Annotated in this window: 103 protein-coding genes and 1 riboswitch (1 of these 104 cut by a window edge); of the genes, 55 read left to right on the top strand and 48 right to left on the bottom strand. The window is 61.7% G+C overall.

Annotation, left to right across the window (positions count from 1 at the left end):
* Positions 1–17: 17 nt before the first annotated feature.
* A complete protein-coding gene (gene gshB, locus ACSSVH_RS24605) occupies positions 18–971 on the bottom strand; it encodes a glutathione synthase (RefSeq protein ID WP_029300457.1) in 954 nt (317 codons plus the stop codon).
* Positions 972–1,209: 238 nt separating this feature from the next.
* Here gshB and pilG point away from each other — a divergent pair, with 238 nt between their 5' ends.
* The 6 genes from pilG (at position 1,210) to ACSSVH_RS24575 (ending at position 11,086) form a co-directional block, all read left to right on the top strand.
* Positions 1,210–1,617, top strand: coding sequence for a twitching motility response regulator PilG (pilG, locus tag ACSSVH_RS24600; RefSeq protein WP_032858786.1), 408 nt, complete (start codon positions 1,210–1,212; stop codon positions 1,615–1,617).
* 44 nt (positions 1,618–1,661) lie between these two features.
* Entirely contained in the window at positions 1,662–2,027 is a 366-nt protein-coding gene (pilH, locus tag ACSSVH_RS24595; RefSeq protein WP_169953561.1) for a twitching motility response regulator PilH, read from the top strand.
* 12 nt (positions 2,028–2,039) lie between these two features.
* A complete protein-coding gene (locus ACSSVH_RS24590; protein WP_169953562.1) occupies positions 2,040–2,576 on the top strand; it encodes a chemotaxis protein CheW in 537 nt (178 codons plus the stop codon).
* Positions 2,573–4,624 (top strand): methyl-accepting chemotaxis protein, encoded by a 2,052-nt coding sequence (locus tag ACSSVH_RS24585; RefSeq protein ID WP_169953563.1) that lies wholly within the window; start codon positions 2,573–2,575, stop codon positions 4,622–4,624. The genes ACSSVH_RS24590 and ACSSVH_RS24585 overlap by 4 nt, the downstream gene beginning before the upstream one ends.
* A 158-nt stretch (positions 4,625–4,782) precedes the next feature.
* Entirely contained in the window at positions 4,783–10,638 is a 5,856-nt protein-coding gene (locus ACSSVH_RS24580) for a hybrid sensor histidine kinase/response regulator (protein WP_492633840.1), read from the top strand.
* A complete protein-coding gene (locus tag ACSSVH_RS24575) occupies positions 10,631–11,086 on the top strand; it encodes a chemotaxis protein CheW (protein ID WP_169953565.1) in 456 nt (151 codons plus the stop codon). The genes ACSSVH_RS24580 and ACSSVH_RS24575 overlap by 8 nt, the downstream gene beginning before the upstream one ends.
* 158 nt (positions 11,087–11,244) lie before the next feature.
* Here ACSSVH_RS24575 and ACSSVH_RS24570 read toward each other — a convergent pair whose 3' ends face one another.
* Both ACSSVH_RS24570 and ACSSVH_RS24565 read right to left on the bottom strand, forming a co-directional pair.
* Positions 11,245–11,532, bottom strand: coding sequence for a HigA family addiction module antitoxin (locus tag ACSSVH_RS24570; protein WP_099168625.1), 288 nt, complete (start codon positions 11,530–11,532; stop codon positions 11,245–11,247).
* 14 nt (positions 11,533–11,546) lie between these two features.
* Positions 11,547–11,807, bottom strand: a complete 261-nt coding sequence (locus ACSSVH_RS24565) for a type II toxin-antitoxin system RelE/ParE family toxin (RefSeq protein WP_169953841.1) — start codon at positions 11,805–11,807, stop codon at positions 11,547–11,549.
* Positions 11,808–12,202: 395 nt separating this feature from the next.
* Here ACSSVH_RS24565 and ACSSVH_RS24560 point away from each other — a divergent pair, with 395 nt between their 5' ends.
* From ACSSVH_RS24560 to madM, 11 genes are all read left to right on the top strand, one after another.
* Positions 12,203–12,430: a DUF6124 family protein gene (locus ACSSVH_RS24560; RefSeq protein WP_172313642.1), complete on the top strand. Its 228-nt coding sequence runs from the start codon at positions 12,203–12,205 to the stop codon at positions 12,428–12,430.
* A 121-nt stretch (positions 12,431–12,551) separates the two neighbouring features.
* Positions 12,552–13,274, top strand: a complete 723-nt coding sequence (locus tag ACSSVH_RS24555; protein WP_492633839.1) for a hypothetical protein — start codon at positions 12,552–12,554, stop codon at positions 13,272–13,274.
* A gap of 99 nt (positions 13,275–13,373) precedes the next feature.
* Positions 13,374–15,044 (top strand): malonate decarboxylase subunit alpha, encoded by a 1,671-nt coding sequence (gene mdcA / locus ACSSVH_RS24550; RefSeq protein ID WP_115129199.1) that lies wholly within the window; start codon positions 13,374–13,376, stop codon positions 15,042–15,044.
* On the top strand, positions 15,045–15,902 hold the full coding sequence (locus ACSSVH_RS24545) for a triphosphoribosyl-dephospho-CoA synthase (protein WP_172313636.1): 858 nt from the start codon (positions 15,045–15,047) through the stop codon (positions 15,900–15,902). It abuts the gene before it with no gap.
* Positions 15,902–16,201, top strand: a complete 300-nt coding sequence (locus tag ACSSVH_RS24540) for a malonate decarboxylase subunit delta (protein WP_057960874.1) — start codon at positions 15,902–15,904, stop codon at positions 16,199–16,201. The genes ACSSVH_RS24545 and ACSSVH_RS24540 overlap by 1 nt, the downstream gene beginning before the upstream one ends.
* Complete coding sequence (locus ACSSVH_RS24535; RefSeq protein WP_172313634.1) at positions 16,194–17,036, top strand: biotin-independent malonate decarboxylase subunit beta; 843 nt, start codon at positions 16,194–16,196, stop codon at positions 17,034–17,036. Before ACSSVH_RS24540 ends, ACSSVH_RS24535 begins: the two co-directional genes overlap by 8 nt.
* A complete protein-coding gene (mdcE, locus tag ACSSVH_RS24530) occupies positions 17,033–17,812 on the top strand; it encodes a biotin-independent malonate decarboxylase subunit gamma (protein ID WP_492633838.1) in 780 nt (259 codons plus the stop codon). The genes ACSSVH_RS24535 and mdcE overlap by 4 nt, the downstream gene beginning before the upstream one ends.
* Positions 17,806–18,402 (top strand): malonate decarboxylase holo-ACP synthase, encoded by a 597-nt coding sequence (locus tag ACSSVH_RS24525; RefSeq protein WP_172313630.1) that lies wholly within the window; start codon positions 17,806–17,808, stop codon positions 18,400–18,402. Before mdcE ends, ACSSVH_RS24525 begins: the two co-directional genes overlap by 7 nt.
* A complete protein-coding gene (mdcH, locus tag ACSSVH_RS24520) occupies positions 18,399–19,304 on the top strand; it encodes a malonate decarboxylase subunit epsilon (protein ID WP_170042162.1) in 906 nt (301 codons plus the stop codon). Before ACSSVH_RS24525 ends, mdcH begins: the two co-directional genes overlap by 4 nt.
* 66 nt (positions 19,305–19,370) lie before the next feature.
* On the top strand, positions 19,371–19,763 hold the full coding sequence (madL, locus tag ACSSVH_RS24515; RefSeq protein WP_169953580.1) for a malonate transporter subunit MadL: 393 nt from the start codon (positions 19,371–19,373) through the stop codon (positions 19,761–19,763).
* A 5-nt stretch (positions 19,764–19,768) separates the two neighbouring features.
* Positions 19,769–20,533: a malonate transporter subunit MadM gene (madM, locus tag ACSSVH_RS24510; RefSeq protein WP_169953582.1), complete on the top strand. Its 765-nt coding sequence runs from the start codon at positions 19,769–19,771 to the stop codon at positions 20,531–20,533.
* Positions 20,534–20,635: 102 nt separating this feature from the next.
* On the opposite strand, the gene ACSSVH_RS24505 is transcribed toward madM, so the two are convergent.
* On the bottom strand, positions 20,636–21,550 hold the full coding sequence (locus ACSSVH_RS24505) for a LysR family transcriptional regulator (RefSeq protein ID WP_170042163.1): 915 nt from the start codon (positions 21,548–21,550) through the stop codon (positions 20,636–20,638).
* 132 nt (positions 21,551–21,682) lie between these two features.
* Here ACSSVH_RS24505 and trhA point away from each other — a divergent pair, with 132 nt between their 5' ends.
* Positions 21,683–22,300: a PAQR family membrane homeostasis protein TrhA gene (trhA, locus tag ACSSVH_RS24500; protein ID WP_170042164.1), complete on the top strand. Its 618-nt coding sequence runs from the start codon at positions 21,683–21,685 to the stop codon at positions 22,298–22,300.
* A 95-nt stretch (positions 22,301–22,395) separates the two neighbouring features.
* On the opposite strand, the gene ACSSVH_RS24495 is transcribed toward trhA, so the two are convergent.
* The gene (locus ACSSVH_RS24495; protein WP_169953586.1) at positions 22,396–23,298 is read right to left on the bottom strand and encodes a LysR family transcriptional regulator; all 903 of its coding nucleotides are present in this window, start codon (positions 23,296–23,298) and stop codon (positions 22,396–22,398) included.
* Between the two features lie 106 nt (positions 23,299–23,404).
* Between ACSSVH_RS24495 and ACSSVH_RS24490 the strand changes: the two genes are divergently transcribed.
* From ACSSVH_RS24490 to ACSSVH_RS24480, 3 genes are read left to right on the top strand one after another with little or no spacing between them, the layout of a single operon-like run.
* Positions 23,405–24,646: a D-amino acid dehydrogenase gene (locus ACSSVH_RS24490; RefSeq protein ID WP_169953588.1), complete on the top strand. Its 1,242-nt coding sequence runs from the start codon at positions 23,405–23,407 to the stop codon at positions 24,644–24,646.
* Positions 24,647–24,655: 9 nt separating this feature from the next.
* Positions 24,656–25,009, top strand: coding sequence for a RidA family protein (locus ACSSVH_RS24485; RefSeq protein ID WP_169953590.1), 354 nt, complete (start codon positions 24,656–24,658; stop codon positions 25,007–25,009).
* A gap of 24 nt (positions 25,010–25,033) precedes the next feature.
* Positions 25,034–25,936, top strand: coding sequence for a transporter substrate-binding domain-containing protein (locus ACSSVH_RS24480; RefSeq protein WP_169953592.1), 903 nt, complete (start codon positions 25,034–25,036; stop codon positions 25,934–25,936).
* A 120-nt stretch (positions 25,937–26,056) separates the two neighbouring features.
* Here ACSSVH_RS24480 and ACSSVH_RS24475 read toward each other — a convergent pair whose 3' ends face one another.
* Positions 26,057–26,776 carry a 16S rRNA (uracil(1498)-N(3))-methyltransferase gene (locus ACSSVH_RS24475; protein ID WP_492633837.1) on the bottom strand — a complete coding sequence of 240 codons (720 nt, stop codon included), beginning with the start codon at positions 26,774–26,776 and terminating at the stop codon, positions 26,057–26,059.
* A 166-nt stretch (positions 26,777–26,942) separates the two neighbouring features.
* The gene (locus tag ACSSVH_RS24470; protein WP_432754727.1) at positions 26,943–28,349 is read right to left on the bottom strand and encodes an adenosylmethionine--8-amino-7-oxononanoate transaminase; all 1,407 of its coding nucleotides are present in this window, start codon (positions 28,347–28,349) and stop codon (positions 26,943–26,945) included.
* Positions 28,350–28,623: 274 nt separating this feature from the next.
* On the opposite strand from ACSSVH_RS24470, the gene ACSSVH_RS24465 reads away from it, so the two are divergent.
* Both ACSSVH_RS24465 and ACSSVH_RS24460 read left to right on the top strand, forming a co-directional pair.
* On the top strand, positions 28,624–29,175 hold the full coding sequence (locus ACSSVH_RS24465; protein ID WP_169953598.1) for a cytochrome b: 552 nt from the start codon (positions 28,624–28,626) through the stop codon (positions 29,173–29,175).
* 32 nt (positions 29,176–29,207) lie between these two features.
* Positions 29,208–29,786: a YceI family protein gene (locus tag ACSSVH_RS24460; RefSeq protein ID WP_169953600.1), complete on the top strand. Its 579-nt coding sequence runs from the start codon at positions 29,208–29,210 to the stop codon at positions 29,784–29,786.
* Positions 29,787–30,013: 227 nt separating this feature from the next.
* Here ACSSVH_RS24460 and rhlE2 read toward each other — a convergent pair whose 3' ends face one another.
* The 4 genes from rhlE2 to ahcY form a co-directional block, all read right to left on the bottom strand.
* Positions 30,014–31,894 (bottom strand): RNA helicase RhlE2, encoded by a 1,881-nt coding sequence (gene rhlE2, locus ACSSVH_RS24455; RefSeq protein ID WP_492633836.1) that lies wholly within the window; start codon positions 31,892–31,894, stop codon positions 30,014–30,016.
* 223 nt (positions 31,895–32,117) lie between these two features.
* A complete protein-coding gene (locus tag ACSSVH_RS24450; RefSeq protein WP_169953604.1) occupies positions 32,118–32,921 on the bottom strand; it encodes a substrate-binding periplasmic protein in 804 nt (267 codons plus the stop codon).
* 130 nt (positions 32,922–33,051) lie between these two features.
* Positions 33,052–33,897: a methylenetetrahydrofolate reductase [NAD(P)H] gene (metF, locus tag ACSSVH_RS24445; RefSeq protein WP_492633835.1), complete on the bottom strand. Its 846-nt coding sequence runs from the start codon at positions 33,895–33,897 to the stop codon at positions 33,052–33,054.
* A gap of 169 nt (positions 33,898–34,066) precedes the next feature.
* Positions 34,067–35,476, bottom strand: a complete 1,410-nt coding sequence (gene ahcY, locus ACSSVH_RS24440) for an adenosylhomocysteinase (RefSeq protein ID WP_169953606.1) — start codon at positions 35,474–35,476, stop codon at positions 34,067–34,069.
* 21 nt (positions 35,477–35,497) lie between these two features.
* Positions 35,498–35,605, bottom strand: a riboswitch (S-adenosyl-L-homocysteine riboswitch).
* A gap of 198 nt (positions 35,606–35,803) precedes the next feature.
* On the opposite strand from ahcY, the gene ACSSVH_RS24435 reads away from it, so the two are divergent.
* The 4 genes from ACSSVH_RS24435 (at position 35,804) to ACSSVH_RS24420 (ending at position 38,503) form a co-directional block, all read left to right on the top strand.
* Positions 35,804–36,202 (top strand): acyl-CoA thioesterase, encoded by a 399-nt coding sequence (locus ACSSVH_RS24435; RefSeq protein WP_029297383.1) that lies wholly within the window; start codon positions 35,804–35,806, stop codon positions 36,200–36,202.
* A gap of 87 nt (positions 36,203–36,289) precedes the next feature.
* A complete protein-coding gene (locus ACSSVH_RS24430; protein WP_492634734.1) occupies positions 36,290–37,177 on the top strand; it encodes a formate/nitrite transporter family protein in 888 nt (295 codons plus the stop codon).
* A 74-nt stretch (positions 37,178–37,251) separates the two neighbouring features.
* Positions 37,252–38,085 carry an EamA family transporter gene (locus ACSSVH_RS24425; RefSeq protein ID WP_492633834.1) on the top strand — a complete coding sequence of 278 codons (834 nt, stop codon included), beginning with the start codon at positions 37,252–37,254 and terminating at the stop codon, positions 38,083–38,085.
* Between the two features lie 31 nt (positions 38,086–38,116).
* Positions 38,117–38,503: an MAPEG family protein gene (locus tag ACSSVH_RS24420; RefSeq protein WP_057960859.1), complete on the top strand. Its 387-nt coding sequence runs from the start codon at positions 38,117–38,119 to the stop codon at positions 38,501–38,503.
* Positions 38,504–38,605: 102 nt separating this feature from the next.
* Here the strand turns inward: ACSSVH_RS24420 and mltA are convergent, their stop codons facing one another.
* Positions 38,606–39,787, bottom strand: coding sequence for a murein transglycosylase A (gene mltA, locus ACSSVH_RS24415; protein WP_169953610.1), 1,182 nt, complete (start codon positions 39,785–39,787; stop codon positions 38,606–38,608).
* Between the two features lie 127 nt (positions 39,788–39,914).
* Between mltA and ACSSVH_RS24410 the strand changes: the two genes are divergently transcribed.
* A complete protein-coding gene (locus ACSSVH_RS24410; protein ID WP_432754725.1) occupies positions 39,915–40,364 on the top strand; it encodes a c-type cytochrome in 450 nt (149 codons plus the stop codon).
* A gap of 18 nt (positions 40,365–40,382) precedes the next feature.
* Here ACSSVH_RS24410 and ACSSVH_RS24405 read toward each other — a convergent pair whose 3' ends face one another.
* The 5 genes from ACSSVH_RS24405 to ACSSVH_RS24385 form a co-directional block, all read right to left on the bottom strand.
* On the bottom strand, positions 40,383–40,778 hold the full coding sequence (locus ACSSVH_RS24405) for a DUF1090 domain-containing protein (RefSeq protein ID WP_170042168.1): 396 nt from the start codon (positions 40,776–40,778) through the stop codon (positions 40,383–40,385).
* A 79-nt stretch (positions 40,779–40,857) separates the two neighbouring features.
* A complete protein-coding gene (ligB, locus tag ACSSVH_RS24400) occupies positions 40,858–42,540 on the bottom strand; it encodes an NAD-dependent DNA ligase LigB (protein WP_492633833.1) in 1,683 nt (560 codons plus the stop codon).
* 95 nt (positions 42,541–42,635) lie between these two features.
* On the bottom strand, positions 42,636–42,983 hold the full coding sequence (locus ACSSVH_RS24395) for a DUF1090 family protein (RefSeq protein WP_492633832.1): 348 nt from the start codon (positions 42,981–42,983) through the stop codon (positions 42,636–42,638).
* A 251-nt stretch (positions 42,984–43,234) separates the two neighbouring features.
* On the bottom strand, positions 43,235–44,425 hold the full coding sequence (gene metK / locus ACSSVH_RS24390) for a methionine adenosyltransferase (RefSeq protein ID WP_170042170.1): 1,191 nt from the start codon (positions 44,423–44,425) through the stop codon (positions 43,235–43,237).
* 19 nt (positions 44,426–44,444) lie between these two features.
* On the bottom strand, positions 44,445–45,440 hold the full coding sequence (locus ACSSVH_RS24385; protein ID WP_169953620.1) for an ArsR/SmtB family transcription factor: 996 nt from the start codon (positions 45,438–45,440) through the stop codon (positions 44,445–44,447).
* Between the two features lie 273 nt (positions 45,441–45,713).
* Here ACSSVH_RS24385 and tkt point away from each other — a divergent pair, with 273 nt between their 5' ends.
* The 6 genes from tkt (at position 45,714) to fba (ending at position 52,070) form a co-directional block, all read left to right on the top strand.
* On the top strand, positions 45,714–47,711 hold the full coding sequence (gene tkt / locus ACSSVH_RS24380) for a transketolase (RefSeq protein ID WP_169953622.1): 1,998 nt from the start codon (positions 45,714–45,716) through the stop codon (positions 47,709–47,711).
* Positions 47,712–47,833: 122 nt separating this feature from the next.
* Positions 47,834–48,919 carry an erythrose-4-phosphate dehydrogenase gene (epd, locus tag ACSSVH_RS24375; protein ID WP_169953624.1) on the top strand — a complete coding sequence of 362 codons (1,086 nt, stop codon included), beginning with the start codon at positions 47,834–47,836 and terminating at the stop codon, positions 48,917–48,919.
* Entirely contained in the window at positions 48,916–50,079 is a 1,164-nt protein-coding gene (locus ACSSVH_RS24370; RefSeq protein WP_057440234.1) for a phosphoglycerate kinase, read from the top strand. Before epd ends, ACSSVH_RS24370 begins: the two co-directional genes overlap by 4 nt.
* 29 nt (positions 50,080–50,108) lie before the next feature.
* Positions 50,109–50,330 carry a hypothetical protein gene (locus ACSSVH_RS24365; protein WP_169953628.1) on the top strand — a complete coding sequence of 74 codons (222 nt, stop codon included), beginning with the start codon at positions 50,109–50,111 and terminating at the stop codon, positions 50,328–50,330.
* 60 nt (positions 50,331–50,390) lie between these two features.
* Positions 50,391–50,726, top strand: a complete 336-nt coding sequence (locus ACSSVH_RS24360) for an MliC family protein (protein WP_169953630.1) — start codon at positions 50,391–50,393, stop codon at positions 50,724–50,726.
* A 279-nt stretch (positions 50,727–51,005) separates the two neighbouring features.
* Positions 51,006–52,070: a class II fructose-bisphosphate aldolase gene (gene fba / locus ACSSVH_RS24355; RefSeq protein ID WP_029297347.1), complete on the top strand. Its 1,065-nt coding sequence runs from the start codon at positions 51,006–51,008 to the stop codon at positions 52,068–52,070.
* Between the two features lie 119 nt (positions 52,071–52,189).
* On the opposite strand, the gene ACSSVH_RS24350 is transcribed toward fba, so the two are convergent.
* The 5 genes from ACSSVH_RS24350 to ACSSVH_RS24330 form a co-directional block, all read right to left on the bottom strand.
* Complete coding sequence (locus ACSSVH_RS24350; protein WP_170057599.1) at positions 52,190–52,651, bottom strand: hypothetical protein; 462 nt, start codon at positions 52,649–52,651, stop codon at positions 52,190–52,192.
* Positions 52,652–52,923: 272 nt separating this feature from the next.
* On the bottom strand, positions 52,924–53,193 hold the full coding sequence (locus tag ACSSVH_RS24345; RefSeq protein ID WP_169953634.1) for a hypothetical protein: 270 nt from the start codon (positions 53,191–53,193) through the stop codon (positions 52,924–52,926).
* 374 nt (positions 53,194–53,567) lie between these two features.
* Positions 53,568–53,825, bottom strand: a complete 258-nt coding sequence (locus tag ACSSVH_RS24340) for a hypothetical protein (protein WP_169953636.1) — start codon at positions 53,823–53,825, stop codon at positions 53,568–53,570.
* Between the two features lie 318 nt (positions 53,826–54,143).
* Positions 54,144–55,373: an alanine racemase gene (gene alr / locus ACSSVH_RS24335; RefSeq protein WP_492633831.1), complete on the bottom strand. Its 1,230-nt coding sequence runs from the start codon at positions 55,371–55,373 to the stop codon at positions 54,144–54,146.
* A 131-nt stretch (positions 55,374–55,504) separates the two neighbouring features.
* Positions 55,505–56,170, bottom strand: a complete 666-nt coding sequence (locus tag ACSSVH_RS24330; protein ID WP_170042173.1) for a polysaccharide lyase family 7 protein — start codon at positions 56,168–56,170, stop codon at positions 55,505–55,507.
* 319 nt (positions 56,171–56,489) lie between these two features.
* On the opposite strand from ACSSVH_RS24330, the gene ACSSVH_RS24325 reads away from it, so the two are divergent.
* The 3 genes from ACSSVH_RS24325 to ACSSVH_RS24315 are packed head-to-tail and all read left to right on the top strand — an operon-like array spanning position 56,490 to position 59,473.
* A complete protein-coding gene (locus ACSSVH_RS24325; protein WP_169953642.1) occupies positions 56,490–58,610 on the top strand; it encodes a putative bifunctional diguanylate cyclase/phosphodiesterase in 2,121 nt (706 codons plus the stop codon).
* A gap of 42 nt (positions 58,611–58,652) precedes the next feature.
* The gene (locus tag ACSSVH_RS24320) at positions 58,653–59,159 is read left to right on the top strand and encodes a M48 metallopeptidase family protein (RefSeq protein WP_169953644.1); all 507 of its coding nucleotides are present in this window, start codon (positions 58,653–58,655) and stop codon (positions 59,157–59,159) included.
* Between the two features lie 17 nt (positions 59,160–59,176).
* Positions 59,177–59,473: a winged helix-turn-helix domain-containing protein gene (locus ACSSVH_RS24315; protein ID WP_170042176.1), complete on the top strand. Its 297-nt coding sequence runs from the start codon at positions 59,177–59,179 to the stop codon at positions 59,471–59,473.
* A 96-nt stretch (positions 59,474–59,569) separates the two neighbouring features.
* Here the strand turns inward: ACSSVH_RS24315 and ACSSVH_RS24310 are convergent, their stop codons facing one another.
* Positions 59,570–60,022: a GNAT family N-acetyltransferase gene (locus tag ACSSVH_RS24310; RefSeq protein ID WP_169953647.1), complete on the bottom strand. Its 453-nt coding sequence runs from the start codon at positions 60,020–60,022 to the stop codon at positions 59,570–59,572.
* 255 nt (positions 60,023–60,277) lie between these two features.
* Between ACSSVH_RS24310 and ACSSVH_RS24305 the strand changes: the two genes are divergently transcribed.
* Positions 60,278–61,015 (top strand): substrate-binding periplasmic protein, encoded by a 738-nt coding sequence (locus ACSSVH_RS24305; protein WP_492633830.1) that lies wholly within the window; start codon positions 60,278–60,280, stop codon positions 61,013–61,015.
* Positions 61,016–61,102: 87 nt separating this feature from the next.
* Here the strand turns inward: ACSSVH_RS24305 and yccS are convergent, their stop codons facing one another.
* From yccS to betI, 11 genes are all read right to left on the bottom strand, one after another.
* Positions 61,103–63,286: a YccS family putative transporter gene (yccS, locus tag ACSSVH_RS24300; RefSeq protein WP_169953651.1), complete on the bottom strand. Its 2,184-nt coding sequence runs from the start codon at positions 63,284–63,286 to the stop codon at positions 61,103–61,105.
* Between the two features lie 223 nt (positions 63,287–63,509).
* On the bottom strand, positions 63,510–64,688 hold the full coding sequence (locus ACSSVH_RS24295) for an aminoacetone oxidase family FAD-binding enzyme (RefSeq protein WP_169953653.1): 1,179 nt from the start codon (positions 64,686–64,688) through the stop codon (positions 63,510–63,512).
* A gap of 163 nt (positions 64,689–64,851) precedes the next feature.
* Entirely contained in the window at positions 64,852–66,189 is a 1,338-nt protein-coding gene (gene dbpA / locus ACSSVH_RS24290) for an ATP-dependent RNA helicase DbpA (protein WP_232545553.1), read from the bottom strand.
* A gap of 130 nt (positions 66,190–66,319) precedes the next feature.
* On the bottom strand, positions 66,320–67,747 hold the full coding sequence (mdtD, locus tag ACSSVH_RS24285) for a multidrug transporter subunit MdtD (protein ID WP_169953655.1): 1,428 nt from the start codon (positions 67,745–67,747) through the stop codon (positions 66,320–66,322).
* 36 nt (positions 67,748–67,783) lie between these two features.
* A complete protein-coding gene (locus ACSSVH_RS24280; RefSeq protein WP_169953657.1) occupies positions 67,784–68,674 on the bottom strand; it encodes an alpha/beta fold hydrolase in 891 nt (296 codons plus the stop codon).
* 256 nt (positions 68,675–68,930) lie between these two features.
* Positions 68,931–70,247, bottom strand: a complete 1,317-nt coding sequence (locus ACSSVH_RS24275) for a TldD/PmbA family protein (protein ID WP_492633829.1) — start codon at positions 70,245–70,247, stop codon at positions 68,931–68,933.
* Positions 70,247–71,689: a TldD/PmbA family protein gene (locus ACSSVH_RS24270; RefSeq protein WP_492633828.1), complete on the bottom strand. Its 1,443-nt coding sequence runs from the start codon at positions 71,687–71,689 to the stop codon at positions 70,247–70,249. Before ACSSVH_RS24270 ends, ACSSVH_RS24275 begins: the two co-directional genes overlap by 1 nt.
* Before the next feature lie 127 nt (positions 71,690–71,816).
* Positions 71,817–72,512, bottom strand: coding sequence for an RraA family protein (locus tag ACSSVH_RS24265; RefSeq protein WP_029297314.1), 696 nt, complete (start codon positions 72,510–72,512; stop codon positions 71,817–71,819).
* A gap of 246 nt (positions 72,513–72,758) precedes the next feature.
* On the bottom strand, positions 72,759–74,459 hold the full coding sequence (gene betA, locus ACSSVH_RS24260) for a choline dehydrogenase (protein ID WP_170042181.1): 1,701 nt from the start codon (positions 74,457–74,459) through the stop codon (positions 72,759–72,761).
* A gap of 128 nt (positions 74,460–74,587) precedes the next feature.
* Positions 74,588–76,060, bottom strand: a complete 1,473-nt coding sequence (gene betB / locus ACSSVH_RS24255) for a betaine-aldehyde dehydrogenase (protein ID WP_169953665.1) — start codon at positions 76,058–76,060, stop codon at positions 74,588–74,590.
* Between the two features lie 94 nt (positions 76,061–76,154).
* The gene (gene betI / locus ACSSVH_RS24250; protein WP_032858683.1) at positions 76,155–76,748 is read right to left on the bottom strand and encodes a transcriptional regulator BetI; all 594 of its coding nucleotides are present in this window, start codon (positions 76,746–76,748) and stop codon (positions 76,155–76,157) included.
* Between the two features lie 378 nt (positions 76,749–77,126).
* On the opposite strand from betI, the gene ACSSVH_RS24245 reads away from it, so the two are divergent.
* Entirely contained in the window at positions 77,127–79,064 is a 1,938-nt protein-coding gene (locus ACSSVH_RS24245; RefSeq protein WP_346266490.1) for a BCCT family transporter, read from the top strand.
* Positions 79,065–79,220: 156 nt separating this feature from the next.
* On the opposite strand, the gene choV is transcribed toward ACSSVH_RS24245, so the two are convergent.
* The 3 genes from choV to ACSSVH_RS24230 form a co-directional block, all read right to left on the bottom strand.
* Positions 79,221–80,399: a choline ABC transporter ATP-binding protein gene (choV, locus tag ACSSVH_RS24240; RefSeq protein ID WP_029300678.1), complete on the bottom strand. Its 1,179-nt coding sequence runs from the start codon at positions 80,397–80,399 to the stop codon at positions 79,221–79,223.
* Positions 80,396–81,241 (bottom strand): choline ABC transporter permease subunit, encoded by an 846-nt coding sequence (gene choW / locus ACSSVH_RS24235; RefSeq protein WP_032858679.1) that lies wholly within the window; start codon positions 81,239–81,241, stop codon positions 80,396–80,398. Before choW ends, choV begins: the two co-directional genes overlap by 4 nt.
* A 67-nt stretch (positions 81,242–81,308) precedes the next feature.
* The gene (locus ACSSVH_RS24230) at positions 81,309–82,256 is read right to left on the bottom strand and encodes a choline ABC transporter substrate-binding protein (RefSeq protein WP_169953669.1); all 948 of its coding nucleotides are present in this window, start codon (positions 82,254–82,256) and stop codon (positions 81,309–81,311) included.
* A 427-nt stretch (positions 82,257–82,683) separates the two neighbouring features.
* Here ACSSVH_RS24230 and ACSSVH_RS24225 point away from each other — a divergent pair, with 427 nt between their 5' ends.
* Entirely contained in the window at positions 82,684–84,060 is a 1,377-nt protein-coding gene (locus ACSSVH_RS24225) for an L-serine ammonia-lyase (protein WP_170042182.1), read from the top strand.
* Between the two features lie 578 nt (positions 84,061–84,638).
* The gene (gbdR, locus tag ACSSVH_RS24220; RefSeq protein ID WP_029300670.1) at positions 84,639–85,742 is read left to right on the top strand and encodes a choline metabolism transcriptional regulator GbdR; all 1,104 of its coding nucleotides are present in this window, start codon (positions 84,639–84,641) and stop codon (positions 85,740–85,742) included.
* An 88-nt stretch (positions 85,743–85,830) separates the two neighbouring features.
* Here gbdR and ACSSVH_RS24215 read toward each other — a convergent pair whose 3' ends face one another.
* The 5 genes from ACSSVH_RS24215 to ACSSVH_RS24195 all read right to left on the bottom strand — a co-directional run bounded on the left by ACSSVH_RS24215 (position 85,831) and on the right by ACSSVH_RS24195 (position 89,945).
* On the bottom strand, positions 85,831–86,094 hold the full coding sequence (locus tag ACSSVH_RS24215) for a hypothetical protein (RefSeq protein WP_492633827.1): 264 nt from the start codon (positions 86,092–86,094) through the stop codon (positions 85,831–85,833).
* Positions 86,095–86,342: 248 nt separating this feature from the next.
* On the bottom strand, positions 86,343–86,816 hold the full coding sequence (locus ACSSVH_RS24210; protein WP_172313600.1) for a thioesterase family protein: 474 nt from the start codon (positions 86,814–86,816) through the stop codon (positions 86,343–86,345).
* A 117-nt stretch (positions 86,817–86,933) separates the two neighbouring features.
* Positions 86,934–87,899 (bottom strand): L-carnitine dehydrogenase, encoded by a 966-nt coding sequence (locus ACSSVH_RS24205; RefSeq protein ID WP_169953677.1) that lies wholly within the window; start codon positions 87,897–87,899, stop codon positions 86,934–86,936.
* 145 nt (positions 87,900–88,044) lie between these two features.
* Positions 88,045–88,932 carry a 3-dehydrocarnitine:acetyl-CoA trimethylamine transferase CdhC gene (gene cdhC / locus ACSSVH_RS24200; RefSeq protein WP_169953679.1) on the bottom strand — a complete coding sequence of 296 codons (888 nt, stop codon included), beginning with the start codon at positions 88,930–88,932 and terminating at the stop codon, positions 88,045–88,047.
* Between the two features lie 74 nt (positions 88,933–89,006).
* Complete coding sequence (locus ACSSVH_RS24195) at positions 89,007–89,945, bottom strand: choline ABC transporter substrate-binding protein (protein ID WP_172313598.1); 939 nt, start codon at positions 89,943–89,945, stop codon at positions 89,007–89,009.
* A gap of 193 nt (positions 89,946–90,138) precedes the next feature.
* Between ACSSVH_RS24195 and ACSSVH_RS24190 the strand changes: the two genes are divergently transcribed.
* Positions 90,139–91,083 carry a GlxA family transcriptional regulator gene (locus ACSSVH_RS24190; RefSeq protein ID WP_169953683.1) on the top strand — a complete coding sequence of 315 codons (945 nt, stop codon included), beginning with the start codon at positions 90,139–90,141 and terminating at the stop codon, positions 91,081–91,083.
* A 132-nt stretch (positions 91,084–91,215) separates the two neighbouring features.
* Here ACSSVH_RS24190 and ACSSVH_RS24185 read toward each other — a convergent pair whose 3' ends face one another.
* Entirely contained in the window at positions 91,216–91,623 is a 408-nt protein-coding gene (locus ACSSVH_RS24185) for a DUF3010 family protein (protein WP_432754718.1), read from the bottom strand.
* 42 nt (positions 91,624–91,665) lie between these two features.
* Positions 91,666–92,067: a lysozyme inhibitor LprI family protein gene (locus tag ACSSVH_RS24180; protein WP_169953687.1), complete on the bottom strand. Its 402-nt coding sequence runs from the start codon at positions 92,065–92,067 to the stop codon at positions 91,666–91,668.
* Positions 92,068–92,287: 220 nt separating this feature from the next.
* Between ACSSVH_RS24180 and ACSSVH_RS24175 the strand changes: the two genes are divergently transcribed.
* From ACSSVH_RS24175 to etfB, 6 genes are all read left to right on the top strand, one after another.
* Positions 92,288–93,265, top strand: a complete 978-nt coding sequence (locus ACSSVH_RS24175; protein WP_169953689.1) for a dipeptidase — start codon at positions 92,288–92,290, stop codon at positions 93,263–93,265.
* A 69-nt stretch (positions 93,266–93,334) separates the two neighbouring features.
* The gene (locus ACSSVH_RS24170) at positions 93,335–93,865 is read left to right on the top strand and encodes a DUF5943 domain-containing protein (protein WP_169953691.1); all 531 of its coding nucleotides are present in this window, start codon (positions 93,335–93,337) and stop codon (positions 93,863–93,865) included.
* Between the two features lie 15 nt (positions 93,866–93,880).
* Complete coding sequence (dgcA, locus tag ACSSVH_RS24165; protein ID WP_170057615.1) at positions 93,881–95,941, top strand: dimethylglycine demethylation protein DgcA; 2,061 nt, start codon at positions 93,881–93,883, stop codon at positions 95,939–95,941.
* A gap of 185 nt (positions 95,942–96,126) precedes the next feature.
* A complete protein-coding gene (dgcB, locus tag ACSSVH_RS24160) occupies positions 96,127–98,064 on the top strand; it encodes a dimethylglycine demethylation protein DgcB (protein WP_492633826.1) in 1,938 nt (645 codons plus the stop codon).
* Entirely contained in the window at positions 98,064–99,284 is a 1,221-nt protein-coding gene (etfA, locus tag ACSSVH_RS24155) for an electron transfer flavoprotein subunit alpha (RefSeq protein ID WP_169953697.1), read from the top strand. The genes dgcB and etfA overlap by 1 nt, the downstream gene beginning before the upstream one ends.
* A 15-nt stretch (positions 99,285–99,299) precedes the next feature.
* Positions 99,300–100,070 (top strand): electron transfer flavoprotein subunit beta, encoded by a 771-nt coding sequence (etfB, locus tag ACSSVH_RS24150; protein WP_169953699.1) that lies wholly within the window; start codon positions 99,300–99,302, stop codon positions 100,068–100,070.
* A gap of 854 nt (positions 100,071–100,924) precedes the next feature.
* Here the strand turns inward: etfB and gbca are convergent.
* Entirely contained in the window at positions 100,925–102,220 is a 1,296-nt protein-coding gene (gene gbca, locus ACSSVH_RS24145; RefSeq protein WP_169953701.1) for a glycine betaine monooxygenase oxygenase subunit, read from the bottom strand.
* A 281-nt stretch (positions 102,221–102,501) separates the two neighbouring features.
* Here gbca and gbcB point away from each other — a divergent pair, with 281 nt between their 5' ends.
* Positions 102,502–103,602 carry a glycine betaine monooxygenase reductase subunit gene (gene gbcB / locus ACSSVH_RS24140; protein WP_169953703.1) on the top strand — a complete coding sequence of 367 codons (1,101 nt, stop codon included), beginning with the start codon at positions 102,502–102,504 and terminating at the stop codon, positions 103,600–103,602.
* A gap of 60 nt (positions 103,603–103,662) precedes the next feature.
* Here the strand turns inward: gbcB and ACSSVH_RS24135 are convergent, their stop codons facing one another.
* Positions 103,663–104,478 (bottom strand): nitrilase-related carbon-nitrogen hydrolase, encoded by an 816-nt coding sequence (locus ACSSVH_RS24135; RefSeq protein ID WP_432754716.1) that lies wholly within the window; start codon positions 104,476–104,478, stop codon positions 103,663–103,665.
* Positions 104,475–105,920 carry a purine-cytosine permease family protein gene (locus tag ACSSVH_RS24130; RefSeq protein WP_169953708.1) on the bottom strand — a complete coding sequence of 482 codons (1,446 nt, stop codon included), beginning with the start codon at positions 105,918–105,920 and terminating at the stop codon, positions 104,475–104,477. The genes ACSSVH_RS24135 and ACSSVH_RS24130 overlap by 4 nt, the downstream gene beginning before the upstream one ends.
* 263 nt (positions 105,921–106,183) lie before the next feature.
* Between ACSSVH_RS24130 and ACSSVH_RS24125 the strand changes: the two genes are divergently transcribed.
* The gene (locus ACSSVH_RS24125; protein WP_432754715.1) at positions 106,184–107,998 is read left to right on the top strand and encodes a flavin monoamine oxidase family protein; all 1,815 of its coding nucleotides are present in this window, start codon (positions 106,184–106,186) and stop codon (positions 107,996–107,998) included.
* Positions 107,999–108,068: 70 nt separating this feature from the next.
* On the opposite strand, the gene ACSSVH_RS24120 is transcribed toward ACSSVH_RS24125, so the two are convergent.
* On the bottom strand, positions 108,069–109,109 hold the full coding sequence (locus ACSSVH_RS24120; RefSeq protein ID WP_169953713.1) for a threonine aldolase family protein: 1,041 nt from the start codon (positions 109,107–109,109) through the stop codon (positions 108,069–108,071).
* A gap of 90 nt (positions 109,110–109,199) precedes the next feature.
* On the opposite strand from ACSSVH_RS24120, the gene ACSSVH_RS24115 reads away from it, so the two are divergent.
* The 5 genes from ACSSVH_RS24115 to ACSSVH_RS24095 all read left to right on the top strand — a co-directional run.
* A complete protein-coding gene (locus ACSSVH_RS24115) occupies positions 109,200–109,928 on the top strand; it encodes a TraX family protein (protein ID WP_492634733.1) in 729 nt (242 codons plus the stop codon).
* A 236-nt stretch (positions 109,929–110,164) separates the two neighbouring features.
* Positions 110,165–111,418 carry a serine hydroxymethyltransferase gene (locus tag ACSSVH_RS24110; protein ID WP_029296971.1) on the top strand — a complete coding sequence of 418 codons (1,254 nt, stop codon included), beginning with the start codon at positions 110,165–110,167 and terminating at the stop codon, positions 111,416–111,418.
* Positions 111,419–111,440: 22 nt separating this feature from the next.
* A complete protein-coding gene (locus tag ACSSVH_RS24105; RefSeq protein WP_010207084.1) occupies positions 111,441–112,691 on the top strand; it encodes a sarcosine oxidase subunit beta in 1,251 nt (416 codons plus the stop codon).
* A gap of 15 nt (positions 112,692–112,706) precedes the next feature.
* Positions 112,707–113,009 carry a sarcosine oxidase subunit delta gene (locus ACSSVH_RS24100; protein ID WP_169953715.1) on the top strand — a complete coding sequence of 101 codons (303 nt, stop codon included), beginning with the start codon at positions 112,707–112,709 and terminating at the stop codon, positions 113,007–113,009.
* A protein-coding gene (locus tag ACSSVH_RS24095; RefSeq protein WP_492633825.1) for a sarcosine oxidase subunit alpha crosses the window boundary here: on the top strand, positions 113,006–114,031 show its 5' portion. Its footprint extends 1,992 nt past the window's final position; 1,026 of the gene's 3,018 nt are visible here — the first part of the coding sequence; its start codon is at positions 113,006–113,008; its stop codon lies off the right edge, out of view. The genes ACSSVH_RS24100 and ACSSVH_RS24095 overlap by 4 nt, the downstream gene beginning before the upstream one ends.

Genomic DNA, 114,031 nt, shown 5'->3' with positions numbered 1-114,031 from the left:
CATCTGGCTGTTCTATGTCACTTGGCTTGTAGCTTGTCGGCAATTGCCGCCATGAGCATTTCGCCGATATTGGTGCCGAACGCGTTGTCTATTTCGCGGATACAGGTGGGACTGGTCACGTTGATTTCGGTCAGGTGCTCGCCAATTACGTCAAGGCCTACAAACAGCAGGCCCTTTTCCCGCAGGGTCGGGCCAACCTGGGCGGCGATCCAGCGGTCCTTGTCGCTCAGCGGGCGGGCTTCGCCACGACCACCGGCCGCGAGGTTGCCACGGGTCTCGCCGGCCGCCGGGATACGCGCCAGGCAATAATCCACCGGCTCGCCGTCGATCATCAGGATGCGCTTGTCGCCGTCCTTGATTGCCGGCAGGTAGGCCTGGCCCATGATCTGCTGGGTGCCCAGGGCGGTCAGGGTCTCAAGGATCACCGACAGGTTCGGGTCGCCCGCGCGGTGACGGAAGATCGAGGTGCCGCCCATGCCATCCAGCGGCTTGAGGATCACATCGCCATGCTTGGCGGCAAATTCACGCAGCACATCGGCGCGGCGGCTGACCACGGTCGGCGGCGTGCACTGTGGGAACAGGGTGGCGAACAGCTTTTCGTTGCAGTCGCGCAGGCTCTGCGGCTTGTTGACGATCAGCACGCCGGCGCGCTCGGCCTGCTCCAACAGGTAGGTGGAGTAGACGAACTCCATGTCGAACGGCGGATCCTTGCGCATCAGGATCACGTCCAGGTCGCTCAGGGGGCTGTCGATCTCGTCTTGCAGCTCAAACCATTTCTCAGGGTTGGCGAACACCTGCAAGGGGCGCATCCGCGCCCGCGCCTCGCCATCGCCCTGGTAAAGGTCGCGCTGTTCCATATAGAACAGGGTCCAGCCGCGGGCCTGGGCGGCCAGCAGCATGGCCAGCGAGCTATCCTTTTTATAGGAGATGCTGGCGATAGGGTCCATGACAATGCCGACGCGAACGCTCATGGGGAATTCCTCTAGCAAATAAGGGCGCATAAAAGTGGCGTCAGAGTGGCGCTGCGGCTGTTGTGGGTCAAGGAAAAACCACCTTGCCGGTTGGCCGATAGATTGCCTCCCCAGTCTGTGCTAAAAAGGCTGCCATGGCGTGTCGGCCCTTGCATGGCAAGGGTTTTGGCGCTCGTCCCAGGCAGCATCCGGCAGTACACACCGAAACCCGATTCGCTGTGGCGATGGTAGAGCAGATATGGAACAGCATTCCAACGCCTTGAAAGTGATGGTGATCGACGACTCGAAAACGATTCGCCGCACCGCTGAAACGCTGTTGAAGAACGTGGGGTGCGAAGTCATCACGGCCATCGACGGTTTTGATGCTCTGGCCAGGATCGTTGACCATCACCCGCACATTATCTTTGTCGACATCATGATGCCGCGCCTGGATGGCTATCAGACCTGCGCCCTGGTCAAGAACAACCCGGCGTTCAAGGCCATCCCGGTGATCATGCTGTCGTCCAGGGACGGCCTGTTCGACAAGGCCAAGGGGCGCATCGTCGGCGTCGATCAATTTTTGACCAAGCCTTTCAGCAAGGAAGAACTGCTCAGTGCGATCAAGGCCTATGTGCCGGGTTTCGCCGCAGTAGAACAAGCACATTGACCCAGCCCCCTGGGCTTGCGTCAACCAATGTAGTGGGGAAAACCATGGCACGCGTTCTGATCGTCGACGATTCGCCGACTGAAATGTACAAACTGACCGGCATGCTGGAAAAGCACGGCCACCAAGTCCTCAAGGCCGAGAATGGCGCCGATGGCGTGGCCCTGGCCCGCCAGGAAAAACCCGACGCCGTCCTGATGGATATCGTCATGCCCGGCCTCAATGGCTTCCAGGCTACACGCCAGTTGTCCAAGGAGCCGGAAACCAACGGTATCCCGATCATCATCGTCACCACCAAGGACCAGGAAACCGACAAGATCTGGGGCGCACGCCAGGGCGCCAAGGCGTACCTGACCAAGCCGGTGGAAGAAGACAAGCTGATCGAAGTGCTGAACTCGGTGCTCAAGTCCTGACGGCACGTTCCCATGACCGAGTCGCAAACCGCCTTTGAGCTGCTGCTGGACATCGACCGCCGTTGCCGCCTGTTGGCCGCTGATTTGCCGTCCCAGGAAACCCGCTCGCACAGCTGGAGTGGCATTGGCTTTCGCCTGGGCGGGCATTGGTATGTGGCGCCCATGGGCGAAGTCGCCGAGGTACTGCATGAACCGCGCTGCACCCTGATGCCCGGGGTCAAGCCCTGGGTCAGGGGCGTGGCCAACCTGCGCGGGCGCTTGCTGCCGGTGATCAACCTGTGCGGGTTTTTCGGCTACGAGCTGTCGACGGCGCGCAAGCAGCGCCGGGTGCTGGTGATCGAACACGAAGACACTTTCGTCGGCCTGCTGGTGGATGAGGTGGTCGGCCTGCAGCACTTCGCCCAGGACCAGCTGCGCCCGGTATCGGCCAGCGTGCCCGCGGCCAGCGCCGCGTTTATCCAAGGCCAGTTCAGCGGCGACCCGCTGTGGCAGGTCTTCAGCCCCTTCGCCCTGGCCCAGGCCCCGGGCTTTCTGGATGTTGCCGCATGAGCACCGCCACGCCCGTCAAACCGCAGGAAGCCTCCCGTAGCCGCTCGCAGATCATCGTGCTGTTTATCGCGCTGATTATCTTCATCATGCTGCTGTTCGCCAACTTCGCGTACCTCAACACCCAGTCCACCTACGACAAGCAGTACATCGGCCACGCCGGCGAGCTGCGCGTGCTGTCCCAGCGCATTGCCAAGAACGCCACCGAGGCCGCAGCCGGCAAGGCCGCCGCGTTCAAGCTGTTGAGCGAGGCGCGCAATGATTTTGCCCAGCGCTGGAGCTACCTGAAAAAAGGCGACCCGGCCACCGGCCTGCCCGCTGCGCCCAGCGCCGTGCGCAGCGAAATGCGCGCCGTGCAGCATGACTGGGAAGCCTTGCTGAAGAACACCGACGTGATCCTGGCCAGCGAGCAGACGGTGCTGTCCCTGCATCAAGTGGCGGCGACCCTGGCCGAAACCGTGCCGCAATTGCAGTTGGAGTCGGAAAAGGTCGTCGAGATCCTGCTGCAGCGCGGCGCGCCCGCCAGCCAGGTGGCCGTGGCCCAGCGCCAGTCGCTGCTGGCCGAGCGCATCCTGGGGGCGGTCAACACCGTGCTGGCGGGGGATGACACGGCGGTCAAGGCCGCCGACGCCTTTGGCCGCGATGCCAACCGCTTTGGCCAGGTCCTGGCCGGCATGCTCCAGGGCAGCGCAGGCCTGAAGATCAGCGAAGTGCAGGACCCGGACGCCCGTGCGCGCCTGGCGGAGATTGCCGAGCTGTTCGAGTTTGTCTCCGGCTCCGTGGATGAAATCCTCGAAACCTCGCCGCAACTGTTCCAGGTGCGCGCCTCGGCAAGCAACATCTTCAGCCTGTCGCAAACCCTGCTCGATGAAGCCTCGCACTTGGCCACCGGTTTTGAAAACCTGGCCGGCGGGCGCACCCTCGACACCATCGGCGGTTATGTCCTGGGCTTGCTGGCGCTGGCGTCAATCATCCTGATTGGCCTGGTGATGGTGCGCGAGACCAATCGCCAGCTGCGCGAAACCGCCGAGAAAAACGAACGCAACCAGAACGCGATCATGCGCCTGCTCGACGAAATCGAAGACCTGGCTGACGGCGACCTCACCGTGACCGCCTCGGTGACCGAAGACTTCACCGGCACCATCGCCGACTCCATCAACTATTCGGTGGACCAGTTGCGCGACCTGGTGGCGACCATCAACCTCACCGCCGGTGAAGTGGCCGGCGCCGTGCAGGAAACCCAGGCCACCGCCATGCACCTGGCCCAGGCCTCGGAACACCAGGCCCAGCAGATTGCCGAAGCCTCGACGGCGATCAACCAGATGGCCCAATCCATCGACCAGGTATCGGCCAACGCCGCCGAGTCTTCGGCGGTGGCCGAGCGCTCGGTGGAGATCGCCAACAAGGGCAACGAGGTGGTGCACAACACCATCCATGGCATGGACAACATTCGCGAGCAGATCCAGGACACCGCCAAGCGCATCAAGCGCCTGGGCGAGTCGTCCCAGGAAATCGGCGACATCGTCAGCCTGATCGACGACATCGCCGAGCAGACCAACATCCTCGCCCTCAATGCCGCGATCCAGGCGAGCATGGCCGGTGACGCCGGGCGCGGGTTTGCGGTGGTGGCCGATGAAGTGCAACGCCTGGCCGAGCGCTCGTCGGCGGCTACCCGGCAGATCGAGAACCTGGTGCGGGCGATCCAGACCGACACCAACGAAGCGGTGATCTCCATGGAGCAGACCACCACCGAAGTGGTACGTGGCGCGCGCCTGGCCCAGGACGCCGGGGTGGCCCTGGAAGAAATCGAGGGGGTGTCCAAGACCCTGGCCGCGCTGATCCAGAGCATCTCCAACGCCGCGCAGCAGCAAACCTCGTCGGCGGGGCAGATCTCCCTGACCATGAACGTGATCCAGCAGATCACCAGCCAGACTTCATCGGGCTCCACGGCCACCGCCGAGAGCATTGGCAACCTGGCCAAAATGGCCAGCCAGTTGCGCCGCTCGGTATCGGGTTTCACCCTGCCGCCCGTGCGCAAGACCGATGAATGACATGCCTCCCCAAAACCACCGCAATCTAAATGTGGGAGCGGGCTTGCTCGCGAAAGCGGTGTATCAGTCACCTAATGTGCCGACTGACCCAGCGCTTTCGCGAGCAAGCCCGCTCCCACATGGATTCTCACTTTTCACCCATTCAGACGGGAGTCGTTATGGTTGACCGGCACGACTACGTCGCCCTCGAATGGGTCAAGGGCGAGATCGCCGACACCCTGAAGCAGGCCCGTGCGGCGCTGGACGCCTTTGCCGAGGACGCCAGCGAGCAAGCCCTGGCGCAGTGCCTGGAGGGCATTCACCAGGTCCACGGTGCCCTGCAAATGGTCGAGTTCTACGGCGCGGCACTGCTCGCCGAAGAAATGGAGCACCTGGCCCTGGCCCTGCAAGCCGGGCGTGTCAGCCAGCGTGAAGAAGGCATTCGCCTGCTGCAACAGGCCCTCGGCCAACTGCCGTTGTACCTGGACCGTGTGCACAGCGCGCGGCGCGACCTGCCCCTGGTGGTGTTGCCACTGCTCAACGACCTGCGCAGCGTGCACGGCAAAAGCCTGCTCTCGGAAACCAGCCTGTTCAGCCCGCAACTGCTGGTGATCGCGCCGCTGCCCGATGATGCCCTGGCCCAACGAGCGCCGGCTGATTTTGCCGAGCAACTGCAGCAATGGCGGCAAATGCTGCAACAGGGCTTGGCCGGGCTGCTGCGTGAAGACCACGGCCCGAGCAACCTGGAAGACATGGCGCGGGTCTTCGCGCAACTGGAAGCGCTGTGCCACGGCGCGCCGTTGCTGGCGTTGTGGCAAGTCACCTCGGCGCTGGCCGAAGGCATGCTCACCGGCGTTATCGCCAATAGCCCGGCGTTGCGCAGCCTGCTCAAGAGCTGTGACAAGGTGCTCAAGCGCCTGCAAATCCAGGGCATCGAAGGGATCAACACCCCGGCGCCCGACCAACTGCTCAAGAGCCTGCTGTTTTACATCGCCAAAGTCACCCGGCCGACACCGCGCATGCAAAGCCTCAAGGAACGCTACGGCCTGGATGAAGCCTTGCCCGACAGCACCGTGGTCGATGCCGAGCGCGCGCGCCTGGCCGGGCCGGACCGCAACGCCATGGGCTCGGTGCTCGGTGCGTTGTGTGAGGAGTTGGTGCGGGTCAAGGAGCGCCTGGACCTGTTCGTGCGCAGCGACCGCCAACACATCTCTGGCCTGGACAGCCTGCTGGCGCCGTTGCGGCAGATCGCCGATACCCTGGCGGTATTGGGCTTTGGCCAGCCGCGCAAAGTGATCATCGACCAATTGGCGGTGGTCCAGGGCCTGGCCCAGGGGCAGCGCGAGCCCAATGATGCCGTGTTGATGGATGTGGCCGGGGCGTTGCTGTATGTCGAGGCGACGCTGGCCGGGATGGTCGGCACCGTCGAACCGCAAAACCGTGAAGACAGCCGCCTGCCCACCACCGACCTGACCCAGATCCACCAGTTGGTGATCAAGGAGTCATGCCAGTGCCTCAAGCAAGCGCGAGAGCTGGTCATCGACTGCCTTGAGGCGCAATGGGATACACAGCGCCTGGAGTCCCTGCCAGAGCTGCTGACCCAGGTGCGTGGCGCCCTGGCGATGATCCCGCTGCCGCGCGCGGCGAGCCTGGTGCGTGGCTTCAAGATTTACGTCGATGAACAGTGGATGGGCCATGACACCGCGCCGCCGGCGGCGCAGCTGGAGCATTGCGCCGATGTGCTCACCAGCCTGGAACACTACCTGGAGCGCATGCTGCAGGACCCGGATGCACCGGGCGAGCGGGTGTTGGATATCGCTTTTGAAGGGCTCGCGGCGCTAGGTTATGCGCCAGTGCCCGCGCAGCAAGCCTGGCGCCAGGAACCCTCGGCACCGCACGATGAATTGCCGGTCGATTCCCAGACCCTGGCGCAGGCCCTGGCCAGCCCGACCCCACGTCTCAACCCACCGGCCCTGCAACGCCCGGGCAGCCTGCTGCCGCCGCCAGCCGATGAAGAGTCGGTGGATGATGAACTGCGCGAAGTGTTCCTGGAAGAAACCGCCGAAGTGCTGGACGTGTTGCAGCGCCTGGTGCCCCAAGGTGCCGCCAGCCTTGAAGATAAAACCGCCTTGAGCGACATGCGCCGCGCCTTCCATACCCTCAAGGGCAGCGGGCGCATGGTGCGTGCCCTGGTGTTGGCGGAACTGGCGTGGGCCGTGGAAAACCTGCTGAACCGCGTGCTCGAGCGGGTGGTCGCGCCGGGCGCCGAGGTCCAGGCTGTGCTGGATGACGTGCTGGTGCTGCTGCCGGCCTTGATCGCCGAGTTCGCCGCCGACACCCAGCGCCAGCGCGATGATGTCGACCACCTTGCCGCACGCGCCCATGCCCTGGCCAGTGGCGCGCCGTTACCGCCAGCCGTGGCTCAGGATGACAGCGCGCTCGACCCACTGCTGCTGGAGATCTTTCGCAACGAAGCACAGAGTCACCTGGACAGCCTCAATCGGTTTTTGCACCAGGCCACCGAGCAGATGCCGCTGCCTGTCAGCGATGAGCTGCAACGTGCCCTGCATACCCTCAAGGGCAGTGCCTACATGGCGGGCGTCTTGCCCATCGCCGAACTGGCGCGGCCGCTGGACCACCTGACCCGCGAATACAAGGCCCATCGCCTGGCCCTGGACCTGGATGAAATCGACTTGCTGCTGGAGGGCGAAGCCCTGTTCCAGCGCGGCCTGCGCCAGTTGGACAGTGACCCGCTGGCGCCCATCGACGGTGCGCAATCGTTGATCGAGCGCACCCAGGCGCGCCTCGACGGCCAGCTCGAAGCCTTCCTCAATGCGCCGAGCGCCGGCCTGCGGGTCAAGCGCGACCCACAGTTGATCAGCAACTTCCTGGCCCAGGGCATGGACATCCTGCTCGATGCCGAAAGCCTGCTGCGGCGCTGGCAACAACACCCTGGCGAGCGCCAGGAGCTCAGTGCGTTGCTGGACGAGCTGACCACCCTGGGGGAGGGCGCGCACCTGGCCGAACTGCATCCGATGGATGAACTGTGCGAAGCCTTGCTCGACCTGTATGGCGCGGTGGAAGAAAGCAGCCTGGCGGTCAGCGAGCGATTTTTCCAGGAGGCCGAACAGGCCCATGAAGCCCTGATCAACATGCTCGACCAACTGGCCGCCGGCCAGGAGGTCAGCCCGGCGCCGGCGCGCATGAAAGCCTTGCGCGAGTTACTCGATGAAGGGCTCGACCCCAGCGCCACCGGCCTGATCAAAACCGATGGCAGCCGCGCCTTGAGCATTGCCGAACTGGGCGCGGCCACCTCGCAGTTGCAGCAGGACTGGGCGGTGGACGATGAGATCGTCGAGATCTTCCTTGAAGAAGCGGTGGATATCCTCGACAGCGCCGGGCAGTCCCTCAAGCGCTGGCTGCTGGACCCCGACGGCGTGGCGCCGCTGTCGTCCCTGCAACGCGACCTGCACACCCTGCGCGGCGGTGCGCGCATGGCCGAAATCGGCCCGGTGGGCGATCTGGCCCAAGAGTTGGAAAGCCTTTACGAAGGCCTGGTGGACCGGCGCTACAACTACTCCGTTGAAATGGCGCAAGTGTTGATGGACAGCCATGAACACCTGGCCTTGCAACTGGAGCAGTTGCAAGAGCAGCAACCCTTGAGTGATTCCAGCGCCCTGATTGGCCGCTTGCGCGAGGTGCGCCAGAACGCCGCGCCGGTGGCGCTACCCACACCGCCCGATGCACAGGGCGGCGGCAGTGATCCGGAGCTGCTGGACATCTTTCTGGAGGAAGCGGCCGACATCCTCGACAGCTCCGGCGCCGCACTGTCGCGCTGGCAGGCCGAGCCCCAGGGCCGCCAGGAAGTCGAGACCCTGCTACGCGACCTGCACACCCTCAAGGGCGGCGCGCGGATGGTCGAGATCGGCCCGATTGGCGACCTGGCCCACGAACTGGAGTTTCTCTACGAAGGCCTGTCGGCGGGCTTGCTGGCGCCCACCAGCGAGCTGTTTGCGCTGCTGCAGGGCTGCCATGACCGCCTGGCGCAGATGGTCGAGGCAGTGGCGGCGGGGTTGCCGGTCGGTTCGGTGGAGCGCCTGATCGAGCGCATCAAAAGCCTGGTCCAGCCCAGCGAAGACCAGGCCGCACCGGTCGCCATGGCCGCCAGCAAACCCGAAGCCCCGGCCGCTAGCGAGCCGGGCGCGGACATGGTGAAAATCTCTGCCGAGCTGCTGGATGACCTGGTCAACCTCGCCGGCGAAACCTCGATTTTCCGTGGGCGCATCGAGCAGCAGGTCAACGACGCCCGCGCCGCCCTCAGTGAGGTGGAAACCACCATCGAGCGCATGCGCGACCAACTGCGCCGCCTCGATACCGAGACCCAGGGCCGTATCCTCAGCCGCCAGCACGCCGAGACCGAGCGCCTGGGCTACGAAGAATTCGATCCACTGGAAATGGATCGCCATTCCCAGTTGCAACAGCTGTCCCGCGCGTTGTCCGAGTCGGCCTCGGACCTTTTGGACCTCAAGGAAACCCTCGACCAGCGTAACCAGGACGCGCAGAACCTGTTGCAGCAACAGGCGCGGATCAACACCGAGCTGCAAGAAGGCCTGATGCGCACGCGCATGGTGCCGTTCGAGCGCATGCTGCCGCGCCTCAAGCGTATCGTGCGGCAAGTGGCCGGCGAGCTGGGCAAGGACGTGGAATTCGTGGTCGGCAATGCCGAGGGCGAGATGGACCGCAACGTGCTGGAGCGCATGGCCGCGCCCCTGGAGCATATGCTGCGCAACGCCGTCGACCATGGCCTGGAATCGCGGGATGCACGGCTGTTGGCGGGCAAGCCGCAGAAGGGCCGGATCACCCTGGACCTGAGCCATGAAGGTGGCGACATCATCTTCGACATGCGCGACGACGGCGCTGGCGTGCCGCTGGATGCGGTGCGGCGCAAGGCGATCAAGCGTGGCCTGCTGGACCCGGAGATGGAGATCAGCGATCGCGATGTGTTGCAGTTCATCTTGCAGCCGGGGTTTTCTACCGCCGAAAAAATCACCCAGATTTCCGGGCGCGGCGTGGGCATGGACGTGGTGCATGAAGAAGTGCGCCAGCTCGGCGGGAGCATGGTGATCGACTCTACGCCGGGGCAGGGCGTGCATTTTCGCATTCGCCTGCCGTTCACCGTGTCGGTCAACCGGGCGTTGATGGTGCAGTGCGCGGAAGATCAGTACGCGATCCCGCTGAACACCATCCAGGGCCTGGTGCGCGTGTTGCCCAATGAGCTGGAAGGGCACTACCAACTGGACCCGCCGGTATATCAATACGCCGGCCAGCGCTACGAGTTGTATTACCTGGGCGAGCTGCTGCACACCGTGGCCCGGCCCAAGCTGCTGGGGCAGAACCAGCCGCTGCCGGTGCTGCTGATGCAATGCAACGAGCGATATATTGCGGTGCAGGTGGACGACATGGCCGGCACCCGGGAAATCGTGGTCAAGGGCCTGGGCCCGCAGTTTGCGGCGGTGCAGGGGCTGTCCGGGGCGACCATCCTCGGCGATGGCCGGGTGGTGTTGATCATCGACCTGCTGGCACATATCCGCGCCCTGGCCCCGGCCTTGCCGGCCCAGGCGGCGGACACGGCATTGGCGGTCAACGAGCCGCAGAAAAAACAGCGATTGCTGGTGCTGGTGGTAGACGACTCGGTGACCGTACGCAAAGTCACCAGCCGCCTGCTCGAGCGCAACGGCATGAACGTACTGACTGCCAAGGACGGCATCGACGCCATCGCCCTGCTCGAAGAACACACCCCGGACCTGATGTTGCTGGACATCGAAATGCCGCGCATGGATGGCTTCGAAGTGGCGATCCAGGTGCGCAACGACCCACGGCTTGCGCGCCTGCCGATCATCATGATCACCTCGCGCACCGGCCAGAAACACCGCGATCGGGCCATGGCGATTGGGGTCAACGACTACCTTGGCAAGCCCTATCAAGAGTCGGTGTTGCTCGAAAGCATCGCCTACTGGAGCCCGAAACATGCTTGACCACCGCACCAGCCAACTCACCGGCTTGCTGCTGCCTCTGGCCGACCGCCACCTGCTGCTGCCCAACGTAGCGGTGGCCGAGCTGATCGACTTCCAGCGCGGCGAACCGGCCAGCGACGCTCCGCCCTGGTACCTGCGGCAAGTGACCTGGCGCGACCAGCAACTGCCCCTGATCAGCTTCGAAGCGGCCTGCGGTGGTACCAGCGTTGTCAGCGAACGCGCACGGATCGTCGTGCTCAACGCCCTAGGCGGGCGCCCGACCTTGAAGTTCATCGCGCTGGTGATCCAGGGCATTCCCCGCTCGTACAAGCTCGACAGCCAGTTGAGCTACGTGGACGTACCCCTATCACCGCTGGAACTGGCGGCGGTACAGGTCGGCGAGCATGTGGCGAAAGTGCCGGACCTGATGGGGTTGGAAGCGCTGCTGGTCGAGGCTGGGTTGGCCTGAACAGCCGTTTTCAGCACCTCTGAAGACCCAATGTGGGAGCTGGCTTGTGTGGGAGCTGGCTTGCCTGCGATAGCATCACCTCGGTTTAACTGACACACCGAAGCGTCTGCATCGCAGGCAAGCCAGCTCCCACATTGGAGTGCGCTTGGCGCCAAACCTTACTTAATCTGCGCAAAACGCTCAATGACCGGTTGTTCACGGTGCTCTGCTTGCCAAAGATCGTAGGTACTTTGCATCGACAACCATAACCGCGCTTTGCTGATGCCTGCCCGCTCCAACCTCACGGCAAGGTCTGGGCTGACTGGCGCGTGACCATGCAGGATCCTGGAGAATGTTTCCCTGGCAAAGCCGAGCCGCCGGGCCATTTCGGTAATGGTGATGCCCAAGCTGGGCATCACATCCTCAAGCAGGATTTCGCCGGGATGTGGCGGGTTGTGCATACCCATGTACGTGCCCCTGTTCAATGGTAGTCAAGGTAATCAACCAGTTCGACGTGATCATCAAGCATACGAAAAATGATGCGCCAGTTACCGCTAATGCTGACGGAGCAGTAGTCGAGCAGATCGCCTTTGAGTCGATGAAAACGCCATCCTGGGAGATTCAATTCGCCCGGGTGTCCTGCGCTATCCAGAATCAGCAGCACACGACGCAAGCGTTTCGCGTGACCCGCGTTGATGCCTTTGGTTGATCCTGTTTCATAATGTTCTGCTGGTGAGATGATTCAAATTCCAAAGGCTAGAGAGGTGCCATCCGAGCAACAACCCCCAAAACCTGTAGGAATGATCATGCGGCATGATGCCTTCAGATTTTTCCCGCACATTTTCGCGCCGCCCATGAACTTGTCGCTCGCCGCCTGCGCGCCTAGGCTTGGTCGGTCATCGCAAAAAACGGTGACACGGACGTGCAAGTCCGGTTACATATCGGCGCACCAACGCCCATAGCCTTTCAACGGGCGTTTTTTATGCCTGCTGTGTTTGTTATGGCGGCTGTGCGTGGGAGACCTTCGGGTCTGCCGGGGTCCGATATGCCCGGTCTTGCACACCTGCGCACAGCTGCCACCCGATTTGCGTGCAAGCAAGCGGTGTCAGTCTCCTTCACATATCGGAGATGTTCACCATGATCAAACCCACCCCCAACCGACCTACCTCATCCAGTATCTTCACCGTCAACCCACACCAGAACACCGAAACCCTCGAGTCCCTCAACGCCCTGACCTGCGGCCTGGCCTTTGAGCTGAACGGCGCCCAGCGCGGCGTGCTCCTGGCCATCCAACAAATGACCGAACTGGGCCAACTGCTGGTCGAGCGTGCGCTGGAGCAACTATCGCCTGCGGCCGCTGCGTAAAACTTGATCAGTCCCAGAAAGGGACCGTTCGTTCCCTTTTTGGGACTGATGCCTGCTCGGGTAAAGCCCCACGTAAACCCGCCGATAACCCGACGAGTCTTTCGGTGGAAGCAACAACACAATGTGGCTATTTGACGTATTTGCCTGGCTGTACAACCTCACCCCGTTTACCGGTGCTTTGCTGTTGTGGTTCCTGGTGTTGGTGTTCACTGCCAGCGCGACGATGAGTTTTCCGACACGGCGCGGCAAGCTCGCTGGCTTCGGGATTTCGGTGGTGGGCGCGGTGTTTATCTTGGGGTACCTGGAAACCCTCGTGCTCAACGCCACAGGCAAAGAAATCAAGGGTGTTGTGATCAACCTGGTGGTCATGAGCCTCGGCGGTTTGGGCTCGTGCTTGCTTGGGGTGGCCATTTCGAAAAGGCCGAGCAAGGCCGAGATTGAACAGACCCGCACCAGCATTCGTAGCTGGGGCCTGGCGGTCTTTGAATACCTGTTCGTGTTTATCCTGATGTGTTCACTGGTGCTGACTGTTTTCTGCCTGCCCTTGTGGCGCCTGGATTGGCCCGTGGTGTCGGGGCATGAAGTTACCGGCCTGTTGCTGGCTTTCCTGGGCGCGGCTTCAGGCTGTGCGATCGTCTCCTATCTGCGTCGGTTGATGAAGTGGGAGCAATGGGGCGTGGCCGTGTTGTTTGGGCTGTTGCTGTTTCTGCTGCCCGTGTACGTGCAGGCGATTTGGGGGCTGGTGAGCTGGAGCCTGGCGGCGGTGCTGGGGTTTCATGGCGTGGCGGGCATTGGCTTGGGTTGGACGGTGTGGCGCCAGCGCATGGAATGGCGGCGCTCCTGACCATTACTCCAACCGTAACAATCCACCGCCGAGCTTGATTGATACCCCCCCGATTCACTCCTATGGTGAGCCCCACGACAGCGAACCCGTGGAGCGATCATGACAACAACAATAACCCCCGACTCGCGCTGGACGCGGCGCCGCGACGAGAAGCAGCGGCGGCTCGGGCTGGTCCAGGCGTTTGCCGACGGGGCGGTGCTGCCCAGCGACAGGATCGTCGAGGCCCTGCAAGCCCTGATCCTGCCCGGCGACCGCGTGGTGCTGGAAGGCAATAACCAGAAGCAGGCCGACTTTCTCTCGCGCTCCCTGGCCAAGGCCGACCCGGCCGTGCTCCATGACTTGCACATGATCATGCCCAGCGTCGGGCGCTCCGAGCACCTGGACCTGTTTGAAAAGGGTATCGCCCGCAAGCTCGATTTCTCGTTTGCCGGCACCCAATCCCTGCGCATCAGCCAGCTCCTTGAAGACGGCCTGCTGGAAGTCGGCGCGATCCACACCTACATCGAACTCTATGCGCGACTGGTCGTAGACCTGATCCCCAACGTGGTGCTGTCCGCAGGCTTCATGGCCGACCGCGCCGGCAATATCTACACCGGCCCCAGCACCGAAGACACCCCGGCGCTGATCGAGCCGGCGGCGTTCAGCGATGGCATCGTCATCGTGCAGGTCAACCAATTGGTGGACGACGTCAGCGACTTGCCCCGCGTGGACATCCCGGCCAGTTGGGTGGATTTCGTGGTGGTGGCCGACAAGCCCTTCTATATCGAACCGCTGTTCACCCGCGACCCCCGGCATATCAAGCCGGTGCATGTGCTGATGGCGATGATGGCGATCCGTGGCATCTACGAAAAACACAACGTGCAGTCGCTGAACCATGGCATTGGTTTCAATACCGCCGCGATTGAACTGATCCTGCCGACCTACGGTGAGTCCCTGGGCCTTAAAGGCAAGATCTGCCGCAACTGGACCCTCAACCCGCACCCCACGTTGATCCCCGCCATCGAAAGCGGCTGGGTTGAAAGCGTGCATTGCTTCGGCACCGAACTGGGCATGGAAAACTACATCGCCGCGCGCCCGGATGTGTTCTTCACCGGTCGCGACGGCTCGTTGCGCTCCAACCGGATGTTCTGCCAACTGGCGGGGCAATACGCGGTGGACCTGTTTATCGGCGCCACTTTGCAGGTGGATGGTGACGGTCATTCGTCCACCGTGACCCGAGGCCGGCTCGCCGGGTTTGGCGGCGCGCCGAACATGGGCCACGACCCACGCGGGCGCCGCCACGGCACCCCGGCCTGGCTCGATATGCGCCACGACGATGCCCCCGAAGCCTTGCTGGAGCGCGGCAAAAAGCTGGTGGTGCAGATGGTCGAGACCTTCCAGGAGGGCGGCAAACCGACCTTCGTCGACACCCTCGATGCAGTGGAAGTGGCGCGCAAAAGCGGCATGCCCCTGGCGCCGATCATGATCTACGGCGACGACGTGACCCACTTGCTCACCGAAGAAGGCATCGCCTACCTGTACAAGGCGCGCTCCCTGGAAGAGCGCCAGGCGATGATCGCGGCGGTCGCCGGGGTGACCGCCATCGGCCTGCGCCACAACCCCAAGGACACCGCGCGCATGCGCCGCGAAGGCCTGATCGCCTTGCCCGAAGACCTCGGCATCCGCCGCACCGACGCCACCCGCGAACTGCTGGCGGCCAAAAGCGTGGCCGACCTGGTGGACTGGTCCGGTGGCCTGTACAACCCGCCCGCCAAGTTCAGGAGCTGGTAAATGCACGCACTCAAACTGCACACACTGACCCTGGCCGAGCAACTGGCGGACCTGGCGGTCGATGCACTGATCGACGAAGCGGACCTGTCGCCCAAGCCGGCGCTGGTGGATCGGCGTGGCAATGGCGCCCATCAGGATTTGCACCTGGGCCTGATGCACGCGTCGGCGCTGTCCTTGTGGCCGGCCTTCAAGGAAATGGCCGAAGCGGCGATTGCCCTGGGCGAGATCGGCCTGCCGCTGCGCGAAGCCCTCGGCCGGATCGGCCGCGAAGGCGAACAGGCGATGCTCGCCACCACCCAGGGCGTGAATACCCACCGTGGCGCGATCTGGGCCCTTGGCCTGCTGGTGGCCGCCGCCGCGCTGGCACCTGCCTCGCGCACGGCCAATGCGCTGACTTTAAGGGCTGCGCGCCTGGCCCTGCTCAATGACCGTTATGCACCGCAACCGCTGAGCCATGGCGCGCAAGTCGCGCAGCGCTATGGCGTACGTGGCGCCCGCGAAGAAGCGCAACTGGGCTTCCCCGCAGTGCTGCAACGGGGCCTGCCGCAACTGCACGCAAGCCGTTTGCAACAACACGGCGAGCAGAACGCGCGCCTCGATGCGCTGCTGGCGATCATGACCCAACTGGCCGACACCTGCGTGCTCTACCGCGCCGGCACCGATGGCTTGCAGGCGATGCAACGGGGCGCCCAGGCCGTGCTGGATGCGGGCGGCAGCGCGAGCCTGGCCGGGCGGCGTCGCCTCAATGAGCTGGACCAGCAACTGCTGGCCCTGAATGCCTCCCCCGGTGGCGCCGCCGACCTGTTGGCCGCCTGCCTGTTTATCGACCGCATCGAGTCTTGCGACGGAGCGTTTTGATGGAAACCCTATCCTTTGAATTCCCCGCCGGGCAGCCGCCCAAAGGCCGCGCGCTGGTGGGCTGCGTCGGTTCCGGCGACCTTGAAGTGCTGCTGGAACCGGGCACGGCGGGCACCTTGAGCATCCAGGTGCAAACCTCGGTCAACGGCGCCGAGCAGCGTTGGCAGCACCTGTTCCAGCGGATTTTCCAGGAGCAGACCCCACCGGCGCTGAACATTCAGATCCACGATTTTGGCGCCACCCCCGGCGTGGTGCGTTTGCGCCTGGAGCAAGGTTTCGAGGAGCTTGGCCATGACTGATTTACTCAACCGGCACAGCTTCGTCGAACTCGGCGCCCGCCAGCGGGCCAAGGCCTTGCTCGATGCCGGCAGCTACCGTGAATTGATTGACCCGTTCCAGCGCGTGATGTCGCCGTGGTTGAGCCGCCAGGGCGTGGTGCCGCAGGCTGACGACGGGGTGGTGATTGCCAAGGGCACCCTCGATGGCCTGCCACTGGTGATCGCCGCCATCGAAGGTAATTTCCAGGGCGGCAGCCTCGGTGAAGTGGGTGGCGCAAAAATCGCCGGTGCCCTGGAACTGGCCGCCGAGGACAACCGCAACGGCATCCCGACGCGTGCGGTGCTGTTGCTGGAAACCGGCGGCGTGCGCCTGCAGGAGGCCAACCTCGGGCTGGCGGCGATTGCCGATATCCACGCCGCGATTGTCGACCTGCGCCAGTACCAACCGGTGATCGGCGTAGTGGCCGGCAGCGTTGGCTGTTTTGGCGGCATGTCCATTGCCGCTGGCCTTTGCAGCTACCTGGTGGTGACCCGTGAAGCGCGCCTGGGCTTGAACGGCCCGCAAGTGATCGAACAGGAAGCCGGCCTTGAAGAATACGACTCCCGTGACCGGCCCTTCATCTGGAGCCTGACCGGCGGCGAGCAGCGCTTCAACAGCGGCCTGGCCGACCGTTATGTGGCGGACGATGTGGCGCAGATCCGCCAGCAGATCAGCGAACTGTTGCAGCAAGGTTTGCCGGCAGCGCCGCGCAGCCGCCAGGCCGACTATTACCTGGCGCGCCTGGCTGCGCTGGACGCCGAACCGCAGATCGAGCCGGCCACGGTTCGTGACCTGTATCAGGGAGAACGCTCATGAGAGGCTTGCACTGGTTCAACGCATTGCGCGCGGATGCGGCGCCGGTGGCGGGTTTGCCGGCTTCGTTGAAAGTTGCTGATGGCGTGCTCGGCGAGCAGGCCGTGCGGTTTATCGCGGTGGTGCCCGATGCTGCCAACCGCTTCCCCCGCGCCCGCCAAGGTGAGGTTGGGTTGCTGGAAGGCTGGGGCCTGGCCAAGGCGGTGGATGAAACCATCGCCCGCGCTGATCAACGCCCGATTGTGGCTATTGTCGACGTGCCGAGCCAGGCCTATGGCCGTCGCGAAGAAGCCCTGGGCATTCATCAGGCCCTGGCGGCGGCGGCGGACAGTTATGCCCGCGCCCGTTTGGCCGGGCACCCGGTGATCGGGTTGCTGGTGGGCAAGGCCATGTCCGGGGCGTTTCTCGCCCATGGCTACCAGGCCAACCGCCTGATTGCCCTGCGCGACCCTGGGGTGATGGTGCACGCCATGGGCAAGGCCTCGGCGGCGCGGGTCACCTTGCGTAGCGTCGAAGAACTCGAAGCCCTGGCCGCCAGCGTGCCGCCCATGGCCTATGACATCGACAGCTATGCCAGCCTCGGCTTGCTCTGGGAAACCCTCACGGTCAGCCAGATCGAACAACCGACCGCCGACGACCTGGCGCGGGTCAGGGATTGCCTGGTGCAGGCGATCAAGGATGTGCAGAACAGCGGCGTGCGCGATTTGCGCGGGCGCCTGGGCGCCGTCAATCGTGCCGCGTCCAGCCATGTACGCCAGCTGTTGCGGGAACAATGGTGAACGCCCACGACTTGCTCTGGGGCATGGCCCCGGCGCACGTGCCCGCTGACGCACCGGCCTGGGTACTGGCGGTGATCGGGGCGGGGCAGCCGGTGGTGGTGCGCCGGGCGCTGGCCGAACCGGGCTATGTGGCGGTGGGTGTGCGTGGACGTTTGCGGGAGCAGCGCTTTGCGGCCGTGATGCCCGTGGCGGCTGTGCAACGGCGAGTGACACCCGAGGCCCTGTGCGGGGTGATCTCGCCCCGGGATTTACCGGCGTTGCGCGCCCTCGACCAACTGCGGCCGGTACTGGCGCAAGAGGTGTGGGGTGTGACGGGCAGCGCGGGTTTCGAGTTGGCCACGGGCATTGAGGCACTGCATGCCCAGAGCGATCTGGATTTGCTGCTACGCGCGCCCGAGCGGCTTGATCGCGGTGATGCCGAGGCGCTGCTGGCGATTCTGGACACCGCAGCGTGTGCCGTGGACCTGCAATTGCAAACCCCCTATGGCGCGGTGGCCTTGCGCGAATGGGCCGGCCCATCGCTGCGGGTGCTGCTGAAAAACGCCAGCGGTGCGCATCTGGTGATCGACCCTTGGCAGGCCGTGGCATGAGCAGCCTCCTGGTGTTTCCGGGGCAGGGTGCCCAACGCCCGGGCATGCTCCAGCAATTGCCTGCCAATGTCCTCGATGAAGCCAGCGATACCTTGGGACAAGAGGTGCGCCAGCTCGATTCGGCGCAGGCCCTGGCCAGCACCCGCGCCGTGCAACTGTGCCTGCTGATCGCCGGCGTGGCCCATGCCCGTGAGTTGCAACACACACCGGACTATGTGGCGGGCCTGTCCATCGGCGCTTATCCGGCGGCAGTGATCGCCGGGGCCCTGGCGTTTGCCGATGCGCTGCGGCTGGTCAGCCTGCGCGGTGAACTGATGCAGCACGCTTATCCACAGGGCTATGGCATGACCGCACTGATCGGCCTGGAGTTATCCACCGTCGAAAGCGTGCTCGCCGAGATCCACAGCGCGCAAACCCCGGTGTACCTGGCCAATATCAATGCCGATAACCAGTGCGTGATCGCCGGCAGCGATGCCGCCATGCAACGGGTGGCCAACCGCGTCAAAGGCCAGGGCGTGGCCAAGCGCCTGGCCGTCAGCGTGCCGTCCCATTGCGCCCTGCTGGAGCAACCGGCCCAGGCCCTCGCTGAAGCGTTTGCCAAGGTCGCGCTCAAGGCGCCGGCCATTACTTACCTGAGCAGCAGCCGGGCGCGGCCGATTCGCGATCCTGCGCAGTTGCGCGACGACCTGGCGTTCAACATGTGCCGCCTCGTCGATTGGCGCGGCACCGTACAAAGCGCCTATGAGCGCGGCGTGCGCCTGCACATCGAGCTGCCTCCGGGCACAGTCCTCACCGGCCTTGCGCGGCGGGTGTTTGAGCAAGGCACCGTGATTGCCTTCGAAGGTGCGCGCCTGGACACCTTGCAGGCCTTGCTGGAACAGGAGGGCCGCCACCACCGATAAAGCGTGAGCTTGGCTTTCGAAGCACAAAAACAACAATTTCGATCAAGCATCAAGAGGACTACCAGCATGATTATTTACGGTGTGGCGTTTCTGGCCCTGTGTACCCTGGCGGGCCTGTTCGTCGGCGAGCTATTGGGCAAATGGATGGGCATCCCGGCCAACGTCGGCGGGGTGGGGATCGCGATGTTGCTGCTGATCGGCCTGGGCAGTTACCTCGCCAAGCGTGGCCTGTTTACCGGCAAATCCGAGCAGGGCGTGAGCTTCTGGGCGGCGGTGTACATTCCCATTGTGGTGGCCATGGCGGCCCAGCAAAACGTGTATGGCGCGATCAGTGGCGGCCCGATGGCGATCCTCGCCGGCACCAGCGCGGTGGTGGTGGCATTTGCCCTGGTGCCGGTGCTGGTGCGCATCGGCAAGCGTGAGCCGGAAGCGGTTGTCACTCCCAAGTCGGCAGGGTGAGCGCCATGTACGAATCCTTGATGAAAGTCATCACCGGCTACGGCCTGATCAGTGGTTTTGCGGTGATCGGCCTGACCATGTGGGTGTCCTACTGGATCAGCGACACCTTCACCAAAGGCCGCCTGCATGGTTCGGCCATCGCGATCCTGCTGGGGCTGGTGCTGTCCTATGTGGGTGGTGCGTTTACCGGCGGGGCCAAGGGCGTGGTGGATATCCCGTTGCTGTCGGGCATCGGCCTGCTGGGCGGGGCGATGCTGCGGGACTTTGCCATCGTGGCCACCGCGTTTGGGGTGAGCGTCGATGAGCTCAAGCGTGCTGGATATGTGGGGGTGCTGGCGTTGTTTGTCGGCGTTGGTTCGTCGTTTATCGCAGGCGTCGGAGTGGCCATGGCGTTTGGTTATACCGATGCGGTGAGCCTGACCACCATCGGCGCCGGGGCCGTGACCTACATCGTCGGGCCGGTGACCGGGGCGGCGATTGGCGCCAGTTCCGAGGTGATGGCGCTGTCCATCGCGGCGGGGTTGATCAAGGCCATTCTGGTGATGGTGATGACCCCGTTCGTCGCCCCGCTGATTGGCCTGAACAGCCCGCGCAGTGCGGTGATCTTCGGCGGGCTGATGGGCACCTCCAGCGGCGTGGCCGGTGGGTTGGCGGCGACTGATCCGAAGCTGGTGCCTTATGGCTGCCTGACGGCGGCGTTTTATACGGCGCTGGGGTGTTTGTTGGGACCTTCGTTGTTGTTTTTGATCATGCGCGGGTTGGTGGGCTGATCGACCCTTTGTAGGATCCGGCTTGCCGGCGATGGCTGCCTTGGATGTGTCGCAAGGCGAATGGCCTCATCGCCGGCAAGTCGGCTCCTACAGGGGCAGTGTTCAACGTTGCCGATTGGCATACATCCGACACTCCGCCAACAACGCCAGCAAGTTCGGATCGCGCTCCTTGGCCTTCAAGAACACCACGCCAATGTGCTGCTGCAACCGGTAGCGTGGTTGCAGCGGGATCAGCTTGACCCGGTTCTCATACACCGCCGCGATCCTTCCCGGCAGCAGCGCATAGCCAACGCCCGAGCTGACCATGCTCAGCAGGGTAAAGATATCGTTGACCTGCATCGCCACCTTCGGCTCGAAGCCTGCCTGCTTGAACACCCGTGCGCCGTCCTGGTGGGTGGCGAAGCCTTGGGTCAGGGTGATGAAGGTGGCATCGCGCACCTGGGCCAGGTCGATTTCCTGTTCGCGATCCAGGGGCGAGTCGGCGGGGGTGGCGAGGAAGATATCGTCGCAAAACAGCTGGATCTGCGCGCAATCCGGCTCGACGGCCTGGTCGTCGAGGGAGATCAGGATCGCGTCGACTTCCATGTTTTTGAGCTTGTACATCAGGTCGACGTTGGAGCCCAGGATCAGGTCGATATTGAGCTCGCTACGCCTGATTTTCAGACCCATGATCAGTTGCGGCACGGTCTTGACCGTCAGCGAATACAGAGCGCCGAGCTTGAAACGCTCGGCGGAGAAACCGGCGGCTTCGCGGGTCAGGCGCACGCTGTCGACCACATCCTGTACCAGCTTCTGCGCGCGCTCTTCGAGGATGTAGGCGCTTTCCAGGGGGGTGAGGTTGCGCCCTTCGTGCTTGAACAGCGGGCAGCGCAGTGCGTTTTCCAGGGAGTGGATGGCCCGGTGCACGCTGACATTGCTGGTCTGCAACTCGGCGGCGGCACGGGCCAGGTTGCCGGTGCGCATGAAGGCCAGGAAGATTTCCAGTTTCTTGAGGGTAAATTCTTCGTCGATCAGCATGGCGATGACTCTTATTCGAATGCGTTCGATTGTGCCCTTAAAGCGCCGCAACCGTCATAACGGTCTTGCACTCTCGCCTGTCAGGCCTGAGCCTTATGGGGTAGATGCAGCAGTTTTGGAGGTCGGCGACACATGTATCACGGAGAACGATTCAACGCCTGGAGCCATTTGCTCGGCGCCGTGGCAGCCTTTATCGGCGCGGTGTGGATGCTGGTGGTGGCGAGCATGGACGGCAGCCCGTGGAAGATCGTCAGCGTGGCGATCTACGGTTTTACCCTGCTGGTGCTGTATAGCGCCTCGACGGTGTATCACAGCGTGCGCGGGCGCAAGAAAGCGATCATGCAGAAGGTCGACCACTTTTCGATCTATCTGCTGATTGCCGGCAGCTACACCCCGTTTTGCCTGGTGACCCTGAACGGGCCGTGGGGCTGGACGCTGTTCGGGATTGTCTGGGGGCTGGCGGTGATCGGGATCTTGCAGGAGATCAAGCCGCGCTCCGAGGCGCGCATATTGTCGATTGTGATTTATGCGGTGATGGGTTGGATTGTGTTGGTGGCGGTCAAACCGTTGATTGCCGCGCTGGGCATGGACGGGTTTATCTGGCTGGCGTCGGGTGGGGTGTTGTACACGGTGGGGATTATCTTCTTTGCCCTGGAACACCGTTTAAGGCACTCCCACGGGATCTGGCATCTGTTTGTGATTGGCGGCAGCCTGCTGCATTTTGTGGCGATCATGCGCTACGTGCTCTGACGCACCTCTGTAGGAGCCGGCTTGCCGGCGATGGCGTCAGCAAGGTTGGCGCAAGACTTGATGGCCTCATCGCCGGCAAGCCGGCTCCTACAGGTTTAGAGGCGGTCTAGCTGCTCCTGGGCACGGCTGCCAAAGATCTCCAGCAGGCTCGCCAACATATGCGGCGGTGGCTCGTCGGCGCGGGTCAGGGCATACAGGGTGATGGGCAGCGGTGGGGCCAGGGGGCGGATGCAGGTGCTGTCGGTGGATGCGCCCAGCGCGGTGAAGGGGTCGATCACCGCCAGGCCGGCGCCGGACTCCACCATGGCCCGGGCCAGGGAGTAGGTCTGCACCGAGATCCGCACGCGCGGCGGTGGTTCGACCGCTTCCAGATAGCTGTCGAGCCGCGCCGACAGCGGGTCGGCACTCGACAGGCCAATCAACGGCGTGCCCGCCAGGGCCATCAAGGGCAGGGGTTTGCCCAGTTCCGCCGCCGGCCAGAAACCCCGTGGCGCCAGGGCCACCAATACGCCGTGGGCCAATGCCTGTGCCTTGAGCCCCGGATGGTCCGGGGACTTGAGGGTCAGCGCCACATCCATCTCGCGCATCAACAGGTTTTGCACCAGCTCGCGGCTGTGGGCGCTGGACAGTTCGCAGGCGATGTCCGGGTAGCGTTGGGTCCACTCGCCAATCGCCGGCGGCAGCAGTGACAAGGCCAGGGCCGGCGTGGCGCCAATGCGCAAGCTTTGGCCGGGCGCGCGCCGCAGGTTTTGCGCCAGGCGCCGCACGCCTTGCAGGCTTTCGCTGACCTTATCGACCTCGCGCTCCAGGGCCAGGGCTTCCGGGGTGGGCTGCAGCTTGCCGCGTATGCGCAGGAACAGCGGGAAGCCCAGTTGCAGCTCGGCATGTTGCAGCACCTTGGTCACCGCCGGTTGCGAGACATGCAGCAACTGCGCGGCGGCACTGACCGAGCCGGTCTGGCGGATGGCCTGGAAGATTTCGATATGACGCAAGCGCATGACGAGTCCATAACCTTTGTTTATAGGTGGCCCATCTTTATTCATTGTCCGGCGCCTGTCACCTGCCCCTACCCTTGGACGCTCATTACAACGCTTGGGAATCGATATGGCTGAGCAGGTTTGCATCATTGGCGGTGGGGTCATCGGTCTGGCGAGCGCCTATGCCCTGGTGCGCGCCGGCATGGACGTGACGGTGGTCGAAGCCCGCGATAGCCTGGGCAGCGAGACCAGCTTTGCCAATGGCGGCCAATTGTCCTATCGCTACGTTGCGCCGCTGGCGGACAAAGGCGTGCCGTTGCAAGCCATTGGCTGGCTGCTGCGCGGTGACTCGCCGTTAAAGCTGCGCCCGCGCCTGGACCCGGCGCAATGGCGTTGGATGGCCTCCTTCCTTGGTGCCTGCCGGGCTTCGGTCAACAAGCGCAACGCCGGGCACTTGCTGCGCCTGGCCACCCTGAGCCAGGGCACCTTGCAGCAATGGCGCGAAGAAGACGGGCTGGACGGCTTCGACTGGAAACGTAACGGCAAGCTGGTGACATTTCGCAGCCATCACACCTTCGAGCACGCTCGCAACAAGGTGCTCGATTGCCTGCAACAGCAAGTGCTGTCGGCGGCCGATTGCACGCGGCTGGAGCCGACCCTGGGGGCCAGGGATTTTGTCGGGGGCATCTACACGCCCAATGAAGAAGTGGCGGATTGTCATGGCTTCTGCCAGCAGTTGGCGGCGCGCCTGCAAGCGTCGGGCCGGTGCCGGTTTGTGCTGGGGCGCAAGGTCACCGGTATCCGCCATGCCAACGGCACCGTGCAGGCGATTGAGTTGGGTGACGAGGTGATGCCGGTGCAGCACCTGGTGCTGGCGGCGGGAGTACGCAGCCCCGAGTTGGCCTTGCCGGGCATCGCATTGCCGCTGTATCCGCTCAAGGGCTACAGCCTGAGCGTGCCGATTGGCGCGCAGCACGCCGCGCCGAACATCAGCATCACCGACTATGACCGCAAGATCGTTTACGCGCGGATCGGCGAACAACTGCGGGTGGCGGCGATGGTCGATATCGTCGGCTTCGATAAGGGCCTTGAGCCCAAGCGCCTGGCCCTGATCAAGCGCCAGGCCAGTGAGACGTTCCCCTTGGCCGGCGATTACAGCCAGGCCATCGAATGGGCAGGCATGCGCCCGGCCACCCCCAGCGGCGTGCCGCTGATTGGTGCCAGCGTGTACCGCAACCTGTGGCTCAACCTCGGCCACGGCGCCCTGGGTTTCACCCTGGCCTGCGGCAGCGGCCAGGTGTTGGCCGAACTGATCGGCCAGCACACTCCTTCCATTGATATGCAGGGCCTCGCGCCCCGCGCCGCATAGGACAGCGCAATGACCATCACCCGGATCAACAGCAATAGTCGCTTGTCGGGCGCCGTGACTTTCCAGGACCTGGTCTTCCTTTCCGGCCAGGTTCCGGGCGACGGCCAGGACGTCAGTACCCAGACCCACGAGGTGCTGGCCAAGATTGATGCGCTGCTGGCCGAAGCCGGCAGCGACAAGGATCATCTGCTCAACGCGACTATCTACCTGAAAAACATTCAGGAGGGTTTTGCGCCGATGAATGATGTCTGGTGCGCCTGGCTCACGCCCGGCCAGGCACCGACCCGTACCACCCTGCAGGCGGAACTGGCACGCCCCAGTGTGCTGGTGGAAATCAGCGTCATCGCTGTACGCCGCCCATAACAAGAAAACCAACGGAGAATAACAATGCAAAAAATCACGTTGATCGGCACGGCCCTCGGGCTGTTACTGGCGGCCCAGGCCCAGGCCAATGAAGCGCCGCTGGTGGGCACCCTGGCCAAGGTCGCGAATGCCAAGAGCATCACCCTGGGCTATCGCGATGCGTCGGTGCCGTTTTCCTATGTCGGCGATCACACCGGCAAACCCATGGGTTACTCGGTGGACCTGGCGAGCAAGATTGTCGAGCGCATCCAACAGAAGATCGGCGTGCCCCAGCTCAACGTGAAGTACAACCTGGTCACCTCCCAGACCCGTATTCCGTTGGTGATCAACGGCACCGTCGACCTGGAGTGCGGCTCCACCGGGGTGACGGCCGAGCGGCAGAAGCAGGTGGCGTTTTCCTATGGCTTTATCTACGTCAAGGGCCAGTTGCTCACTGCCAACGACAGCGGTATCCAGCGCTTCGCCGACCTGCGCGGCAAGAACGTGGTGACCACTGCCGGCACCACCAACGAGCGGTTCCTCAAGAGCTACAACCACGAGCACAAGCTGGATATGTCGGTGATCAGCGCCAAGGATCACGGCGAGGCGTTCCAGATGTTGCAATCGGGCCGGGCCGTGGCGTTCTACATGGACGATGCGTTGCTCTACGGCGAGCGTGCCAAGGCCAAGGATCCGCACAAGTGGGTGGTGGTGGGCGAGGAGCAGTCGCGGGAAATCTACAGCTGCATGGTGCGCAAGGACGACCCGCAGTTTCTGGCGGTGGTCAACGAAACGTTGGGCGAGTTGTACAGCTCGGGGGAAATCAACGGGATCTACCAGCGCTGGTTTGAACAGCCGATCCCGCCGAAGGGCTTGAACCTGGAGTTCCCCATGACCAGCGAGCTGAAGGCGATCATTGCCAAGCCGGTGAGTGATCCGGTGGAATAAAACACCCGGCCTGTAGGAGTCGGCTTGCCGGCGATGAGGCCCGCAAGTCTTGCGCAGGCCTTGATGCCGCCATCGCAGGCAAGCCAGCTCCTACAGTTTGATTGGGTTTGCAACGTGGGGTTAGAAGTCGCCCCATAGCTGTTGTGCGACGGCCAGCGCAACTACGGGCGCCGTCTCGGTGCGCAACACCCGCGGCCCCAGCCGTGCGGCGTGGAAGCCAGCGCCTTGCGCGGTCTGGACTTCACCATCGGTCAAGCCACCCTCCGGCCCGATCAAAAACGCCAGGCTCGATGGCTTGGCATGGCTCACCAGCGGCTCGGCCACCGGGTGCAGCACCAGCTTCAAATCCGCCTCGGTCTGTTTCAACCAATCGGCCAGCAACAGCGGTGGGTGAATCACCGGCACCGTAGAGCGGCCGCATTGCTCACAGGCGCTGATTGCGACCTGGCGCCAGTGCAGCAGGCGTTTGTCGGCACGTTCGTCCTTGAGGCGCACTTCGCAGCGCTCGCTGAAGATCGGCGTGATGGAATTGACCCCAAGCTCGGTGGCTTTCTGGATGGCCCAGTCCATGCGCTCGCCACGGGACAGGCCCTGGCCCAGATGAATGTGCAGTGGCGACTCGACCTGGCCGGCGAAGGCTTCGGTCAGTTGCACCGTCACACGTTTTTTCCCGACTTCCAGCAGGCTGCCGCGAAATTCCTGGCCAGAGCCGTCGAACAGTTGCACGGCATCGCCTTCGTTCATGCGCAGCACACGGCTGATGTAGTGCGCCTGGGCTTCGGGCAATTCGTGGTCGCCAAGGCTTAGCGGGGTATCGGTGAAAAAACGCGACAGTCTCATTTCTGTTCTCTGCAAATAATGTGTGTGTTGCTATGCAGCGGGAGCGACGGCGTCCTGTAGGAGCCGGCTTGCCGGCGATGGAGGTCAACGATAACGAGGGGGCCTGGATGAACGCGGCGCTCTCACGTTTTTCGCCGGCAAGCCGGCTCCTACAGGGGGCTGAGGGTTAGCCGGGGTCGCGAAAGCCTGGGTGGAAGTCCTTGGGCACGGCCACGCTGACTTTGCTATTGGTGGCGATATCAATGCCCTCGGTGGCCACTTCGGCGAGGAAGTCGATCTGCTCCGGGGTAATCACATACGGCGGCAGGAAATACACCACGCTGCCTAGCGGGCGCAGCAGCGCGCCGCGTTCCAGGGCATGCTCGAACACTTTCAGGCCGCGCCGTTCCTGCCAGGGGTAGGCGGTCTTGGTAGCCTTGTCCTGCACCATCTCGATGGCCAGCACCATGCCAGTCTGGCGCACTTCCGAGACATGGGGGTGGTCTACCAGGTGCGCGGTGGCGGTGGCCATGCGCTGGGCCAGGGCCTTGTTGTTCTCGATGACGTTGTCTTCTTCGAAGATATCCAGGGTCGCCAGGGCTGCCGCACAGGCCAGCGGGTTGCCGGTGTAGCTGTGGGAGTGCAGGAAGGCGCGCAGGGTCGGATAGTCGTCGTAGAAGGCGCTGTACACATCTTCGGTGGTGACCACGGCGGCCAGGGGCAGGTAGCCGCCGGTCAGGGCCTTGGACAGGCACAGGAAATCCGGGCGGATGCCCGCCTGCTCGCAGGCAAACATGCTGCCGGTGCGGCCGAAACCCACGGCGATTTCGTCGTGGATCAGGTGCACGCCATAACGGTCGCAGGCTTCGCGCAGCAGCTTGAGGTATACCGGGTGGTACATGCGCATGCCACCGGCACCCTGGATCAGTGGTTCGACGATCACGGCGGCGACGCTGTCGTGGTTGTCCGCCAGGGTCTGTTCCATGGCCTGGAACATATTGCGCGAGTGTTCTTCCCAGCTCATGCCTGCGGGGCGCAGGTAGCAGTCCGGGCTTGGCACCTTGATGGTGTCCAGCAGCAGCGCCTTGTAGGTCTCGGTGAACAGCGGCACATCACCGACCGACATCGCGGCGATGGTTTCGCCGTGGTAGCTGTTGGTCAGGGTGACAAAGCGCTTTTTGTTCGGCTGGCCGCGGTTGAGCCAATAGTGAAAGCTCATCTTCAGCGCGACTTCGATGCACGACGAGCCATTGTCGGCGTAGAAGCAGCGGGTCAGGCCTTCGGGGGTGATCTTGACCAGGCGCTCGGACAGCTCGATCACCGGCTGGTGGCTGAAGCCGGCGAGGATCACGTGCTCCAGTTGGTCCACCTGATCCTTGATGCGCTGGTTGATACGCGGGTTGGCGTGGCCGAACACGTTGACCCACCACGAGCTGACGGCATCGAGGTAGCGCTTGCCTTCGAAGTCTTCCAGCCATACGCCTTCACCGCGCTTGATCGGTACCAGCGGCAGTTGCTGGTGGTCTTTCATCTGGGTGCAGGGATGCCACAGCACCGCCAGATCGCGTTGCATCCACTGGTTGTTCAAGCCCATCTTTTAGTCTCCTCGAAGCGCTGCCGTGACCCGCGCAGGCAAAACAATCGCGCAAGCCTATGCAATGGTGGGCTGTGTCACAACCCATGAACGGTGAATTGGCAGTAAATGCAGGACGGTCTGTCACGTTTGTGCTCAATAGTCCTTAATCCCTAGTTAATTTACTGTTCATAGGCTCAACATCGGATAAATCGATATTTCAAAGCGAAATTTTCGGCTTTATATCGATAGGTAACACGCTAGTCTTGGACACGGCTCTTACAGGATTTGGGGAATGCAACTACGAAACACATCGGCCCGCTACGGCTGGGTCAGCATTGTTATCCACTGGAGTGTGGCCCTGGTGGTGTTTGGCCTGTTCGCGCTGGGCCTGTGGATGGTCGGCCTCGACTACTACAGCCTATGGCGCAAAGATGCACCGGACTTGCACAAAAGCATTGGTATTACGTTGTTTGCGGTGATGTTGGTGCGCATTGTCTGGCGCCTGCTCAGCCCACCACCGCCGCCACTGGCCAGCTATAGCCGCATGACCCGGATCGGCGCGGCGTTTGGCCACGCGTTCCTGTATCTCGGGCTGTTTGCCGTGATGATTGCCGGCTACCTGATTTCCACCGCAGACGGTGTCGGGATCCCGGTGTTTGGCCTGTTTGAAATTCCTGCCGTGGTTTCCGGTCTACCGGACCAGGCAGACGTAGCCGGGCTGGTGCATTTGTACCTGGCCTGGGTACTGGTGGTGTTTGCCGGCCTGCATGGCGTGGCCGCGTTGAAGCACCACTTCATTGATCGTGACGCGACCCTGGTTCGTATGCTGGGGCGCAAAGCCTGATGTTCAACCTCGACTCACAAGGAATAGAAAGCATGTTGAAAAAGACTCTCGCCGCTCTGGCAATTGGTTCTGCTCTGCTGTCTGCTGGTCAGGTGATGGCTGCTGATTACAAGATCGACAAGGAAGGCCAGCATGCCTTCATCGATTGGAAAATCAGCCACCTGGGCTACAGCTACATCCACGGTACCTTCAAGGACTGGGATGGTACGTTCAGTTGGGATGCCGCCAAGCCTGAAGCGAGCAAAATCGCCGTCGACGTGAAAACCGCCAGCCTGTGGTCCAACCACGCTGAACGTGACAAGCACATCGCCAGCAAGGACTTCCTGGACGTTGGCAAGTTCGCCGATGCCAAGTTCGTTTCGACCGCAGTTAAACCAACCGGCGAAAAAACTGCTGACGTGACCGGCGACCTGACCTTCCACGGTGTGACCAAGCCTGTGACCTTCAAGGCCACGTTCAACGGTGAAGGCAAGGATCCGTGGGGCGGCGAACGTGCTGGCTTCAACGCCAAGACTACGCTGAACCTGAATGACTTCGGCATCAAAGGCCCAGGCCCGACTTCCCAGACCGTGGACCTGGACATCTCGCTGGAAGGCGTCAAAGCGAAGTAAATTCGCAGGCTGCATAAAAAACCGGATCGTGAGATCCGGTTTTTTTTAGCCTGGAATACGGTCAATGTAGGAGCTGGCTTGCCTGCGATAGCGGCAGGTCAGCCACCTGCGATGCAGGCTGAAATCCCGTCATCGCAGGCAAGCCAGCTCTCACAGTTGATCGATGTCGAGTCCAAAAAAATGCCCCGGATCTTTCGATTCGGGGCATTTTTATGGCGCTTTGAAAATCAGCGGTTGCGGGTCAGCAACGCTGGTTTTTCACCACGAGGGCGGCCTGGCAGTTGATCCAACTGCTCAGGTGTCGGGAAGCGATCGCTTTTCGACTCCTTGTGGATGATCTTCGGCGTGGTGCCGCTGCGTGGGTTCTGCACGGCAGGTTCCGAGGCGCGTGGCTGCTCATCACGCGCAGGGCGGCGGTTGCGCGACTCTTCGCGACGGGCCTGGCCGTCACGCGGAGCGCCGTTGCGCGGGCCATTGCGCTTGGCCGGTGGGGTGCCAGTGGTGGCGCCGTTGCTGCTGCGCGGACCGTTCTGGCGACCCTGCGGCTGGCCGCCGGCGCGCGGAGCACCTGCACCAGCGCCCGGTGCCGGGGCACCTGGGCGGCGACCACGGCCTTGGGCCGGCTTGGCCTGGGGCACGTAGTCGACGCGGTTGCCGAAGTTATCCACGTCGTCGTCGAGGAACTCGTCCGGTGCGCGGTCGGCTGCGGCGCGTGGCGGCTGGCTCGGCTGGCGCTGTTCGCGGGCCGGGGTGCCTTCACGGGGCTTTTGCTCACGGGCTGGGCGTTCGCCACGGCCGTTGGTAGGCGCCTTGTCCTTGCCGCCCTTGTCCTTGCCTTTGTCGCGACGACCACCGCCACCACCGCCGCCGTTCGGGCCATCGCCCTTGGGACCACGTGGGTTGCGTGGGTTACGCACATCCGGACGCTCGCGCACTTCCGGTTTTTCGGCTTCCACGGTGCTGGCATCGAAGCCCATCAGGTCGCCGTCGGCGATTTTCTGCTTGGTCATGCGCTCGATGCTTTTCAGCAGTTTCTCTTCATCCGGGGCGACCAGGGAAATGGCCTCGCCCGAACGACCGGCACGGCCAGTACGGCCGATACGGTGCACATAGTCTTCATCGACGTTTGGCAGCTCGAAGTTGACCACGTGCGGCAGTTGGTCGATATCCAGGCCGCGGGCGGCGATATCGGTGGCGACCAGGATCCGTACGGAGCCGGCCTTGAAGTCGGCCAGGGCCTTGGTCCGCGCGTTCTGGCTCTTGTTGCCGTGGATGGCGACGGCGGTGAGGCCGTGCTTGTCCAGATACTCGGCCAGGCGGTTGGCGCCGTGCTTGGTGCGGGTGAACACCAGCACCTGTTCCCAGGCGCCAGCGGTGATCAGGTGGGCCAGCAGCGAGCGCTTGTGGCTGGCTGGCAGGCGGAACACCCGCTGCTCGATACGCTCGACCGTGGTGTTGGGCGGCGTGACTTCGATGCGCTCGGGGTTGTGCAGCAGCTTGCCGGCGAGGGCGGTGATGTCGTTGGAGAACGTTGCCGAGAACAGCAGGTTCTGACGCTTGGCCGGCAGGCGCGCGAGGACTTTCTTCACGTCATGGACAAAGCCCATGTCGAGCATACGGTCGGCTTCGTCCAGCACGAGGATTTCCACGTGGGACAGATCGACGCTGCCTTGGCCGCACAGGTCGAGCAAACGACCAGGGCAGGCGACCAGCACGTCAACCCCGCGGGACATGGCCTGAACCTGTGGGTTCATGCCGACGCCGCCGAAGATGCAGGCGCTGACGAACTTCAGGTCGCGAGCGTACAGCTTGAAGCTGTCATGCACTTGTGCGGCGAGTTCGCGGGTAGGGGTCAGGACCAGTACGCGGGGTTGGCGCGGGCCGTGACGCTGGGATTTGTCCGGGTGACCGTTGGGGAACAACCGCTCCAGAATCGGGAGGGCGAAGCCGCCGGTTTTACCAGTACCTGTCTGAGCCGCGACCATCAGGTCGCGACCTTGCAACACGGCGGGAATAGCCCGCTGTTGCACCGGAGTAGGCTCGGTATAGCCCGCTGCCTCGATGGCGCGGACTAAAGCCTCGGAGAGACCGAGGGAAGCAAAGGACATGAGTAATCCTGTTTGTAGTTAGGGCTTGGCCCAAAGGGATAATCTTGCCGGGCGCGAATGGCGTTTAGAGGAACGCAACCCCGTCCGGTCCTGCTGGGGCTGGCAGGCACTCCAATGGCTCGCGCGGGCTGCAAAGCTGCGCAGTAGCGGGGTTGGATGCCTGTGATACGACCACAGCGGCCGGGCGTAAGCCTGGCGGAAAGGCCGGAGTATAACAGAGCATTCACTGCGCGCTGCTTTCCTGCTGCTCAACGGTGTCGTCCAGCAGCGGCGACGGGGCTATCTGGGTCCCGGCGCCGGCATATTTGGCACTCAGGGCCGCGTAGGCGGGCTCTTGCTTGAAACGTTTGAGCTCGGCACCAAAACGCTGGACCAGCAGGTCCATGCCCGCGCCACGGCGTACGGCGAGGAATTGTTTCTGGCTGCTGATCACCGGCGGCGCCTGGGTGACCTGGTGTTCCAGGCCCAATTCCTTGAGCACATGCTGGCCGACCCGGCGGTCGGTGATCACCAGATCGATCCGGCCACGGGCCAATTTGCCGAAGTTAGCCTCATGGCTGGGGGCCGGTTCGCGGGTAAACAGCGTGGATTCGCTGAACCCGGCGCTATACAGGTAACCGGGGGAGGTGCCGATGGTCAGCCCTTTGAGCTCATCCAGGGTCTGGAACGGATGCGGGCGCTGGTTGGCGTAGAACATCACAAACTCAACCTGGGACAACGGTTCGCTGGGGTAAAGCAGCGCCGCGTCGCGTTCGTGGCTGTGGAAAATATCCAGCGCGCCGTCGGCCAGGCCTTGGTCGAGCATGGCCAGGCAGCGTTTCCAGGGCAGGAACTGCCACTGCACCTCGATCCCCAGGCGCTGGAACACGATGACGGTAGTCTCGTAGTCGAGCCCGCGCATCTGGCCGTTTTCTTCGTAGACGTAAGGTGCCCAGGGCTCGGTGACAATGCGCAGTTTCTCGCCGTGGGCGGTCAGGCTCAGGCAAGTGAAAAGAACAGCGCTCAACAGCTGGAGAATGACGGGCATACCCTGAGGTTACGACTGTCTCAGGTTAAAGAGAAGCTCTGGATCGGGGATCTTCAGGCGGCAAACCTGAACTTTTATTGCGCCGCCGAGCCGGGAAGGAATCCTGGCCGGCGGTACAAAGGGGGCAGCCTCAGCGTGGCAGCTTGAGGTTGTTCCAGATCGCCAGGCTCGGGTCAGCCTGGTTCAGGGTGTAGAAGTGCAGCCCCGGTGCGCCACCTTGCAGCAAGGTGTCGCACATTTCACTGATGACCTGCTCGCCGAAGGCCTGGATGCTCTTGACGTCATCGCCGTAGGCTTCCAGCTGCTTGCGTACCCAGCGTGGGATTTCTGCACCGCAGGCGTCAGAGAAGCGCGCCAGCTTGCTGTAGTTGGTGATCGGCATGATGCCCGGCACGATCGGGATGTTCACGCCCAGGGCCTGCACGCGCTCGACGAAGTAAAAGTAGCTGTCGGCGTTGAAGAAGTACTGGGTGATCGCACTGTTGGCGCCGGCATTGGCCTTGCGCACGAAGTTGTTGAGATCGTCTTCGAAGTTGCGCGCTTGCGGGTGCATTTCCGGATAAGCAGCCACTTCGATATGGAAGTGATCGCCGGTTTCTTCACGGATGAAGCTCACCAGGTCATTGGCGTAGCGCAGCTCGCCGCTGGCCATGCCCATGCCGGACGGCAGGTCACCGCGCAGGGCGACGATACGCTTGATGCCGGCGGCCTTGTATTGGGTCAGCAGGCCGCGCAGGTCGTCCTTGCTGTCGCCCACGCACGACAGGTGCGGCGCGGCAGGCACCTTGGCCTCGCTTTCCAGCTGCAGCACGGTGTTGATCGTACGATCACGGGTCGAGCCGCCTGCGCCGTAGGTGCAGGAGAAGAAATCGGGGTTGTAGCTGGCCAACTGCTTGGCAGTCGCCATCAACTTTTCATGCCCAGCATCGGTCTTGGTCGGGAAGAACTCGAAGCTGTAGCGACGGTCTTGGGACATGGTAATACCCTTGAAAACTCATAAAACCGGAAGACATACACCGTCAATGTGGGAGCGGGCTTGCTCGCGAAAGCGGTGTGCCAGTCGTTACTGCTTCGACTGACACTGCGCATTCGCGAGCAAGCCCGCTCCCTCACAAGCCCGCTCCAGCAGGGAGAGAGCCGGTTACTTAGTAGCGGTAGGCGTGCGGCTTGAACGGGCCTTCGACGGTCACGCCGATGTAGTCGGCCTGGGTCTTGGTCAGTTGCGTCACGACGCCGCCGAAGCCGCGGACCATTTCCAGGGCCACTTCTTCGTCGAGTTTCTTCGGCAGTACTTCCACGGTCAGGCGCTCGGCTTTCTGGGCTGGCGACAGGTCGGCGTACTTCTGGCCGAACAGGAAGATCTGCGCCAGTACCTGGTTGGCGAACGAGCCATCCATGATGCGGCTTGGGTGGCCAGTGGCGTTGCCCAGGTTAACCAGGCGGCCTTCGGCCAGCAGGATCAGGTAGTCGTCGTTCTGTGGGTCGAAATCACCACTGCCTGTACGGTGAACCTTGTGTACCTGAGGCTTGACCTCTTCCCATGCCCAGTTCTTGCGCATGAAAGCGGTGTCGATTTCGTTGTCGAAGTGCCCGATGTTGCACACCACGGCGCGCTTTTTCAGGGCCTTGAGCATGTTCGCATCGCAGACGTTGACGTTACCGGTGGTGGTCACGATCAGGTCGATCTTGCCCAGCAGGGCCTTGTCGATGCTGGCTTCGGTGCCGTCGTTCTGGCCGTCGATGAACGGCGAGACCACTTCGAAACCGTCCATGCAGGCTTGCATGGCGCAGATCGGGTCGACTTCGGAGACCTTGACGATCATGCCTTCCTGGCGCAGGGACTGGGACGAACCCTTGCCCACGTCACCGTAGCCGATCACCAGGGCTTGCTTGCCCGACAGCAGGTGGTCGGTGCCGCGCTTGATCGCATCGTTGAGGCTGTGACGGCAGCCGTACTTGTTGTCGTTCTTGCTCTTGGTCACCGAGTCGTTGACGTTGATGGCCGGGATTTTCAGCTCGCCCTTGGCCAGCATGTCCAGCAGGCGGTGTACGCCGGTGGTGGTCTCTTCGGTCACGCCGTGGACGCGGTCGAGAATCTGCGGGTACTTCTTGTGCAGCAGCTCGGTCAGGTCGCCGCCGTCGTCGAGGATCATGTTGGCATCCCAAGGCGCGCCATCTTTCAGGATGGTTTGCTCCAGGCACCATTCGTACTCTTCTTCGGTCTCGCCTTTCCAGGCGAAGACAGGGATGCCGGCAGCGGCGATGGCAGCAGCGGCCTGGTCCTGGGTCGAGAAGATGTTGCAGGACGACCAGCGCACTTCGGCACCCAGGGCAACCAGGGTTTCGATCAGCACGGCAGTCTGGATGGTCATGTGGATGCAGCCGAGAATCTTCGCGCCCTTGAGCGGCTGCTCAGCGGCGTACTTGCGGCGCAGGCCCATCAGGGCAGGCATTTCGGATTCGGCGATAAAGGTTTCGCGACGGCCCCAGGCAGCGAGGGACATATCGGCGACTTTGTAGTCGGTAAAACCTGCAGGCGTGATTACAGCGCTCATGAAGAGCCTCCATTCGTAGTGTGCGAATGGGCGCCGTTGTGCGTTTAGTATCCAACCAGGACAACCCGGCTGGGCAACGCCCCATCCGAGCCTGACAGGCCAGGGCCTGCTGCAGCGCCCCTCGGACAGGTGGCGGGAGAACGGTATCAATCACAGATGACCGTTTTGAAACGGTGGCGATTATAGCCGCCTGCGCCTGACTTCCCAAGCCTTTCTGTCGGGGTCATGAAGATCGCTCATGACACTGATAGGCAATGGCTCATAGAGCTTGGGCCGGCGCTCTGCCATGATGTTGGCCATCATTTCGCAAGACGCTTTGGAGTGAACATGAACTTCCACACCCGCAAATGGGTAAAACCCGAAGACCTCAACCCCAACGGCACCCTGTTCGGTGGCAGCCTGCTGCGCTGGATCGACGAAGAAGCGGCGATCTACGCCATCGTTCAACTGGGCAACCAGCGCGTGGTGACCAAGTACATTTCCGAGATCAATTTTGTCAGCGCCTCGCGCCAGGGCGACATCATCGAGCTGGGCATCACCGCCACCGAGTTTGGCCGCACCTCCATCACCCTGACCTGTGAAGTGCGCAACAAAATCACGCGCAAGAGCATCCTCACCGTAGAAAAAATGGTCTTCGTCAACCTCGGCGAAGACGGCCTGCCGGCACCCCATGGCCGTACCGAGATCAAGTACGTCAAAGACCAGTTCCAGGACGACAGCGAGTAACCCTCCGTATAAGCAAGTGGCCATTGAACGCTGGTGATGACTGGCAGGTCGTACCTGAACATCGTCACCCAACGTTCAGGTACGCCCATGGCCACGCAAAAAGACGGCAAGACTCCCAACCTGTCGCAGGAAGAACAGCAGGATGTGGACAAGAACCAGCCACCCCGGGCGGCGGTGCTGCATGAAATCATCCGCACCCAGGGCGACCAGGAGCTGGAGCGCAGCGTAGCGGCGCTGTGGTGGTCGGCGCTGGCCGCCGGCCTGACCATGGGCCTGTCATTGATGGCCATGGGGCTGCTCAACTCACGCCTGCCCGACGGCGAAGGCTTCAAGGTGATTGCCAGCTTTGGCTACTGCGCAGGTTTTCTTGCAGTGATCCTCGCGCGCCAGCAACTGTTCACCGAAAACACCCTGACCGCCGTGCTGCCGGTGATGAGCAAGCCGACCCTGGGCAATGCCGGGCGCCTGTTGCGGCTGTGGACGGTGGTGCTGGTGGGCAACCTCTGCGGCACCTTGCTGGTGGCTTATGTGATGCTGCACCTGCCGATCTTCGACACCAAGACCGACCAGGCCTTCCTCGAAATCGGGCGCAAGATCATGGAAAACGATACGGGCCAGATGTTCGCCAAGGGCATCGTCTCCGGCTGGATGATCGCCACCATGGTGTGGATGATCCCGTCCATGGAAAGCGCCAAGATGTGGATCATTATCCTGATCACCTACCTGATGGCCTTGGGCGACTTCACCCACATCGTCGTCGGTTCGGCGGAAGTGTCCTACCTGGTATTTGCCGGCGAGCTACCGTGGAAGGACTTCTGGCTGGTATTTGCCGGGCCGACCCTGGCGGGCAATATCATCGGCGGCAGCTTTATCTTTGCGTTGATCAGCCATGCGCAGATTCGCAGCGAAGGCAGCCTGCCGGACAAAAAGGCGGCGGACCCGAGGCATCCGCAGCGGATCGACAAGGATCAGTGAGGCCAGTGTGTGCCAGCGCGGTATTTGGTATATGTATGTGCTGACACATCACGAATCACTTACAGGAGGTTCCATTGCTTGCGACAGTCTTGGTACTGATAGCGGCACTGTTGCATGCGACGTGGAACACCTTGATCAAATTCAGCGGCGAACGCCTGTTGGTGATCGCCTGCATGGACAGCGTTGCGCTGCTGTTTGTGCTATTGGCGGTAGGATTTGTGTCGCTGCCGCCCTTGGAAATCTGGCCGTGGATCATCGCCTCGGCGCTGTTCGAGTTGCTCTACCGCTACCTGCTGATCCAGGCCTATCGCGTCGGTGACCTGGGGTTGGTGTATCCGCTGATGCGCGGCTTATCGCCGCTGGTGGTGCTGGCGTTGACCCTGGTGTTTGCCGGGGAGGTACTCAGTACCCAGCAGATTGTCGGCATCCTGCTGATCCCGCTCGGCATGTTGTGCCTGTTGTGGCATGGCGGTGGTGGGGATCGGTTGCCGTGGTCGATGTTGCCGGTGGTGGCGCTGATCGGCCTGTGCATCGGCTGCTACACCTTCCTCGATGGTCAGGCGCTGCGGCGCTGGTCGCACCCATTGGACTACCTGGTCTGGGTGACCCTGCTCAGCGCCTGGCCGTTTCCATTGTTGGCCATGGTGCGCAAGCGTGCGGCGTTCAGCCTGTTCTGGCGCGCACAATGGCGGTTGGGGTTGAGCGTGGGTTTGTGCGTGTTGTTGAGCTACGCTCTGGTGCTTTGGGCCATGCAGTTGGGCTCGATTGCCGAGGCCGCCGCGTTGCGGGAAGTCAGCGTGATCCTGGTGGTGTTGTTCGGCATGCGTTACCTGAAAGAACCTTTCGGCCGCTCCCGGCTCTTAGCCTGTGGGTTGGTACTGATCGGCATGCTCGTGATGAAACTCTAACCAGCGGATAAAACTAAAAAAGGAATGAGTGATGACTGTCGCTTTCTGGTGTGTGTTGATCGCAATTTTTCTGCCTTACCTGTGTACCGGCGTGGCCAAGTTCAGTGGTGGCAAGTTCGGCCCCCGGCAGAACCATGACCCCCGGGCCTTCCTCGAAACCCTCGAAGGCTTCGCCAAGCGCGCCCACAGTGCACAGCTCAACAGCTTCGAAGTGACCCCGGCGTTTGCCGCTGCGGTGATCATTGCCCACCTGGCCGGCAACGCGGAACTGGTGACCATCAACGTACTGGCGGTGCTGTTTATCACCAGCCGCCTGCTGTACATCATCTGCTACCTGGCGGACTGGGCGATCTTGCGTTCGCTGGTGTGGTTCGTGGGCATGGCGTTGATTGCGAGTTTCTTCTTCGTCTCGATCTAAGGCACGCAGCCAGCCCTTGTGGGAGCTGGCTTGCCAGCGATGACGCCAGCACGTGCACCCGCGATGTCGGATTTCAAACCGCCATCGCCGGCCAGCCGGTTCCTACAAAGGCGCATCCGGCACTTGAGGCAGCGCGGTACCCTTGGGCCACAACATCCAGATCTGGCCCTGCTGCTTCATGTTCCCGGCCAACTCGCCCGCCGCATCACCGGTGCCCCAGAACAGGTCCGCACGTACCTCGCCGACAATCGCGCCGCCGGTATCCTGGGCCGCTACCGGCCGTACGACCGGCGCCCCATCGGGGCGGGTGGTCGACAGCCACAACAGGCTGCCCAGCGGGATGACCTTGCGGTCCACGGCCACGCTGTAGCCGGCGGTCAGCGGCACGTTCAGCGAGCCGCGCGGGCCTTCATTGCTGTCGGGGCGGGTGCTGAAGAAGACGTAGCTGGGGTTGCTCGCCAACAGTTCCGGGATCCGCTCAGGATGGGCCTTGGCCCAGGCACTGATCGCGCCCATGCTCACTTCGTCTTTCTTCAACTCGCCTTGCTCCACCAGCCAGCGGCCGATAGGGCGATACGGGAAGCCGTTCTGGTCGGCATAGCCCACGCGCAACTGACGACCGTCAGCCAGCTGGATGCGGCCAGAACCCTGGATTTGCAGAAATTGCAGGTCCATCGGGTGGGTCAGCCAGGCAATAGGCTTGGCACTGGAGCCTTGCTGGTTGATGGTGCCGGCATCGTCATAGGGCTTGAGTACCCGGCCTTCCAGGCGCCCGCGCAGGCGTTTGCCCTTGAGTTCGGGGTAGATGCTTTCCAGGTTGACGATGATCAGGTCGTCCGGCACCCCAAACACCGGCACGTGGGCGGTCTTGGTTTCGGTGAGGCTGCCCGGGTAGACCGGTTCGTAATAGCCGGTGATCAGGCCATTGGGCGTGTTGTCCGCCGAGCGCAAGCCATAGACGTCCAACTGCTGCTTGAGGAAGCCACGGATATCCCCGGCATTGCCCGGCACATTGACCGCTGCAGCGCAGGTGGCGCCCCACACCGGATCGTTCTTCAGGCGTTGGCAGGCACTACGCCAGGATTCGAAGCCAGCTTGCAGGTCGCTGTCCGAAACCACCGGCAGGTCTTCCCAGGTGGCACTGACGTAGGTCGCCACAGCATGGGGTTTTTCTGGCTCAGGTTTGGGTGCCGGAGCGTTGCCGCCGTCGCATCCGGCGAGTAGTGCGATCATCGGCAGAGCCCATGCCAGCCGGCGGCTCCAGGGGTTAAACAGGTTATTCATGCAAGTAATTCCCAAGGCGATTGCCTGCGCAGGGTGCGGCGCAAGCATCCATATTATTAATAGGGCTATTGGTCTTTGCGGGCGGGGCGAGGATACTGGCCGCCGTTTCCCGTAACCCTGAGCCACCATGACTTTTAAAAAACTGACTGTTGTATTGCTGGCCTGCCTGACGCTGACCGCTTGCGGTGGCGTTGACCCGAACTCGCCATTGGGCCAGCGCAAGGCCATCTTCAAGCAGATGCTCAAGACGGGCGAAGACCTGGGCGGCATGCTGCGTGGCCGCATCCCGTTCGACGGGGCCAAATTTGCCGAAGGTGCGGTCAAGCTTGACGCTTTGTCCCATGAGCCGTGGAAGCACTTTCCAACGGTGCGCGAAGAAGATCACACCAGCGCCAAGGACGACGTATGGCAAAAACAGGCCCAGTTCCAGGAACTGGCGCGCAACCTTGAGGCGGCCACCGGTGAATTGGTGATCGCCAGCCAGGTGCAGCCTTACAAAGCCACTGACTTGAAGCCTGCGGTGCAGAAAGTCGAAGATGCCTGCAGCGCCTGTCATAAGCAGTTTCGCGACCATTGAGGCTCGATTGGCTGCGCCTTACTTGTCCAGGTCGTCGAGGGCTTGCTGCAACTCTTTGCGCGATTCAGCGAGCTTGTCCTTACGCTTGTTGATCTTCTCGGAGTCGCCCTTTTTCATGGCCTTGTCGAGGTCGGCCTGACGGCGGCTGACTTCGTGCTTGGCGTCCAGCACCTTGTTCTCGCGTTCCTTTTTCAGGGAGGCATCGGTGCAGTGGGCGGTGACTTCGCTCAAGGCTTTTTCCAGGCCGGCTTGTTGCTCACTGTTGCCGTGGGCCTTGGCTTGTTCGATCTGCAGGCTGATGGCCTGGCGCTTGGCGGCGCAACCGGTCAGTTGCGGGGCTGTCTCGGCAGCCAGCAATGGCGTGGCGAGGAAGCTGGTAACGGTCAACAGGGCAAGCGGTGCAAGAAATTTCATGGAAACTCCAAAGTAAACAGATCGTTGTCAGGTGGGCAGGATGATTTCTGCTGGCACCGATTAAATTGGCGGGTCGGGACTAAAAGCCATCTATCCCGGCAGCCCGCAGTGTTTCACTCATAGCCACCACCTGGGGGTCGCGAAAAAAGGCGCTCAATTGCGCCGCGCGCCCCGGGCCGATTCCTGCTTCGGCCTGCCAGGCTTGAGTGTCTCGCGCAGCCAGGGCATGCCAGCCGCCCGCCAGGTTATTGCGGGCGGTAGGTGGAACCCCAAGCGCCATCAGCCATTGCGCGAACGGTCGCTGGCGCGCCACTTGCAGGCTCGCAAGCAGGCGCGCACTGCTGCGGTCGCCGAATCCGTCAATGGTAGCAAGCTCTGTCTCATCAAGGTTCAACCAATCCACCAAACCACTGATTTGCCCGGCCTGGATCAAGCTATTCCAGGTCTCGCGGCCAATGTGTGGCAGGTCCAGCCCTTGCTTGCCGCTGAGCCAGGTCAGCCGGGCCAGCAGTTGCTCCTCGCAGGCCGGGGCCAATTGCCAGCAGCTCAGGTGATGGAAATTGCTGGCTACCGGCACCGCGACATCGACCCGTGGATAGCTGCGCAGGATGACCTGGTCGAGCCTTGGGATCACCTGGCCGGCGAGGCTGATGGACACCTGGTCGCCTGGGCGGATATCCAATTCCTGCCAGCGCTTCAAGGAGCCGATGCTGACGCGTTTGATCTGACGGTCGTCGAGCAGCACCGGGTCCAGTTCCAGGATCGGAGTGATACGGCCGGTGCGGCCGATTTTGAACTGCACATGGCGAACATGGGCCAGGGCTTTGATGACCGGGTATTTCCAGGCAACAGCCCAATACGGCGTACCGGCCTGCCAGCGTTCGGCGGGGGCGCGCTGGCTGTGGTGCAGCACCACGCCATCAGTGGCGAAGGGCAATGGATGTTCATGCCAGAAAGTTCGCCAGTGCCGTGCCTGTTCGAAGGTGTCGATGGGCTGGCTGTAACGCTGGCTATCGCCAAAACCCCAGCGTGCGAGGCTGTCCAACTGCTGCTTGAGGTCCGCCGGCCCATGGGGCCAGGCCCAGACAAACAGGCCGATACCTGCGGCGTCGGCGTCACTCAGGTGTTGGCGGTTCATCAGCCCGGAGACTTTACTGCGGGCATTCATGCCGCCCGTCTCCCCTTGTATGTGGGCGCCCAGGCGCCAATACAGCTCGCCCTGCAAGAGCAGGTCGATGGCCTCGGGCAGCTGTTGCACGATGCCTGGAATGTTGCGGGCCGAGGCGGTCCAGTCCTGGCCGAACAGGCCGTCGCCGCGGCTGATGACCTGGGCCAGGCGCCCTGCGCGATAGACCAGGGTCACCGCCACACCATCGACCTTGGGTTGTACCCACAGGTCGCGGCGTGTGCTGATCCAGTCTGCCACGGCGCGGTCGTTGACCAGCTTCTCAAGGCCTGTATGCGCGACTGGGTGGGCAACAGTGCCGCGCGCGCTGGACAGGGGGTTGTTGGCAGATGACGGTGCCTGTGCGAAGCAACCCCGCCATTGCTCCAGGCGTATGCGGGCCTGATCGTAGAGCTCGTCGCTGATCAGGGATTGGCCGAGCCGATGGTAACTGTCATCCCACAGGCCGATTTGCCGTTGCAGGGCGGTTATTTCGTCCTGGGCCTTGTTCACTGGCCAGTCCGGGCAGCCCTGCGCCCAGGCGATGAGAGGGAAGAGCATCAACAGCAGGTAGGTCAGCAGGCGTGGCGGCATCATGAGCATCCTTGCTCTGAAGGGGGGGCCAGCCTAAAGCAGGCAGACGCCCATAAAAAAGCCCCGCAGGCGCGAGGCTTTTTACCGGGTGTTTCTGCTTACTTGAACAGACCGCCCAGGGCTTTCACGGTGTCGTTGCTGTCTGCCTTGGCCTGCTGCTTTTGCGAGGCTTCGTCGAGCTTGCCCTGGGACTCGCCGACTTTTTTGCAACCTTTGTTTACCTGATCCAGTGCAGCCTGCATGGCCTTCACTTTCAGGTCTTCGCCATTGGCTTTGGCGGCATCGACCTTGGCTTGCAGCTCCTGGCTCTGTTTTTCGCAGTTGCCGGTTGCGCCGCCCAACTGGGAAGTCAGGGCGCCAGTCAGGCCGCTCAGGTCAGCGGCTTGCACTGGCAGGGCGAACAGGCTGAACAGGACGGCGGCAGGGGCGAACTTGGAAATACGCATGAAAAACCTCAATGTTCGATTGCCTGCGCACTTGGCTGTCCCGAGCGGGCGCAATGCAATATCCAATGTGGTTGAGCGCTCGGGAGGGCGCGGATTCTAGTGGGCCATCATTTTGCCTGCAAGGTTTGGATCCAATAAATGTGAACTATTTGCCAGGTTCGCCGTCGCGTGCTCATCGGTGCCTGTAAAAAAGCGCAACAAAAAGCCCCGCCGGGAATACCCGGCGGGGCCTTGGGTGCTACGTGCTGCGATTACAGGCCGGCAGCGGTGCGCAGGTCGTCGGCGCGGTCGGTTTTTTCCCAGGTGAACGTGGTGAAGGTGTCGTCGCCGACGGTCTTCAGTTCAGGGGTACGGCCGAAGTGGCCGTAGGCCGCGGTTTCCTGGTACATCGGGTGCAGCAGGTCGAGCATGGTGGTGATTGCGTACGGACGCAGGTCGAAAATCTCACGCACCAGCTTGACGATCTTGTCGTCGCTGATCTTGCCGGTGCCGAAGGTGTTCAGCGAGATCGACGTAGGCTGGGCCACACCAATGGCGTAGGACACCTGAATCTCGCAGCGTTCGGCCAGCCCGGCGGCAACGATGTTCTTGGCCACATAACGACCGGCGTAGGCGGCCGAGCGGTCAACCTTGGATGGATCCTTGCCGGAGAACGCGCCACCGCCGTGACGGGCCATGCCGCCGTAGCTGTCGACGATGATCTTGCGACCGGTCAGGCCGCAGTCGCCTACCGGGCCACCAATGATGAACTGGCCGGTCGGGTTGATATGGAACTGGGTGTCCTTGGTCAGCAGCTCGGCAGGCAACACGTGCTTGACGATCAGCTCCATCACGCCTTCGCGCAGGTCTTTGTAGGAGACTTCCGGGTTGTGCTGGGTCGACAGCACCACGGCGTCGATGCCCACCACTTTGCCGCCTTCGTAACGGCAGGTCACCTGGGACTTGGCGTCCGGGCGCAACCAAGGCAGCAGGCCGGATTTACGGGCTTCGGCCTGGCGCTTGACCAACTGGTGGGAGAAGGTGATCGGCGCAGGCATCAGTACGTCGGTTTCGTTGCTGGCGTAGCCGAACATCAGGCCCTGGTCGCCGGCGCCCTGGTCTTCTGGCTTGGCACGGTCCACACCCTGGTTGATGTCGGGCGACTGCTTGCCGATGATGTTCATCACGCCGCAGGTCGCGCCGTCGAAGCCGACGTCGGAGCTGGTGTAGCCGATGTCGGTGATCACGTCACGGACGATCTGCTCCAGGTCGACCCAGGCCGACGTGGTGACTTCACCGGCGATGATCGCCACGCCCGTTTTCACCAGCGTCTCGCACGCCACGCGGGCGAACTTGTCTTCAGCAATGATGGCGTCCAGCACCGCATCAGAAATCTGGTCGGCGATTTTGTCCGGATGCCCTTCAGACACGGACTCGGAGGTGAAAAGGGAATATTCGCTCATCTCGATGTTTTCCTGATATTTACCGATGGTGAGTGTCGCCAGTTGGCCGCTGAAAGTGGCGGACCTGAATCTGGAAACCATTACGTAAGCCTACATAGAGGCTTTCCCCGGGAACGAGTCCCGCAGCGGTGGCCCAACGGGCCAGATCGTCCTGTTCAAACCCCAACCATAGATCACCGCAGGCCTCCCTGGCCCAACTCTGGTTGTGGCTGCATAAATCGGTTACCAAAAGACTGCCGCCCGGTTGCAGCAAACCGGCCATTTGTTTGAGGGCATCGGCCGGGGCGGCGAAATGGTGCAAGACCATGTTCAGCACCACGCAATCGGCTTGCAGCCCTACATCATTCAAGGCATCGGCCAGCCGCAGGCTGACGTTGCCCAAGTGCTCGCGTTCGCACAGCTGGCGCGCCAGTTCCAGCATGGCCGGGCTGTTGTCCAGCGCCGTCACCTGGTGGAAGCGGCGTGCCAGGTCTGGCAGGAACCCTCCATCGCCCGGGCCGACTTCCAGCGCCGTGGCAGCCTGGCTGAAGCCCAGTTTGTCGAGCAGCGCCAACACGCTTTCGCGGTATTGAGGCAGCCCGGCAATCAGGTCCTGCTGGGCGCGAAACTTGTCCGCCACCCGTGAGAAAAAGTCCTGGCTGGCGGCGGCGCGTTGCCCGTGGACCTGTGCGATCCGCGATTGGACGTCAGCCGGCAGGGCCAGGTTGTCCACTTCTTCGAGCAATGCAGCGTGCAGCTTGCCACCCAGCAAGTCGGTGTGGGGCAGGGCGCGACGGTAAAAAATCGCGTTGCCTTCACGGCGGGTGGCCACCAGGTCGGCCTGGGCCAGCACTTTCAGGTGATGGCTCATGCCGGACTGGCCAATGGCAAAGATCCGTGCCAGTTCCAATACGCCAAACGAGTCGTTGGCCAGGGCGCGCAGTACATTCAGGCGCAGCGGATCGCCGCCGGCCTTGCACAGGGCCGCCAGCTCATCGCAGTCGTCGGGGCGAATGGAAGGCGCAGGTAAGTTCATAAGGCCAGCAGTCTAGTGATGAGGTCAAATCCTCGCAAGGCCAATATCAAAAAGTTTTGATATTGGTCGATAATCGGTGGTTATAAGCAGGCGCTATAACCTTTAGACGAACGGCGGGAAGTGTTCTTGCTGCCAATGCAGTCCAAACCACAGGAAAAACCTACATATGTCGGTATCTGTCATTGCCCCTAAGGCCTTGGCTGAGGGAAAATGCCGGTCCTTTTTTCCGTTTCTTTTATTCACTCTCGATTCAATATCCTCAGGAGATCAGCGATGCCCAGCCGTCGTGAGCGTGCCAACGCCATTCGTGCCCTCAGCATGGATGCCGTGCAAAAAGCCAACAGCGGCCATCCCGGTGCCCCGATGGGCATGGCGGATATCGCCGAGGTACTTTGGCGTGATTACCTGAAACACAACCCGAGCAACCCCTCGTTCGCCGACCGTGACCGCTTCGTGCTGTCCAACGGCCATGGCTCGATGTTGATCTATTCGTTGCTGCACCTGACCGGCTACGACCTGTCCATCGACGACCTCAAGCAGTTCCGCCAACTGCACAGCCGCACCCCGGGCCACCCGGAATTCGGCTACACCCCTGGCGTCGAGACCACCACCGGTCCCCTGGGCCAAGGCCTGGCCAACGCCGTGGGCTTCGCCCTGGCCGAAAAAGTCCTGGCGGCGCAGTTCAACCGTCCAGGCCATAACGTTGTCGACCACCACACCTATGTGTTCCTGGGTGATGGCTGCATGATGGAAGGCATTTCCCACGAAGTCAGTTCCCTGGCAGGTACCCTGGGCCTGGGCAAGCTGATTGCTTTCTACGATGACAACGGCATCTCCATCGATGGCGAAGTCGAAGGCTGGTTCACCGACGACACGCCAAAGCGTTTCGAAGCCTACAACTGGCAGGTCATCCGCAATGTTGACGGCCACGATCCGGAAGAGATCAAGACGGCCATCGAAACGGCGCGCAAAAGCGAGCAGCCGACGCTGATCTGCTGCAAGACCACCATTGGCTTCGGTTCGCCGAACAAGCAAGGCAAGGAAGACTGCCACGGCGCCCCACTGGGTGACGCGGAAATCGCCCTGACCCGCGAAGCGCTGAAGTGGAACTACGGCCCGTTCGAAATCCCGGCTGATATCTACGCCGAGTGGGACGCCAAGGAAGCCGGCCGCGCCGCTGAAGCCGAGTGGGACCAGCGTTTTGAAGCCTACGCCGCCCAATTCCCGGCATTGGCCAATGAGCTGATGAGCCGCCTCAATGGCGACCTGCCGCTGGACTTCTCGGCCAAGGCCGACGAGTACATCGCAGAAGTGGCTGCCAAAGGCGAAACCATCGCCAGCCGCAAAGCCAGCCAGAACGCGCTGAATGCCTATGGCCCACTGCTGCCTGAACTGCTTGGCGGTTCGGCTGACCTGGCCGGTTCCAACCTGACCCTGTGGAAAGGTTGCAAAGGTGTCTCGGCTGAAGACGCCAGCGGCAACTACATGTACTACGGCGTGCGCGAGTTCGGCATGAGCGCCATCATGAACGGCGTTGCCCTGCACGGCGGCCTGGTGCCTTACGGCGCGACCTTCCTGATGTTCATGGAATACGCACGCAATGCCGTACGCATGGCGGCGCTGATGAAGAAGCGCGTGATCCACGTGTACACCCACGACTCCATCGGCCTGGGCGAAGACGGCCCGACGCACCAGCCGGTCGAGCAACTGACCAGCCTGCGTACCACGCCGAACCTGGATTGCTGGCGCCCAGCCGACGCAGTGGAATCGGCCGTGGCCTGGAAGCACGCGATCGAGCGCAAGGACGGCCCTTCGGCGCTGATCTTCTCCCGCCAGAACCTGCAGCACCAGGCGCGTACCGACGCGCAGATCGCCGCTATCAGCCGTGGTGGCTACGTGCTCAAGGACTGCATCGGCGAGCCGGAGCTGATCCTGATCTCCACCGGTTCCGAAGTGGGCCTGACCGTTCAGGCCTACGACAAGCTGACTGCCCAAGGCCGTAACGTGCGCGTTGTGTCCATGCCGTGCACCAGCGTGTTCGAAGCCCAGGACGCGGACTACAAGCAATCGGTCCTGCCGTTGCAGGTCAGCGCGCGTATCGCCATTGAAGCGGCGCACGCCGACTACTGGTACAAGTACGTGGGCCTGGAAGGTCGCGTGATCGGCATGACTACCTATGGTGAGTCGGCGCCGGCGCCAGCGTTGTTCGAAGAGTTCGGTTTCACCCTGGAAAACATCCTGGGTCAGGCTGAAGAGCTGCTGGAAGACTAAGTCAGTCTGCGTTGTCTGTACTGGCGCCATCGCGGGCAAGCCCGCTCCCACATTTGGATCGCGGTCTAATGTGGGAGCGGGCTTGCCCGCGATAGCGATGGAACATATTGATCGAGAACCCCATGCCTGAACCCCGTCCCTACAAAGTTGCACTCAACGGCTACGGCCGGATTGGTCGTTGCGTCTTGCGTGCGCTGTTCGAGCGAGGGGCGGCGGCCGGGTTTGAAATTGTCGCAATCAACGATCTGGCCGACATGGCCAGCATCGAATACCTGACACGCTTCGACTCCACCCACGGCCGGTTCCCCGGCGAAGTGCGGATCGACGGCGATTGTCTGCATATCAATGGCAACTGCGTGAAAGTTTTGCGCAGTGCCACGCCCGAGGGCATCGACTGGGCGGCGCTGGGCGTCGACCTGGTACTGGAATGCTCCGGTGCCTACCACACCCGTGCCGATGGCCAGCGATTCCTCGACGCCGGTGCGCCGCGCGTGCTGTTTTCCCAGCCGATGGCCAGCGAGGCGGATGTCGACGCCACCATCGTCTACGGCGTCAACCAGGACTGCCTGACCGGTGACGAGTTGCTGGTGTCCAACGCCTCCTGCACCACCAACTGCGGCGTGCCGCTGTTGCGTCTGCTGGACCAGGCGATTGGCCTGGAATATGTGTCGATCACCACCATTCACTCGGCGATGAACGACCAGCCGGTGATCGACGCCTACCACCATGAAGACCTGCGCCGCACCCGTTCGGCGTTCCAGTCGGTGATTCCGGTGTCCACCGGCCTGGCCCGCGGTATCGAACGCCTGCTGCCGGAACTTGCCGGGCGAATCCAGGCCAAAGCAGTGCGCGTGCCGACGGTGAACGTGTCGTGCCTGGATATCACCATGCAAACCGTCAGCGACACCGACGCCGGCGAGGTCAACCGGATCTTGCGCGACGCCGCCACCAGCGGCCCGCTCAAAGGCCTGTTGGCCTATACCGAGTTGCCCCACGCCAGTTGTGATTTCAACCATGACCCGCATTCGGCCATCGTCGATGCCAGCCAGACCCGTGTTTCCGGCCCGAGGCTGGTGAACATCCTGGCCTGGTTCGATAACGAATGGGGCTTTGCCAACCGCATGCTGGATGTTGCGGAACATTATCTGCACATCGCTTCTGCAAAATCAGCCTTTCAAAATCAAGCAATTCAGGAACTGCGACCATGACCGTGTTGAAGATGACCGACCTCGATCTGCAAGGTAAGCGCGTACTGATCCGCGAAGACCTCAACGTCCCAGTCAAGGACGGTGTGGTCACCAGCGATGCGCGCATCCTTGCCTCGCTGCCGACCATCAAGCTGGCCCTGGAAAAAGGCGCGGCCGTAATGGTCTGCTCCCACCTGGGTCGTCCGACCGAAGGTGAGTTCTCCGCCGAAAATAGCCTCAAGCCTGTAGCCGATTACCTGAGCAAGGCCCTGGGCCGCGAAGTGCCGCTGGTGGCTGATTACCTGGGCGGCGTCGACGTCAAGGCCGGCGACATCGTGCTGTTCGAAAACGTGCGCTTCAACAAGGGCGAGAAAAAGAACAGCGACGAACTGGCCCAGCAATATGCTGCGCTGTGTGACGTGTTCGTGATGGATGCGTTCGGCACCGCGCACCGCGCGGAGGGTTCGACCCATGGCGTAGCCAAGTTCGCCAAGGTGGCCGCTGCTGGCCCGTTGCTGGCTGCCGAGCTGGACGCACTGGGCAAGGCCCTGGGCGCACCGGCCCAGCCAATGGCCGCCATCGTGGCGGGCTCCAAGGTGTCGACCAAGCTGGACGTGCTCAACAGCCTGAGCCAGATCTGCAACCAGTTGATCGTTGGCGGCGGCATTGCCAACACCTTCCTGGCGGCTGCTGGCCATCCGGTAGGCAAATCCCTGTACGAGCCGGACCTGCTGGACACTGCCCGCGCCATCGCGGCCAAGGTCAGCGTGCCACTGCCGGTGGACGTGGTAGTGGCCAAGGAATTCGCTGAAAGCGCCGAAGCGACCGTCAAGCTGATCGCCGACGTGGCGGCAGACGACATGATCCTGGACATCGGCCCACAAACTGCTGCGAACTTCGCTGAGCTGCTGAAAGCCTCCCGGACTATCCTGTGGAACGGCCCGGTGGGTGTGTTCGAGTTCGACCAGTTCGGCAACGGCACCAAAGTGCTGGCCAAGGCAATTGCCGAAAGTTCGGCATTCTCCATTGCCGGCGGTGGCGACACCCTGGCGGCCATCGATAAATATGGCGTTGCTGAGCAGATCTCCTACATTTCTACCGGTGGTGGCGCGTTCCTTGAGTTCGTCGAAGGCAAGGTGCTGCCAGCCGTTGAAGTGCTGGAAAGTCGAGCCAAGGGCTGAGGCCTGCGGTCTGGAAAAGGAGCATTCCCATGATCAAGCCATTCGCGCTGGTGATTGCAGCAGGCCTGTTGGCCGGCTGCGGCAGCGCGCCCAAGGCGCCGCCAGAGGCACCGGGGGCTGCGCCGCACAAGGGCTGCTACCAGGCCGACTGGCAGGCTGAAACCATGCCGGTGATCAGCAAGCGCATAGGGCCCGACGGGCTGGAGAAATACGACTCCCCGCCCAAAGGTAAGGAACAGGGTTGCCCTTGATGGGTCTGATTCACTAACCGACAGCAGTGGCGGCCCCAGGCCGCCGTTCGAGGATTGGCAATGAAAGGCGTTATCGCCCTGGCAGCACTGGCTCTACTGGCCGGTTGTGCCAACCTGAACATGTTCAACAAGGCACAACCGCAGCAAGCACCATGGACCACCTGGGTATGCGACAGCCAGGCCCAGGTGAACTGGCGGTTTGTCGATACCGACCACAAGCAGGTGGATGTGCGCCTCGGCGGCTCCGACCAGGTCTATCGCCTCAAGGAAGACGTGGCGGCCTCCGGCGCGCTGTACAGCAATGAACGGCTGGCGTTTCACACCAAAGGTGAGGAAGGCCTGGTTTACTGGGTGGCCACCGATGATTTGATCGGCCGGGGCTGCAAGGCCCAATAGAAAGAACACGGTCTCAACATAAATGATATCCAAATGTGGGAGCGGGCTTGCCCGCGAAAGCGGTGGCGCAGTTGGCGAATTCGGTGTCTGGCACACCGCGATCGCAGGCAAGCCAGCTCCCACATGATTCGGTTCCAGATTGGAATTTGGGTCAGCCCCAGTAGCAATAACGATTCAGCAGGCCAAGGCTCAACGCCTTGATCTGCAATAACTTGAATAGCAGCCGCCGCTACGGCAGGCTTGCACGATTAACGACCCTCGACCGGGAGAGACAACACAATGGCACTTATCAGCATGCGTCAAATGCTGGACCACGCAGCCGAGTTCGGCTACGGCGTCCCAGCCTTTAACGTCAACAACCTTGAGCAGATGCGCGCCATCATGGAAGCCGCTGACAAGACCGACTCCCCAGTGATCGTCCAGGCTTCGGCCGGTGCCCGCAAATACGCCGGTGCGCCGTTCCTGCGTCACCTGATCCTTGCGGCAATCGAAGAATTCCCACACATCCCGGTGTGCATGCACCAGGACCACGGCACCAGCCCTGACGTGTGCCAGCGCTCGATCCAACTGGGCTTCAGCTCGGTAATGATGGACGGCTCCCTCGGTGAAGACGGCAAGACCCCGACCGACTACGACTACAACGTGCGTGTCACCCAACAAACCGTCGCCCTGGCTCACGCCTGCGGTGTGTCGGTAGAAGGTGAGCTGGGCTGCCTGGGTTCCCTGGAAACCGGCATGGCCGGTGAAGAAGACGGCATCGGCGCCGAAGGCGTGCTGGATCACAGCCAGATGCTGACCGACCCCGAAGAAGCCGCTGACTTCGTCAAGCGCACCCAGGTCGATGCCCTGGCCATCGCCATCGGCACCAGCCATGGCGCCTACAAGTTCACCAAGCCACCGACTGGCGACGTACTGGCCATCGACCGCATCAAGGAAATCCACAAACGCATCCCCAACACCCACCTGGTGATGCACGGTTCTTCCTCGGTACCGCAAGAGTGGCTGGCGATCATCAACCAGTACGGCGGCGACATCAAAGAAACCTACGGCGTACCGGTTGAAGAAATCGTCGAAGGCATCAAGCACGGCGTGCGCAAGGTCAACATCGACACCGACCTGCGCCTGGCTTCCACCGGTGCGATGCGTCGCCTGATGGCCACCAACCCGAGCGAGTTCGACCCGCGTAAGTTCTTCGGTGCCACTGTGACTGCGATGCGTGATGTATGTATCGCGCGTTACGAAGCGTTCGGTACTGCCGGTAATGCTTCGAAGATCAAGCCTGTGTCGTTGGAAGCGATGTACCAGCGGTACTTGAAAGGTGAGTTGAACGCCAAGGTTAACTAAGCTTCAGGTGTTAATAAAAAACCCGCCTCTTCAGGCTGTGTGAAAACGCAGCCTGATTCCTGCGGGTTTTTTATAGATGCGTGAAACACCTGGCAACGCAAGGCGAAACCGCAGCAAAATCATTCTTTTCGCAACCATCCTGATTTCAACTTGCTTTTATTGCTCGCCTTCACATTTTTTTCAAAATCATCCAAGGAATATGCAGCACCACTTCCTCGTTTATAAGTACCGGCTCTTAATTGCGACAAGACCCCAGATGCCAGTTCCTCATAATTAGCGGCGCCTGTAACGCCTGGAAACTCGTCTCCACCGCGATGCCCGACTATATAACTGATTCTTTGAGCATCTGAGATGGTTTCTTCAAAGAAGTAATGATGATTAGTAAATTCAGCCCATTGTTGGTCATGCTGCTGAAGCACTTGTGTCTCTTCATAAGATAAAGGGTCTTCCGGTGTCCAACCCCCAAGAGATATAAAAAGTTTCTTTGTCGAGTCTTCAGGATTTTTAAGAAAGTCCCGGTGAGCCAAAGCCCTTGCAGTTGCAGTGCCTACATGTGGTGCTTGTACAAAATTATATTCCATGACTTTAAACCTCACCTAAATGTTAGCGAAATAAACACACTTTGTGGCTCATCCTTAATCACCAAAGACCACACAACAAAAATAAACCAACAAAAACCAAGTTAAACCTGTCAAAAGCTGCAGTCTTTAGACTCTTTCGCTATTGAGGATAAAATGGAAGAATATCGATAATGGGGACAGATCTATTTAACTAACCCACCCTTATGGGGCGTCAGTACTCTATGGAATCTAACAGATCCGTCCCCTTTACCCTCTTTATCGTTATGGCTTGTTCACTTTTTTACGCAAGTAACATTAAGGGATGTTATGCCGTAAATTTTTTGGGCGGTGCCCGCCATTTCCGCTTTTACTTTTTTTTCTGCCTCACTTGCAGACGTTGCTTTGACAGTTGAAATTGGGTTGCCAGGTAACGATATATTGCATATGTATGTATCCTCCTGTGCATGGGCTGGAGCAGACACCGCTAGGGTGCAAGCAAGGAAAGCTGCCGGGGTGAGGTTTTTTCCTGAATTTAATAACTTCGTAAGGATTGAGTTTTTCATGATTTTTCTCATCTGGATTGATCTGAGTCCTTAAGGTAGTTTTTTTTTATAACTGTCTCTACTGTGAAATCTCACAGTATTGGTGGCTTTTTTATATTTTTTCGTGATTGCACTTGTGGTTAATAAGATCTGTTTGTTATGGCTGCGCTGGACCATCTGATGCGGGTTTTTAGGCAATGCAACTCTGGCCAGATTGGGCATCGATCCTCCCACGCCCGTGTAATCGGGTAGACGTATAGCAGTAAAAATGGTGCCAAAAAAGATCCGTCCCCTTTATCCTCAATGGAAAAAGCCCGCAGCGACGCGGGCTTTTTTGTAGCGATGTTTGAGCAAGCTTCCTTCGGTTGCTTTTATAGTGCTCAGAGGGATGCTTCTTATCGGACGTCTACATAATAGTAAGGCGTGTATCGACCGATGGTTGTATCGTAGATCGTCAAGTCTTGTCGTGTGCCTGAAGGTACACCTGCAAATGTTCCAGCAAAACTACCATCATAACTTGAGGTCATTTGCCCATAGAGATATCCGGTGTTGGCTTGCTGTACGTTTAGAACAGTATTTGGTGCTGCGCCTGTACCACCGACGGTAATGGTCCCGGTTGAAGTGCTTTGTGCATAGTTGATTGAAATGGTCATTGCATATTCCTTTATTAAATAAAGTTGGTGGGTGAATTAGATAAATCCCGGTTTCCAGCTTCACCCTTCCTGGGTGGTGCGAGGAGAATGATAGGGGCGTTAACTGTTGCTTTCATCTGTAAGAAATGACAGTTTTTTAGATTTTTTTGGAATGGTTGTTATTAGGAAATGTAAGTTGTGTGAGAGCGGTAAATTTGAAGTGGTATTTAAAATTAATAACAGGGTTAACTAAGCTTTAGGTATTAATAAAAAACCCGCAGAGATGCGGGTTTTTTGTGGGCAGGATTTGAAAGTATCAACCCACAGGGTTGCTGTAGTTTATTGATCGACAAGAACCTTGGGATTGGAATTACCCCACACCGTATAAAGGTCCGCCAACAACGCCCCGTTAATATCCTCTACCTCCGCCTGGGTCGTCTGCACATTCCCCTGCTTGCCAAACAACACCACCTCATCGCCGCTCTTCACGGTCGGCACGTCCGTCACATCCACCATCAGCGTGTTCATCGACACCTTGCCCACCACCGGCACGCGATGGCCATTGATCAGCACGATGCCTTTGTTGGTGAACGCCCGGCGATAGCCGTCGGAATAGCCCACGGTGATGTTTGCCAGTTTCGAATCACGCGCCAGGGTGTAGGTGCGGTCATAGCCGACGGTGTTGCCCTTGGGGTAGCTGTTGACCGAGGCCACGTGGGACTTGAACTGCATCACCCGCTTGTATTCGGTAAACGACGGCACGGTGTCGCCGAACAGCAGGCCGCCAGGGCGCACCATGTCCAGGCGGGACTCGGGCACTTCCAGGGTGGCGAAGGAGTTGGCGGCGTGCAGGGTGATTTTGCTGCGGTCCAGTTGGGCGACGTTGATCAGCCAGTTGGCCTGCTCGTTGAAGGCCTTGAGGCCGGTGCGCACGTCGGCGGCGTCTTCGACGGCGAAGTGGGTCATGATCGCCTTCACCTCCAGGTTTGGCACCTTGGTGATGGCTACGGCGTCGCGGCGGCCCTGGGCGGTGGTCATTTCCACGCCGTTGCGGCTCATGCCACTGGAGTTCAGGCCCAGGTGCACCACCAGCGGGCGGCCGTGATGCTCGGCGATCAGGCTGGCGCGCACGGCGAAGTCGAGGTTGCCCACCAGCTCTTCGACGTTGTATGGCAGCGCCGCTTCCAGCTCGCTGAGGGCGGCGGTGCGCACGCGGATCAGTTGGCCCTTGAAGCCGCTTTCGCGTACCACGCGGGCTTCTTCATTACTGGCCACGCCCACGCAAGGCACGCCGAGCTTGATCACCGATGGCATCAGCAGGCCAATGCCGTGGCCGTAGGCGTCGGCCTTGAGCACGGCGCAGATTTTCGACTTATCGGCGAGGCTGGTTTGCAGGGTGCGGATGTTGTGTTCAAACGCGGCTTTGCTGATCTCAACCCAGGCGTTGCTGTCCTGGATATTGACCTGGGCCACCCCGTCGGTCATCGACAACGGCGGGGCCGCGAAGGCCGGGTTTTGCAGCAGAACCATGCCCATGGACAGGGCGAGTAGGGTGCGATTGAAGGGCATTGATGAGTCTCCATGACTTTCTTATAGGTAAGCATTGCGCGTGCGCGGCGCCATACTCGAATTGTCCTACAAGAAAGTCGAGACCCAGGGTCGCGGTTCTGTCCTAAAGCGTCGTGAGAATGATCAGACTGTCAGTTGTGATCGATATCCAGCTTGGCAAACGTCACTTTGCCGCCCTCTTTGCTGTCGCCACTGTTGTCTTGCACGTACACACCGGCCTTGAAGTACAACGGCTTTTTGCCCCAGGCCGCGCCGAGGCGTTCGTTCCATTGGCCGTTGGCGGCCTCGATGCTCAACAAGCCAGCCTTGTTCAGGTGAATGACGTAGGTGAAGTTGCGCCCCAGGGGCACATTCTCGGCCACGATAATTACCCGGCCCTTGCTGTCGTCCGGGCGCATGCGCACTTTGGCGACGATGTTGCCGGTCTGGGTTTTTTCCTTGTACTGGTATTCGACTTTGACCAGCGGTTTCTGGCTGTCATAGGCGTGAATCTGGCCGATCACGATCTTGCCCGAAGAGGGCACCTGGTTGATGGCCAGGGTGGCACGCAGGTAATTGTCGGCTTCGGGATAGGTCCAGTTGCGCAGCCGGCCGTCGGCATAGGTTTCCCGCAGTTCGCTGCGCGGGTAGATGGCGTTTTCGGTACGGGTACCGGTCACCGGGGACCAGAATTGCACGCTGCTGCCTTCGGCCTGGAAGTATTTGCCTTTGAAACCACTGAGCAGCTTGGGGGTGTCGATGGTGGCTGGCGGGGTGCCAACAGGGATGCTCAGGTTCCAGGTGGACAGATCAATCATGGGGTGCGCCTTTACTGTACGAAAGAAGGGTCAAAAGGCTTTGGCCCGTGGATTGGCGCGTTCTTTATAAGCGGGTGGTAACTGTTTGTTAACAAGTTTTAGGCGGTTTATTGGCGTCAATAGTCTGTCAAAAAGCCATCTTTCCCGTAGTCCGTGGGCTGTAGGCGCTGACCGTTAGTCGGTTGTGTGGCCTTTTGGCGCAATGATGGCATCGTCGCGCCTTCTGCTTTATTGGATCCAGGGCTAGAGTGACTCCACATTAAGTGTCCGGTTTTGTCGCAAAAATGACCGGAATGAACCCTCAAGGAAGAGATGCAGCATGGAATCCGTTCCAACCCCGGCCGACGGCTGTTCAGTGCTCCTGGTGGTCGATGACTACCCGGAAAACCTGATCAGCATGCGCGCGCTCCTGCAGCGCGACGACTGGCAGGTGGTGACGGCGGCTTCCGGCGAGGAAGCCCTGGGGCTGCTGCTCGAACGTGACGTCGACCTGGTGCTGCTGGATGTGCGAATGCCGGGCATGGACGGCTTCGAAGTGGCGCGCTTGATGCGCGGCAGCCAGCGCACCCGCATGACTCCGATCATTTTCTTGAGTGCCAATGAGCAATCGCCCGCCGCCGTGCTGGAAGGCTATGCCAGCGGTGCCATCGACTACCTGTTCAAGCCATTCGACCCGCAGATCCTCAAGCCCAAGGTCCAGGCCTTGCTGGAGCATCAGCGCAACCGACGGGCCTTGCAGCGCTTGAGTCATGACCTGGAACTGGCCCGTGCCTTCAATGCCTCGGTGCTCGACAACGCCGCCGAGGGCATCCTGGTGGTGGGCGAAGACGGGGTGATCAGCTACGCCAACCCGGCTATTTCGCGATTGCTCAATGCCACGGTGGATGAACTGCAAGGCCGGGCGTTCCTCGGCTACCTGCAAAAACCCCATATGCCCGACTGGTTCGGCTGCGAGCTTTACGCCGGCTACCTGCGCGGCGAAACCTGGCGCCTGCACGATGCGATCCTGCGTACCGCGCCCGGCCAGCAACTGCCGGTGGCGATGTCCTGTGCGCCCTTGCCCCGCGAGCAGAAGGCCATGGTGGTGACTGTGCAGGACATGTCGCAAGTACGGCACCTGCATCAGCAATTGGAGTCCCAGGCCGTCACCGACCCCCTCACCGGTCTGCTCAACCGGCGGGGTTTTTACCAGACCGTGGAGACGATCCTGCTGCGCAACGAGCGCAGCGAGCTGGCCACGGTGCTGCTGTACATGGACCTGGACGGCTTCAAGCGGGTCAATGATTCCGTGGGGCACGACGCCGGCGACCGGGTGCTGCGCTGGGTCTCGGAGCAGTTGGAGCTGTGCCTGCGCAGTTGCGACATTCTTGGCCGCCTTGGGGGGGATGAGTTTGTCGCGTTGCTGGAACTGCAATACCCGGAGCAGGCCGCCAAGCTCGCCGAACAACTGATCGAGCGAGTGTCGATCTGCCAGCAGGTAGACGGCCTGGAAGTGATGTTGGGGGTCAGTATCGGCATTGCCACTTTCCCCGATTGCGGGCGCGATCTCACTGGCCTGCTGCGCGCCGCCGACATCGCCATGTACGAAGCCAAGCGGGCAGGGCGCCAGCAATATCGCTATTACGATCAGGAAATGAACGGCCGGGCCCGCTCGCGCCTGATGCTAGAAAGCAGTGTGCGCGAGGCCATCGACAACAAGCAGGTGACGTTGGTGTACCAGCCCCAAGTGTCCCTGGTGGACGGGCACTTGCGCGGGGTCGAAGCCTTGTTGCGCTGGCAGCACCCCAGTGTTGGCGATGTGCCGCCCGGGTTGTTCCTGCCCTTGCTGGAAGAGGCGCGGTTGATTAGCCAGCTCAGCAGTTGGATCTACCACCAGGTGGCATTGGCGCGACAGGCCTGGGCCCCAGTCATGCGTGACGACTGGGTGCTCAGCGTGAGCCTGAGCAGCAGCCAGTTCAATATGCCCAACCTGGTGGCTCAACTGCAGCAGGCACTGGAGCGACATGGGCTGCACGGGCGACAACTGGAAGTGGAAATCGCCGAAGAAAGCCTGATGCACAACATTGAAGAGTCCATCAAGCAGCTCAAGCAGCTACGGCGCCTGGGCGTGCGCATAGCCTTGGATGACTTTGGTTCGGGCAACTGCTCCCTGGCGCATCTGCGTGACCTGGAGTTCGACACGCTCAAGCTCGACCCCGGCCTGGTCGCCCGCGTGCTCGGCTCGCCGCGGGAGGCGGCGCTGGCCCGCAGCATTATCGAGCTGTGCGGGCACTTCGGCTTGCTGGTGATCGCCGAAGGTGTGGAAACCCTTGAGCAATGCCACTGGCTGCAGGCCAATGGCTGCCAGTTTATCCAGGGACCGCTGGTGGCCCCGCCCCTGACGGCTGAGGATATTTGCCAGTGGCCGCAGCTTTTCGCGCTACGGGCAGGCCCTTGCTGAATTCGCTACACTGGCGGCCTCACGCCCCTGCCGTTCGAACCCATGACTGCGTTGAAATACCTCCAGGCCTATCCCGCCGCCCTGCAAGAGCAAGTGCGCCAAATGATCGCCAAGGATCAACTGGGCGACTACCTGCAACAGCGCTACCCCGAGCGTCATGGGGTGCAAAGTGACAAGGCGTTGTACAGCTACGCCCTGGCCCTGAAGCAGGAGCACCTGCGCAACGCGCCGGCCATCGACAAAGTGCTGTTCGACAACCGCCTGGACCTGACCCACCGCGCCCTGGGCCTGCACACCACGATCTCGCGGGTGCAGGGCGGCAATCTCAAGGCCAAGAAAGAGATCCGCATCGCCGCGTTGTTCAAGGACGCGGCGCCGCAGTTCCTGAAGATGATCGTTGTCCACGAACTGGCGCACTTCAAGGAATCGGACCACAACAAGGCGTTCTATAAACTTTGCGAATACATGTTGCCCGGCTACCACCAGGTGGAATTCGACCTGCGGGTGTACCTGACCTATCGCGACTTGCAAGGCGCGGCGCGGGATTGAATCGAGAGGAAGCGAGCATGGATGTCAGCAAGACCAAGAGCAGTTTCTACCGCCGCCTGTATGTGGCGTACCTGATCGATAGCCAATTGGCCAGCAGCGTCCCGGCGCTGACCGAGGTGACCGGCATGCCCCGGCGCACGGCGCAGGACACCATCGCCGCGTTGGCGGACCTGGATATCGTCTGTGAGTTCGAGCAGGAAGAGGGCGCCCGCAATCATGCCGGGCGCTATCGGATTCGCGACTGGGGGGCGATTGACCGCGGCTGGATCGAGCGCAACCTGGTGCAGGTCAAGCAGGTGTTGGGTTATCCCTGAAGTTGGGTTGGCAGGCCTGGCGCTATCGCGGGCAAGCCCGCTCCCACAGGCTGATTGCGCTCAAATGTGGGAGCGGGCTTGCCCGCGATGGCGTCCTCAGGCGCGCCGCATCCCAATATGCGGAATTTCATCCTCCAGGTATTCCTCCCCCTCGACCTTGAACCCGTATCTTGCGTAGTACCCCTGCAAATGCGCCTGGGCTGAGAGAAAGATCGGCGTCTGCGGCCAGATATCGTCGATCTGCTTGAGGGTTTCCTCCAGCATCTCGTGCCCCAGGCCGGTACCCCGTGCCGCCTCGGCCACCAGCACGCGGCCGATCACCACGTCGCCGCCGTGCAGCTCCGGGTCGAGCAGGCGCAGGTAGGCCACCAGTTGATTGTCCTGCCAGGCCATCAGGTGGTGGGTATCGCCCTCCAGGTCCTGGTCATCGATATCCTGGTAGACGCATTTCTGCTCGACCACAAACACCGCTGCCCGCAGACGCAAAATGGCGTAGAGCTGTTCCTTGCCCAGATCATTGTGGTGCTTGCAAACCCAATCGACAGTCATCGTTCCATCTCGCATAAAGACCTGCCTGGATAGTAATGCCCTGACCGGCGACTGTCTTGGGCGGTGGTGCAAACACCTGCAAAACCACGTTTTTTGTGAGTGACGTCAATTTGCCATCATTGAGTGCTTTCGCGGCCGGGTTCTTTGTGTAATCTGCGGTACACCGCGAGCGATAAGCTAAAGTCAGAACCTGGAAGGATTCCCGCCAGGCGTCATCGCCCGCAAGGAACTGCCCGCTGTGCAAGGACATTAAGCATGCTGCGATTGTCTCGTGCCGTTGCTTTGATCGTATTGCTGTTGCTGGCCCCCACGGTGGCCGCGGAACGCTTGCGCCTGGTGGCGGATGCGTGGCCGCCGTTTACCGATGCGACCCTGGTCAATGGAGGCCTGGCCACCGATATCGTCAGCACTGCCCTGGCGCGTGCCGGCTATGCCAGTGATTTCGAGCAGGTGCCTTGGGCGCGGGCGCTGATGGGGGTAGGCGACGGGCGTTATGACGTGTTGATCAATGCCTGGTACGACGAGGCGCGCACGCAGTTGGGGCAGTTTTCCGCCGAGTACCTGCTCAACCGCGTGCGTTTCATCAAGCGCCGCGACGATCCCATCGAGTTCCAGAACCTGCAGCAACTGCACGACTATCCCGTCGCCGTGGTACGCGGCTACGCCTATTCAGCCGAGTTCGATGCCGATCCCCAACTGCAAAAAGTCCCGGTGCATAACTTCGCCATGGCCGTGCGCATGCTCGCGGCCCGGCGGGTGCGGCTGACGGTCGAGGACGAGTATGTCGCGCGCTTTTACCTGGCGCGGGAATCACCCAGGGTGCGCAGTGCGGTGGAGTTTTTGCCCAAGCCCTTGAGTGAGAACAGCCTGCATATTCTGGTCAGCCTGAAAAACCCCAGGCATGAGCAGATTGTTGCCGGGTTTGATCGGGAGATTGCCCGGATGAAAGTTGATGGCAGTTATGCGCGACTGCTCAAACAGCATGGGATGTAGTGGTCTTCAGGGCCTCATCGCAGGCAAGCCAGCTCCCACATGGGAATGCATTTCAAAGGTAGGCGCTGGCTCACCTGCGATGACGGCCTAAGCCGCACTGGTTTCCTTGATCAAATGCGCCGCCAAGGTACGCAGCGGCCCCAACTGCCGACAGATCAACCCCAACTGTGTCTGTACCAGGCGTTGTGCTTCGTCGATCTCATCCGGCATCTGCTCCAGCTCCACCGCCAGCGCTTCCTCGGCATCGCTTTGCACCGCGATCGGCTGCTTGTTCGCCAGCCCCGTGGCGATTTCGTCGATGCTCGTGGCGAGGGTCTTGCCCGCGCCTTCGATCAGGTGCTCGCGCACGTCTGCTGGCAGTTGGGTGTCGCGGTGCGCGCCAAGCCCCGAGAGGTAACTGAGCAAGGTGTGGGACAGCACCAGGAATCGGAAGCCTACGTCGGCTTCCTTACGGAAATGCCCAGGCTCCATCAGCATATTGGCCAGGGTGGTGGACAGCGCGGCGTCGGCGTTGTGTGCATTGCGCCGGGCCAGGCGGTAGGCCAGGTCGTCGCTCTTGCCGGCGGCATATTGCTGCATGATCTGGCGCAGGTAGATGCTGTTGCAGGTCAGGGTGTTGGCCAGCACTTTGTTCAGGCGCCGGCCTTGCCAGTCCGGCAGGAACAGGAACACCGCCAGCCCGGCGATCAGGCTGCCGAGCAGGGTATCGAACAAGCGCGGCAGGAACAGCCCGTAGCCATCGCCCACCTGGTTGAAGCAGAACAGCACCATCAGGGTAATGGCCGCGGTGGCCAGGGTGTAGCGGGTGGTGCGGTTGATAAAGAACACCAGCCCGGCGGCGATGGCGAACATCGATTGCACCAGGGGGCTGGGGAACAGATCGAACAGCGCCCAGGCCACTGTCAGGCCGATGGCTGTGCCGACGATCCGCTGGCCGAGCTTGCGCCGCGTAGCGCCGTAGTTGGGCTGGCAGACAAACAGGGTGGTGAGGATGATCCAGTAGCCCTGGGACGGGTGGATCAAATGCACCATGCCGTAGCCGACACTCAGCGCCAGCGGCAGGCGCAGGGCGTGACGGAACAGCAGCGAAGTCGGGGTCAGTTGGGTACGCAGGCGCGTCCACATTTCCTTGAGGTTGCGCGGCGAACGGTCCAGCAGGCTGCTGTCGCTGGCATCTGCCAGGCTGTCGGGGTTGCTGGCGTCACTGAGCAGGCGGTCGAGGGTCGACAGGTTAGCCGCCAGCGCGCGCAACGAACGCAGCAGCCCGCGCCAGGCCGGGTTGCTCTGGATGCGCAGGTGTTCGAGGGAGGCGTTCAGGTCGCCCAGGGCCTCGGCGAAGCTGTCGTCGTAGACGAATGGCTGGCGCAACTGGATCGACTCGGCGAGGGCCTGGCAGGCCTTGCCTTGCTGGCGCAGCAGGCGCTGGCAGCGGAACAGCACATCGCTGTGGAAGAACGCCTCGGCCAGGGCGTTGTAGGGGTAGTGGGAGGAGCTGGCGCGCTCGTGGATGTCCTGGGCCAGGAAGTACAGCTTGAGGTAGCGGCTGACCTTGGACCCCGGCCGGCCATTGCCGACACGGTGCAGGATGATTTCCTTGGCCGCATTGAGCGCCGCCACCACCCGGCCATTTTGTTGCGCCAGCTCCAGGCGCCGCGCTTCTACGTCCAGCTGGCGAATAGGCTCGAACAACGATGACTTGAGCTTGAGGTAACGCCCCAGCTCGCGAAACAGCCGGGCCAGGCTCTGTTGCACCGGCTGGTTGGAAAACATTGCCTGCCACAGCACCGACAGTGCGCCGTACCAGGCGGCACCGGCCACCAGCAGCAAAGGCTCGTGCCAGAAGTCGGTGACGGCACCGCCGCGCTGGTCCACGCCGATCATGGTGTAGACCGACAGGATCAAGGTGGCCGAGGCTATCGCCCCATAACGCTCGCCCAACGCGCCGAGCATGGTCAGGCAAAAACTCGCCAGGGCGATGGCGATGGCAAAAATCCACGGGTAGGGAAACAGCAACTCCACCGACAGCGCCGCCACGCTGAAGCACACCAGCGTTACCGCCAGCGCATTGAGGCGGCCCTGCCAGCTGTCATCGGTCTCGGCCAGGGCGCTGGCGATAATCCCCAGGAACAGCGGGATCAGCAGCGACATTTCATCCTGATACCAGCACAGCGCCATGCTGCCGGTGAGGGCGATAAACACCCGTACGCTGTAACTGAACTTATCCAGTGCCCAAAGGCGCCGCATGGACTGCTTGAACGAGGTCGAGGACATGAAGTCTGGGGTCTTCCGGGACGATGCCGCTAAATTGAGCCAGTAATGACGCCACGGCAAGCGTGGCGATCACATTCATAAGCAAAAAATATCCCAGGCACCGCAATCAACTGTAGGAGCCGGTTTGCCGGCGATAGCGGTGGGTCAACCGGCAAATGGGGCACTGATACACCGCTATCGCCGGCAAACCGGCTCCTACAGTTTGATCGAGTACATCCTTGGTTCAGGCGTACTGCGCCGCCGCATACCCCGAAGCCCAGGCCCACTGGAAGTTGAAGCCGCCCAGGTGCCCGGTCACGTCCAGCACTTCGCCGATAAAATACAGGCCGGGGCTTTTCAGCGACTCCATGGTCTTGGACGACACTTCCCGCGTATCCACCCCGCCCAGGGTGACTTCGGCGGTGCGGTAGCCTTCGGTGCCGGCCGGGACCAATTGCCAGCAGCCCAGCCGGGTGGCGATGTCCGCGAGTTCGGCGTGGGTGTATTGCTTCATCGGCTTGGACACAAACCACGTCTCGGCCAGCAGGTTGGCCATCTTCTTGGTGAAGATCTCGCCCAGCAGGGTCTTGAGCTCGCTGTTGGGGCGCTCGGCCTGTTGCTGTTGCAGCCAGGCGTGGGCGTCGTGGTCGGGCAGCAGGTTGATCTCAACCGTGTCGCCGGGCTCCCAGTACGAGGAAATCTGCAAAATCGCCGGCCCGCTCAGGCCGCGATGGGTAAACAGAATGTTCTCGCGAAAGCTCTGCTCGTTGCAGCTGACCAGGCAATCGACCGAGGTGCCGGACAGCTCGCCACACAGCTCCTTGAGCTGATCGGTGATGGTAAACGGCACCAGGCCTGCGCGGGTCGGCAGCAGTTCATGACCGAACTGCCTGGCTACCTGATAACCAAAGCCGGTGGCGCCCAGGGTCGGAATCGACAGGCCGCCGGTGGCAATCACCAGGGATTCGCAGCGCAACTCGCCGAGGGTGGTTTGCAGTTGGTAGCCGCTGTCGAGCCTGGCGATCTCCTGGATCGAGGTGTCCAGGTGCAGGCTCACGCCGGTCTGGATGCATTCGTCGAGCAGCATGCCGAGGATGTCGCTGGATTTGTTATCGCAGAACAGCTGACCGAGTTTTTTCTCGTGGTACGGCACGCCATGCTTGGCCACCAAGGCGATGAAATCCCACTGGGTGTAGCGGGCCAGGGCGGATTTGCAGAAGTGTGCATTGTGCGAGAGGAAGTTGGCCGGCTCGGTGTACATGTTGGTGAAGTTACAGCGGCCACCGCCGGACATCAGGATCTTCTTGCCGGCCTTGTTCGCATGGTCGATCAGCATCACCTTGCGCCCACGCCCGGCGGCGGTCAGCGCGCACATCAAGCCTGCGGCGCCAGCGCCAATGATCACAACTTCGGTCGAGCGCACAGCAATGTCCTCACAAAAACCTGATTTGAAATGCAATCAACTGTGGGAGCTGGCTTGCCTGCGATGGCATCAACTCGGTCAATCTGTCAGACCGAGTCGCCTGCATCGCGGGCAAGCCCGGCTCCCACATTGATTCGGTTCCTTCAACAGCAACGCGGTGTGCTTACAGGATCCGTACGCGCAACGAACGGCCCTTGATCTTGCCGTCGTTCAAGCGCTGCAACGCCTGCTTGGCGACGCTGCGCTCCACCGCCACGTAGGCCTGGAAGTCAAAGATCGCGATCTTGCCGACCTGGGCGCCCGGAATCCCGGCTTCACCGGTCAGCGCGCCAAGGATGTCGCCTGGGCGGACCTTGTCTTTACGGCCGGCAGCAATGCACAACGTGCTCATCACCGGCAGCAGCGGCGCGCCGCCCTGGGACTTGAGGTTGCTCAGTTGGTCCCAGTTCAGCGGGGCTTTTTGCAGCAGTTCGATGGCCTGGGCGCGGTGCGCCTCGGACGGTGCCACCAGGCTGATGGCGATCCCGGTCTCACCGGCACGACCGGTACGGCCGACGCGGTGGATGTGGATTTCCGAATCGCGGGCCAGTTCGACGTTGATCACCATGTCCAGCGAGTCGATGTCCAGGCCACGGGCCGCCACGTCGGTGGCCACCAGTACCGAAGTACTGCGGTTGGCGAACATCGCCAGCACCTGGTCACGGTCGCGCTGTTCCAGGTCGCCATGCAGGCCGACTGCAGAAATGCCCTTGGCGGTCAGGTGATCCACGGTTTCCTGCACTTGCTGCTTGGTAAAGCAGAAGGCCACGCAAGAGGCCGGACGGAAGTGCGACAGCACCTTGGTCACCGCGTCCATGCGTTCTTCCGGGGAGATTTCGTAGAAACGCTGCTCGATCTGCTCATCGGAGTGGAACGCTTCGGCCTTGACCTGCTGCGGCGCGCGCATGAATTTGGAGGCCAGTTGCTTGATGCTCACCGGGTAGGTGGCCGAGAACAGCAGGGTCTGGCGACGGGCCGGGGTCTTGCTGATGATGTCTTCGATGGCGTCGTAGAAGCCCATGTCGAGCATGCGGTCGGCTTCATCGAGGATCAGCGTGTTCAAACCGTCCAGCACCAGCGAACCCTTGCGCAGGTGTTGCTGGATGCGGCCCGGGGTGCCGACGATGACGTGGGCGCCATGCTCCAGGGAAGCGATCTGCGGGCCGAGGGAGACGCCGCCGCACAGGGTCAGTACCTTGATGTTGTCTTCGGCGCGGGCCAGGCGGCGGATTTCCTTGGCCACCTGGTCTGCCAGCTCGCGGGTCGGGCACATCACCAGGGCCTGGCAACCGAAGTAGCGCGGGTTGATCGGGTTCAGCAGGCCGATACCAAAGGCAGCGGTCTTGCCGCTGCCGGTCTTGGCCTGGGCGATCAGGTCCAGCCCCTTGAGGATCACCGGCAAGCTTTGCGCCTGGATCTGCGTCATCTCGGCATAACCCAGCGAGTCGAGGTTAGCCAGCATGGCGGCGGAGAGCGGCAAAGTATTAAAAGCGGTGGCGATGGTGGTCACGGGACTGGCTCTGCAAAACAAAATGTCGCGCAGTGTACCAGCCCCGTGGGAATTTCCCTGCAAGTTCTAGACGAGTCGCTGCTTAATGCTCAATGTCGTGCTCGCGGCTGACCACCCGTTTGCCGTCTTTTGGCGACAATTGCAGGAAGATCGCCGCCGCCAGCATCGCCATGATGCCCACGGTGAGGAACGTCAACTGGAATGCCTCAAGCACCGTATTGACTCCATCGTTACCGGCTTCGGCAGTAAACCCGCCAAGCAGGGCACCGGCGCAGGCCACCCCCAGGCTCAGGGCCAGTTGCGCCACCACCGACAGCAGGCTGTTGCCGCTGCTGGCCTGGGCGTCGTCGAGGTCGATCAGGGTCACGGTGTTCATCGCGGTAAATTGCAGGGAGTTGATCGCCCCCAGTACCGCGAGCATCGCCAGCAACAGCGGGTACGGCGTCTGCTCGCTGACCAGGCCCATGCTCGCCAGCATGATCCCCAGCGCCAGGGTGTTGCCGGTGAGCACGATGCGATAGCCCAGGCGTTCGATCAGCGGCCGGGCGATGGACTTGGCGAGCATGGCCGCCGCCGCCAGGGGCAACATGCTCATCCCCGCCTGGGACGGCGAATAGCCCAGGGCGATCTGCAACAACAGCGGTACGAGGAACGGCAGGGCGCCGCTGCCCAGGCGCGCGAACAGGTTGCCGAGAATGCCCACGGCAAAGGTCCGGGTCTTGAACAGCACCGGCGAGAACAGTGGGTTTTCGATATGCCCGGCGCGCAGCCAGTAGGCCGCCAGGCACGCCATGCCGCCGAACAGCAGCAACATCACGCGCAAATGCGGCAAGTGCAGCTCACCCAGGCCTTCCATGGCAATGGTGATCAGCACCATCGCCGCGCCAAACAGCAAAAAGCCCAGGCTGTCGAAGCGTGTACGCTCGCTGCCGCGCAGGTCGGGGATGAACTTCCACACGGCGTAGCAGCCGATCATGCCCACCGGCAGGTTGATCAGGAAGATCCAGTGCCAGGTCAGGTATTGCACCATCCAGCCGCCCATGGTCGGGCCGAGCAAGGGGCCGAGCAGGCCGGGGATGGTGATAAAGCCCATGATCCGCACCAGCTCCGAGCGCGGGTAGGCGCGTAGCACCACCAGCCGGCCGACCGGCAGCATCAGCGCACCGCCCAGGCCCTGGATCACCCGCGCGCCCACCAGCATGGTCAGGCTGCTGGACAGGGCGCACAGCAGCGAGCCGATGCTGAACAGCATGATCGCGCCAAAGAAAATCTTCTTGGTGCCGAAACGGTCGGCGATCCAGCCCGAGGCCGGGATCAGCAAGGCCACGGTGAGCATGTAGGCGATGATCACGCCCTGCATGCGCAGCGGGTTTTCCGCCAGATCCTCGGCCATGGCGGGCAGTGCCGTGTTGAGAATCGTGCCGTCGAGCGACTGCATGAAGAAGGCAATCGCGACCACCCAGGGCAACCAGCGGGCAGTCTTGGCATCGAGCACGACACGATTGGGCATGGGATCCCTTTTTGTTAGCAGGCTATGTGTTGCCGATTATGCGCTAACCTCCGCCGGTTTTCCCACTGGCGGTTCGTCTATATCTGACAGGGGAACGTCTTTACCCACCAGGAAATCGATCAACGCCCGGTGCACCGCCAGCGCCGCCTCCCGCGACTCCAGGTCGAGCAAATGGCCGGTGTGCTCGGCGCTGGCGAAGCTGCTGCGGCCCACGTACTGCTTGAACAGTTGGGCTTCATTGGCCGGGGTGTATTCGTCCAGGGTGCCGTTGAGAAAATGCACCGGGGTTTCGATCTGGCGCAATTGCGGCAGGTAGTTGCCATCGCCCAGGGCAAGCACCTGATGAATATGAAAGCGCGCCTGGCGGTACTCAGTGGTGGCCATGGTCGACAGGTGCCGATGGTTATTGCGCTTGAGTCGGCTGGAGAGGAATTTGCCGACGGTTTCATTGAGCAGGTGGCCGACGGCGGACTTGTCATCGGCCTCGATCAGCACCCGCACGCGCTCCACGTATTCGAGCATCGCCTGGTTGAGATTGGGCGCCAGGGCCATCACCACCGAGCTTTCGATAGAAGGTGGGTTGCGCGCCAGGGTCAGCAGGGTCGAGATGCCGCCCCAGGAGGCCGACACCAGGTGGTTGACCTGGAAACGCTCCACCAGCGCCCGCAGGATCTCGACTTCGTCGTCCTTGGTCACCAGGTCCAGATCGGTGTTGTGGGGGCGCGAATAGCCGGAAAACGGCAAGTCGAACATCAACACATTGAAATGCTCGGCCAGGCACTTGCTGGTGCGGGCGAATGAGCGGGTGGTGGACAGCGCGCCGTTGACCAACAGCACGGTCTTGCGTTGCGGATCGTTACCCAGTTGCTCTACGTGAACGTTGTAGTGCTTGAACAACTTATCAATGACAAAACTTCCTTGGTACATGTCAACGCTCCGGCTCGCCCTATCCCGGGCGAGGTCATGCATCGCTTGCGCGCAAGCGGGTTGAAAGGTGGCGGGATGCCACCAACCGTTATAACGAGGTTTTGGAGTGTCGACAACAGCCCGCCAACCAACGGGGTGCGGCAAGGGACGGTTCATCAGAACCCAGGGTATTCCCCTGTAGGAGCCGGCTTGCCGGCGATCAGGCCCGGGAGCCTGACGGCGATCTTCTGGCCGCCATCGCCGCCAAGCCGGGCGTTTACAAGGTCAGGGTCAGACGTTTTACCAGCGCGCCGGGCAGCAGGTTGGACGAGGTATTACGCTCGCCATAGGTGCTGGCCGACAGCAACAACTCGCGCTCGGCAGTCAATGCCTCCAACTGTGAGCCCAGCAGTTGGTAGACGCTATCGTCAAAACGCATGGTGCTGACCGGCGCCTTGATCTCACCGTCTTGCACCCAGAACGTGGCGAAGCGGGTCATGCCCGTCAGGCGCGCCGCCGGTTGGTCGGAGTAGTTCAGGTACCACAGGTTGCTGATGTACAGGCCGGTGCCCAGTTGCTTGAGGATATCGGCCTGGGCCAGGCTGCCGGCGGCCATCTGCAAAGCGCTGGGGGACTCATCGGCGCTAGCGCCGTTGGTGCTCAAATCGTATTCGGCGGCGCTGCGCGAGTTGACCAGTTGCCCTTGCGCCTGGCCATTGGCGATCAAGGTCACGTCGCTGCGCGGGTAGCCGTCACGGGAGAACGCCGGGCTCAAGGAGGCCGTGATCTGTTCGCTCATGTCCACCAGCGGGCTCAGGGCCTGGTCGCCGGCATACAGGCGCTGCAACGGGCTGCCCTTGCTGGCGATGGCCTGCGCAGAAAAACCACCCCAGGCGAGCATGCCGATGATTTCTTCCATGGCCGCCGGTGCCAGGTACGCGCGGTATTGACCGGGCGCCAGGGTGTGCAAGGGCCGGCCAAGGAACTCCAGTTGTTCGCGGGCTTGCTGCAAGCGCTGGGCAAAGGCCGCGCTGTCCCAGGCATCGCCGGCGTAGCTGGCCTTGACCGCCTCGCCATTGGCATGGAACAGGCTGAAATCAAAGTTGAAACTATTAGCCTGATGCCAGCCAAAAGCCCCCGACGAGCTGGCGAACCCACGGCTGATCGGCCCGGCGGCATAAATGCCGACCAGGTCGAAACCTTGGGCGCCCTGGCTGATTTCGCCCAGGACCTGATCGAGGTCCGGCAGCGCCTGAGCCTGCTCGCTGCTGTTTTGCCAGGCCGTGTGATTGAGCAGCAGGTAAGGATCCTTGGGCAGCAAGGGCAAGGTTTCGCGCAGTTGCTGCAGGCCCTCGGCCAGGCGCTGGCGGTCCACCTCGGGGTCTCCGGCCAGGGTGATACCGAGGTCGGCGTGCCGGCCATCGTTGATCAGCTTGAGGTTGACACTGGCCTGCTGTACCTGGCCGGCCTGGCGCACCTTGGCGTGGTTGAAACGCACGAATTCGGACGACTCTGCCGCGTAGTCCAGATGAAACTGTTCCCCTTCGGTGATGGCCTGCTTGAGCCACTCCACCAGGTCCTTGAAAGCCTTCATCAGGCGTCTCCCCCAAACACATCCACATCACTGAAGACACACGCCGGCGATGCATGGCCGACGCGGATCACCTGGTTCGGCTCGCCCTTGCCACAGTTGGGCGTGCCCAGCACCTTGAAGGTACTGGCATCGCCCACGGCGCTGAGCTTGCGCCAGAACTGCGCGGAAATCGCCCGGTAGTTGGGGTTCTTCACCACGCCCTTGAGTTCGCCATTCTCGATCAACTGGCCCCATTCGCAGCCGAACTGGAACTTGTTGCGCGCATCATCGATGGACCAGGAACGGTTGGTCGACATCAGGATGCCGTGCTCGATGCCGCCGATCAGTTGCCCCAGGCTCTGGTCGCCGGCCTCGATATTGAGGTTGGCCATGCGGTCGATGGGCGCGCGGTTCCAACTGCTGGCGCGGCTGTTGGCCACGCCGCCCATGCCCGAGCGGTATTGCGACAGCGCCCCGCCCAGGGGCTTGAGCAGCAGGCCGTTACGGATCAGGAACTGCTTGTTGGCGGGCGTGCCGTCATCGTCATGGGCGTAGCTGGCCAGTTGCTCGGGAATGTCGGGGTCAAAGGTCACGTTCAGCAGGTTGGAGCCGTATTGCAGGTGCCCGAAGTCGCTGGCCTTGACGAAGCTGGTGCCGGCGTAATTGCGCTCGTCACCGAGGATGCGGTCCAGCTCCAGGGGATGGCCGATGGACTCGTGGATCTGCAGGATCATCTGGTCGGGCATCAGCAGCAGGTCGCGCGGGCCTTGGGGCGTGTTGGGGGCCAGCAGCAGTTGCAGGGCCTCGTCGGCAATTCGGGGTGCGGCTCCGACCAGGCCGAAGCGGCTGATGACATCAAAGCCACCTTGCTGGCCAAAGTTGCTGCCACCCAGGGTGCGGGTCTGGCTGTCGTTGCCGTCGTAGGCGGTCACGTTGACGCCGGGGAACACAAAGCGCTGGGCCTGGCGCAACTCGGCGCCGGCGCTGTTGAGGTAAATCTGTTCAACGCGGGTGGTGCCCAGGCTGACCTCCCAGTTCACCAGGCGCTCGTCCTTGGGCACGGCGGCCGATTCGGCGCCGAGCAGTTGGTAGCAGTCGCTCAGGGACGGGAAGGGTTGCTCGAGTTCTGGCGACAGATAGTCGGCGACGTCGCTGGACACCGGCTGGTCGCGCAGGTCGAGCAGGGCGTGGGGCCTGATCCGACGGGCTTGCTGCTCGGCACGCTCGAGGGCGGCTTGCAGGCCGGTCAGGGAAATATCATTCGTGGCCGCGTAGGCTTCGACCCCGTTGAGGCGCACGGTGAGCATGGCGCCTTCGTCGCGGCTCAGGTGTGGCGGCTCGGCAACGTTCTTGCGCACCGACAGGTACTGGCCAGACTCGCGTACGTAGCGCAGGGAAAAGAACTCGGCGCGGGTGCGCAGGGCGGCGAAATGTTGTTTGAGTTGCGGGTGTTTGTCGAACATGGGGCCTTCCTTGTGGGCGGTGATGGCTTTGAGGGCCCCATCGCGGGCAAGCCAGCTCCCACCTTTTGAATGTGTTCACAAATCAAAATGTGGGAGCTGGCTTGCCTGCGATGCTTTTGCCTTGGCTTTAGACCGGGCAACCCTTGGCGCGCAAAATCGCGTCAAAGCGATCAGGGTCCAGGGTGCCGGCTTCGATGGCGGCCAGTGTGGCTTTCTCGCGGGCCAGCAGGTCATGGCAGCGCACCAGCAATTCCGGCAGTTCGCTGCGCGAGGCGGCGACCACGCCGTCGCCGTCGCCGATCATCAGGTCGCCAGGCGCTACCAGCATGCCAGCGCAGGAGATCGGCACGTTGATCTCGCCGCCGCCGTCAGTGCTCGGGCCACGATGCACGCCGCCGATGGCGTAGGCTGGCAGTTCGCCGGTCTGCCATTCGTCGAGGTCACGCAGGGCGCCGTTGATCACCACCCCGACAATGCCGGCCTTCAGGGCCATGGCGCGCATGATGCCGCCGAACACCGCACGGGTCAGGTCGGCGCTGCCGTCGATCACCAGCACATCGCCCGGGCGGGCCATTTGCATGGCTTTGAGAATCATCAGGTTGTCACCGGGGCGCACTCGCACGGTCAGCGCACTGCCAAGCATCGGTGCATTGCCGTGGAAGGCCTTCAGGCCCAGGCCACCGACGTTACGGCCCAGGCAGTCGCTGACGGCCGCGGCCGGGATCTTGCTGAATTCCTTCAGCCATTTCGGGTCCAGCGGTTCAACGTTTGGATTGATCAGGAAGCCGGTAGGCCATTTGCTCGAAGAAACGACATCAAACATGAGAAAGCCTCGTGGCCAGGCAGAAGCCGGCGTGTCGGTAGGAAGGTGAAACGTTTGCGCGAGGGACTAGATTAGGCCGGCGCGGGGGGTGGGATCAAGGGCGGGGCAGTGTAGGAAGAGTCTGGGAAGATGTGTGTTGGCTGGGTGGGCCTCATCGGGAGCAAGCCCCCTCCCACATTTTGATGGGTGAATACATTCAAATGTGGGAGCTGGCTTGCCTGCGATAGGAGCGCCGCGGTGTAACGCTTACCGCGCGGTCGGACCCACTTCACGCAACGGCTTGCCACGCACTGGCGCATCGCCGGCCACGTAGTAGTCCGCGGTGCTGCGTGGCAACTGGCGGCCACGCATCTTGTCGGCGATTTTCTCGGCGATCATGATGGTTGGCGCGTTCAGGTTGCCGGTGGTGATGATCGGCATGATCGACGCATCGACCACCCGCAGGCCCTGCATGCCATGCACGCGGCCTTCGCCATCGACCACGGCCATTTCGTCGGTGCCCATCTTGCACGAGCAGGAGGGGTGGAACGCGGTTTCGGCGTGTTCGCGGATGAACTTGTCCAGTTGCTCGTCGGTTTGCACGTCGATGCCCGGGCTGATCTCGCGGCCACGGTACGGGTCCAGTGCCGGCTGCTGCATGATTTCACGGGTCAGGCGGATGCCATCGCGAAACTCTTGCCAGTCCTGCTCGGTGGCCATGTAGTTGAAGAGGATGCTCGGGTAGTCCCGTGGGTTCTTCGACTTCACTTGCACACGGCCACGGCTCGGCGAACGCATGGAGCCCATGTGCGCCTGGAAACCGTGCTCTTTCACACCGTTGCTGCCGTTGTAGTTAATCGCGACCGGGAGGAAGTGGTACTGGATGTTCGGCCATTCGAATTCTTCACGGGTACGGATAAAACCGCCCGCCTCGAACTGGTTGCTGGCGCCGATGCCGGTGCCGTTGAACAGCCATTCGGCACCAATGGCCGGCTGGTTGTACCAGAGCAGCGACGGGTACAGCGAGACCGGCTGGGTGCAGGCGTATTGCAGATACAGCTCCAGGTGGTCCTGCAGGTTTTCACCGACGCCTGGCAGGTCGTGGACCACCGGGATGTCGAGGCTTTCGAGGAGTTTGGCCGGGCCTACACCGGAGCGTTGCAGCAATTGCGGCGAAGCGATGGCGCCGCTGCACACCAGCACTTCCTTGCGCGCGCGGGCTTCAACACGTTCTTCGGCGGCGCCGATCAGGTAACGCACGCCGACCGCACGCTTGCCTTCGAACAACACTTTGTCGGTCAGGGCATGGGTGACGATGGTCAGGGTCGAACGTTTCTTGGCGGTGTCCAGGTAGCCACGGGCGGTACTGGCGCGACGGCCTTTGGGCGTCACGGTACGGTCCATCGGGCCGAAGCCTTCTTGCTGGTAGCCGTTCAAGTCCTCGGTACGCGGGTAACCGGCCTGCACGCCGGCTTCAACCATGGCGTGGAACAGCGGGTTATTCCCGGCTTTAGGCGTGGTCACGCTGACCGGACCTTCGCCACCGTGGTAGTCGTTAGGGCCGATGTCGCGGGTTTCGGCCTTGCGGAAATACGGCAGGCAGTCGAGGTAGCTCCAGTCTTCCAGGCCTGGCAGCTTCGACCAGTTGTCGTAGTCCATGGCGTTGCCACGGATGTAGCACATGCCGTTGATCAGCGACGAGCCACCCAGGCCCTTGCCGCGCCCACATTCCATGCGGCGGCCGTCCATGTGTGGCTCTGGATCGGTTTCATAGGCCCAGTTGTAGCGGCGGCCTTGCAGCGGGAACGCCAGGGCGGCGGGCATCTGGGTACGGAAATCGAAACGGTAGTCCGGGCCGCCGGCTTCCAGCAGCAGGACGGTGACGCCTTCGTCTTCGGTCAGACGGGTCGCCAGGGTGTTACCGGCGGAACCGGCACCCACAATGATGTAGTCGTATTCTTGGGACATAAATGCACCCTCTTTGGAGATGGTCAGGTCAGGCGAGGGCGTTGCCCTCGATCGCCGGCAAGCCGGCTCCTACAGGTCGTGCGCAATCCTTGTAGGAGCCCGCTTGCGGGCGATTGGCGGTAGCCGGGTTAGAACACCGAGGCGTAGTCGCCCAGCTCAACCTGTACCGATTTGATGCGGGTGAAGTTGTTCAGCGAGCTGATGCCGTTCTCTCGGCCAACACCCGACTGCTTGTAGCCGCCCACCGGCATCTTGGCGTCGGACTCGCCCCAGGCGTTGATCCAGCAGATACCGGCTTCCAACTGATGAATCACGCGGTGAGCGCGGTTCAGATCGCGGGTCACCAGGCCAGCGGCCAGGCCGAAGTCGGTGTCGTTGGCACGACGGATCACTTCTTCTTCGGTCTCGTAGGTGAGGATGCTCATTACCGGGCCAAAGATTTCTTCACGCACGATGGTCATGTCGTCGGTGCAGTCAGTGAACACGGTCGGTGCCACGAACGCGCCCTTGGCGAAGTCGCCGTCGGTCAGGCGGTCGCCGCCGCACAGCAGGCGTGCGCCTTCTTCCTTGCCCTTGGCGATGTAGCCCAGCACGCTTTCCATGTGGGCGAAGCTGACCAGTGGGCCGAAGTTGGTGTTTTCGTCTTCTGGGTTGCCAACGCGGATGCGCGCAACACGCTCCACGATCTTGGCTTCAAAGGCAGCTTGCAGGTGCTTTGGAATAAACACGCGGGTGCCGTTGGTGCAGACCTGGCCGGAGCTGTAGAAGTTGGCCATCATCGCGGTGTCGGCGGCGCGATCCAGGTCGGCGTCGTCGAAGATGATCAGCGGGGATTTGCCGCCCAGTTCCATGGTCACGTCTTTGAGCGAGGAACTCGAAGCGCTGGCCATGACCTTCTTGCCGGTGTCGGTGCCGCCGGTGAAGGAGATTTTTTCGATGCGTGGGTGCTCGGTCAGCCAGGTGCCGACTTCACGACCGCTGCCGGTCAGGACGTTGAACACGCCATCCGGAACGCCGGCTTCGGTGTAGATCTCGGCCAGTTTCAGGGTGGTCAGCGACGTCACTTCGCTTGGCTTGAAGATCATTGCGTTGCCGGCCGCCAGGGCTGGGGCAGACTTCCACAGGGCGATCTGGATCGGGTAGTTCCACGCGCCGATACCGGCGACCACGCCCAGCGGCTCGCGGCGGGTGTATACGAACGAAGTGGTACGCAGCGGGATCTGCTCGCCTTCGATGGCGGGCACCAGGCCGGCGTAGTATTCCAGCACGTCGGCGCCGGTGACGATGTCGACGTACTTGGTTTCAGAGAAGGATTTACCGGTGTCCAGGGTTTCCAGGGCGGCCAGTTCATCGTTGCGCTCGCGCAGGATTTCCACGGCGCGACGCAGAATGCGCGAACGCTCCATGGCGGTCATCGCGGCCCAGATTTTCTGGCCCTTTTCGGCGCTGACCACCGCACGCTCAACGTCTTCGAACGTAGCGCGCTGCACGTTGGCGAGAACTTCACCGTTAGCCGGGTTGATGGCTTCGAAGGTGGCATCGCTGCCAGCGTCGCTGTAGCCGCCGTCAATGTAGAGTTTTTGCAGTTCGAAACGGGCCATAAAGTCCTCGCAAGTGCATAAGTGGTTGGCGTTAACCACTGAAGGGGCATAGCCCGCTCAGCAGCAGTTCAGGGGTTGAGCGTTTATGTGGGCTCTAACTCACCTGCTTGGCCAATTGGAAATCCATGTATTCGTAAGCGATCCGTTGCGCCTGCTCCGTGTCGAAAGCGTCTCCCGACAGGGCGCCGCGCAACCACAAGCCGTCGATCAGGGCCGCCAGGCCTCGGGCTGCGCTGCGTGCATCTTCCAGCGGCAGCACACGGCGGAACTGGCAGCACAGGTTGGAATACAGGCGGTGATCGTTGATCCGCTGCAACCTGTGCAAAGACGGGTGGTGCATGCTGGTGGCCCAGAAGGCCAGCCAGGTTTTCATTGCCGGGCCGTTGACCTGGCTGGCGTCGAAGTTGCCGCCAATAATCACTTGAAGGTGCGCCCGGGGGCTGTCTTCCTTCAATGCCTGCCGGCGTTCGTGGACGTTCTCGATCAGCACATTCATCAGGTACCGCATGGTTGCGGCGATCAGGCCATTCTTGTCCTGAAAGTAGTGACTGATGATGCCGTTCGAGACGCCGGCCAGACGGGCGATCAGCGCAATGCTGGCATCTCCCATCCCAACCTGATCGATGGCCGTCAATGTGGCTTCGATCAACTGCTGGCGGCGTATGGGTTGCATACCGACCTTGGGCATGTAGCACCTCTCCTTAGGCCTGCCGACGGGCGTAAACGTTCGTCGGCTTGAAGGCCAGTCTATTTTGTTTTGATTGAACGTTCAATCAACAAAGAATAAGATCTGCGACAAATGGTCGCTGCCTACAGGTATTTCCTACATGTCGGCAGGCACATCTGACATCCGTAAAAACCCTTGAAACCGCCCATGACCCTGGGTCGCTGGGGTTCGGGGATTTTCGGGATGTCTTTATAACACCCGTCCGTCGACTGCCGAAAAATCGATGGCGCGGGTCACGCGCTGCCTTGTGTCCTCTCTCGCACTGCCCGGAGCCTCTGTGCCATGAGTTCTGCCTCTCTTATAAAGACCCCACCGGAAAAGGTGCGGGTCAACGGTTGGGTGTTCTACACCTCCACCGCGCTGATCCTGTTGTTGACCGCCGTTCTGATCATCGCCCCGCAAGAGGCCGGCAGAATGCTGGGAGTCGCCCAGACCTGGCTCTCGAAGAGCTTTGGCTGGTACTACATGGTGGTTATCGCCGCCTACCTGGTATTTGTCGTGGGCCTGGCGTTTTCGTCCTACGGCAAATTGAAGCTGGGCAGCAAGGCCGATACCCCGGACTTCAGCTACGGCGCCTGGGCCGGCATGTTGTTCTCCTCGGGCATCGGCATCTCGTTGCTGTACTTCGGCGCGTCCGAGCCGTTGGACCACTACTTCAACCCGCCCGAAGGCGCCGCCGCCACCCATATGGCCGCGCGCCAGGCGTTGCAGCTGACCTTCCTGCACTGGGGCCTGCATGGCTGGGCGATCTATGCGCTGGTCGGCCTGGCCGTGGCGTACTTTGCTTACCGCCATAACCAGCCGCTGGCCCTGCGTTCGGCGCTGTACCCGTTGATGGGCGAGCGCTGGGTCAAGGGTGCGGCCGGTCATGCGGTGGATGGCTTCGGCATGTTCGTGACCCTGCTGGGCCTGGTGACGAACCTGGGGATTGGTTCGATGCAAGTGTCGTCCGGGCTGGAAAACCTGTTCGGCATGGAGCACAGCAACACCAACCTGCTGATCGTGATCATCGTGATGAGCACCGTGGCGACCATCGCCGCTGTGTCGGGCGTGGAGAATGGCATTCGCCGCCTGTCCAACCTGAACATCGTGCTGTTCAGCGGCTTGCTGATTTTTGTGCTGCTGTTTGGCCCGACCCTGCACCTGCTCAACGGCTTTGTGCAGAACCTGGGCGACTACATGAACGGCCTGGTGCTCAAAACCTTCGACCTCTACGTGTACGAAGGCGATGGCGAGAAGTCCGAGCGCTGGATGGGCCTTTGGACCCTGTTCTACTGGGCCTGGTGGATTTCCTGGGCACCGTTCGTAGGCATGTTCATCGCGCGCATTTCCCGTGGTCGTACCGTGCGTGAACTGGTGGCTGGCGTATTGCTGATCCCGCTGGGCTTTACCCTGGCGTGGCTGTCGATCTTCGGCAACTCGGCGTTGGACCTGGTGCTCAACCACGGTGCGGTGGAGCTGGGCAAGACCGCGCTGGAACAGCCATCCATGGCGATCTACCAGTTGCTGGAATACTACCCGGCGTCGAAAGTGGTGATCGGCGTGTCGATCTTTGTCGGCTTTGTGCTGTTCCTGACGCCGGCGGATTCTGGCGCGGTGATGATGGCCAACCTGTCGTGCAAAGGTGGCAATGTGGATGAGGATGCGCCGCACTGGCTGCGGATCTTCTGGTCGGCGGTGATCACCCTGGTGACCATCGGCTTGCTGTTTGCCGGCAACTTTGAAGCCATGCAGACCATGGTGGTACTGGCGGGCCTGCCGTTCTCGGTGGTGCTGATCTTCTTTATGTTCGGTTTGCACAAGGCCATGCGCCAGGATGTGGCCATCGAACAGGAGCAGGCGCAATTGGCCGAACGCGGCCGTCGCGGTTTCAGCGAGCGCCTCACCGCCCAGGACCTGCAACCGAGCCAGGCGGTGGTGCAACGCTTTATGGACAAGAAAGTCACCCCGGCGCTGGAGGAAGCGGCCGTGGCATTGCGCGCCCAGGGGCTGGATGTGCAGACGCTGCTGGGTAAGTCCAAGCGCTGCATTGGCGTGCGGATCGAGATGGAAGGCAACCCGTTTGTCTACGAGGTGAGCCTGGACGGTTACCTGGCGGCGCCCAGTGAGTCGATCGAGGCGGACGAGGAACGTGCGCGCTACTACCGCGCCGAGGTCTACCTGCACAACGGCGGCCAGGAATACGACCTGATGGGCTTCACCCAGGAGCAGATCACCCGGGATGTGCTCGATCAATTTGAAAGCCATCGGCAGCTCCTTGGCCGTGTCTATAGCTGATAAAAGCCGGCGGTGTCGTCACTGACACCGCCTGTTCAAACTTGGCAATGCGCTCAAATGTAGGGGCTGGCTTGCCAGCGATAGCGGTGTTGGATTCACTACCGCTATCGCTGGCAAGCCAGCTCCTACAATGACCCAGTTCCTTCAGTTGGGTCTTTAGCCCAGGTTCTTGCCCAGCAGGGCGTGGTACAGCTCGCTATCCCCCAGAATCCCGACCACCTTGTTGTTGTCGTGCAGCACCAGCTTGTTGCCGGTCTGGTAGCGAATCTGCAACGCATCGCGCATGCCGATATTCGAATCCACCAAGGTCGGCAACCGCCCCAGGCCTTCCACGGCTTGCCCTGGCGCCCAGTTCTGCAGGTTCATTGCCACGCCATTTTGCCGCGCGCCCTGGATGGTGTTGCCTTCGGCCAGGTCCAGCCATGAGTCGCCGCCTGGGTCCAGGCACACCGAGCCGTTGACCCGCTTGCAGTTGTCCAGGGTGCGCATCAGGCTGCGGCCGCACAACACGTTCAGCGGGTTGGTATGGGCGACGAAGGTGCGCACATAGTCATCCGCCGGGTTCAGCACAATCTCTTCCGGCACGCTGTACTGGATGATCTTGCCGTCTTTCATGATCGCGATCCGGCTACCGAGCTTGAGCGCCTCATCCAGGTCGTGGCTGACGAACACGATGGTCTTGCTCAGCTTGCGTTGCAGCTCCAGCAGTTCATCCTGCAGGCCTTGGCGGATCAGGGGGTCGAGGGCCGAGAAGGGTTCGTCCATCAGCAGGATATCGGCGTCCATCGCCAGGGCGCGAGCCAGGCCGACGCGCTGTTGCATGCCGCCCGAGAGTTCGTCGGGCTTCTTGTTGCGCCATTGGGTCAGGCCCACCAGCTCAAGTTTTTCGTCCACCAGCTTGCGCCGCTCTTTCTCGGGGCGGCCCTGCATCTCCAGGCCAAAGCTGATGTTTTCGCGCACCGTGAGCCAGGGCATCAGGGCGAACTTCTGGAACACCATGGCGATGCGCTTGGTGCGCATCATTTTCAGCTCTGCCGGGGTGCATGAGGCGATGTCGATCTGGCGCCCTTCATGCTCGACAAACAACTGGCCACGGCTCACGGTGTTAAGGCCGTTGATACAGCGCAACAGGCTGGATTTGCCGGAGCCGGACAGGCCCATCAACACGCAGATCTCGCCTTTCTCGATATCCAGGCTGGCCTTTTCCACGCCGACGATCTGCCCGGTCTTTTTCAGGATTTCGTTGCGGTGCATCCCCTCGTCCAGCAGCTTGAGGGCTTCGCGTGGGTCTTTGGAGAAGATCACGTCGACATTGTCGAATCGGATAATGCTCATGCATCACCCCCTACTTTGGCGTCGGGTTGTTTGCAGATGCGGTCGAGCATGATGGCCAGCAGCACAATCGCCAGGCCGGCTTCAAAGCCCAGGGCAATGTCGGCGGTGTTCAGCGCGTTGACCACGGGTTTGCCGAGGCCGTCGGCGCCCACCAGGGCCGCGATCACCACCATCGACAACGACAGCATGATGCATTGGGTAATGCCGGCAGCAATGCTCGGCATGGCGTGGGGCAGTTCGATGCGCGAGAGCAACTGGCGGCGCGAGCAGCCAAAGGCCTTGCCGGCATCCATCAACTCTTGCGGCACATCGCGGATGCCCAGGTAGGTCAGGCGGATCGGCGCGGCAATCGCGAACACCACCGTGGAGATCAGGCCAGGCACCACGCCCAGCCCGAAGAGGGTCAGGGTCGGGATGAGGTAGACGAAGGTTGGCACGGTCTGCATCAAATCGAGCACCGGGCGCATCATCGTGTAGAACATCGGCTTGTGCGCGGCAACAATGCCCAGCGGCACGCCGATCACCACGCAGACCAGGGTGGCGAACAGCACCTGCGCCAGGGTCTCCATGGTTTCCTGCCAGTACCCCAGGTTGAGGATCAGCAGGAAGGAGGCGATGACAAATACGGTCAGGCCCCACTTACGTTGAATGTAGTGAGCAAGCAGCGCAATCAGACCGATCAATGCCAGCGGATTGAACCAGGTCAGCGCAAACGTCACGCCGTGGATCATCGTTTCCAGTGTCGATGCGATCGCGTCGAAATAATCGGCGCCGTTCTGCGTCAACCATTCAACGAAGGCAGCGATGTACTGGCCTAGTGGGATTTTCTGTTCAGTCAGCATGGTAGTGAATGTCCACATGCGAAGAGGGAAAACATCCCGGGCCGGCACGCCGGCCCAGGGTCAGCGGTTACTTGTCGAGGTAGGCTTTCACGGCGGCAAGTCCTGGTTTGCCATCAAGGGTGGTGACCCCGGCGAGCCAGGTGTCGAGTACTTGCGGGTTCTTCTTCAGCCAGGCCTTGGCGGCTACGTCGGGTTTCATCTTGTCGTCGAGGACGTTGCCCATCAGGGTGCTTTCCATGTCCAGGGTGAACGACAGGTTTTTCAGCAGTTGGCCAACGTTGCTGCACTCCTGCACGTAGCCCTTGCGGGTGTTGGTGTAGATGGTGGCCTGGCCGTAGTTGGGGCCGAATGAATCGTCACCTCCAGTCAGGTACTTGAGTTTGAAGCGGGTGTTCATCGGGTGCGGTTCCCAGGCGAGGAACACAATGGCCTGGCCGCGCTTGGTGGCACGGTCCACTTGCGAGAGCATCCCCGCTTCGCTGGACTCCACCACCTTGAAGCCTGCGTCCTTCAAGCCGAACTGATTCTTGTCGATCACGCTCTGGATCGTACGGTTGCCGTCGTTGCCCGGCTCGATGCCGTAGATCTTGCCGCCCAGTTCGTCCTTGAATTTGACGATGTCGGCGAAGTCCTTCAGGCCCTTGTCGTACAGCGCTTGCGGCACGGCCAGGGTGTATTTGGCGTTTTCCAGGTTGGCGCGCACGGTTTCCACGGTGCCGGCATCACGGTACTGCTTGATGTCGTTTTCCATGGTTGGCATCCAGTTGCCAAGGAAGATATCCATGTTCTTGCCGTCGGCCAGGGACTTGTAGGTCACGGGTACGGAAATCATCGTGGTGCGGGGCTTGTAGCCCAGGCCCTTGAGGACTTCGCTGGTGGTGGCGGTGGTGACGGTGATATCGGTCCAGCCGACATCGGAGAAGTTGACGGTGCTGCACTGCTCAGGATCAGCAGCGAGGGCCGCAAGGGGAAGACTCAGCATGGCGGCCAACAACAACGGGGGGGAACCTTTCATGGGTTTGGACTCCTGGTGTTTTTCCGGCGGTGCTTGACCGCGCTTATAAGTGTTGCAGTTGGGGCGTGCGAGCGATGTGCAGCCTCGGTGCCTTGCAAACGAGTCGAGACTGATCATGTACCAGTGAAAATCTGACGCCTACAGGGTGGGTCGTATCCAGTACAGGGATGGTCGTATCCAGTGTCGGTGACGTCGCTTACAGATTTTTCCATAGGCAAAACTGCACTTTTTCTCGATCTGCGCCGCAAAAAACGGCGATTACGTCCCATTGCACGGGGAAGACGCTGGTGAGCATGGGTATGTCGGTGTGAGACGCCGGACGGCGCAGTGAAAGCTTGATGATGCCGCCATCTGGGCGACTTGAGCGTAGCAGCTCCGCCACCAGGCGTTATTGCGCCTGGCCTGTGCTATCGAGGAGTTTCGCGCAATGGCTATCAGCGTTTTCGACCTGTTCAAGATCGGCATTGGGCCGTCCAGTTCCCACACCGTCGGCCCCATGCGCGCCGCGGCGTTATTCGTCCAGGGCTTGCGGGAACGTGCGCTTGTGGATCAGGTGCGGCGTGTCGAAGTGCAGCTGTATGGCTCGTTATCGGCCACCGGCATCGGCCACGGCAGCGACAACGCGGTGATCATGGGGCTGATGGGCGAGTGGCCAGACGCGATTGATCCATCGCAGATCGGCCTGCGTATCGAGGCCCTGCGTGAGACGCAGACGTTGCTGTTGGACAACCGCTTCCCGGTGCCGTTTGTGTGGTCGCGGGACATGCGCCTGATCGACGAAAACCTGCCATTCCATCCCAACGCCATGACCCTGGTGGTCTACGGCGCCCAGACCGAGTTGCATCGCGATACCTACTATTCGGTGGGCGGCGGCTTTGTGGTGGATGAAGCCCAGGCGCGCAGCGGCGTGGCAGATATGGACCGCACCGAACTGCCCTATGATTTCTCCAGCGCGGTGGAGTTGTTGCAGTTGTGCAAGACCCACAACCTGCGCGTCGCCGAACTGATGCTGGCCAATGAAAAGGTCTGGCGTTCCGAGGAAGAAATCCGCAGCGGCCTGATGAAACTCTGGCGTGCCATGCAGGACTGCGTCGAGCAGGGCCTCAAGCACGAAGGCATCCTGCCCGGCGGCTTGAATGTGCGCCGCCGCGCCGCCAAGTTGCACCGCAGCCTGCAGGAGCTGGGCAAGCCGAATGTGATCGGCTCGACCTTGAGCGCCATGGAGTGGGTCAACCTGTTCGCCCTGGCCGTCAACGAAGAAAACGCTGCCGGTGGGCGCATGGTCACGGCCCCGACCAACGGGGCGGCGGGGATCATTCCGGCGGTGCTGCACTACTTTATGAAGTTCAGCGAGGAAGTCACCGAGGCCAATGTGGTGGACTACTTTCTCGGTGCGGCGGCCATCGGCATTCTGTGCAAGAAGAATGCGTCGATCTCTGGCGCCGAAGTCGGTTGCCAGGGCGAAGTCGGCTCGGCCTGCGCCATGGCGGCGGCGGGGCTGGCAGAGATTCTCGGCGCCTCGCCGGAGCAGGTGTGCAACGCCGCCGAAATCGGCCTGGAGCACAACCTCGGCCTGACCTGCGACCCGGTGGGCGGCCTGGTGCAAGTGCCGTGCATCGAGCGCAATGCGATTGCAGCGGTCAAGGCAATCAATGCCGCGCAGATGGCATTGCGTGGCGACGGCCAGCACTTTATCTCCCTGGACCGGGTGATCCGCACCATGCGCGATACCGGGGCGGATATGCACGACAAGTACAAGGAGACCTCGCGGGGTGGGTTGGCGGTGAGTGCTGTTGAGTGTTAAGCGAACCCAATGCTCAAAGCAGTGAAGATCAAATGTGGGAGCGGGCTTGCCCGCGAATGCGGTGTATCAGTCAACATCTTAATTGACTGACCCACCGCATTCGCGAGCAAGCCCGCTCCCACAGGGGATCTGCGCTTAACTGACTGGCATTGGGGCTTGCCCGCGATGACGCAGGGTCAAACCCCACTGCTCATAAAGTGAACACTTCACCCCCAACACGCCACCTTTTAGCGCGTCGCAAACAGATAAGTAGCCCCCAAACGATTTCCCTCCCGACCACCCGTCACCTGTGCGTGTGGTGACACACTTTTCCTACGCCCTGAAAGCGCCTTCCCACAAGTGCTACCGATCTGCTCACAGACCGTGAGCGTAGGCTTTTTCCGACTCATATCCTCACGCCGGGCGCGGGCTTATATAGACACCTCAATAGGTCGTTTTCAGGAGTTATTGAATACCTATTCAACTTTAGGCATGGCATTTGCTCTATCAATTCAAAGCCTCTCTCCTGACGGACGAAGAGTGCAATAACAAGAGCCTCGCCTGAGGCCATCACCTGCTTTGTGTGAGGAGATACCGCGATGACGTCGTTCAACTCCGGGGCTCAACCCCAGAACCGTGCGCCTCAATCCATCGGCTTTTTGCTGCTGGACAATTTCACGCTGATTTCCCTGGCGTCCGCAGTGGAGCCACTGCGCATGGCCAACCAATTGTCCGGTCGCGAGCTGTATCGCTGGACCACCTTGAGCGTCGACGGCAACCAGGTATGGGCCAGCGATGGCCTGCAAATCACCCCCGATTGCTCCATGCACAAAGCCCCGGCCCTGGACACCGTGATTGTCTGCGGCGGCGTGGGTATCCAGCGCACCGTGACCCGCGAACATGTGTCGTGGCTGCAAAGCCAGGCGCGCCAGTCCCGCCGCCTCGGCGCGGTGTGCACCGGCAGTTGGGCCCTGGCCTGCGCCGGCTTGCTCGACGGGTTTGATTGCAGCGTGCACTGGGAATGCCTGGCGTCGATGCAGGAAGCTTTCCCACGGGTGTCGATGAGCACGCGCCTGTTCACCCTCGACCGCAATCGCTTCACCAGTTCGGGCGGCACCGCGCCGCTGGACATGATGCTGCACCTGATCAGCCGCGACCACGGCCGTGAACTGTCGGCGGCGATTTCCGAGATGTTTGTGTACGAACGTATCCGCAATGAACAGGATCACCAGCGTGTGCCGCTCAAGCACATGCTCGGCACCAACCAGCCGAAGCTGCAGGAAATCGTCGCGCTGATGGAAGCCAACCTAGAGGAGCCGATCGACCTCGATGAACTGGCCGTCTACGTCGCCGTCTCGCGGCGCCAGCTGGAGCGCCTGTTCCAGAAATACCTGCACTGCTCGCCGTCGCGCTACTACCTCAAGCTGCGTCTGATCCGTGCCCGGCAGTTGCTCAAGCAAACGCCGATGTCGATCATCGAAGTGGCCTCGGTGTGCGGGTTTGTGTCCACGCCGCATTTCTCCAAGTGCTACCGCGAGTATTTCGGCATTCCGCCACGGGATGAACGCGTCGGTTCCAACACCACCCAGCAAGTGGCGATGATGCCGATTCCGCAGGCGTTGGTGTTGTCACCGTTGGCGGGGCCGATGTCGGCGTTGAGCCAGGCGCGCAATGAGTCGACGTTTGCCAGTGTAAGGCTGTAGACCGAGGCGCCTGCATCGCAGGCAAGCCAGCTCCCACATTTGGAGTGCATTCCCCTGTGGGAGCGGGCTTGCCCGCGATAGCGGTGTATCAGGCCCCAGAACTCTTCCTGAATGCCCCCAAAGCAGGCAACAACTGCTTATCAATCGCCTGGCGCACCGCCGGCAGAATCGTCGCGCTGCCGGTATACATCTGTTCGACCATGCCCTTGAGTGCCTTGGCCCGCGCTTCACTCAAGCCGCGTACCGCACATTCACAGGCCTGCTCGGCAGTGGCGCCGCTGGACACCTCGAAACCCAGGGAGCGCAGCTGGCTCAGCAGGTCATCCTGATCAATCAAATCCGCGTGCATCATGATGTTCATCCTGGTTAGGGGAGACTTCGATCAGGTTCGATTCTGGTGGGCCGTCAGCGGGTCGGCAAGGCCTGAATGGCGCGATGGCTGGAACGACTATGAACAGGTCGTTTTCGGGCCAGTTGCCAAGAATGGTTGTGGGCACACTTAGGCTCAAGCAAGCAGATTGAAGGTTTGGTCACCCTCGGCCCGCACGCTCGCACAAAGCACTCTGCCCCGATCCTGTCACGGCTGGATCGGGGCTTTTTTTATTTGACCGGCAGGCCGATGACACGCCCGAGCAGGGCCGGCCGGGGCAGGTCTGCCTGCTCGCTGCTGATTGCCGCCAGGCGCTGTGCCACCGCTGCGCTGAACGGTGCCGAGCGTGGCCCGGCAAGGTCGACATGCAGCAGCATCTGCTCATTACCCGCCAGCTCCCGCTCTTCGCCCACCAGGTGCAGGCTGTGATACAGATGCAGGCGTTTGTTGTCATGGGCGATCAACTGGGTGTGCACCTCGACCTCGGCGTCCAGCTTCACTTCGTGCAGGTAGTTCAAGTGCAGTTCCAGGGTAAACAACGAGTGGCCGCTGGCTTCGCGGTTGTCGCTGTCCAGGCCCAGGGTGTCCATCAACGCATCGGTGGCGTAGCTGAAGATCAGCAGGTAGAACGCATCGCGCAGGTGGCCGTTGTAATCGACCCAGTCGGGGATGATGTGGGTGGTGTAGGTCGTCAGTGCGGGCATGTCGTCAATTCCAGATCTGTACTCGGTCAGCTGTGGGAGCTGGCTTGCCTGCGATGGTGGTGGTCAATCCAACACCGTTATCCCAGGCAACCCAGCTCCCACAGAAATAAACAGCCGTTATTCGGCGAAGCTCATGCCGTGTTTTTCTTTGGTGGTCTTCACCGCCTCCAGCACCGCCAGCAGGCAATCATCACGATAGCGCTCCAGCGCCGCAATGCTATGGCTGCCCAACTGCTCGCGGGTGCCATCGACCACATCATCAATCAGTTTGTCCGTCAGTTCCGGTGCCGGCAGGTAGGTCCACGGCAGCTGCAACGCCGGGCCGAATTGCGCCATGAAATGCCGCATCCCGGCGTCGCCGCCGGCCAAGGTATAGGTGAGGAACGTGCCCATGAACGACCAGCGCAAACCGGCGCCAAAGCGGATCGCATCGTCGATCTCGCCGGTGGTCGCTACACCGTCGTTGACCAGATGCAACGCCTCGCGCCACAGCGCCTCAAGCAAGCGGTCGGCGATAAAACCGGGGACTTCCTTGCGCACATGCAGCGGGCGCATGCCCAGGGATTCGTAGACTTTTATCGCCGCCTGGATCGCTTCGGGCGCAGTGTGTTTGCCGCCGACCACTTCCACCAGCGGCAGCAGGTACACCGGGTTGAACGGGTGGCCGACCACGCAGCGCTGCGGGTGTGTGGCGCTTTCATAAAACTCGCTGGGCAAAAGCCCCGAAGTGCTGGAGCCGATCAACGCATTGGGCTTGGCTGCCGCGCTGATCTTGCTGTGCAGCTCCAGCTTCAGCTCCAGGCGTTCGGGGGCGCTTTCCTGGATGAAGTCGGCGTCTTGCACGCATTCTTCGATGGTCGCGACAAACCGCAGGCGGTCCTGGGAGGCGCCCGGTGCCAGGCCCTGCTTTTCCAGGGCGGCCCAGGCATTGGCGACACGCTTGCGCAGGGCCGCTTCGGCGCCGGGCGCCGGGTCCCAGGCCACCACATCCAGGCCATGGGCGAGGGCGCGGGATACCCAGCCGCTGCCGATGACACCACTGCCCAGGGCGGCGAAGGTTTTGATTTCGGTGATAAAGCTCATTTCGGTAATTTCCAGTGCTAAAGAGGTTCATTGTGGGAGCTGGCTTGCCTGCGATAGCGGTGGGTCAATGCCAAATGCATCAACTGATACACCGCTATCGCAGGCAAGCCAGCTCCTACATTTTTGAGCCGGTTGCGGCAGGGGATTAGCTACGTTTGGTCAGGCCCATCTTGGTTCGGCCTTCAGCCGGGGTCAGAACCCGCGCGCCCAGGCGGCTGAGGATTTCCCCGGCACGCTCCACCAGTTGCCCATTGGTCGCCAGCACGCCCTTGTCCAACCACAAGTTGTCTTCCAACCCAACCCGCACGTTGCCGCCCAGCAGCACCGCCTGCGCCGCCATCGGCATCTGCATGCGCCCGATACCAAAGCCGGCCCACACCGCGTCGGCGGGCAGGTTGTCGACCATGGCTTTCATGGTGGTGGTATCGGCCGGCGCACCCCAGGGGATGCCCAGGCACAGTTGGAACAGTGGGTTGTCGAGCAGGCCTTCCTTGATCAGTTGCTTGGCGAACCACAGGTGGCCGGTATCGAAAATCTCCAGCTCGGCCTTCACCCCCAGTTCCTGGATGCGCTTGGCGCCCGCCCGCAGCTGGGCCGGGGTGGACACATAAATAGTGTCGCCATCGCCAAAGTTCAGGGTGCCGCAGTCCAGGGTGCAGATTTCCGGCAGCAGTGCCTCGACGTGGGCCAGGCGGGTCAGCGGGCCGACCAGGTCGGTATTGGGGCCGAACGCCATGGGGTTCTCGCCACCGCCGATTTCCAGGTCGCCGCCCATGCCGGCGGTGAGGTTGACGATGATGTCGATGTCCGCCTCGCGGATGCGCTCCATCACCTCGCGGTACAGCGCCACGTCGCGGCTGAACTTGCCGGTGTGCGGGTCGCGCACATGGCAATGCACCACGGTGGCGCCGGCTTTGGCGGCCTCTACCGCAGCCGCAGCGATTTGCCTGGGGGTGACCGGCACGTGGGGGCTTCTGGCGGTCGTGTCGCCAGCACCGGTGAGTGCGCAGGTGATGATGACGTCGTGGTTCATGGGGCAGGTTCCTTACAGGCGTGGTAGTGCCGTTCGCGGCCGTTGTTGGCCGCGAAACGGTGATTCGGGAGAGGTTATTTGCTGGTCAATTGCAGATGGGCGGCAGCGGGCTTGCCGTCGAACGTGGTCACGCCCTCCAGCCAACGCTGCTGGTCCTGGGGGTGATCCTTGAGCCACTGGCGGGCCGACTCGAACGCATCTTTGTGCTCCAGCAACGGCTGCATCATCCGGCTCTCTTGGGCGGCGGTGAACGTCAGGTTGGTCAGCAACTTGTGCACATTCGGGCATTGCTCGGCGTAGGTCGGGGTGGTCACTGTCCAGACCGTGGCCATGCCTTCATTGGGCCCCAGGGCGTCCTCGCTGCCGGACAGGTAGGTCATCTGCACATTGACGTTCATCGGGTGCGGCGCCCAGCCAAAGAACACCACGGCTTCGTTGCGGCGTACGGCGCGGTCCACGGCGGCGAGCATGCCGGCCTCGCTGGACTCCACCAACTGGAATTTGCCCAGGCCGAACTGGTTCTTGGCGATCATCGCCTTGATCTGGGTGTTGGCCCCGGAGCCTGGTTCGATGCCGTAGATCTTGCCGCCCAACTCTTTCTGGAACTTGGCAATGTCGGCGAAGGTTTTCAGGCCCTTGTCTGCAAGGTAGGTCGGCACCGCCAGGGTCGCGCGGGCGTCCTTGAGGCTGGGCGCGTCGAGGACTTTGACCTGCCCGGCGTCGACGAACGGGGTGATGGTCTGGGTCATCAGCGGGTTCCAGTAGCCGAGGAACAGGTCCAGGCGCTGGTCGCGAATGCCGGAGAAGATGATCTGCTGGGACGCACTGGTTTGCTTGGTGCTGTAGCCGAGGCCGTCGAGCAGCACCTGGGTCATGGCGCTGGTGGCGATCACGTCGGTCCAGTTCACCACGCCCATGCGCACGTTCTTACAGGAAGCGGCATCGGCGGCCCACAGGCTGGTGCTCAAGACGGCGCTGAGTGCGAGCACGCAGCGGCTGATCAGTCGGTTCATGATGGATCCCTCGGCAGGTCGTTATTGTGGATTCCGGCGTCTTTGTGCACCGTGCCGCCAAGTTACCCAGCTTGCAGCGCGGCAAAACGCACGGCGGCGACCCACTCTTGCACTGCAGCGACCTGTGCCCTTGAATGGGCGCTGGAACTGGCGTATCACAGTGACCACGCTACCCGTCCCACGAGTGCGCACCATGTCCCAGGATTTCTACTTCCTGCTGATGCCGGGTTTCTCGGCCATCGGCTTTATCTCGGCCATCGAACCGCTGCGCGTGGCCAACCGCTTTCGCGGCGAGCTGTATCGCTGGCATGTGCTGAGCGCTGACGGTGGTGCAGTGCTGGCGAGCAACGGCATGTCGGTCAACGCCGACGCCGGGCTTGAGCCTCTGAAAAAAGGTGCGACTCTGTTGGTAGTTGCCGGCTTCGAGCCCCTGGAGTTCGCCACGCCGGCCCTGGAGCACTGGCTGCGCCGCCTCGACCATGATGGCGTGACCCTCGGCGCTATCGACACCGGCAGTTTCGTCTTGGCCCAGGCCGGCCTGCTCGACGGCTACCGCCTGACCCTGCATTGGGAGGCCATCGATGCCTTCAAGGAATCCTATCCCGCACTGGCCGTGACCCAGGAACTGTTCGAGATCGACCGCCGGCGTATCACCTGCGCCGGCGGCACCGCGTCCATCGACCTGATGCTCGACCTGATCAGCCAGGCCCACGGCCCGGAGCTGGCGATCCAGGTTTCCGAGCAATTCGTGCTGGGCCGCATCCGCCCGCGCAAAGACCACCAGCGCATGCAGATCGCCACGCGCTACGGCATCAACAACCAGAAGCTGGTGCAGGTGATTGGCGAGATGGAACAACACACCGAACCGCCCCTGAGCACCCTGGCGCTGGCGCAGATGATCAAGGTCACACGGCGCCAGCTGGAGCGCCTGTTCCGCCTGCATCTCAATGACACTCCGAGCAACTTCTACCTCGGCCTGCGCCTGGAAAAAGCCCGGCAGTTACTGCGCCAGAGCGGCATGAGCGTGCTGGAAGTAAGCATTGCCTGTGGGTTCGAGTCGCCGTCGTATTTCACCCGAAGCTACCGGGCGCGGTTTGCCAAGTGCCCGCGGGAGGATCGGCGGCGGGAGGTGGTGTAAGTCTATTGCGCATACGCCGACCCCATGTAGGAGCTGGCTTGCCTGCGATAGCGGTGTATCAGTTGGCAGATAAGTTGCTGACCCACCGCTATCGCAGGCAAGCCAGCTCCTACATCGGATTTGTGGTGGGGCTTACTTTTTTACCAAGGCCGAGCACGCGGTTTTAAACGCCTCATGCTGATACTTGTTCAGCGTCGCCGGCAACGCAAAGTCGTGCTTCTTGTTCTGCGCATTGATGGTCTGCGGCGACAGCAGTGTCACTTCAACGCCGTCCAGCAACTGCAGCACTCCTTCAATCTTGAACGTGGTCGGGCCGCCGGCGAATTCGCCTTTTTTGCTGCGTTTCTTGATCGCGATACGGGTGATGGCGTTGTCGCGTACAAACGCGGCCACCTGGCTGGCGAAAGCTTTGACGTTGGCCGCCTCGTCATCGTCCTCGAGGGCGATTTTCTTGGTGGCCAGGGCGACGTGGGCCAGATCCAGGGTGGCAACGGCGATGATGGCTTCGCTGCCTTTGATTTCGATGCCGCAGAGAGTCATGGGTGGCCTTGGTTCAGAGGAAAGGATGGGCGCGATTGTCGCTTATTCCTGCCCGATCGACTCCAAAAACTCCGACCGCTCATCACTCATCCGCGCCAGGCAGTCATTTTGCGCAATGGCGTAGGCCTTGGTGCCGGTGACTGCCGGGAAGGTGTCCACCGCGCAGTCGGCATCCCGCAGTTTTTCCCACTTCTGCTGGGCATCCTTCAGACGAGCGGTGATGTCCGCCAACTGCGCCTTGTTGCTTGCGTAGGTGGAACCCATGCGTTCCAGCAGGCCCTGGTAGTTATCCTTGAGCAACTGTTCGGCGGTGGTTTTGTTGTAGGAGGCGCATTCCAGGGTCTGTTTGTCGTTTTCGATGCCATCACACGGGGTGCTGTCGGTGTCTTCGGCTGCGTGGACGCCGGTGGCGAGGAGTGCCAAAGCCAGGAAAATCGGTTTCATTGCGCCTTCTCATATCAGTGGATGGGTCGAATTCTGGCTCAAGCGTAGGCCAAAGAACAGATGCAGGACAGACACCTGCGTGCACCCTTTGTCGTGGATTGACGCTTTCGGCAATTCCCCTGTCGTTTTTGCACCCGGCTCTGTCAGCCCCTGGGCATATGCTGGCCCCAAAGCGCCGGCAGACGATTCGGCGCATGAATCGCCAATAAGGGGACGCCTGATGAGCCCAGCCGAACTGCACGCCGACAGCATCGTTATCGACGGGCTGATCATTGCCAAGTGGAACCGCGACCTGTTCGAGGACATGCGCAAGGGTGGCCTGACCGCCGCCAACTGCACGGTGTCGGTGTGGGAAGGCTTCCAGGCCACCATCAATAACATCGTGGCCAGCCAGACCCTGATCCGCGAGAACAGCGACCTGGTGATCCCGGTGAAGACCACCGCCGACATCCGCCGCGCCAAGGAGCAGGGCAAGACCGGCATCATCTTCGGCTTCCAGAATGCCCATGCCTTTGAGGACCAGCTCGGCTACGTCGAGATCTTCAAGCAGCTCGGCGTCGGTGTGGTGCAGATGTGCTACAACACCCAGAACCTGGTGGGCACCGGCTGTTACGAGCGTGACGGCGGCCTGTCGGGCTTCGGGCGTGAGATCGTTGCTGAGATGAACCGTGTCGGGATCATGTGCGACCTGTCCCACGTCGGCTCCAAGACATCCGAAGAAGTCATCCTCGAATCGAAGAAACCGGTGTGCTACTCCCATTGCCTGCCGTCCGGCCTGAAAGAGCATCCGCGCAACAAGTCCGATGCAGAACTCAAGTTCATTGCCGACCACGGCGGGTTTGTCGGCGTGACCATGTTTGCACCGTTCCTGGCCAAGGGCATCGACTCGACCATCGACGACTACGCCGAAGCCATCGAGTACACCATGAACATCGTCGGCGAAGACGCCATCGGCATCGGCACCGACTTCACCCAGGGCCATGGCCAGGATTTCTTCGAAATGCTGACCCATGACAAGGGCTACGCCCGCCGTCTGACCAGCTTCGGCAAGATCATCAACCCGCTGGGCATCCGCACCGTGGGCGAGTTCCCCAACCTGACCGAAACCCTGCTCAAGCGCGGCCACAGCGAGCGCGTGGTGCGCAAGATCATGGGCGAGAACTGGGTCAACGTTCTCAAGGACGTCTGGGGCGAATAAGCCCTGCATTCTTTCCCGCTGCCATCCGTGCGGCGGGCACCAAACCGAATTTTCTGGAGTTGAGTTTCCATGGCCAAGATCGCCCCGCAATTGCCTATCGAAGTCGACAGCGAAACCGGTGTCTGGACTTCCGACGCCCTGCCGATGCTGTACGTGCCGCGCCATTTTTTCGTCAACAACCACATGGGTATCGAAGAGGTCCTGGGCGCTGATGCCTACGCCGAAATCCTCTACAAGGCCGGCTACAAATCCGCCTGGCACTGGTGTGAAAAAGAGGCCGAATGCCACGGCCTGGAAGGCGTCGCGGTGTTCGAACACTACATGAAGCGCCTGTCGCAGCGCGGCTGGGGCCTGTTCAAGATCCAGGACATCGACCTCGATAAAGGCACCGCCAGCGTCACCCTCGAACACTCGGCCTTCGTCTATGTGTACGGCAAGGTCGGACGCAAGGTCGACTACATGTTCACCGGCTGGTTTGCCGGTGCCATGGACCAGATTCTGCAAGCGCGCGGCAGCAACATCCGCACCGTCGCCGAACAAGTCTACGGAGGCTCCGAAGAGGGCCACGACGACGGTCTGTTCACCGTCAAGCCGTTGTAAGCCGAGGACCGTGCCATGGCTTTCGAAGCAATGTTTGCGCCGATCCAGATCGGCAAACTGACCATCCGTAACCGCGTGCTCAGTACCGCCCACGCCGAGGTGTATGCCACCGACGGCGGGATGACCACCGAGCGCTACATCAGGTATTACGAAGAGAAAGCCAAGGGCGGCATTGGCCTGGCGATCTGTGGCGGCTCCTCGGTGGTGGCGATCGACAGCCCGCAGGAGTGGTGGAGTTCGGTGAACCTGTCCACCGACCGCATCATCCCGCACTTCCAGAACCTGGCTGACGCGATGCACAAGCATGGCGCCAAGATCATGATCCAGATTACCCACATGGGGCGCCGCTCGCGTTGGGACGGCTTCAACTGGCCGACCCTGATGTCACCCTCGGGCGTGCGTGAGCCGGTGCACCGTGCGACCTGCAAGACCATCGAGCCGGAAGAAATCTGGCGGGTGATCGGCAACTACGCCAGCGCCGCAGGCCGGGCCAAGGCCGGTGGCCTGGATGGCGTGGAACTGTCGGCGGTGCACCAGCACATGATCGACCAGTTCTGGAGCCCACGGGTCAACAAACGCACCGATGAATGGGGCGGCAGCTTTGAAAACCGCATGCGTTTCGGCCTGGAAGTGCTCAAGGCTGTGCGTGCGGAGGTCGGCCCGGACTTTTGCGTGGGTATCCGTTTGTGCGGGGATGAATTCCACCCGGACGGCCTGTCCCACGAGGACATGAAACAGATCGCCAAGTACTACGACGACACCGGCATGCTCGACTTCATCGGCGTGGTCGGCTCGGGTTGCGACACCCACAACACCCTGGCCAACGTGATCCCCAACATGAGTTATCCACCGGAGCCGTTCCTGCACCTGGCGGCCGGGATCAAGGAAGTGGTCAAGTCCCCGGTGCTGCACGCGCAGAACATCAAGGACCCGAACCAGGCCACGCGCATTCTCGAAGGCGGCTATGTGGACATGGTCGGCATGACCCGCGCGCACATGGCCGACCCGCACCTGATCGCCAAGATCAAGATGGGCCAGATCGACCAGATCAAGCAGTGCGTCGGCGCCAACTATTGCATCGACCGCCAGTATCAGGGCCTGGACGTGCTGTGTATCCAGAACGCGGCAACCTCCCGTGAATACATGGGCGTGCCGCACATCATCGAAAAATCCACCGGGCCCAAGCGCAAAGTGGTGGTGGTCGGTGCCGGCCCGGCCGGGATGGAAGCAGCGCGGGTCGCTGCCGAGCGCGGCCACGACGTGACTCTGTTCGAGAAAAAAGACTTTATCGGCGGGCAGATCACCACGGCGTCCAAGGCGCCGCAGCGCGACCAGATCGCCGGTATCACCCGCTGGTTCCAGCTGGAACTGGCGCGGCTGAACGTCGACCTGCGCCTTGGCGTGGCGGCGGATGCCGCGACCATCCTCGACCTGCGCCCCGATGTGGTGGTGCTGGCGGTGGGCGGGCATCCGTTCATCGAGCAGAACGAACACTGGGGCGCGGCAGAAGGCCTGGTAGTCAGCAGTTGGGACGTGCTCGACGGCAAGGTGGCACCGGGCAAGAACGTGCTGGTGTACGACACCATCTGCGAATTCACCGGTATGTCGGTGGCCGACTTTTTGGCCGACAAGGGCTGCCAGGTCGAGATCGTCACCGACGACATCAAGCCTGGCGTGGCCATCGGCGGTACGTCATTCCCGACCTACTACCGCAGCATGTATCCCAAGGAAGTGATCATGACCGGCGACATGATGCTGGAGAAGGTCTACCGCGAGGGCGACAAGCTGATAGCCGTGCTGGAGAACGAATACACCGGCGCCAAGGAAGAACGGGTGGTGGACCAGGTGGTGGTGGAGAACGGCGTGCGTCCGGACGAAGAAATCTACTACGCCCTCAAGCAAGGGGCGCGCAACAAGGGGCAGATGGACGTCGAGGCGCTGTTCGCGATCAAGCCGCAACCGTGCCTGAGCGAGCCGGGGGAAGGGTACCTGCTGTTCCGCATCGGTGACTGTGTGGCCCAGCGCAATACCCACGCTGCGATCTACGACGCCCTGCGCTTGTGCAAGGATTTCTGACCCAACACCGAACCAATGTGGACTCGGTCAAAAATGTGGGAGCTGCTTTATGTAGGAGCCGGGCTTGCCCGCGATGCAGGCAACTCGGTCTCGAGTGAGACCTGGGTGATGCCATCGCAGGCAAGCCAGCTCCCACATTGAGCCGGGTCCCACGCGAGACTTGCGTGGTCTGTGGGAGCTTCACCATGTTGAACACCTTGCTTCCTATTCTTTTGTTCGCAGCGATAGGCCTCGCCGTCCTCGGTGCTGTGCGCCGGATGAACATGTGGCGCCGGGGCCGTGCTGCCAAGGTCGACCTGCTGGGCGGCCTGCTGGCCATGCCCAAGCGCTATATGGTCGACCTGCACCACGTGGTCGCCCGCGACAAATACATCGCCAACACCCACGTCGCCACGGCCCTGGGCTTTGTGCTGTCGGCATTGCTGGCGATCCTGGTGCACGGCTTCGGCCTGCATAACCGCATCCTCGGCTACGCCTTGCTGCTGGCGTCGGTGCTGATGTTTGTCGGCGCCACCTTCGTCTATCTGCGCCGGCGCAACCCGCCGTCGCGGCTGTCGAAAGGCCCGTGGATGCGCCTGCCGAAAAGCCTGATGGCGTTCTCGGTGAGCTTCTTCCTGTTGACCTTGCCGGTGGCCGGGATCCTGCCCGCCGACTTCGGTGGCTGGCTGCTGGCCGTACTGCTTGGTGTGGGCGTGCTGTGGGGTGTGTCGGAAATGTTCTTTGGCATGACCTGGGGCGGGCCGATGAAACACGCCTTTGCCGGCGCCCTGCACCTGGCCTGGCACCGCCGCGCCGAACGCTTTGGCGGGGGCCGTTCCACCGGCTTGAAGCCGCTGGACCTGAGCGACAAGAGCGCGCCCCTGGGCGTGGAAAAACCTAAGGATTTCACCTGGAACCAACTGCTGGGCTTCGACGCCTGCGTGCAGTGCGGCAAGTGCGAAGCCGCGTGCCCGGCGTTTGCCGCCGGCCAGCCGCTGAACCCGAAAAAACTGATCCAGGACATGGTGGTCGGCCTGGCCGGCGGCACCGATGCCAAGTTCGCCGGCAGCCCTTACCCGGGCAAGGCCATCGGCGAACACAGCGGCAACCCGCACCAACCGATCGTCAATGGCCTGGTGGATGCCGAGACATTGTGGTCGTGTACCACCTGTCGTGCCTGTGTCGAAGAATGCCCGATGATGATCGAGCACGTAGATGCCATCGTCGATATGCGCCGCCACCTGACCCTGGAAAAAGGCGCGACCCCGAACAAGGGCGCCGAAGTCCTGGAGAACCTGATCGCCACCGACAACCCCGGCGGGTTCGCCCCGGGTGGGCGGATGAACTGGGCGGCGGACTTGAACCTGCCGCTGCTCGGCGATAAAGGCAGCACCGACGTGCTGTTCTGGGTCGGCGACGGCGCCTTCGACATGCGTAACCAGCGCACCCTGCGCGCCTTTGTCAAAGTGCTGAAGGCGGCCAAGGTCGACTTCGCCGTACTGGGCCTTGAGGAGCGTGACAGCGGTGACGTGGCCCGGCGTCTGGGCGATGAGGCAACGTTCCAGCTGCTGGCCGCGCGCAATATCCAGACCCTGGCCAAGTACCGCTTCCAGCGCATCGTCACCTGCGATCCCCATAGCTTCCATGTGCTGAAAAACGAATACGGCGCTTTCGACGGCAACTACCGGGTGCAGCACCACAGCACCTACATGGCCGAGCTGATCGACGCAGGCCTGCTGAACCTGGGCCAGCACAAAGGCAACAGCGTGACCTACCACGACCCGTGCTACCTGGGCCGCTATAACGGTGAGTACGAGGCACCGCGCCAAGTGCTGCGGGCGCTGGGGATCGAGGTCAAGGAGATGCAACGTTCGGGGTTCCGTTCCCGTTGTTGCGGTGGCGGTGGCGGCGCGCCGATCACCGATATTCCCGGTAAGCAGCGCATCCCCGACATGCGCATGGAAGACATCCGCGAGACCGGCGCCGAACTGGTGGCCGTGGGTTGTCCACAGTGCACGGCGATGCTCGAAGGGGTGGTCGAACCCCGCCCACTGATCAAGGACATTGCCGAGTTGGTGGCCGACGCCTTGCTCGAAGAGGCTGTACCGGCCAAGAACACGCGTGTACCAGCGGAGGTCCACTGATGAGCGACATTATCCGCCGCGACCCACGGGCCGAATGGATCGCCCGCAACCGCTTGCACCCGCTGCATGCGGCGATGCAACCGGAACAGCACAGCTGGATGGGGCCTAACGGCATCCTCCGTAAAAACGTGCATGGCATAGGTTTTATCGGGCCCAACGGCATCAAGCGTATCGACCGTAGCGGCGCCCAGCAGGGCGGTGCGACCAAACGTACGGCAGCGGCGCAAGTGCAGTTGCCGTTGCACCAGGTGCCAGCCCCGGCGTTCTACATCAACGTGGTGCCGGACATGGTCGGCGGCCGCCTGAGCAGCCACGACCGCGACTTGCTCGGCCTGGCGCGGCAACTGGCCGGCAGCGACGGCGCGGTGCTGGCGGTGGTGTTTGGCGAGCATAAGGAAAGTGCCTTCGACACGGCCGGCGTGGACCGCCTGCTGGTGCTCGACGGGCACGAATTCGACGGTTATTCACCGGAGCAGCGGGTCCATGGCCTGCGGGCTGTGGATAACCAGTTCAGCCCGCGTCATTGGCTGCTGCCCGACAGCCGCAGTGGCGGTGGCGAACTGGGGCGGCGCTTTGCCGCCAGCCTCAAGGAACGCCCGGCCACCCGGGTGTGGCAGATCAAGGGCTCTGAGTGCATCGGCCGTGCCGGCGCAGGCCGGGAAGACCTGGCGCGCGCGCTGCCACGGCTGATCCTGGCTGCTGTGGAATGCGCCGATCCGGTCAGCGATACGCGTCACGAAGTGTTGCCCGTGGAGTTATCCACAGCCCTGGCGCGCAGCTTGCCGCGTATCGAGGATTTGGGCGCGGTGGCGGTGGATCCCGGTGCGATTCCCATGGCCGAGGCCGAGTTTATTTTCTCCGGTGGCAACGGGGTCAAGGATTGGCACCTGTTCCACCAGACCGCCGCTGCCCTGGGCGCCACCGAAGGTGCGTCGCGGGTGGCGGTGGACGATGGTTTTATGACCCGTGATCGCCAGGTCGGCGCCAGTGGTATCTGGGTCACCGCGCGGGTGTATGTGGCGGTCGGGATCTCCGGGGCGATCCAGCACCTGCAAGGCATCGGGGCCTGCGACAAGGTGGTGGCGATCAACCTCGATCCGGGTTGCGACATGATCAAGCGCGCCGACCTGTCGGTAATCGGCGACAGCGGTGACATTCTCCGGGCCTTGATTGCAGCGGTCCAGGCCCACCGCAACGGCGCCAAGCGCGATGCGGCTTAAACAAAGGATATGGCCATGACCACCCATGTAATCAGCCTGGTATCCATAGGCGCCCACCCGACCTCCGGCCGTCCGCGCCGCGCCGAACAGGATGCCCGCGCCGTCGAGCTGGGGCTGCAACTGGCTGGGGATAACCTGCAAGTCCTGCATGCCGGCGACATCGCCGAACCGACCCTGCGCGCCTACCTGGGCATGGGGCTGGCGCAGTTGCACGTGCTGGAACAACCGGCTGGCGCCGATGCCTTGCCGGTACTCGGTGACTACCTGCGGGACGCTGGCGCCCAGGTGGTGCTCACCGGCAGCCAGGCCGAAACCGGCGAAGGCTCGGGCATGTTGCCGTTCCTGTTGGCCGAGCAACTGGGCTGGCCGCTGATCGTCGGCCTGGCCCAGGTGGAGTCCATCGACAGCGGCGTGGCCCTTGTGCTGCAAGCGCTGCCTCGCGGGCAGCGGCGGCGCCTGAAGGTGCGCCTGCCCTTTTTGGCCACGGTGGATAACGCCGCGCCCAAGCCTCGGCAAAGCGCCTACGGCCCGGCCCAGCGTGGCGTGCTGCAGGAGCACGACGTGCAGGTGGTGGACGATGAGTTATTCACAGGCGCCGTGCTGCAACCGGCCAAGCCTCGGCCCAAGCGACTCAAGGTGATCAAGGCCAAGAGCGGCGCCGACCGCATGAAAGCCGCCACGGCCAAGGCCAGTGGTGGCGGTGGGCAGGTGCTCAAGGGGGTGAGCCCTGAGGCGGGTGCCGAGGCGATTCTCAAGCTGTTGGTCGAAGAGGGCGTGGTGCGCTGACCCTGTAGGAGCTGGCTTGCCTGCGATGGCGTCACCTGGGTGTAACTGAAAAGCCGCGGTGCCTGCATCGCAGGCAAGCCAGCTCCTACAGGGTTTGCGGTGTTACCCACAATCCCTGTTAGCCCAGCTGTGGATAACCTGTTCGCGGCTGTCCACACCCCATGTAAATCAAGCCCTGTAGCCCTCTGTACGAAAAACAACCAACCTAAGCGACGGTTTTTACTGGGCTTTTTCTGTGGATAAGGAAAAAGCTCGGCTCAGAGTTGCCCCCAAAGTCTGTTGGTGCTTCTGTGGATAAGATGTTCGCTACCCGCTACAGGCCATGTGAATAGAGGCTTGCAGTGAGTTGGTTGAAATATGATCAATATCGCCATTTCAATCGGTTTACGCGCGTAAAGCCTCGATTTTGCTCGGTTGCAGGCGGTTTTCCACAGAATGGCCGAAGTTGCCCCCAAAGTCTGTTGGCGCTTCTGTGGATAAGGTGTTTGCGATCCGCTACAGGCCATATAAAACGTGGCTTGTACGCTTCTGATTAAAAAATGATCAATGTTCGATCAAACCCGCTGCTTTGAATAAGTCACGGATTTTCTTGGTTTTATTTCAAGGAGATAAGGCAGTTGCCCACAATTACTGTGGGTGGCTTTGTGGATAAGTTGTTGGGGGATGGCTGGAGGGCAGGGTAATAGCGGGCTGGAGGCGCGATGATTAATTTCTGACCAGATGAGTAACCAAATGTAGGAGCGGGCTTGCCCGCGATTACGGTGGGTCAGCCAACAAATCTGTGACTGATACACCGCAATCGCGGGCAAGCCCGCTCCCACACAAGCCCCACAGTTTGATCTCTGGTGTGTCCGTTATTCGTGAGCGGCGACACCTTTAAGGTACGGCGCTGGCGCCGCTCCCAGGTTGTTCAACATGCGTTCGCTGTACCAGTCCACAAAGTTCACCACACCAAACTCATAGGTCTTGGAGTACGGCCCCGGCTGGTAAGCGGTGGAGTTGATCCCGCGCTGGTTCTCTTCGGCCAGGCGCCGGTCCTGGTCGTTGGTGGCGTCCCACACCTGGCGCATGCGGTCGACGTCATAGTCCACGCCTTCCACGGCGTCCTTGTGGACAATCCATTTGGTGGTGACCATGGTTTCCTGGGCGCTGATCGGCCACACGGTAAACACGATGATGTGATCACCCATGCAGTGGTTCCACGAGTGGGGCAGGTGCAGGATGCGCATCGAGCCCAGGTCGGGGTTCTTGATCCGGCCCATCAGTTTCTTGCAGCCCTGCTTGCCATCCAGGGTCATGGACACGGTGCCCTTGAGCAACGGCATGCGCACGATGCGGTTACGCAGGCCGAAGCTGGCGTGGGCGTAAGGGATCTTCTCGGCGTCCCAGGCGGCGGCGGAGGCGGCGACGTGGTCCTTGAAGGCCTGGTCGGCCCGTGGGTCGGTGACGTCGTCCCATTCCAGCAGGGTTTTCAGCAGTTCGGGGTGCGAGGCGTTGCAGTGGTAGCACTCGCGGTTGTTTTCCAGCACCAGTTTCCAGTTGGCTTTTTCGAACAAGGTGGTCTGGATCGCCACCTTGGTGTTCTCCATGTCGTAGGGTTCCATGTAGTGGTTCAGCGTCGACAAAAAGTCATCGATGGCCGGCGGGTTCTCGGCCAGGCTGATGAAGATGTAGCCGCCGGCGGTCTTCACGTTCACCGGTTTGAGGCCGTACTGCTTCATGTCGAAGTCAGCGCCCATCTCGGTGCCGGCGAACAGCAGGCGCCCGTCCAGTTCGTAGGTCCACTGGTGGTAATGGCATACGAGCTTGGCGACCTTGCCCTTGTCGCTGGTGCACAAGCGCGAGCCGCGGTGGCGGCAGACGTTGTGGAAGGCATGCACCACGCCCTCGGCGCCACGGATCACGATGATCGGGTTCTTGCCGATCTGCAGGGTCAGGTAGTTGCCCTTGCTGGGGATCTCGCAGGTCATGCCGGCGATCAACCATTCCTTCTGGAAGATCTCCTGCATGTCGATATCGAACAGGCGCTGGTCAGAGTAAAACGGCTGTGGCAGTGAAAAAGTGCGCTCGCGCTCCTGCAGCATTTGCGCGGTGGCCTTGCGTGCGGGTTCCAGCGGATCGCCCAAGCTCAAGGTTGCGGTGACGTCCATCGTGTGTGTCCTCAAGGCCATTCTGTGTGGCCGCGATAAGTGGCTAATCAGGTTTGCAGCAAGGCGTAAAGAAAGCGTCGTTGTTGGCTGCGAGTGTGGGCCCGGCGCTGCCCGCAACCTTGTCCATTAACGACATGGCCCACTCTGTTCCCGACGCGCAACCCCAGTGGTATGGGGGCTGGTCGCGATAAGTATGCGAATGTCGCAGATAGGTAAATGGCAGGTTGCGGCCTTACGCAGAATCGCCAGCATCAAGCCGAACTACGGCCGTGGAGAACAGCATGTCCAACAGCTTCCTGAATCCTGTCACCACCCAGACCTGGGCCAATGGTCGGCACATCGTCCGTTGCGTCAAAGTCATCCAGGAAACCTGGGATGTGCGCACCTTCTGCTTTATGGCCGACCAGCCGATCCTGTTCTTTTTCAAGCCGGGGCAGTTCGTCACCCTGGAGCTGGAAATCGACGGCCAGCCGATCATGCGCTCGTACACCATCTCCAGCTCGCCGTCGGTGCCCTACAGCTTCTCGGTGACGATCAAGCGCGTGCCCGGTGGCAAGGTTTCCAACTGGCTGCACGACACCCTGCACGAAGGCCAGGAACTGGCAGTACACGGGCCGGTCGGGCTGTTCAACGCCATCGACTTCAGCAACCCCAAGGTGCTGTACCTGAGCGGCGGCGTGGGGATCACCCCGGTGATGTCCATGGCGCGCTGGTATTACGACACCAACGCCAATGTCGACATGGTGTTCGTGCACAGCGCCCGGTCACCCAAAGACATCATCTACCACCGCGAGCTGGAGCATATGGCCTCGCGCATCGACAACTTCAGCCTGCACCTGATCTGCGAGAAGCACGGCCTGGGCGAACCGTGGGCCGGATATCGGGGCTACCTCAACCAGAAAATGCTCGAACTGATGGTGCCGGACTTCCTTGAGCGCGAAGTGTTCTGCTGCGGCCCTACGCCCTATATGAACGCGGTCAAGCGCCTGCTGGAAGCCAATGGCTTTGACATGACCCGCTACCACGAGGAGTCCTTCGGTGCGACCCCGCCAGAGGCGCGTGCCGATGCGGTGGAGCAAGCCGAACAGGCGGCCGATGCGCCAGAAATCGACCTGGCGGATTTGCACCAGGTGGAGTTCATCTCGTCGGGCAAAAGTATCCGTGTGGCCCCAGGGGAAACCGTGCATGCGGCAGCGGCCAAGCTCGGCCTGCTGATCCCCAAGGCCTGCGGCATGGGCATTTGCGGCACGTGCAAGGTGATGAAACTGGGCGGGGAAGTAGAAATGGAGCACAACGGCGGGATTACCGAGGAAGACGAAGCCGAGGGCTACATCCTGTCGTGCTGCAGCGTGCCGAAGGGCGATGTGCGGATCGAGTTCTGATAGATCGTGTGATCGTTCCCACGTGGCGCGTGGGAGCGATCAGGGGAGTTAACGGGCGGATCAGTACAACTGCGGCCGACGGTCCTGGTGCACGTGGTTGTGCTCGCTGATGAACTTGTCCCTGGCCTGGGCCAGGGGCAGGTCGGCCACCAGGCGTTGTTCGTTCTGATGTGAGACCGCCCCGGCCAATGGGTAGCCATCGGCATCGACAATGACGGATCCCCCAATCCAGTTGACCCCCCGCTCTTCGCCATGGCGATCGCATGCGGCGATAAACATCCGGTTGACCGCCGCATTGGCCTGGACCCGCACGATTTCTGCCGGTCTTTCACCGGCTGGGCGCGGGCCGTCCGGCCAGTTCACCGGCACACAGAGCAGGTCAGCCCCGGCCAGGGCGGCCAGGCGTACCCACTCCGGCAGTTCCAGGTCGTAGCAGATCATGACAGCGATCCGTCCAGCGGCGGTTTCCACCACCGGTGGCGGTTCAGTTCCGGGGGTGAAGATCAATTTCTCGCGATCCCACAGGTGCGCCTTGCGATACACCGTCAGCCTGCCGCCCGGCTCTATCAGCGCGACGCTGTTGGCCACCTGGCCTGCCGCCAGGCGCTCACAAAAGCCGGCCACGACAATGATGCCCAGTTCGCTCGCGAGGGTTTTCCAGCGGGTGAGTGTCGGGCCGTCCAGCTCCTCGGACACTGCCAGGGCTTCCTCCCGGTCATTGAACGCGTAGCCGCTTTGCATCAGCTCCGGCAACACCAGCACCTGCGCGCCCAGCGCCGCCGCACCGCGAATGGCCTTGGCGCTGAGTGCGCGGTTGTGTTCCACATCGGCGATACGCGGGGCGAGTTGATCACAGACGACACGTAGGGTGTTCATGGCTTACCACCTTCCAACATGGCCTCGCTGGCGGCAATGGCACGGTGTTCGGCATCGCGGTCAAGGTTGCGGCTCATCAGGCAATAGATAAGCGCGGAAACGCCCAGGCCGATCACGAAGGCGATATCGGCCCCGCCCAGCGCCACGGCGGCCGGCCCTTCATAGAAACTCAACGACATGAACGGGATCATCGACACCAGGCCCAGGCAGTACGCGACCAAGCCCGCCTTGCCCCATAGGCCATAGATGCCGGCGGGGTTGAAGATATCGCTGATGGCGTATTGGCCTTTGCGCACCAGGTAGAAGTCGGCGAGGTTGACGGCAGTCCATGGCACCAGGAAGTACAACATCAGCAGCACGAACGTGTTGAAGCTGGCCAGATAGCTATCGGGAATGCTCAAGGCGATCAGGAAAATGATCACTGCCACCAGGCCGATGCCGATGACCCGGCTCTTGAGGCGCGGCTGGATTTTCACGAAACCGTCGATGGCACTGATGCCGGTCAGCATCGCGCCATAGCAATTGACCGCCATGATGCCAATCAGCGCCGGCACCGCGATTAGCACGGTCAAGGTGCCGAAGCCAGGAATCACCTGGTTGCCCACCGTGCGCACGCTGGCGATGGCATCGGGCGAGGGCAGGGCCGAGGCCAGGAACGCGCCCAGAGACATCAGCCACAGGGCCGAGCCGGCAGCCCCCAGGTAGGTCCAGAAAATCACCCGGCGCGACGGGGTTTGATGGGGCAGGTAGCGCGAGTAGTCCGATACATACACGGCGTAGCTGATCTGATAACCGGCAGCGGCGCTGAGCTGGATCAGGAACGCCGACCAGGAGAAATGCGCCTCGGCCACTGCGGCATCGGCCGACAGGCTCATCAGGGCGGCAACGGTCAGCACTGCGAATACGCTGATCATCACGTAGGTCAGCCAGCGTTGCACAGTGTGCAGCAGGTCATGGCCGATCACGGCAATCATCACCGCGAGGATGATCATCAACGCATACCACGGCGCCCGGCTGCCCGGCAGCACCGTGTTGATGGCGTCGGTGGCGAGAATCACGTTGAACACATTGAAGCCGATGTACACAAAGATCACCGCGACAAACGGCACGATAGCGCCGCGCAGGCCGAACTGGGCCCGTGACTGGATCATCTGCGGCAAGCCCATGCGCGGGCCCTGGTTGGCGTGGAATGCCATGGCAAAGGTGCCCAGGCCCACGCCGATGACAATCGCCAGGATCGCGTAGACCAGGCTCAAGCCCAGTGCGGCGCCGGTGAACCCGGTGACCATGGTGGTGAGGACGAAGTTGCCGGTGAACCAGAAGGGTCCCTGATGCCAGACTTTGCCGTGCCGTTCGTTGCGCGGCACATAGTCAATGGAACGGGTCTCGATTTTTGGGCGAGGGGCGACGCAGGGAACCGTCTTGTCAGATAGGGCGTTCATAGATTCACGGCTTGTTTTTATAGTGAGTGCCGCAGCATCGGGCAACTGATGGCCCGATTAAATCCTGATCTATAAATAATCACTTCAGACTTTCCTTAAGTAATGGCTTTTGCGCGTGGGGGGCGATGGAGCCGTTCTTTCTTATTGCAAAGCGATCTAATTGTGGCGAGGACGGTCTACTAGGCTGGCTCTTAGTCTCGTCGCATTCGCCTTTAGCCTTGTAGTAGAGGGTGGACATTTACCCAACCTGCAAGGACGCCATCATGTCTGCGATTCCCTCCCGCTCCCAAGGTGCTCAGCGGCTTTTGAACAAAAATGTCACGGCGCTGATTCCTGACTTTCCGTTTCATTACGCCCGCTATTTATGGCAGGCCGCGATCCTTAAAAAGCCCCTGGCCCAAGTTGCCGCGCAGCATCTTGGCGAGCAGGTGTTGATCGTCGGTGCCGGCGTGTCCGGGCTGGTGGCAGCCTACGAGGCGATGCGCATGGGCCTGCATCCGATAGTGGTGGAAGCTTCGGGGCGCATTGGCGGGCGGCTCTATTCCCATGTGCTGGGTGATCGCAACGACCCACAAGGCCGGGTGATCTGTGAACTGGGGGCGATGCGCTTCCCCAAGTCCGGCAAGGCGTTGATGCACTACTTTGCCAAGGTCGGGATGAGCGCCAACTCGGCGGATTTCCCTAACCCCGGCTCGCCCGCCGCCCCCAGTACCCTCGTCGATTACGAGAACGAGCAGACCTACTACGAACGCAATGACCTGCCGCAAAAATACAGGCGAATCGAAGATATGTTCTTCGGCGAATTCCTTGAACAAGACCCGATCCGGTTCACCGACATGGAAAACGCGATGCAGGAAACGGCAGTGGACCAAGGTGAAATCAAAGCGATCTGGAATACGATCCTCAGGGCGGGCTGGGATGACCTGAGTTTCTATGCCGCCATGGTCGAGCAAGCCAAGTGGAGCCGCGAAGACATTGACCTGTTTGGCCAGATAGGCTTCGGCACTGGCGGCTGGAACACCGACTATCCGAACTGTTTCCTGGAAGTGTTGCGGGTGCTGTACACCGGCCTGGATACCAACCACACGTTGATGTATGACGGTTCCAGCGAGCTGCCCCTGCGCCTATGGAGCCGCACGCCGGCTTCGTTCGGCGACACCCAGGTCCATTGGCCGGCAGGCACGACGGTGGAGAGTTTGACGCGGCGGGAGATTGCTGACCCCCTCAACCAGGAAGTCCGGCAGATCCACCGCCTGGCCGATGGCACGTTCGATGTGTACCTGCATGACAACAAACAGGGTGGAGACACCCTGCGTAACTTTAAAAGTGTGATTTATACGCCTCACGTGCGGGTGCTCGACAAGTTCCGCTATATGGATGGCAAAGAGCGCTTTACGCCGATGAACAACTTACTGCCCCAGGCTATCTGGGAAGCGGTGATGTATACCCATTACATGCAATCGGCAAAGATCTTCGCCAACACTCGACGGCCGTTTTGGAATGATGTCGAGAACGGTCGCTACAAGATGAGTGTGACCTTGTCGGACCGCCTTACCCGTGGCACCTATCTGCTGGACTATGCCCCAAGCAACGGGGTGAACAAGGGCAGCGGCATGTTTCTCTCATATACCTGGAACGATGACAGCCTGAAGTTCCTTGGCGACCGCAGCGCGCCGTTGCCGTCTCATGTCGATTTGTGTACGACCTTACTCGATACGGTGTATGCCGACACGCAACTAAACCTGGCAGCCGAGTTCGGCATGGTTGACCCTTTTATCGAGATCAACTGGGAAAATGAGCCGTTCTACCTGTGTGCCTTCAAGATGAACCTGCCGGGGCAGTATGAGTATCAAAGACTGCTGTTTTCCCAGTTCATGAGTGGTGTAAAGGAGGGCGCGCCGGACGGTTTCATTCTGTCTGGAGATGATATTTCCTGGACCGGGGGCTGGGCCGAGGGCGGGGTGACGACGGCGTTGAATGCGGTGAACAAGTTGGCGGTCAAGTTTGGCGGTGGGACGATCGAACACAATCCCGGGCCGATTGATCAGTGGGACGCATTACAACCCCTCCAGTTGTAGGCAACAACGTGCCGGCGATGGCGCCCTCAGGGTCGCCATCGCCGGCACGCCGGCTACTTCGGGGGGGAGATCAGGCTCCCATCACCTCACGAATATCCGCCGCCAGTTCTCGTACCCGCTCTTCCTCGGTATCCCACGCACACATGAAGCGCGCGCCGCCCTTGCCGATGAAGGTGTAGAAGCGCCAGCCCTTGGCCGTCAGCGCGGCGATGGCCGGCTCCGAGAGTTGAAGGAACACGCCGTTGGCCTGCACCGGGAACATCAATTCCACGCCGGGAATATCCGCCACCAGGCTGCTGAGCAACTGGGCGCAGTGGTTGGCGTGGCGTGCATGTTTGAGCCAGGCGTCGTTTTCCAGCAGGCCGACCCACGGGGCTGACAAAAAGCGCATTTTCGACGCCAACTGGCCGGCCTGTTTGCAGCGGTAGTCGAAGTCTTCCGCCAGCTTGTGGTTGAAGAACAGGATCGCTTCACCCACCGCCATGCCGTTCTTGGTGCCGCCAAAGCACAGCACATCCACACCGGCTTTCCAGGTCAGGTCGGCAGGTGAGCAGCCGAGGAACGCGCAGGCGTTGGAGAAACGCGCACCGTCCATGTGCAGGTTCAGCCCCAGTTCCTTGCAGGTGACGCTGATGGCGCGGATTTCTTGCGGGGTGTACACGCTGCCCACTTCGGTGGCCTGGGTCAGGGTCACGACGCGTGGCTTGGGATAGTGGATGTCCTGGCGCTTGAGGGCGATCTCGCGGATGGATTCGGGGGTCAGCTTGCCGTTTTCGGTGCGCGCGGTGAGCAGCTTGGAGCCGTTGGAGAAAAACTCCGGTGCGCCACATTCGTCGGTCTCGACGTGGGCGGTTTCCGAGCAAATCACGCTATGGTAGCTCTGGCACAAGGAAGACAGGGCCAGGGAGTTGGCCGCTGTTCCGTTGAAGGCGAAGAACACTTCACAGTCGGTTTCGAACAGTTTGCGGAAACCGTCGGCAGCACGATGGGTCCATTCATCGTCGCCATAGGCGCGTTGATGGCCCTGGTTGGCGAGTTCCATGGCGGCCCAGGCTTCCGGACAGATCCCGGAATAGTTGTCGCTGGCAAATTGTTGGCTCTTGTCGGTCATGGCCCGTTCCTGTGGTCGATGTTGGTGCGCACTTTAACCAAGAATATCCGGCGGGCGCACGCACTGTTAATGCAAAGTCTCTGGGGAATTATGCACGGTACTGAAACGATTCCTTTGCAGCGCGGGCGCGATGGCGCTCTGGACCTGCTCAAATGGCTGGCGCTATTGAGCATGGTGCTCGACCACCTGCGTTATGTCGGTTTAAGCCTCGATGGCCTGTACGTGCCGGGGCGCCTGGCGTTCCCGTGGTTTTGCCTGGCGATTGCGGCCAATTTGCAGCGGGTCCGGGATGCGCCGGTCAGCGGGCAATGGCGTTACCTGGGCTGGTTGCTGCTGTTCAGCGTGATCAGCGAGGTGCCGTATCGGATGTTTATCGACGATGCCGATACATTGAACGTGCTGCCGACCCTGGCGCTGGGGCTGCTGGTTGCCAGGGGATGGCAGCAGAAGACGAATTTTGACCGCGGATTGGCGCTGATCGCGCTGTTGATCGCCGGTACGTTCTCGGCGCAACTGATGTTCGGCTTTTTTGGTGTATTACTGCCGCTGGCGATGTTGCTGGTGTTCAGTCGCCCCTGGTATTTCAGCGTGTTGCCGGGGTTGGTGTGTGTAGCTGCCAATCAATGGCAGGTCTTACTCAATAGCGGCAATCTCGTCGCGATGCTCGGGTTGGCCACATGCCTGATTGCGCCGCTCGCCGGGCTGGTCTTATTGCGACAGGTCACACATGTGTCACCGCAGGCTATGCGGCGCTGGGCGTATGCACTTTATCCCGCGCATTTCTTACTGCTGCTATTCCTTCGAAAGGTCATCACATAGTCCCTGTGGGAGCGGGCTTGCTCGCGAATGCGGTGGGCCAGCCAATGCATGTGCTGCCTGACACATCGCATTCGCGAGCAAGCCCGCTCCCACATTTGTTCGGTGTTGTTCTGGCCATGTCGTAAACGCACCTTTGCGTGGCGTGCGTAGGCATTTGACCTGCCTGCGCCAGCCCTACCATCGCATCAAAGGGCCCTGCACGGGCCTCAACAATACGAAAGGCTGGGAGAGACGCGATGTTCAGCAAACAAGACCAGATCCAGGGATATGACGACGCACTGCTGGCGGCCATGAATGCCGAGGAGCAGCGCCAGGAAGATCATATCGAGCTGATCGCGTCGGAGAACTACACCAGCAAGCGCGTGATGCAGGCCCAGGGCAGCGGCCTGACCAACAAATACGCCGAAGGCTACCCTGGCAAGCGCTACTACGGCGGCTGCGAGCATGTGGATAAGGTCGAGGCCCTGGCCATCGAGCGCGCCAAGCAACTGTTCGGCGCCGATTACGCCAACGTGCAGCCGCACTCCGGTTCGTCCGCCAACAGTGCGGTGTACCTGGCGCTGATCAATGCCGGTGACACCATCCTCGGCATGAGCCTGGCCCACGGCGGCCACCTGACCCACGGCGCCAAGGTGTCGTCCTCGGGCAAGCTGTACAACGCGGTGCAGTACGGCATCAACACCGACACCGGCCTGATCGACTACGACGAAGTCGAGCGCCTGGCCGTGGAACACAAACCGAAGATGGTCGTCGCCGGCTTCTCTGCCTACTCCAAGACCCTGGATTTCCCACGCTTTCGTCAGATTGCCGACAAGGTCGGCGCGCTGCTGTTCGTCGACATGGCCCACGTCGCCGGCCTAGTGGCGGCTGGCCTGTACCCGAACCCGCTGCCCTACGCCGATGTGGTCACCACCACCACCCACAAAACTCTGCGCGGTCCGCGGGGTGGCCTGATCCTGGCCAAGTCCAACGAAGAGATTGAGAAAAAACTCAACTCCGCGGTGTTCCCCGGCGCACAGGGTGGCCCGCTGATGCACGTGATCGCGGGCAAGGCTGTGTGCTTCAAGGAGGCGATGGAGCCAGGCTTCAAAGCCTATCAACAGCAGGTGATCGACAACGCCCAGGCCATGGCCAGCGTGTTTATCAAGCGTGGCTACGATGTAGTCTCCGGCGGCACCGATAACCACCTGTTCCTAGTCAGCCTGATCCGCCAGGGCCTCACCGGCAAGGACGCAGACGCCGCCCTCGGTCGCGCCCACATCACCGTCAACAAGAACGCGGTGCCCAACGACCCGCAGTCGCCGTTCGTGACCTCGGGCCTGCGCATCGGCACCCCGGCGGTGACCACCCGTGGCTTCAAGGTGGCGCAATGTGTGGAGCTGGCCGGCTGGATCTGCGACATCCTCGACAACCTCGGCGATGCCGACGTCGAGGCCAACGTGGCCAAGCACGTGTCTGCCCTGTGCGCGGATTTCCCGGTTTATCGCTGAGCGCGGTTTTGGAGTAATACCTATGCAACGCTACTCGGGCTTCGGCCTCTTCAAACACTCCCTCAGCCACCACGAAAACTGGCAGAAGATGTGGCGCACGCCGACCCCGAAAAAGGTCTACGACGTGGTCATCGTCGGCGGCGGCGGGCATGGCCTGGCGACCGCTTACTACCTGGCCAAGGAGCACGGCATCACCAACGTGGCGGTGGTCGAGAAAGGCTGGCTGGGCGGCGGCAACACCGCGCGCAACACCACCATCGTGCGTTCCAACTACCTGTGGGACGAATCGGCGCACCTGTATGAGCACGCGATGAAGCTCTGGGAAGGTCTGTCCCAGGACCTCAACTACAACGTGATGTTCTCCCAGCGTGGTGTCTACAACCTGTGCCACACCCTGCAGGACATTCGCGATTCCGAGCGCCGCGTGAGTGCCAACCGCCTCAACGGCGTGGACGGCGAGCTGCTCAATGCCAAGCAGGTTGCGGACGAGATCCCGTACCTCGACTGCTCGAAAAACACCCGCTACCCGGTCCTCGGCGCCACCGTGCAGCGGCGCGGCGGCGTGGCCCGTCACGATGCCGTGGCCTGGGGCTTTGCCCGTGCTGCCGATGCCTTGGGCGTGGACCTGATCCAGCAGACCGAAGTGATCGGCTTTCGTAAGGAAAACGGCGTGTGCATCGGCGTGGAGACCAACAAGGGCTTTATCGGCGCCAAGCGCGTTGGGGTGGTCACCGCAGGTAACTCCGGGCACATGGCTTCGTTGGCCGGGTTCCGCCTGCCGATTGAATCCCACCCGCTGCAAGCGCTGGTGTCGGAGCCGATCAAGCCGATTATCGACAGCGTGATCATGTCCAACGCCGTGCACGGCTACATCAGTCAGTCCGACAAGGGCGACCTGGTGATCGGCGCCGGTATCGACGGCTACAACGGCTACGGCCAGCGCGGCTCGTACCCGGTGATCGAACACACCATCCAGGCCATCGTCGAGATGTTCCCGGTGCTCTCGCGGGTGCGCATGAACCGCCAGTGGGGCGGCATCGTCGACACCACGCCGGACGCGTGCCCGATCATCTCCAAGACCCCGGTGCCGAACATGTTTTTCAACTGCGGCTGGGGCACCGGTGGCTTCAAGGCCACCCCCGGCTCAGGCAACGTATTTGCCGCGAGCCTGGCCAAGGGTGAGATGCACCCGCTGGCGGCACCTTTCTCCATCGACCGTTTCCACAACGGTGCGCTGATCGACGAACACGGCGCTGCGGCCGTCGCCCACTAACAGGAGAAATTCCCTATGTTGCATATCTTCTGTCCTCACTGTGGCGAACTGCGCTCCGAAGAGGAATTCCACGCCTCCGGCCAAGCGCACATCCCGCGCCCGCTGGACCCGAATGCCTGCACCGATCAAGAGTGGGGTGACTACATGTTCTTTCGCGATAACCCGCGCGGCCTGCATCACGAGCTGTGGATCCATGCCGCCGGTTGCCGCCAGTATTTCAACGCCACCCGCGACACCCTGACCTACGAAATTCTTGAAACCTACAAGATTGGCACCCAACCGCAATTCACCGCCAAGGCTTCTGGAGAGAAGGTATGAGCCAGATCAATCGCCTGTCCAACGGTGGCCGCATCGACCGCAATAAAGTCCTGACGTTTACCTTCAACGGCCAGAGCTACAAAGGTTTTGAAGGCGACACCCTGGCCGCCGCCCTGCTGGCCAACGGCGTGGATATAATTGGCCGCAGCTTCAAGTACTCGCGCCCGCGCGGCATCTTTGCCGCCGGCGCCGAAGAACCGAACGCGGTGCTGCAGATCGGTGCCACCGAAGCCACGCAAATCCCCAACGTGCGCGCCACGCAACAGGCGTTGTACCAGGGCCTGGTGGCCACCAGCACCAACGGCTGGCCGAGCGTGAACAACGACATGATGGGCATCCTCGGCAAGGTCGGCGGCAAGCTGATGCCGCCGGGTTTCTACTACAAAACCTTCATGTACCCGCAATCGTTCTGGATGACCTACGAGAAGTACATCCGCAAGGCCGCCGGGCTTGGCCGCTCGCCGACCGAGAATGATCCGGACACCTACGACTACATGAACCGCCATTGCGACGTGCTGATCGTCGGCGCAGGCCCAGCGGGCCTGGCAGCGGCCCTGGCTGCTGCGCGCAGTGGGGCGCGGGTGATCATCGCCGATGAGCAGGAAGAATTCGGTGGGTCGCTGCTCGACTCGCGCGAAAGCCTCGACGGCAAGCCGGCGGCCGAGTGGGTCGCCAGCGTGATCGCCGAGCTCAAGGCCCTGCCGGATGTGGTGCTGCTGCCTCGCGCTACCGTCAATGGCTATCACGACCATAACTTCCTGACCATCCACGAGCGCCTCACCGATCACCTCGGCGACCGTGCGCCGATTGGCGTGGTACGCCAGCGTATCCACCGTGTGCGTGCCAAGCGTGTGGTATTGGCGACCGGCGCCTGCGAGCGTCCGCTGGTGTACGGCAATAACGATGTGCCGGGCAATATGCTGGCGGGTGCGGTTTCGACCTACGTGCGCCGTTATGGCGTGGCGCCGGGTAAAAAGCTGCTGCTGTCGACCAACAATGATCACGCCTACCGTGTGGCGCTG

It is taken from the genome of Pseudomonas sp. HC1(2025), from assembly GCF_058742075.1.
The sequence above is the reverse complement of the archived record's forward strand: the minus strand, read 5'-3'. Positions and strand labels throughout refer to the sequence as shown.

Coding starts and splice junctions, on each gene's coding strand:
- gshB (WP_029300457.1), bottom strand. CDS start 971: ATGAGCGTTCGCGTCGGCATTGTCATGGACCCTATCGCCAGCATCTCC.
- pilG (WP_032858786.1), top strand. CDS start 1,210: ATGGAACAGCATTCCAACGCCTTGAAAGTGATGGTGATCGACGACTCG.
- pilH (WP_169953561.1), top strand. CDS start 1,662: ATGGCACGCGTTCTGATCGTCGACGATTCGCCGACTGAAATGTACAAA.
- ACSSVH_RS24590 (WP_169953562.1), top strand. CDS start 2,040: ATGACCGAGTCGCAAACCGCCTTTGAGCTGCTGCTGGACATCGACCGC.
- ACSSVH_RS24585 (WP_169953563.1), top strand. CDS start 2,573: ATGAGCACCGCCACGCCCGTCAAACCGCAGGAAGCCTCCCGTAGCCGC.
- ACSSVH_RS24580 (WP_492633840.1), top strand. CDS start 4,783: ATGGTTGACCGGCACGACTACGTCGCCCTCGAATGGGTCAAGGGCGAG.
- ACSSVH_RS24575 (WP_169953565.1), top strand. CDS start 10,631: ATGCTTGACCACCGCACCAGCCAACTCACCGGCTTGCTGCTGCCTCTG.
- ACSSVH_RS24570 (WP_099168625.1), bottom strand. CDS start 11,532: ATGGGTATGCACAACCCGCCACATCCCGGCGAAATCCTGCTTGAGGAT.
- ACSSVH_RS24560 (WP_172313642.1), top strand. CDS start 12,203: ATGATCAAACCCACCCCCAACCGACCTACCTCATCCAGTATCTTCACC.
- ACSSVH_RS24555 (WP_492633839.1), top strand. CDS start 12,552: ATGTGGCTATTTGACGTATTTGCCTGGCTGTACAACCTCACCCCGTTT.
- mdcA (WP_115129199.1), top strand. CDS start 13,374: ATGACAACAACAATAACCCCCGACTCGCGCTGGACGCGGCGCCGCGAC.
- ACSSVH_RS24545 (WP_172313636.1), top strand. CDS start 15,045: ATGCACGCACTCAAACTGCACACACTGACCCTGGCCGAGCAACTGGCG.
- ACSSVH_RS24540 (WP_057960874.1), top strand. CDS start 15,902: ATGGAAACCCTATCCTTTGAATTCCCCGCCGGGCAGCCGCCCAAAGGC.
- ACSSVH_RS24535 (WP_172313634.1), top strand. CDS start 16,194: ATGACTGATTTACTCAACCGGCACAGCTTCGTCGAACTCGGCGCCCGC.
- mdcE (WP_492633838.1), top strand. CDS start 17,033: ATGAGAGGCTTGCACTGGTTCAACGCATTGCGCGCGGATGCGGCGCCG.
- ACSSVH_RS24525 (WP_172313630.1), top strand. CDS start 17,806: ATGGTGAACGCCCACGACTTGCTCTGGGGCATGGCCCCGGCGCACGTG.
- mdcH (WP_170042162.1), top strand. CDS start 18,399: ATGAGCAGCCTCCTGGTGTTTCCGGGGCAGGGTGCCCAACGCCCGGGC.
- madL (WP_169953580.1), top strand. CDS start 19,371: ATGATTATTTACGGTGTGGCGTTTCTGGCCCTGTGTACCCTGGCGGGC.
- madM (WP_169953582.1), top strand. CDS start 19,769: ATGTACGAATCCTTGATGAAAGTCATCACCGGCTACGGCCTGATCAGT.
- ACSSVH_RS24505 (WP_170042163.1), bottom strand. CDS start 21,550: ATGCTGATCGACGAAGAATTTACCCTCAAGAAACTGGAAATCTTCCTG.
- trhA (WP_170042164.1), top strand. CDS start 21,683: ATGTATCACGGAGAACGATTCAACGCCTGGAGCCATTTGCTCGGCGCC.
- ACSSVH_RS24495 (WP_169953586.1), bottom strand. CDS start 23,298: ATGCGCTTGCGTCATATCGAAATCTTCCAGGCCATCCGCCAGACCGGC.
- ACSSVH_RS24490 (WP_169953588.1), top strand. CDS start 23,405: ATGGCTGAGCAGGTTTGCATCATTGGCGGTGGGGTCATCGGTCTGGCG.
- ACSSVH_RS24485 (WP_169953590.1), top strand. CDS start 24,656: ATGACCATCACCCGGATCAACAGCAATAGTCGCTTGTCGGGCGCCGTG.
- ACSSVH_RS24480 (WP_169953592.1), top strand. CDS start 25,034: ATGCAAAAAATCACGTTGATCGGCACGGCCCTCGGGCTGTTACTGGCG.
- ACSSVH_RS24475 (WP_492633837.1), bottom strand. CDS start 26,776: ATGAGACTGTCGCGTTTTTTCACCGATACCCCGCTAAGCCTTGGCGAC.
- ACSSVH_RS24470 (WP_432754727.1), bottom strand. CDS start 28,349: ATGGGCTTGAACAACCAGTGGATGCAACGCGATCTGGCGGTGCTGTGG.
- ACSSVH_RS24465 (WP_169953598.1), top strand. CDS start 28,624: ATGCAACTACGAAACACATCGGCCCGCTACGGCTGGGTCAGCATTGTT.
- ACSSVH_RS24460 (WP_169953600.1), top strand. CDS start 29,208: ATGTTGAAAAAGACTCTCGCCGCTCTGGCAATTGGTTCTGCTCTGCTG.
- rhlE2 (WP_492633836.1), bottom strand. CDS start 31,894: ATGTCCTTTGCTTCCCTCGGTCTCTCCGAGGCTTTAGTCCGCGCCATC.
- ACSSVH_RS24450 (WP_169953604.1), bottom strand. CDS start 32,921: ATGCCCGTCATTCTCCAGCTGTTGAGCGCTGTTCTTTTCACTTGCCTG.
- metF (WP_492633835.1), bottom strand. CDS start 33,897: ATGTCCCAAGACCGTCGCTACAGCTTCGAGTTCTTCCCGACCAAGACC.
- ahcY (WP_169953606.1), bottom strand. CDS start 35,476: ATGAGCGCTGTAATCACGCCTGCAGGTTTTACCGACTACAAAGTCGCC.
- ACSSVH_RS24435 (WP_029297383.1), top strand. CDS start 35,804: ATGAACTTCCACACCCGCAAATGGGTAAAACCCGAAGACCTCAACCCC.
- ACSSVH_RS24430 (WP_492634734.1), top strand. CDS start 36,290: ATGGCCACGCAAAAAGACGGCAAGACTCCCAACCTGTCGCAGGAAGAA.
- ACSSVH_RS24420 (WP_057960859.1), top strand. CDS start 38,117: ATGACTGTCGCTTTCTGGTGTGTGTTGATCGCAATTTTTCTGCCTTAC.
- mltA (WP_169953610.1), bottom strand. CDS start 39,787: ATGAATAACCTGTTTAACCCCTGGAGCCGCCGGCTGGCATGGGCTCTG.
- ACSSVH_RS24410 (WP_432754725.1), top strand. CDS start 39,915: ATGACTTTTAAAAAACTGACTGTTGTATTGCTGGCCTGCCTGACGCTG.
- ACSSVH_RS24405 (WP_170042168.1), bottom strand. CDS start 40,778: ATGAAATTTCTTGCACCGCTTGCCCTGTTGACCGTTACCAGCTTCCTC.
- ligB (WP_492633833.1), bottom strand. CDS start 42,540: ATGATGCCGCCACGCCTGCTGACCTACCTGCTGTTGATGCTCTTCCCT.
- ACSSVH_RS24395 (WP_492633832.1), bottom strand. CDS start 42,983: ATGCGTATTTCCAAGTTCGCCCCTGCCGCCGTCCTGTTCAGCCTGTTC.
- metK (WP_170042170.1), bottom strand. CDS start 44,425: ATGAGCGAATATTCCCTTTTCACCTCCGAGTCCGTGTCTGAAGGGCAT.
- ACSSVH_RS24385 (WP_169953620.1), bottom strand. CDS start 45,440: ATGAACTTACCTGCGCCTTCCATTCGCCCCGACGACTGCGATGAGCTG.
- tkt (WP_169953622.1), top strand. CDS start 45,714: ATGCCCAGCCGTCGTGAGCGTGCCAACGCCATTCGTGCCCTCAGCATG.
- epd (WP_169953624.1), top strand. CDS start 47,834: ATGCCTGAACCCCGTCCCTACAAAGTTGCACTCAACGGCTACGGCCGG.
- ACSSVH_RS24370 (WP_057440234.1), top strand. CDS start 48,916: ATGACCGTGTTGAAGATGACCGACCTCGATCTGCAAGGTAAGCGCGTA.
- ACSSVH_RS24365 (WP_169953628.1), top strand. CDS start 50,109: ATGATCAAGCCATTCGCGCTGGTGATTGCAGCAGGCCTGTTGGCCGGC.
- ACSSVH_RS24360 (WP_169953630.1), top strand. CDS start 50,391: ATGAAAGGCGTTATCGCCCTGGCAGCACTGGCTCTACTGGCCGGTTGT.
- fba (WP_029297347.1), top strand. CDS start 51,006: ATGGCACTTATCAGCATGCGTCAAATGCTGGACCACGCAGCCGAGTTC.
- ACSSVH_RS24350 (WP_170057599.1), bottom strand. CDS start 52,651: ATGGAATATAATTTTGTACAAGCACCACATGTAGGCACTGCAACTGCA.
- ACSSVH_RS24345 (WP_169953634.1), bottom strand. CDS start 53,193: ATGAAAAACTCAATCCTTACGAAGTTATTAAATTCAGGAAAAAACCTC.
- ACSSVH_RS24340 (WP_169953636.1), bottom strand. CDS start 53,825: ATGACCATTTCAATCAACTATGCACAAAGCACTTCAACCGGGACCATT.
- alr (WP_492633831.1), bottom strand. CDS start 55,373: ATGCCCTTCAATCGCACCCTACTCGCCCTGTCCATGGGCATGGTTCTG.
- ACSSVH_RS24330 (WP_170042173.1), bottom strand. CDS start 56,170: ATGATTGATCTGTCCACCTGGAACCTGAGCATCCCTGTTGGCACCCCG.
- ACSSVH_RS24325 (WP_169953642.1), top strand. CDS start 56,490: ATGGAATCCGTTCCAACCCCGGCCGACGGCTGTTCAGTGCTCCTGGTG.
- ACSSVH_RS24320 (WP_169953644.1), top strand. CDS start 58,653: ATGACTGCGTTGAAATACCTCCAGGCCTATCCCGCCGCCCTGCAAGAG.
- ACSSVH_RS24315 (WP_170042176.1), top strand. CDS start 59,177: ATGGATGTCAGCAAGACCAAGAGCAGTTTCTACCGCCGCCTGTATGTG.
- ACSSVH_RS24310 (WP_169953647.1), bottom strand. CDS start 60,022: ATGACTGTCGATTGGGTTTGCAAGCACCACAATGATCTGGGCAAGGAA.
- ACSSVH_RS24305 (WP_492633830.1), top strand. CDS start 60,278: ATGCTGCGATTGTCTCGTGCCGTTGCTTTGATCGTATTGCTGTTGCTG.
- yccS (WP_169953651.1), bottom strand. CDS start 63,286: ATGTCCTCGACCTCGTTCAAGCAGTCCATGCGGCGCCTTTGGGCACTG.
- dbpA (WP_232545553.1), bottom strand. CDS start 66,189: ATGCTGGCTAACCTCGACTCGCTGGGTTATGCCGAGATGACGCAGATC.
- mdtD (WP_169953655.1), bottom strand. CDS start 67,747: ATGCCCAATCGTGTCGTGCTCGATGCCAAGACTGCCCGCTGGTTGCCC.
- ACSSVH_RS24280 (WP_169953657.1), bottom strand. CDS start 68,674: ATGTACCAAGGAAGTTTTGTCATTGATAAGTTGTTCAAGCACTACAAC.
- ACSSVH_RS24275 (WP_492633829.1), bottom strand. CDS start 70,247: ATGAAGGCTTTCAAGGACCTGGTGGAGTGGCTCAAGCAGGCCATCACC.
- ACSSVH_RS24270 (WP_492633828.1), bottom strand. CDS start 71,689: ATGTTCGACAAACACCCGCAACTCAAACAACATTTCGCCGCCCTGCGC.
- ACSSVH_RS24265 (WP_029297314.1), bottom strand. CDS start 72,512: ATGTTTGATGTCGTTTCTTCGAGCAAATGGCCTACCGGCTTCCTGATC.
- betA (WP_170042181.1), bottom strand. CDS start 74,459: ATGTCCCAAGAATACGACTACATCATTGTGGGTGCCGGTTCCGCCGGT.
- betB (WP_169953665.1), bottom strand. CDS start 76,060: ATGGCCCGTTTCGAACTGCAAAAACTCTACATTGACGGCGGCTACAGC.
- betI (WP_032858683.1), bottom strand. CDS start 76,748: ATGCCCAAGGTCGGTATGCAACCCATACGCCGCCAGCAGTTGATCGAA.
- choV (WP_029300678.1), bottom strand. CDS start 80,399: ATGAGCATTATCCGATTCGACAATGTCGACGTGATCTTCTCCAAAGAC.
- choW (WP_032858679.1), bottom strand. CDS start 81,241: ATGCTGACTGAACAGAAAATCCCACTAGGCCAGTACATCGCTGCCTTC.
- ACSSVH_RS24230 (WP_169953669.1), bottom strand. CDS start 82,256: ATGAAAGGTTCCCCCCCGTTGTTGTTGGCCGCCATGCTGAGTCTTCCC.
- ACSSVH_RS24225 (WP_170042182.1), top strand. CDS start 82,684: ATGGCTATCAGCGTTTTCGACCTGTTCAAGATCGGCATTGGGCCGTCC.
- gbdR (WP_029300670.1), top strand. CDS start 84,639: ATGACGTCGTTCAACTCCGGGGCTCAACCCCAGAACCGTGCGCCTCAA.
- ACSSVH_RS24215 (WP_492633827.1), bottom strand. CDS start 86,094: ATGATGCACGCGGATTTGATTGATCAGGATGACCTGCTGAGCCAGCTG.
- ACSSVH_RS24210 (WP_172313600.1), bottom strand. CDS start 86,816: ATGCCCGCACTGACGACCTACACCACCCACATCATCCCCGACTGGGTC.
- ACSSVH_RS24205 (WP_169953677.1), bottom strand. CDS start 87,899: ATGAGCTTTATCACCGAAATCAAAACCTTCGCCGCCCTGGGCAGTGGT.
- cdhC (WP_169953679.1), bottom strand. CDS start 88,932: ATGAACCACGACGTCATCATCACCTGCGCACTCACCGGTGCTGGCGAC.
- ACSSVH_RS24195 (WP_172313598.1), bottom strand. CDS start 89,945: ATGAACCGACTGATCAGCCGCTGCGTGCTCGCACTCAGCGCCGTCTTG.
- ACSSVH_RS24190 (WP_169953683.1), top strand. CDS start 90,139: ATGTCCCAGGATTTCTACTTCCTGCTGATGCCGGGTTTCTCGGCCATC.
- ACSSVH_RS24185 (WP_432754718.1), bottom strand. CDS start 91,623: ATGACTCTCTGCGGCATCGAAATCAAAGGCAGCGAAGCCATCATCGCC.
- ACSSVH_RS24180 (WP_169953687.1), bottom strand. CDS start 92,067: ATGAAACCGATTTTCCTGGCTTTGGCACTCCTCGCCACCGGCGTCCAC.
- ACSSVH_RS24175 (WP_169953689.1), top strand. CDS start 92,288: ATGAGCCCAGCCGAACTGCACGCCGACAGCATCGTTATCGACGGGCTG.
- ACSSVH_RS24170 (WP_169953691.1), top strand. CDS start 93,335: ATGGCCAAGATCGCCCCGCAATTGCCTATCGAAGTCGACAGCGAAACC.
- dgcA (WP_170057615.1), top strand. CDS start 93,881: ATGGCTTTCGAAGCAATGTTTGCGCCGATCCAGATCGGCAAACTGACC.
- dgcB (WP_492633826.1), top strand. CDS start 96,127: ATGTTGAACACCTTGCTTCCTATTCTTTTGTTCGCAGCGATAGGCCTC.
- etfA (WP_169953697.1), top strand. CDS start 98,064: ATGAGCGACATTATCCGCCGCGACCCACGGGCCGAATGGATCGCCCGC.
- etfB (WP_169953699.1), top strand. CDS start 99,300: ATGACCACCCATGTAATCAGCCTGGTATCCATAGGCGCCCACCCGACC.
- gbca (WP_169953701.1), bottom strand. CDS start 102,220: ATGGACGTCACCGCAACCTTGAGCTTGGGCGATCCGCTGGAACCCGCA.
- gbcB (WP_169953703.1), top strand. CDS start 102,502: ATGTCCAACAGCTTCCTGAATCCTGTCACCACCCAGACCTGGGCCAAT.
- ACSSVH_RS24135 (WP_432754716.1), bottom strand. CDS start 104,478: ATGAACACCCTACGTGTCGTCTGTGATCAACTCGCCCCGCGTATCGCC.
- ACSSVH_RS24130 (WP_169953708.1), bottom strand. CDS start 105,920: ATGAACGCCCTATCTGACAAGACGGTTCCCTGCGTCGCCCCTCGCCCA.
- ACSSVH_RS24125 (WP_432754715.1), top strand. CDS start 106,184: ATGTCTGCGATTCCCTCCCGCTCCCAAGGTGCTCAGCGGCTTTTGAAC.
- ACSSVH_RS24120 (WP_169953713.1), bottom strand. CDS start 109,109: ATGACCGACAAGAGCCAACAATTTGCCAGCGACAACTATTCCGGGATC.
- ACSSVH_RS24115 (WP_492634733.1), top strand. CDS start 109,200: ATGCACGGTACTGAAACGATTCCTTTGCAGCGCGGGCGCGATGGCGCT.
- ACSSVH_RS24110 (WP_029296971.1), top strand. CDS start 110,165: ATGTTCAGCAAACAAGACCAGATCCAGGGATATGACGACGCACTGCTG.
- ACSSVH_RS24105 (WP_010207084.1), top strand. CDS start 111,441: ATGCAACGCTACTCGGGCTTCGGCCTCTTCAAACACTCCCTCAGCCAC.
- ACSSVH_RS24100 (WP_169953715.1), top strand. CDS start 112,707: ATGTTGCATATCTTCTGTCCTCACTGTGGCGAACTGCGCTCCGAAGAG.